The organism is Frankia sp. QA3 (assembly GCF_000262465.1).
GTDB lineage: Bacteria > Actinomycetota > Actinomycetes > Frankiales > Frankiaceae > Frankia.
This window is the reverse complement of the sequence record NZ_CM001489.1, coordinates 3985431-4097695: the sequence shown is the minus strand read 5'-3', so window position 1 is coordinate 4097695 and position 112265 is coordinate 3985431. Positions and strand designations below refer to the sequence as shown.

The following is a 112265-nucleotide window of genomic DNA, read 5'->3' as shown; positions in this document are numbered from 1 at the left end:
CGACTGCCGGATCCAGGCCGACGGCGCCGCCGCGGGGGCGATCCTGCGCGGTCTCGTCGACGTCGCGCTGGTCGGCGCCGACCGGATCGCCGCCAACGGCGACGTCGCGAACAAGGTCGGCACGGTCGGGATCGCGCTGGCCTGCGCCTACGCGGACATCCCGTTCGTCGTCGCCGCATCGCGCTCGACGATCGACCCGGGCACCCCGTCGGGGGCGGACATCCCGATCGAGGAGCGCGACGGCGCGGAGGTGCTCGCGCTGGCCGGCCGGGCGACCGCCCCGCCGGGCGTCCGCGGCTTCAATCCCGCGTTCGACGTCACCCCCGCCCACCTGGTCAGCCTCCTCGTCACCGAGGACGGCGCCAGGCCCGGCGGGTCGATCCCCGCCGTCGACTGACCGCCTGCCCGGCGGTGCGCACGGCCCACTCGCACAGCCACTCCACGGCCTCGGCCCGGTGCCGGGCGGCGAGCAGGTCGGCGCCCCAGACGTACATCCCGTGCCGGGCGACGAGGACCGCGGGCGTCGCCGGTTCCCACGCCGCGCTCACCCGCCCGGCGAGCACGGCCATGTCCTGACTGTTCGCGACGACCGGCAGCCGGACCGGATCCCCGTCGGCTGCGCGACCCAGCGCCTTGAGCATCTCGTGGTCGCGCAGGGTCAACCCGGCCGGAAACCGGTCGGCGGCCAGCACCGAGGCGACCGTGTGCAGGTGGACGACCGCCCCGGCCCCGGTCAGCCCGATCAGCCGGGCATGCAGGACGGCCTCCGCCGACGGCCGCCGCGTCGGCACCCGCCCCGTCGGCGCCCCGGCGCCGTCCAGCTCGACGACGTCGGCCGCGGTGAGGGTGCCCTTGTCCAGGCCGCTCGCGGTGACGAGGATCCGCACGGGATCCGTCCCGACGACCACCGAGAGGTTGCCGGAGGTCGCCCGCATCCAGCCGAGCCGCGCGTAGCGCGCCGCCTCCCCGGCGAGCGCCGCGCCCGGTTCGAGCCCGACGCCGACGCCGACGCCGACGCCGCCGCCGCCGTCGCCGTCGCCGTCGCCGCCGTTGTCGTCGCCGTCGTCCCTGCCGCTGTCGTCGCCGGGCGCAGCCGGTGCCGTGGCCATGGCGCGAGTATGGGCGCGCGTCGGGCCCGTCGCGGCACATCCGGCCCGTCCACCGATGGCTGGCACATGATCATCTGGCGGGGTTGGGGACCCTGTGAAACCATTCGTGTGCATGGGGTAACTAGATGGATGTGTTCACCGGCTGCGGAGGGGGTGCCGCGTGCGCAGGTACCTGGTCGAAGGTCTCGGAACGTTCGTGCTGGTCCTCGGCGGGGTGGGGACGGCCGTGCTGGCGGGCGACTCCGTGGGCATGCTCGGGGTCGCGCTGGCGTTCGGGCTGTCGCTGCTCGTGCTGGTGTACGTGATCGGGCCGGTCTCCGGCTGCCACGTGAATCCGGCCGTGACCCTCGGGCTGCTGCTGTGCCGGAAGATCGAGCCGAGGCACGCGCTCGGCTACGCCGCGGCGCAGTGCGTGGGCGCGATCGTCGCCGCAGGCACGGTCTGGCTGCTCGCCGACGCGGGGCCGTTCGGGTACTCGCCCGGCCTACAGGGGCTCGGCGCCAACGGCTACGGCGTGCACTCGCCGGGCGGCTACGGCCTCGGCGGCGTCTTCCTCGTCGAGATCCTGCTCACCGCGCTGCTGGTGTTCACGGTGCTCGGCGCCACCGACGTCAGGGCGCCGTTCGGCTTTGCGGGTCTCGCGATCGGGCTGGTCCTCGTCCTGTGCAACCTGATCAGCATGCCGCTGGACGGCACCTCGGTGAACCCGGCCCGCTCGCTGGGCCCGGCCGTCTTCGTCGGGGGCTGGGCGCTCGGACAGCTCTGGCTGTTCATCCTGGCGCCGGCGATCGGTGCCGCCCTCGCCGCGGCCGTCTACCTCGGCCTGCGCCCGGGACCGCGGGTCGGCGCCTCCACCGCCGAAGCCGAGCTGCCACAGGAGTCGCTGAGCCGGATCGCCCGGGAGACCGCCCGGCTCATCCGCGGCGGCGTGGAGTAGATCCGCGCAGGGCGTCGCGCCGAGGCGGCCCCGCCGACGGCGGCCGGCGCAGGTCCGCGGGCCGTGGCTCTTGGAGAAGCTGCGGATGTGCACGCAGGACGCCGGCAGGTGGCGGCCGAGGCTCACCGGCGCCGCGAGGGTCACGTCGCCGGCGTGGTCGTCCTCGATCACGGTCACTCCGGTGCCGGCGAGCAGCTCGGCGAGTTCGCGGGCGCGGCGCTCGGTCATGCTCACCTCGGTCGGGTTCTGCGCCCGCGGCTGCAGGTACAGCGCGACCGGGCGGGTGGCCAGCGCCTCGCGCAGCGCGTCGGGGCGCACCCCGTCGGCGTCCGAGGCCAGCGCGACGACCTCCGCGCCGACCAGTTCCAGCAGGTCGAGCAGCGGCGGGAAGCAGGGATTCTCCACCAGCACCCGGCTGCCGTAGCCGACCGGCGAGCCGGCGACCCGGTCGAGGGCATCCATGGCCCCGTCGACCACCGTGATCGCCTCGGGGGAGAACGGCCAGCGGGCCCGTAGCGCCTTCTCCAGGCCGAGCAGCACAGGGTCGTCGAGATAGCTGGTGGTCAGGTTGCCGCGAGCGATCCGGGCGAGGTCGGGCAGCAGCGCCGGGTCGGGCGTGCCGGTGGAGTAGTCCCGCCCGATCCGTCCGGGACTGCGGGTGCCCCGCCGGTAGCGCCGCGCCCCGCCGACGGTGGGCGCGGCGCTCTCCAGCACGAAGGTCCCGGCCCGCCCGCGCGGCACGATGACCCCCGCGCGTGCCAGGGTGCGCCAGGCCTGGCTCACCGTGGTCGGGCTCGTCCCGAGGATCGCGGCCAGCTCCCGCACGGTGGGCAGCCGGGCCCCCCGGGCGGACTGCCGGCGGAGACCAGCCGGCTCACCGCCCCGGCGATGCCCTGCGCGCAGCGGTCGTCCACCGCGGCGGCGATCAGTTCGAGTATGGCGTTCGTCCCCCGCCTGCAAAAAATGGTAACAACAGGACGATTGTTCGGGTTGAAGCGTGGCAGTAGTCCGCGGTCACGCAAAACTGATCCTCCGGCGTGCGCGGACCGGCGATGGGGTACGGCGAACAACGCCGGACCGACCCGCGACGGTGCGCGGAAGCGGCCCCCGGCAAATCTGGCACAGCAGATTTCCACGACAGATCGTCAGTGAACGCGTGGCGGGCCAGGTGGTCAGGAGACAGGGGTGGTGCAGGCATGTCCAGGGTGATTCGAGCCGCTCTCGTCCAGGCCTGCTGGACCGGCGACAAGGAAACGATGATCAAGGCGCACGAGGGGTACGCCCGATCCGCCGCCGCCGACGGGGCGAAGGTGATCTGTTTCCAGGAGCTCTTCTACGGCCCGTACTTCTGCCAGGTGCAGGACCCCGCCTACTACGCCTACGCCGAGTCGATCCCCGGGCCGACGACCGAGCGTTTCCAGGCATTGGCCGCCGAGCTCGGCCTGGTCATGGTGCTGCCGATGTACGAGCAGGAGCAGCCCGGCGTGCTGTACAACACCGCGGCCGTCCTCGACGCCGACGGCAGCTTTCTCGGCAAGTACCGCAAGACCCACCTCCCGCACGTAACCGGGTTCTGGGAGAAGTTCTACTTCCGGCCCGGAAACCTGGGATTCCCGGTCTTCGACACCGCGATCGGGCGGGTCGGCGTCTACATCTGCTACGACCGGCATTTCCCCGAGGGCTGGCGGGCGCTCGGCCTGAACGGCGCCGAGATCGTCTTTAATCCGTCGGCGACGTCCCGCGGCCTGTCCAACTATCTGTGGAAACTGGAGCAGCCGGCCGCGGCGGTCGCCAACGAGTACTTCATCGGCGCCATCAACCGGGTCGGGATCGAGGATCTCGGCGACGACGACTTCTACGGCACGTCCTACTTCGTCGACCCCGAGGGCACCTTCGTCGACGGCACCGGCGACGCGCACGAGCCCGAGCTGATGGTCCGCGACCTCGACCTGGACCTGCTGGCCGAGGTGCGCACCCGCTGGGCCTTCTACCGGGACCGCCGCCCGGACGCCTACGGCGACCTCACCGCCCCCTGACCCCGCCCGCCGCAAGGAGGAGCTGACCCATGAGGACGCTCATCACGGGTGGAACGCTGGTCGGACCGCTCGGCGCGGCCCCGACGGACGTGCTCGTCGACGGCGAGACGGTGGCCGCTCTGCTCGCCCCGCCGGCCGCGCTCGACCCGTCCGCCCGGGGTGCGGCCGGCGGCGGGGCGGTGACGGGCGGCGCGGGCCGCCCGGCGGTCGACGCCGACCGGGTCATCGACGCCACCGGCAAGTACCTCATCCCGGGCGGGGTCGACGTGCACACCCACATGGAGCTGCCCTTCGGTGGCACCGCGGCCAGCGACACCTTCGCCACCGGCTCGGCCGCCGCAGCCTGGGGCGGCACGACCACGATCGTCGACTTCGCCGTGCAGCGCACCGGCGAGGTCGTCGAGGAGGGCCTGGCCGCCTGGCACGCCAAGGCCGAGGGGCAGTGCGCGATCGACTACGGCTTCCACATGATCATGGGTGGGGTCGACGAGGCCGCGCTCAAGGCGATGGACTCCCTCGTCGCCCACGAGGGCGTCACCAGCTTCAAACTGTTCATGGCCTACCCCGGCGTGTTCTACAGCGACGACGGCCAGATCCTGCGGGCGATGCAGCGCGCCGCCGACTCCGGCGCCACGATCATGATGCACGCGGAGAACGGCCTGGCCATCGACGTCCTCGTCGCCCAGGCGCTGGCCCGCGGCGACACCGACCCGATCCACCACGGCCTGACCAGGCCGCCGGCGCTGGAGGGCGAGGCCACCCACCGGGCGTCCGTGCTCGCCCAGGTCGCCGGCAACCCGCCGCTGTACTTCGTGCACCTGTCCGCCTCCGAGGCCCTCGGGGTGGTCAGCGCCGCCCGCGCCGCCGGGCGCAACGTGTTCGCCGAGACCTGCCCGCAGTATCTGTACCTGAGCCTGGAGGAGCACCTGGGCGCCCCCGGCTTCGAGGGCGCCAAGTACGTCGCCTCCCCGCCGCTGCGCACGAACACCGCCCCGCACGCCGACGACCTCTGGCGAGGGCTGCGCACCGACGATCTCGCCGTCGTCTCCACCGACCACTGCCCGTTCTGCTTCGCCGAGCAGAAGGAGCTCGGCCGGGGCGACTTCTCGAAGATCCCGAACGGGATCGGGACCGTCGAGCACCGCCTCGACCTGATCTACCAGGGCGTCGTCACCGGGAAGATCTCGCTGCAGCGGTGGGTCGAGACCTGCGCGACCACCCCGGCGCGGATGTTCGGTCTCTACCCGCGCAAGGGCGTCATCGCCCCCGGCTCGGACGCGGACATCGTCGTCTACGACCCGAACGCGACGACGACGATCGGCGCCGCCACCCACCACATGAACCTCGACCACTCGGCCTGGGAGGGCTTCGAGATCGCCGGGAAGGTCGACACGGTGCTCTCCCGCGGGTCCGTCGTCGTCTCCGGCGGGCAGTTCACGGGCCGTGCCGGTCACGGCCGCTACGTGCGCCGCGGCCTGTCCCAGTACCTGCGTTGACACGGAAGAGGAGGTGCGGCGATGCGGACCATTGGGCATCTGATCGGCGGGGTGGAGGGGGCTGACCCCGCCGGCCGCTACGCGCCGGTGTGGAACCCGGCGACCGGGGAGCAGCAGGCCCGGGTCGCGCTCGCCTGTTCGGACGAGGTGCGCGCCGCGGTCGCCGCCGCCCGCGCCGCGGCCCCGGGCTGGCGGGCGACACCGCTCGGCCGCCGCGCCGAGGTGATGTTCCGCTTCCGCGACCTGCTCGACGCCGGCCGCAAGGAGGTCGCCCGGCTGCTGACCGCCGAGCACGGCAAGACCCTCGACGACGCGCTCGGCGAGATAGCCCGCGGCCTGGAGAACGTCGAGTTCGCCTGCGGCGCCCCGCACCTGCTGCGCGGCGGCTACTCGGAGCAGGTCTCCGCCGGCGTCGACGTCCACGAGGTGCGCCAGCCGCTCGGTGTCGTCGCCGGCATCACCCCGTTCAACTTCCCGGCGATGGTGCCGCTGTGGATGCTCGCGAACGCGCTGGTCTGCGGCAACGCGTTCGTGCTCAAGCCCAGCGAGCGCGACCCGTCGCCGGCGCTGTTCCTCGCCGAGCTGCTGGGGCGCGCCGGGCTGCCGGACGGCGTGCTGAACGTGGTGCAGGGCGACAAGGAGGCCGTCGACGCCCTGCTCGACCATCCCGACATCGCCGCGGTGAGCTTCGTCGGCTCCACCCCGATCGCCCGCTACGTCTACGAACGCGCCACCGCGGCCGGCAAGCGGGTGCAGGCCCTCGGCGGGGCGAAGAACCACCTGGTCGTCCTGCCCGACGCCGAGATCGCCGCGGCGGCGGACGCCGCGGTCTCCGCCGCCTACGGCTCGGCCGGCGAGCGCTGCATGGCGGTGTCGGTGGTCGTGGCGGTCGGGGAGGTCGCCGACCCGCTGGTCGAGGCGATCGGCGCGCGGATCCGCGGCATCCGGGTGGGACCCGGCTACGACGAGGCCAGCGAGATGGGACCGCTGATCACCGCGGTGCACCGGGACCGGGTCGCCGGCTACCTCGACACCGCCACCGCCCAGGGGGCGAGCATCGTCGTCGACGGCCGCACCGATCCCGCGACCAGCGGCCCCGGTTTCTTCCTCGGCGCGAGCCTCGTCGACCACGTGCGGCCGACCAGCGCCGTCTACACCGACGAGATCTTCGGCCCGGTGCTCGCCGTCGTGCGGGTCGCCACCTACGACGAGGCGCTGCGGCTGATCGAGGACAACCCGTACGGCAACGGTGCGGCGATCTTCACCCGCGACGGCGGGGCCGCCCGGCGGTTCACCGCCGAGGTCGAGGCGGGGATGGTCGGCGTCAACGTGCCGATCCCGGTGCCGGTGGCCTACTACAGCTTCGGCGGCTGGAAGGGTTCGCTGTTCGGCGACCTGCACATGTACGGCCCGGACGGGATCCGCTTCTACACCCGGACCAAGGTCGTCACCTCCCGCTGGCCCGACCCGGCGACGAGCTCGGTCGACCTCGGCTTCCCCCGGACGAGGTGACGCGGTGGACGTCGGAGTGGTGCTGCAGACGAACCCGCCCGCCTCCCGGGTGGTCGATCTCGCCCGGCAGGCGGAGAACCTGGGCTTCAGCCATGTCTGGACCTTCGACTCCCACCTGCTGTGGGAGGAGCCGTTCGTCATCTACAGCCAGATCCTCGCCGCGACCCGCAAGGTGCTGGTCGGGCCGATGGTGACCAACCCGGCGACCCGCGACTGGACGGTCACGGCGTCGCTGTTCGCCACCCTCAACGAGATGTTCGGCAACCGGACGATCTGCGGAATCGGCCGGGGCGACTCGGCCGTGCGGGTCCTCAACGGCAAACCCACGTCCCTGGCCACCCTGCGAGAGTGCATCGGGGTCGTGCGCGAGCTCGCGAACGGGCGCAGCGCGCAGGTCGCCGGCAGCACCGTGCGCTTCCCCTGGGGCGCGGCGAGCCGGCTCGACATCTGGATCGCCGCCTACGGGCCGAAGGCGCTGGCGCTGACCGGGGAGATCGGCGACGGGTTCATCCTCCAGCTCGCCGACCCGGACATCGCCGCCTGGACCATCCGGGCGGTGCGCCGCGCCGCCGAGCGGGCCGGCCGGGACCCGGCGGCGGTGAAGTTCTGCGTCGCCGCCCCCGCCTACGTCGGCGCCGCGGACCCGCTGTCGCTGGCCCACCAGCGCGACCAGTGCCGATGGTTCGGCGGGATGGTCGGCAACCACGTCGCCGACCTCGTCGCCCGCTACGGCGCGGACGGCTCCGTGCCGACCGCGCTGACCAGCTACATCGCCGGGCGCACGGGCTACGACTACAACGAGCACGGCAGGGCCGGCAACGCCCACACCACGTTCGTCCCCGACGAGATCGTCGACCGGTTCTGCCTGCTCGGCCCGCCCGAGGCCCACATCGAGCGGCTGACGCGGCTCGCCGAGCTCGGCGTCGACCAGTTCGCCGTCTACCTGCAGCATGACGCCAAACTCGCGACCCTCGAGGCGTACGGCGAGACGGTGATCCCCGCCGTCGCCGGGATGGCGCGCGCCACCAGCGCCGGCACCCAGCCCGCCGCCCCGGTCGCCCCGGCGACCTCGGCGCCGTCGGCGACGCCCCCCAGTCGATGAGCTACAACGAGTACGCCCAGGTACTGGAGCCGAAGAACCCGAAGACCGGCGAGCTGTACAAACCGTCGGACTGCAAAGCCGCTGACCGTCACCCTGAACCTCGGCGGCGGCTGACCCGTCCTACCCGCTGACCCGGCACACCGTCTCAGCCGTCACACCGTCTCAGCCGTCACACCGTCACACCGTCTCAGCCGTCACACCGACGGCGCCCTCGCGCCCGGCGCCGGTGAGATCCGATGGTCCGTGGCGCCGCCGCGCGCCCGCCGGCCTGACCGCGGGTCGGCGGGCGCGCGGCGCGTCCGCCCGGACCGGGCGGTCCCACCCGCGGGACGCCGACGACGAGGAGAGGACCCGACCCCCCATGACGACCACCTCCGACACCCCCGGCGTCGCCGGCCGCAGCGAGGCGTACCTCGACGATCGTCGGCACGTGTTCCACTCCTGGTCGGCCCAGGCGTCCCTCGATCCGGTGGTCGTGGCCGGCGCCGAGGGGAGCTGGTTCTGGGACGAGTCCGGCCGGCGCTACCTGGACTTCTCCTCGCAGCTCGTCAACGCCAACATCGGCCACCAGCACCCGGCGGTGGTCGAGGCGATCGCCGCCCAGGCCCGCTCGCTGACGACCATCGCGCCGTTCCACGCCCACGAGGTGCGCTCCCGCGCCGCGCGGCTCATCGCCGAGCGCGCGCCGGGCGACCTCGACCGCGTCCTGTTCACCAACGGCGGGGCCGAGGCCACCGAGAACGCGGTGCGCATCGCCCGGCTCGCCACCGGCCGCCACAAGATCCTCGCCGCCTACCGCTCGTACCACGGCGCGACCGGCGGCTCGATCATCCTGACGGGGGAGCCGCGGCGCTGGCCCAGCGAGCCGGGGATCCCCGGGGTGGTGCACTTCTTCGGGCCCTACCCGTACCGCTCGCCGTTCCACGCCGCCGACGCCGAGCAGGAGTCCAGCCGCGCGCTCGCCCACCTCGCGGAGGTGATCGCGCTGGAGGGTCCGGCGGCGATCGCGGCGATCATCGTCGAGCCGGTCGTCGGCACGAACGGGATCCTGGTACCGCCGCCGGGGTACCTCGCCGGAGTGCGTGAGCTGTGCGACACCCACGGCATCGTGTTCATCGCCGATGAGGTGATGTCCGGCTTCGGCCGGTGCGGCGAGTGGTTCGCGGTCGACCACTGGGGGGTCGTCCCGGATCTGATCTGCTTCGCCAAGGGCGTGAACTCCGGGTACGTCCCGCTCGGCGGGGTGATCCTCGCCCCGCACCTCGCCGACGCCTTCGCCGAGCGCCCTTACCCGGGTGGGCTGACCTACTCCGGGCACCTGCTGGGCTGTGCCGCCGCCGTCGCCTCGATCGAGGCGTTCGAGACGGAGGGAATCCTCGACCACGTGCGGATGCTCGGCACCGAGGTGATCGGGCCGGAGCTGGCGAAGCTGGCGGCCAACCACCCCTCGGTCGGCGAGGTCCGCGGGCTCGGCGTGTTCTGGGCCCTGGAGCTGGTCCGCGACGGCGCCACCCGCGAGCCGCTCGTGCCGTTCAACGCCGCCGGCCCGGCCGCGGCACCGATGGGTGCGGTCGCCGCGGCCTGCCGCGAGCGCGGCCTGTGGCCGTTCACCCACTTCAACCGGGTGCACGTGGTCCCCCCGTGCACCACCTCCGAGGCGGACGTGCGGACCGGTCTCGCGATCCTCGACGAGGCGCTGGCGATCGCCGACGGCTTCACCGCGGGCTGACCACCCCCGCACCCGACCTCGCTCCCGCACCCGACCTCACTCCCGCACCCGACCTCATCCCCGCACCCGACCGCCACTCCCGCGCCGGCCAGCCCCTGCACGCGCCGGGGCCCCGGCAGGCACGTGCCTGCCGGGGCCCCGGTTCAACCAGTTCGCGCGCCCGGACGCCCCCTGCTCGGGGGGACGGCCCTGGCGGTCGCTCAGTGGGTGGGTTCCCCCGCGCGGGGGCTGTCCTCCTCCCGGGCCGGCTGGCCGGGGACCTGGCGGACGTGGCCGCCGGTGCCGACCGGCTGGCCCGCCGAGGTCACCGCGTCCGGGGGCAGCGGGGTGTGCTGGAGCTCCTCGATGTCCTCGGCGGACTCGACGGAGATCCGCGGCAGGATCCGGTCGAGCCAGGCCGGCACCCACCAGTTCGCCTTGCCGAAGATGTGCATGAGCGCGGGCACGAGCACGGTCCGGATGATGAACGCGTCGATCACGATCGCGCTCGCGAGGCCGAGCCCCATCAGCTTGATCACACGTTCGTCACCGAGGATGAACGAGGCGAAGACCAGGGTCATGATGGCGCCGGCGGCGGAGATGACCCGGCCGGTCTCGGCCTGCCCGAGCGAGACGGCGAGCCGGTTGTCCCGCCGGGCGGTCCACTCCTCGTGCATCCGGCTGACCAGGAACACCTCGTAGTCCATGGACAGGCCGAACAGGATCGCGAACAGGATGACCGGGATGAAGGCCTCGACCGGGCCGCCGGTGATGCTGAACAGCGACGACCCCCAGCCCCACTGGAACACCGCGACGACGACGCCGAAGGCCGCGCCGACGGCGAGCAGGTTCATCACGGACGCGGTCAGTGGCACCAGCAGGCTGCGGAAGACCGCCACCAGCAGCAGGAAGGCGAGCACGACGACGACGCCGATGAACAGCGGCAGCTTGCTCGACAGCGTGCTGGAGAAGTCCTCGAAGATGGCCGTGATGCCGCCGACGTAGATCCCGGTGCCGGACTGGTTGGCCTGTGGGACGACGTCGTCACGCAGCTTGTTCAGCAGCTTCGAGGTGGCCTCGTCCTGTGGGCTGGTAGTCGGGTACAGGGAGGCGATCGCCGCCTGGCCGTTCGGGCTCGGCCGCGGCTCCGACACCGAGGCGACGCCCGGGGTGGCGCGGGCCGCCTTCACCACGGCGTTCAGGTTGGCGGTGTCCTGCGGCGAGTGGATCTCCGCGACGATCGTGAACGGGCCGTTGAAGCCGGGGCCGAAACCGTCGGCGAGCAGGTCGTACCCGCGCTTGGTGGTCTTGGCCGAGTCGCCGTTGCCCAGGTCGGAGGAGCCGAGCCGCAGCGAGAAGAACGGGATCGCGATGACGAGGATCACCACGCCGCTGATGACGGCGAACAGCCGGGGCCGGCGCTCGATGCCCTTGGCCCAGCGCCACCAGAAGCCCGCGGTGTTCTCGTGCTCCGGGCCGTTGTCGGCGAGCTTGCGCCGGTCGCGCTTGTTGAGCACCCGCATGCCGTAGAAGCCCAGCAGGGCGGGCAGCAGCGTGACGGCCGCGGCCATGGTCATCGCGACGGCCACCGCCGCCGAGATCGCCACGCCGTAGAGGAAGCTCACCCCGAGGGCGAACATGCCGAGCAGCGCGATGCAGACCGTGATGCCGGCGAACAGCACGGCGCGGCCCGAGGTGTTCACCGCGGTGACCGCGGCCTCCTCGGGCGACTTGCCGGCCCGCAGGCCGATGCGGTGCCGGTTGACGATGAACAGCGCGTAGTCGATCCCGACGCCGAGGCCGATCAGGGTCGCCAGGATCGGGCTGAACTCGGCGATGGTGATCACGTGGGAGAGCAGGATGATCAGCAGGCTGCCGACGCCGAGCGCGACGATGGCGGTGATCAACGGCAGGGTGACGGCCAGCAGCGAGCCGAAGGCGATGAACAGGATGATCGCCGCGGCGACGATGCCGATGAGCTCGCTGTAGCTCTGCTCCGCCTGCTCGGTGATGGACACGACCTGGCCGGTGGCCTCGACCTGCAGCGTGTTCGAGTCGTAGCCGCGGGCGGTGTCGACGAGCTGCTGGATGTCGTCCTTGGGCAGGTCGATGCCCTGCTGGTCGAAGTCGACCGTGGCGAAGGCGGTGCGCCCGTCGGAGCTGATCTGCGAGGCGCCGCGCGGGCCGTAGGGGCTGCCGACGCCCGAGACGTGCGGGACCTTGCTCAGCTTGTCGAGCATCTCCGTCGCCGGCGCGCGCAGGGCCGGGTCGGTGATGGCGGCGCCGTTCTTGCTGTGCAGCACGATGGTGGCGCTGTCTCCCGAAGCCGCCGGGAAGTCACGCTGCAGCAGGTCGATCGCTTTCTGCGAGTCCGTGCCGGGCAGGGAGAAGGCGTCCTTGTAGTCGCTTCCGGCCGCCTGACTGATCCCCCCGAGGCCAAATAGCGCGGCGATCCACAGGAGCAGTACGAGCCGGCGGTGCCTGAAGCACCATCGGGCGAGCGATGCCACGGTTTCCCCTCGAACGTTGATGATCGGTCGGTGTCGTCACCTGCGACGTCTTGATCGGCAGCGGTTGTTGCCTGCTACCTGGGCACTTACCGGTCGTTTAGTAGGTAGAGTTGAGAGTAACATTCGTCGCGGACTCGATCGGGAGGGGTGCAGGGCTGCCATGGTCGAGTCGACATCACCCGGGTCGGCGAGCGACACCAGGTCACGGATCCTCGCCGCCGCGATGAGCCTCTTTGGAGAGCAAGGGTATGCCGGCACGTCCGTGAGGGACATCTCCGAGCGACTCGGCGTGACGAAAGCGGCACTCTATTATCACTTCTCGTCGAAGGAGACGATCCTCGACGCGCTGTTGGAGCCGTTCGTCTCCGAGCTGGGCCGGCTGGTCGAGCTGGTCCGACAGTCCCCGCCGCCGAGCGCCCAGGTCCTGCTGGAGCGGCTGGTCGACGTCATGGCCGGCCCCGGCGGCGTCCTGCTCGCCTTCGTCAACGATCCCTCGGTGATCCACCGCAAGATCGGCAAGAGCGACATGCTCTCCCTGCAGCAGGCCCTGGTTCGGGCGCTCGCGGGCCCGGCGCCGTCGGACATCCGGCTGCTGCGGGCGCACTGCGCGATCGGCGCGCTGCGCTCGGGAATCCTCGGGATGGCGTTCGAGCGCGCCCAGACCCAGCTCCAGGACCAGGCCCAGACCCAAGCCCAGGAGCAGGCCCAGGACGGGGCGGTTCCCGGTGAGGTGCCGGTCGCGTTCGGTGGGTCCGGCCGGTCCGGTGCATCCGGCCGCGCGGAGCCGCTCTGCTCGGCGGCGCTGCGCACCGTCGCGGCCCGGCTCCCACAGGGGATGCGCCCGCTGGTCTCCGCCGCCGAGCGGCGCGAGATCGTGGCCGCCGCGCTCGCCGCCCTCGATGCCGAGGAAACGGCGCCGTGGTGGCCGGGATCGGCTCGACGCCCGACTGCGGGCGAGGGTGCCCGGCCCGCCGGGGCCACCGGATCGTGCGTGGAATCCGCAACATCCGCGGCGCTGTCCGCGCCGTCGGTTTCTTCCTCATCCGCGCTTCCCGGTGTGCGCGGAGTCGGGATCACCGGGATCGGTGGGCCGAATCCGGCCGGGTATCCACCCGGGGTAGTCCATCCGCTGGATGGATGTGCGGATTGAACCGGGATTCGTTCGGGTGATGGACCGGTTCTGTTGAGTGTCCGATTGGGGTAGTGAGCACCCCCGGCGACCACCGAACGTGCCTACGCCGTCGTACCGGCGACCACTGCTGGACCTCCCACGATGCATCATCGGGGCCTGTGTGTCGGATGTCACCGTGGCGGGTGATATCCACGCCCGGTGGTCCGTCCATTAGGTTCGGAGAAATGCCGCTTTCGATCACGTTTGTCGAAGGCGGTAGGGTGGTCGTCGTGTGGAGGATGGATCAGTGCTCGGACGATGCCCCACCAGCCTGTCCGGTGTACGTCGCGGACTGGCCCGACCTGGCGCGGGAACGATCCACAGCTGAACCTGGGCGCCGATCGGGCGGCTCCGGTGGCGATCGGGTCGGAGTGACGGCAGGGTACTGACGGCGGAGGTGACGGGCCTGCGCCCATCGGTTGTGATGTCGTGGTGACAGTCCTGCCGCGAGTCGTCGCCGGGTAATTTCGGCGTAGGCAATGCGGTGGGAAATCACCCCAATACCCGGCCGGCCGCGTGAAGCGGTTCGCACCGTCCCAGGAGAAGATCCCGAATCCATCGTACGACCGTCAAATCGGACCGCACCCGCGGTCACGATAGCGGGGCTCCCCCGATAGCGGGGGCGGTCGCGATAGAGGGAGTGTGATAGGGAGTCCGGAGCCGCGCATGAGATCCGCCCGCCCGATGTCGCCCATCTGACCATGGACGATCCGGCCGCGGGACGGTGAAATGGTGGGAGTCATGGACCCGGCGGCGCCGGCGCGCCTGGGTCCGGAGTCCGACGGTTGAGAAGCAGTAGCTGTCCGGATCGGCATGGCCATCGAGTGTGGTCGATGCGGCGGTCCGACGGGAGAGTTCGTGCCATCGGACCATGCCGATCATGCTCGGTCGGGCCACCTCGCAACGCGGGGCGAGACGAGTGGGGAAAGTAGTACGTGACGTGCAACCAGTGCCCGCGGGGGAGAACTGCGTGAAAGGAACGACCGGAAGTGGTGTGTCATGAGCACACGGTCCCGGCCTGCTTTCCGTGAGGGAGGGTTGACCGTCCTCACCAACCGGACCGCGCGATCGGGCGCGGCCCCCGCCACCTGGCCACCTCGAACGGCCGTCGTGACCGGCGCATCCAGCGGCATCGGGCGGGAGGCCGCCCTGCTGCTGGCCGCCGGCGGCTGCCGCTCGCTGTTGGTCGGCCGCAACGGCGCGGCGCTGGACGAGGTCGCGGCCGCCACGGAGGGCCACCGAATCTCTGTCGACCTGTCGACCTCCGGCTCGGAGGCGGCGGTCGCCTCCCGGGCCAGTGAGCTGCTCGGCGACGTCGACCTGCTGGTGTGCTCCGCGGGGCTCGGCGCCGCGGGCCCATACGACGTGATGTCGCAGGAGGCGATCGCCGAGCTGATCGCGGTCAACGTCCTGTCGCCGATGGCGCTGGTCCGGGCCATGCTGCCGGCCATGCTCGACCGTGGGCAGGGGCGCATCCTGATCGTCGGCAGCATCGCCGGTGCGCTCGGCGTGCGCGGCGAGGTGGCCTACTCCGCGACGAAGGCCGCCATGGTCGGCTTCGCCGACGCGCTGCGGTCCGAAGTCGCCGGACGCGGCGTCACGGTGACCTTGTGCTTACCTGGCGTCGTCGACACCCCGTTCTTCCACCGCCGCGGCGCACCGTACGTGCGGCGCTGGCCGCGGCCGATCCCGGCCGCGCTGGTCGCCGAGCGCATGCTGGCGGCGGCGGGACGGGGCAGCGCCGAGGTCCTGGTGCCCGGATGGCTACTCGGTGCGGTGCGGGTCCATGGCGCGGTGCCGTCGCTGTACCGCAGGCTGGCCGGTGTCTTCGGATGATCGGGCACCGGGAGCGTCGTGCCGGCCGGCCCGCGCCGGCCGCCATTGGGGGTGAGTGACACCGACCACAGCGCCGGTGGCCTTCGGGTCGCCGGCGGCAGACGCGCCGGGGCGGGGCCGGGGGCGCATGGCGCCGTCGGCCCCGCGCCGCCGGAGTCCGGGTGGCAGCACGGCGCGCCTGCCAGGACCGGTCGCACGAGCCGGTCCGCCCAGACCTGCCGAGCAGGTCCGCGTGAGGCGCGCCCATGACCATCCGGTGCGATCGGGCGTCCTGGTCCCGTCGGCGGACCGGGCCGCTGCCAGCGCAGAACCCGCCGAACCTAGGGCTGTCCGGGTTCCCGGCGCCGGCCGCGGCACCCGCGGGGACCCCCAGCCCGGCACACCGCGCCCGGAGTGCAGACCGTCATCGAAGGAGAGGCGTATGACCGCCATCGACGCCCCAACCGGCCCACCACGCACGCCTGCGCCGTCGGGCGCGACGGGCCTGTCCACTCCCGCCGAACACCTGCTGCGCGCCGCACCGGCGGAGAACTTCCCGGTCTCGCCGATCGTCCTGCCCGCGGCCGTTCGTGCTCACTTCAACGCGTTGTACGCCTTCAGCCGGTTCGTCGACAACATCGGCGACGAGGCCGCGGGCGACCGGCTCGCCCTGCTCGACCGCCTCTCCGACGATCTGTCGGTGATCTGGGCCGGCGGTGAGCCGGAGCTCGGCGTCCTGCGCCTGCTCGCGCGCACGGTGCGCGCCTGCGACCTGCCCGCCGAGCCCTTCGAGCGGCTCGTCGAGGCCAACCGTCAGGACCAGCGGGTCACCCGCTACGAGACGTTCGACGACCTGGTCCACTACTGCACCCTGTCGGCCGATCCGGTCGGGCGGATGGTGCTCGGGGTGTTCGGACTCGCCACCCCCGACCGGGTGGTGCTCTCCGACCGGGTGTGTACCGCGCTGCAGCTCGCCGAGCACTGGCAGGACGTCGCCGAGGACCTCGCCGCCGGGCGCATCTACCTGCCGCAGGAGGACCTCGACACCTTCGGGGTGACCGAGGACGACCTGCGGGCGAGGGTGGCGAGCCCCGCGGTGCGCCACCTGATGGCCTTCGAGGTCACCCGCGCCCGTACCGTCATCGACCAGGGCGCGCCGCTGGTCTCGATGGTGCCCGGCCGGCTGAAGCTGGCGCTGGCCGGCTTCGTCGGCGGTGGCCGCTCGGCGCTCGACGCGATCCGCCGGGCCGGCTACGACGTGCTCGGTGGCCCGCCGAAGGCACCCAAGCCGCGGATGGCCCGCTTCGCCCTGGTGGCGCTGGCCCAGTCGGCGGCTCCGGGAGCGCCGGCGGCGGCCCGCACCGCCGCGGCGGTGGCGACCGCGACCAGCGCGACCGGCGCCGGAGTCCGGCGAGGCTCGGGGGAGGGCCGATGAGCAGCCCGGCGCCGAACCCGGCGCGCCGGCCGACCGTCGCCGAGGCGTACGCCGCCTGCGAGGCCCTGACCAAGGAGGCGGCCCGCAACTTCTCCTACGGCATCAGGCTGCTGCCCCCGGAGAAACGGGGTGCGCTCAGCGCCGTCTACGCGCTGGCCCGCCACCTGGACGACATCGGCGACGGCGACCTGCCGGCCGAGGAGAAGATCGCCGGGCTGGCCCAGGTCCGGGCCGAGGTCAACAACCTGGGCGCGGGCAGCTCCGACCCGATGTACGTCGCCCTCGACGACGCCGCCCGCCGCTTCCCGATCCCGCTGGAGGCGTTCATCGAGCTCGCCGACGGCGTCGAGAGCGACGTGCACGGCACCACCTACGACACGTTCGACGACCTGGTCGGCTACTGCCGGCTCGTCGCCGGCACCATCGGCCGGCTCTCGCTGGGCATCTTCGGCACCGAGCAGGCGGCCTCCGACCGCTCCGCCCCGGCCATCGCCGATGCTCTCGGCGTGGCCCTGCAGCAGACGAACATCCTGCGCGACGTCCGCGAGGACCTGCTCGGCGGGCGGATCTACCTGCCGGCGCAGGAGCTCAAGGCCGCCGGGATCGAGCTCGCCGTGGACGCCAGCGGCCGCCTCGGCGGCCCGCCCACGGCCCTGCTGGGCTACCTGCGTTCCTCGGCGCAGCGCGCCGAGGAGTGGTACGAGCGGGGCATGGTGCTGCTCGACCTGCTCGACCGGCGCAGCGCGGCCTGCTGCGGCGCGATGGCCGGCATCTACCTGCGGCTCAACCGGCGGATCAAGAACGAACCGGCCGCCGTGCTGGACCGCCGGCTGGCGCTGCCGGGCTGGCAGAAGGCGGTCGTCGCCGCCCGCAGCCTCGCCGGGCGGCCGGAGACGAGCGCCGCATGACCTCCGGGGCGAGCGGGGTGGCCGGCGTGCCCGGACCGGCTGGCGCGACGGTGGCGGACCGGGACGACTCCCGGCCGCACCTGGTCGTCGTCGGTGGCGGCCTCGCCGGGATGGCCGCGGCGCTGCTCGCCGTGGACAGCGGCGTGCGGGTGACGCTGCTGGAGGCCCGGCCGCGCCTGGGCGGCCAGACGACGTCGTTCCGCCGGGGGGACCTGTGGATCGACACCGGTCAGCACGTGTTCATGCGCTGCTGCACCGCCTACCGCGGGCTGCTGGCCCGCCTCGGGGTGGAGCACCTCACCACCCTGCAGCCCCGCCTGGACGTCCCGGTGCTCCTCGGTGACTCGCTCACCCGGACCCGGCTGCGGCGCACCAGCGTCCGCCTGCCCGCGCCGCTGCACCTGGCCCCGGCGCTGCTGGGCTACCGGGCGCTGCCGTTCGCCGAGCGGCTGCGCGCCGGGCTCGCGGCCTTCCAGCTCGGCCGCCTCGACCAGCGCTCCGCGGCGGTGGACGAGCGGTCGTTCGGCGCGTGGCTGACCAGCCACGGCCAGGGCCCGGCGGCGACGAAGGCGCTGTGGGAGCTGCTGACCGTGGCGACGCTGAACGCGCCGGCCGCCGAGGCCTCGCTGGGCCTGGCGGCGAAGGTCGTGCGCACGGGCCTGCTCGACGGCGCCGACGCCGGCGACCTCGGCTGGGCGGAGGTCCCCCTGGCCCGGCTGCACGGCGACGCGGCGATGGCCGCCCTGGGCGCGGCCGGCGCCGACGTGCACCTCGGGGCCAAGGTCCGCACCATCACCGCCGCGGCCGGCGGCTGGGAGCTGGCCGTCACCGCGGGCGGCACCAGCCGCGGCGAGGCGGTGCCCGGCACCGACTCCGCGGGCGTGCTGCGCGCCGACGCCGTGGTGCTCGCGGTGCCGCCCCCGGCGGCGGCGGCCCTGCTGCCGGTCGGTGCCGGCCCGGATCCCGCGCGGCTGCGCGAGCTCGGCGACTCGCCGATCATCAACGTGCATATGATCTATCCGCGGCAGGTGATCGAGGGGCCGTTCCTGGCCGTCGTCGACTCACCGATCCAGTGGATCTTCGACCGCACCATCTCCTCCGGCCTCGCCGCCTCCGGGCCGCCCGGTGCCCAGTACCTGGCGCTGTCCCAGTCGGCGGCCGAGCCGTGGATCGACCGGTCGGCGAACGAGCTGCGCACGCTGTTCGTCGACGAGATGGCCCGGCTGTTCCCGGCCGCCCGCGCGGCCGCGCCGCTGGAGGTCTTCGTGACCCGGGAGCGCACGGCCACCTTCCGGCAGGCGCCCGGTTCGCTCGCGTTGCGCCCGGGTACGTCGACCGGACTGCCCGGCTTTGCCCTGGCCGGCACGTGGACCGACACCGGGTGGCCGGCGACCATGGAATCTGCTGTGCGTAGCGGACTCGCTGCAACCCGTGAGAGCCTGGCCGGTATGGGGGTCGTCGTCAACGGGTTGGCCGGGTCCGCCGGGGGAGACCGGGGGGCCGCCGGGCCAGCACCGGCACCAGCACGGGTCCTCCCGCGGCAGGGCGCCGACGAGGCGCCGTCCACGCACGCCACACACTCATCAGACCCATCGCTTTTGCTGGATCCAGCGGTTGCACCGAATGCATCGGGTTCGTCGGATTCTCCGGATCCACGGGGGGAGAACGCGGTGACCGCCGCGACCAAGGCGGTCACCCGGCCGGTGCCCACCGGCCAGCCAGGGCACTCATCCACAGGGGGATTCCCGGTATGACCATGACGGTTCCGGATGCGATCGAGCGGGGACGGACCCTCACCGTGCCGGCGCTGCGCGCCGTGGTGGACCGCCTGCACCCGCGCCTTCGCCACGTCGTCGCCTACCACCGCGGCTGGGTGGACGCCGCCGGCGAGCCGCTGCCCGGTGGCGGCGGCAAGCTCGTCCGCCCAGCGTTGGCGCTGCTGTCCGCCGAGGCGGCCGGTGCGCCGGCGGAGGTCGGCCTGCCGGCCGCGGTCGCCGTCGAGCTCGTGCACGACTTCTCGCTGCTGCACGACGACCTGATGGACGGCGACACCGAACGCCGCCACCGGCCCACGGCCTGGACGGTCTTCGGCGCCGACGGCGCGATCCTGGCGGGCGACGCCCTGCTGGGGCTCGCCACCCAGGTCCTGCTGGAGGTCGAGGGGGAGGCCGCCCGACGCGCGGCGCTGATCCTCGGCGCCGGCGTCCAGGACCTGGTCCGCGGCCAGGCCGAGGACCTGATGTTCGAAAGCCGCTCCGACGTCACCGTGGCCGACACGCTGCGGATGGAGGACGGCAAGACCGGCGCGCTGCTGGCCTGCTCGGCGTCGCTGGGCGCCGTGCTCGCGGGCGCCGGTGACGAGGTGGTCGACGCGCTCGCCGAGTACGGCTCCCGCCTCGGCACGGCCTTCCAGCTCATCGACGACCTGCTCGGCATCTGGGGGGACCCGTCGGTCACCGGCAAGCCGGTGCTGTCGGACCTGCGTTCCCGCAAGAAGTCCGTGCCGGTGGTGGTCGCGCTGGAGGCCGGCGGCAGCGCCGCCGAGGAGCTGCGCGCCTTCCTCATCGGCACCGGGGAGTCGAGCGAGGCGGAACTCGCGCACATCGCCGAACTGATCGAACAGGCGGGCGGGCGGGACTGGACCACCGCCGAGGCCGACCGGCAGCTCAAGGCGTGCGAGAACGTGCTGCGCTCGCTGTCGATGCCGGCCGCGGTCGAGGCGGAGCTGCTCGCCCTCGCCCGCTTCGTGACCGAGCGCGATCGCTGAGGAGGCCGCAGGTGAGCACAGGCGCCCATGCCGCCTGGTCCACCCGCCGCCCCGTACCAGGCCGGGGTGATGCCGGGAGGCCGGGCGGCGCCCCGCCACGGCTCGACCGGCGGGCGGCCCCACCGGGCCGCCGCAACGCCGGACAGACCGGCGATCAGCCTGGTGATCGCCCGCTTGACCATCGCACGTACGACGAGGGGAGTCGTCGATGAGCCTGACCTCGGACCCGTCCCCGGCTGCTCCGACTGCCGAGAAGAGCCTGCAGCGGCCCACCATCCCGGTGCCCGCCACGGCCGACGCCTACGGGATCTCCCGGTCCTCACCGCCGCTGCCCACCGGTGCCGGCAAGCCGCAGGCAGCCGGCCCGATCGGCGCGGGCGTCGCCGCGGCGCGCGCGCGGGACCATCTCCTCGCGCTGCAGTCGGATGAGGGCTGGTGGAAGGGCGACCTCGAGACGAACGTCACGATGGACGCCGAGGACCTGTTCATGAAGCAGTTCCTCGGCATCCGCGGCGACGACGAGACCGAGCAGACCGCCCGCTGGATCCGTTCCCAGCAGCTCGCGGACGGCGGCTGGCCCACTTTCTACGGCGGCCCGGCCGACCTGTCCACCACCATCGAGGCGTACATCGCGCTGCGCCTCGCCGGCGACGCGGTCGACGCCCCGCACATGGCGCGGGCCGCGGAGCTCGTGCGTGCCCAGGGCGGAGTCGCGGCCTCCCGGGTGTTCACCCGGATCTGGCTGGCGGCGCTCGGCCAGTGGTCGTGGGACGACGTGCCGGTCATCCCGCCGGAGCTGATCTTCCTGCCGTCCTGGGTGCCGCTGAACGTCTACGACTTCGCCTGCTGGGCGCGCCAGACGATCGTCGCGCTGACGATCGTCGGCTCGCTGCGGCCGTCGCGGGACCTCGGTTTCGACATCGACGAGCTCAAGGTGCCCGCGGCCGGGCGCAAGCCGGCCCCGCTGCGCAGCTGGGAGGGTGCCTTCGAGCGGCTCGACAAGCTGCTGCACCGCTACGAGCGCCGTCCGATCAAGCTCCTGCGCACCCTGGCGCTGCGGCGGGCCACCGAATGGGTCGTCGCCCGGCAGGAGGCCGACGGGTGCTGGGGCGGCATCCAGCCACCCTGGGTCTACTCCGTCATGGCGCTGCACCTGATGGGGTACCCGCTGAACCACCCGGTGATCGCCACCGCGTTCCGCGGGATGGAGCGGTACGTGATCCGCCGGGACACCCCCGAGGGCCCGATCCGCCAGATCGAGGCCTGCCAGTCGCCGGTCTGGGACACCGCGCTCGCGGTCGTCGCGCTGGCGGACGCCGGCGTCCCCGGCGACCATCCGGCGATGGTGAAGGCCGGCCGGTGGCTGGTCGACGAGGAGGTCCGGGTCGCCGGTGACTGGGCGGTGCGCCGCCCGGAGCTCGCCCCCGGCGGCTGGGCGTTCGAGTTCGACAACGACTTCTACCCGGACGTCGACGACACCGCCGAGGTGGTGCTGGCGCTGCGGCGGCTGCTCGGCGCGGGGCACGTCGCCCCGCCGTCGGCCCGCCAGGGCCACGCCGACGCCCCCGCGGTGAACACCGTCGAGGACGCGGACCCGCGGCTGGCCGCGGCGATGCGCGCGGCGGCGGCCCGCGGGGTCGACTGGAGCGTCGGGATGCGTTCGTCGAACGGCGCCTGGGGCGCCTTCGACGCCGACAACGTCCGGATGCTCACCACGAAGATCCCGTTCTGCGACTTCGGCGAGGTGGTCGACCCGCCGTCGGCGGACGTCACCGCGCACATCGTGGAGATGCTGGCCGATCTCGGCCGCTCCGACCACCCGATCACCCAGCGGGCGGTGCAGTGGCTGCTGGACAACCAGGAGCCGGGCGGCTCCTGGTTCGGCCGGTGGGGCGTCAACCACCTCTATGGCACCGGGGCGGTCGTGCCGGCGCTGATCGGCGCCGGGGTGCCCACCGACCACCCGGCGATCACCGCCGCGGTGCGGTGGCTGCTCGAGCACCAGTCGCCCGAGGGTGGCTGGGGCGAGGACCTGCGCTCCTACACCGACCCGGCCTGGATCGGCCGTGGCGAGCTCACCGCGTCGCAGACGGCGTGGGCGCTGCTCGCGCTGCTGGCCGTGGACCCGCACAGCCTGGCCGTGAAGCGGGGGGTGCGGTGGTTGTGCGAGACCCAGCGGCCGGACGGCACCTGGGACGAGCCCTACTTCACCGGCACCGGTTTCCCCGGCGACTTCTCCCTGAACTACCACCTGTACCGGCTGGTCTTCCCGCTGACCGCGCTCGGCCGGTACGTGAGCCTCTCCGGGGTGGCCACACCATGAGCACCTCCGCATCCCCGGGCGGCGACGGGAACAACCCCGACGCTGTCGTGACCCCCGCCGACCGCACGGCCCCGGCGGCCGCGGCGGGGGGACCCGCCGTGATCCCGGCTCAGGACGCGCTGTCGCCGTCGGTCCCCTCGTCCACCGCGGCGCGCCGGCCGGGCGCGCCGGCGGCCGTGGCCGCGGGCGCCGCTTCGCCGGCGCTGCCACTCGGCGGCTCGGCGGGCGTCGCGACCGTGACGGTGCCCGCAGCCGGCGGGCCGGCCGCGGTGGGTTCGCCCGCCGCGGCGGACTCCCCGCAGGTCACGGCGGCGGCCGGTGCGCCGCCGGCTGGCCGCGCCGCCGTGTTGGCCGCCGGGTCGCCGGCTGGCGGCGTGCAGGCCCCGCCGCGGCCCGCCGAGCCGGCCGCGCCCGTGGCTCGGCCGCAGCGCCGTGCCCGGCTCGTGGTCGCGACGGCGCTGCGCTTCGAGGCGATGGCGGCCGGCCGCTCCGGCCTGCCCTCGGACACCGTCATGGTGCGCACCGGGATGGGTCCGGACAAGGCGGGCCGAGCCGCCCGGGTGGTCCGTCAGGCGCGCCCGGACGCCGTCGCCATCGTGGGCCTGTCCGGCGGCCTCGCCCCCGGGATCAAGCCCGGGGACATCGTCGTCGCCAGCGAGGTCCGGGCGGCCGACGGTTCCGTCGCCGCCCGCTGTGCCTCCGCCCCGCTGCTGGCCGGTGACCTGCGCCGGCTCGGCCTGACCGTGCACGTCGGCCCGATCGTCACCGTGGCCAAGGTCGCCACCGGCGACGACCGCACGCGGCTCGCCGCCACCGGCGCCATCGCGGTGGACATGGAGAGTGCCCCGATCGCCGCGGGCGTCGGGGACGTCCCCTTCGCCGCGGTCCGGGTCGTCGTCGACACCGCCGACGAGCCGCTCGGCCGCCTCGACCTGGTCCGCCGCGGCGTGCTGGGCCTGCGCACGATGCGCCGGCTGGGCCTGCCGATCGGCGCCTGGGCGGCGGCGGTGGGCCGGCGCACGGTGCTGCTCGCCGAGCCGCGGGCTTTCTGCGCCGGGGTCGAGCGCGCCATCGAGGTCGTCGAGCGTGCCCTGGAGATCCACGGCGCGCCGGTCTACGTCCGCAAGCAGATCGTGCACAACTCCCACGTGGTGGCCGACCTCGCCGCCCGCGGGGCGATCTTCGTCGAGGAGCTCGACGAGGTGCCCGCCGGCGCGACCGTGGTGTTCTCCGCGCACGGGGTGGCCCCGGCGGTGTGGAACCAGGCCGACGGGCGCAAGCTGTCCGTCATCGACGCGACCTGCCCGCTGGTCGAGAAGGTCCACGCCGAGGCCCGCCGCTTCACCTCCCGCGGTGACACGGTGCTGCTCATCGGCCACTCCGGCCACGAGGAGGTCGACGGCACGCTGGGCGAGGCGCCCGGGCGCATCCGGCTGGTGCAGTCGCCCGACGAGGTCGACTCCCTCGACGTCCCCGACCCGGAGCGGGTCACGTACCTCATGCAGACCACGCTGGCGATGGACGAGGCCGCGGAGGTCGTCGACGCGCTCAAGGAGCGCTTCCCGGCGATCGTCGGCCCCGGGTCCGCCGACATCTGCTACGCCACCTCCAACCGGCAGAACGCCGTGCGCAAGGTCGCCCAGGAGGCCCAGCTCGTCCTCGTCGTCGGGTCGGCCAACAGCGCCAACTCGGTGCGGCTGGTGGAGGTCAGCCGCCGTGACGGGGTGGCCTCCCACCTCGTCGAGAACGTCGGCGACGTGGAGCTGTCCTGGCTGGACGGGGTGGAGACGATCGGCATCTCGGCCGGCGCCTCGGCCCCGCCGTCGCTGGTCGAGGAACTCACCGCGGCGCTGTCCGGCCTCGGCGCGACGGACGTGACGACACGTTCCGTCGGCACCGAGACGGTCGCCTTCCACCTGCCCAAGGAGCTGCGCCGGGCGGGCGCCACCGCGGCCGGCGCAGCCTCGCCGGTGGTGGCCTCCGCGTCCTCGGTGGTCTCCGGGTCCTCGGTGGTCTCGGCCCCGCGGGTGGACCCGCCGTCCGCCCCGGTCGGGCCGGACGCACGTTCCTAGTCCGTCCTAGTCCGTCCTAGCCCGGCTCGCGGTCGGCGACCGCCGGCTGCCCGACCGCTCGGCGGGGATCGCCGTGCGTGATCCCCGCCGAGCCGTCCATAGGCTACGGACCATGACCATGACCGAATCCGCACCCAGCGTTCCGGAGCCTGACCCCGCGCTCTGGGGCGAGCCCCGCAGCAAGTCCGTCACCTGGCACGACCCGATCCGGGTCGCGTCGGCCGCGGCCACCCTGAGCGGCCTGGAGTTCCTGACCGCGATGCGCGACGGCCGCATCCCGGCGCCGCCCATCTCCCGGCTGTTCGACTTCCGGCCGGTCGAGGTCTCGCGCGGCGACGTGGTGTTCACCTGCCAGCCGGACGAGTCGGCGTACAACCCGATCGGTCTCGTCCACGGCGGCCTGCTCTGCACGATCCTCGACACCGCGGCCGCCTGCGCGGTGCACAGCACGCTCGACGCCGGCGTCGCCTACACCTCCGTCGAGATCAAGGTGAACTACCTGCGGCCGGTGCGCGTCGTCGAGGGTCGGCCGAACCGGCTGACCGCGCATGGCTGGATCACCAGGCCGGGGCGCCGGATTGCCTTCGCGGAGGGGGACGTCCGCGACGACGACGGCAAGGTCGTCGCCACGGCCAGCAGCAGCTGCCTGATCCTCGCCTGAGACCGCTCCGGTCGCCGGCAACCCCGAGGTGTGTAACGCTGAGTGACGGTGGGTGTCGTCGCCGGCGCCCCGCCGTCCGCGTGGCGGCACCTTCGGGCGGGCTGGACTTCGTCCTGACACCTCCGACGCTCCGTCGAAGGTTGACGATGCGAGGCCGGCAGATGCCGCAATCAGCGTCATTCGGCCGTCGAATATTGCCCTGACCTGGCCGGATACGGTCCGCGACCGGTTGCTCAGACGATCGGGTCGTCCACCGGACACTGCTGTGCGACAGTTCATCGCTCGATCCACATGCAGGCTGTACGTACAGGCTGTATGGTCAGTGCAGAGATCATCGGTCATCCCACCGGCGACCTGAGGAGAGGGGAGCTACGCCGTGGCGGTCGAGTGGCGGTACCAGCTCCGTATCGGTACCTACCTGGCGAAGCAGAAACTGCGGCGCCGCAAGCACTTCCCGCTCGTGCTGGAGCTGGAGCCACTGTTTGCCTGCAACCTGTCCTGCACGGGCTGTGGGAAGATCCAGCATCCGGCGTCTGTCCTGAAGCAGCGGATGAGCCCCGAGGACGCGCTCGCCGCGGTCAAGGAGTGCGGCGCTCCGGTCGTTGCGATCGCGGGCGGTGAGCCGCTCATGCACCCGCAGATTCACGAGATCGTGAACGAGCTGGTCAAGCGCAAGAAGTTCGTGATCCTGTGCACGAACGGTCTGCTGCTGCAGAAGAAGCTCAAGAACTTCACGCCGTCGCCCTACTTCACCTTCGTCCTGCACATCGACGGGCTGCGCGAGCGGCACGACTCGGTGGTGGAGAAGGAGGGGACGTTCGACGAGTGCGTCCGGGCCTTCCACGCGGCGAAGGCTGCCGGCTTCCGGGTCGGCACCAACTCCACGTTCTTCAACAACGACAGCCCGCAGGACGTCATCGACATCCTGACCTTCCTCAACGACGATCTCAAGGTCGACCAGATCCAGCTCTCGCCTGGCTACGCCTACGAGAAGGCTCCGGACCAGGAGCACTTCCTCGCCGTCCAGGAGACCCGCGAGATGTTCGGGAAGGTCTTCGCGGAGGGCCGGCGCAAGAAGTTCCGGCTCAACCACTCGCCGATCTTCCTGGACTTCCTCGAGGGGAAGAAGGAGCTCGACTGCACCGCCTGGGGCATCCCGAGCTACTCGCTGTTCGGCTGGCAGAAGCCCTGCTACCTGATGAGCGACGGGTACGTCTCCTCCTACAAGGAGCTCGTCGAGACCACCGACTGGGACTCCTACGGTCGCGGTAAGGACCCGCGGTGCGCGAACTGCATGGCGCACTGCGGCTATGAGACCTCGGCCGTGCTGGCGACGATGGGCTCGCTGAAGGAGTCCATCCGCGCCGTCCGCCAGGTCTGAGCCGGCGGCTGCCCGCAGCCGCCGCCTCACCGGCAACGCCGACGCCGCCCCGACCGGTCCACGGTCGGGGCGGCGTTCGTCGTTGCCGATCTAGCGGGTGCGCTGCGGGCCCGTGCCGCTGTCGACGCTGACCGGGGGCTGCTCGGCGAGGTCGCCGCCCCGGCCCAGCCCGCGCAGCAGCCGGTCGAGCACGATGCCGATCTCGGCCCGGGCATTGTCCGGATCGGCCGCCCCCGCCGTGTAGATGCTCGCCTCCGACAGCAGGGCTGCGACCAGTCTGGTCAGCGGGCCCACCGGGAGCGGATCGATGCGCTCCTCGGCCATGGCCCGTTCCAGCCATTCGGACAGCAGCCGGTAACCGTGCCGTTCGACGAGGGCGTCCCACGCCTCGTTGCCGAGGACGGCGGGCCCGTCGACCAGCACGATGCGCTGGAAGTCGCTGTCCGCGGTGGAGATGTCGAGCAGGGACTGGAACCCCTGTCGCAGCTGCGTCCAGGCGTCGCTGGGCAGCTCCGCGTCGCGCGCGAGCTCACCCGCGACGAGCTGCTCGGCAACCTCGGTGGCGACCTGTTCCATCACGGTGCGAAACAGCTCGGCCTTATCGCGGAAGTGGTGGTACAGCGCGCCTCGGGTGACCTGGGCGTCGGCGACGATCTCCTCGGTTCCGGTGGCGGCGAAGCCCTGTTCGGCGAACCGGCGGCGGGCTGCCGAGATCAGGGCCTGACGGGTGTCAGCCGTCTGCTCGGTACGACGGCTTCTGGTCACCCCCTGATTATGGTGCAGTCGGTGCCTTGGAAGGTGACTCTGCCGGGCCGGGATCGGGTGGGGTGGCCGCGGCCCGTCCGGTGGGGGTACACACAGGACGACCTGATGGCACCGCGGGGTTAACCCCCGCCCGTCGCGGGCCGGTTCGGGGTGGGTGGCTCGGCTGCCCGGTGGGCGGGCCGATTCTGTCCGCGGTGCGCCGGGCGCCCGTTCCCGACAAGGCATCGTCCCTGCTCAGCGGCACTGTCCGGCGGTACGCCCGGTTGTCGTCGCCGGCACGAGGCCACCGCGGTCGTGGCGGGCCTACCGTGAGCGGAAAGTTCTTAACACACAATTACCGCGCTCGTCTGACGTCCGTACGACCCACGTGGCAGCATCACTCTCTGTGACTGTGCTGCAGTGGATAGCCCTCGCCTCGTTGCTCGCCTGGCTGTATCTGGCCGTCGGTCATGGTTTCTTCTGGCGGACCGATCAGCGGCTCCCCGCCCGGCAGGCGCCGCACTCGTGGCCCAGCGTAGCGATCATCATCCCGGCCCGGGACGAGGCCGACGTGCTGCCCGTGACGCTTCCGACCCTGCTCGCCCAGGACTATCCCGGTCCGGTACGCCTGATCCTCGTCGATGACGGTTCCACCGACGGGACCACGGAGGTCGCCCGAGCGCTGGCGGAGGAGGCCGCCCGCAACGGGCACACGGGCGTCACCGCCGCGGTCACCGCCTCCACGGAGCCTCCGCCAGGTTGGACCGGCAAGCTGTGGGCCCTGCGCCGTGGCATCGACTGCGCCGGCGACGCCGAGTTCCTGCTGCTGACCGACGCCGACATCGCGCATGACCCGGGCTCGCTGACCAGCCTCGTCGCCTCCGCGCGCACCCAGGGGCTGGACATGGTCTCGCAGATGGCCGTGCTGCGGGCCGAGACCGCGTGGGAGCGGGTCATCGTGCCCGCGTTCGTCTTCTTCTTCGCGATGCTGTATCCGTTCCGGTGGTCGAACCGCCCGGGTTCGCGGGTGGCGGCGGCGGCCGGGGGCTGCTCGCTGGTCCGCCGGGAGGCCCTCGTGGCGGCCGGTGGGCTTGCCGAGGTGCGCGGCGCGGTGATCGACGACGTCGCGATCGCCCGGATCATCAAGCGCTCCGGCGGGCGGACCTGGCTGGGGCTCGCCGAGCAGGTCCACAGCCGGCGCCCGTACCCGCGACTGGCGGACCTGTGGAAGATGGTGTCCCGCAGCGCCTATGCCCAGCTGCGGCACTCGCCGCTGCTGCTGCTCGGCACCGTGCTCGGGATGGCCCTGGTCTTCGTCGTCCCGGTGGTCGCGACCGTCGCGGGCCTCGCGGCCGGCGATCTCACGACCGCGATCCTCGGCGCGGTCACCTGGCTGGTCATGACCCTCTCCTACGTGCCGATGATCCGTTACTACCGGCAGCCGGTCCCCGCCGCCCTGCTGCTCCCCGGCGTCGCCGTGCTCTACCTCGCGATGACGGTGGACTCGGCGCGGCTCAAGCGGGCCGGCCGTGGCGCCGCCTGGAAGGGACGCACCTACGACGATCACGGGACGCCGTCCGCCGACCGGCAGCCCGCGGACGCGGCGACCCCGGCCGCCGCCAATCCGCTGGTCGCCGACACATCCCCCGCGGTGCGGACGGTCCCGGCCGGAGCCGGTTCCACCGCGTCGGCCCGGGGCCCGGCCGGCGGCGTTTCCTCGGCGACCGGCGGCGTTTCCCAGGCGACCGGCGGAGTCCCGCGGGCGACCGGCCCGGGCGGACCGGGCGAGGCCGGCGTCCCGGCCCCGCCGGCGGTGTTCGTCGAGCCGCCGCGCGACCCGTGGAACGACGGCTTCTCCCGGCCCAGCGCCATCCCCGGCCGGACCGGCGAGCCGTGGCGCGAGGACGCCGCGCGAGGGGTGCCCGCGCCCGGCGGAGCCCAGACCCATGCCCGGGCGGACGACCGTCAGCCCGGCGCCGGAGGCTGACGGCGCCTCATCCGGTGGAGCCCGGAGCGGCGGTCAGCCGGCGGCGCAAGGTGACGGCATCGTCGGCCAACGCCGAGACCAGGTAGCCCGGACCGGTCAGGGGCAGCAGGCCCACTCCCTCGGCGACGGCGGCTTCCGGACCGGGGCCGGCCCACTCGGGGCCCGCGACGAGCAGCGAGCCGACCGCGCGGGCCCCGCCCAGCTGGGCGGGACCCCGCAGCCCGGGCACCCGCGGCCCGAGCAGTAGCTCTTGGCGCAGCAGGGGGACCCATCCGGCCGGCCCACCCGCACCGGCGGCGTCGCCCGCCGTGCGGGCCCCGCCGGACGCGTGGGCGGCGTTGGAGGCGTCGGCGGCGTCGGCGGCGTGCGCCACGTCGATGCGCAGCGTGCTGAGGATGGACCCGGTGGGCTCGCCGAACCGGCCGAGCAGGATCTCCTCGCGCAGCCGCAGCCGGGCCGTCGCGGCCAACCGGACGTCGGTGATCACCCGGTGGTCGGCGCCGTCGGCGACCACCGTCGGTTCCGGACCGAAGTCGAGTTCGCCACCGTCGGCCACCTCCGCGGTGACGGTCAGGCGGGACGGTCCGGGGCCGTGGCCCGGCAGCGCGACGGTCGCGGCCACCGAGCGCAGGACCAGGCGCACCCCGCTTCCGACGGAGATGTCCAGCCGCAGGTCGTCACCCGCCAGCGGACCGGCGGCCCCGTTGACCAGATGGACCGTCATCGTCGGCAGGGGCGCCACGCCGGCGCCCGTCCCGGTCCGAACGGGCGAGACGTCGGTCAGGCGCAGGACGATCGGCACGTCGGAGCGCAGCTCGGCGAGCCGGGGAGCGCCGTGCGTGCCCCGCTCCACCCGGACTGCGGCGTGGGCCCGGACGGCCGTGCGGCCCGTGCGGGGGGTGGCCGGCGGCGATGCGGCGTCGGCGGTCGTGGGCATCGGATGTCGCCTCCTCGCGGGCCGGTGTCGGCCAGGCAGCGGGCGCTCCCGCCGGGGCGGTGGGGCGAGGGCCGCTGGGCAGTCCCCCGTCGGCGGGGGCGAGGGCCTCGCGGCGGACCAGCGGGAACAGCCGTTGCTCGTTGTCGCCCACGGGAAACGTAGCAGCCCACCTCGTCCAGGCCCCGACTACAACCGCAGCTTCCCGGCGTCGCTGAAGGCCGCCATCGACTGGCACTACACCGACTGGCACTACACCGAGTGGCAGGCCAAGGCGATCGGCTTCGTCGGCTACAGCGGCGGGAGCGGCGACCTGCTCGCGATCGAGCACCTGCGGCAGGTCTTCACCGAGCTGCCCGCCCACCCGCCGCGTGACCAGGTCTTCTTCCCGCGGTATTACGAGCTGTTCACCTCCGACGGGGCCCCGCGCGATCCCGCCGGCCCCACCGGTGCCGCCGCCATCCTGCTGGACCAGCTCGACTGGTGGGGCTCGGTGCTGCGCGACGCCCGTCGCGACCGGCCGTTCGCCGCCGACGGGGGACGGTCCCGCCTGCCGGTGCCCGAGCCGCGTCCCTGGACGAGTCAGCCCGAAGTCCGGCTGGCGGTGGCCGGGCAGGGAGAGGGCTCTGAGGGTCATGGCGTGACGCAGGGCTTGCGCACTCTCCTCAACGCACCGTGGGTGAAGATCGACGATCGGATCGGGGCGGAGGCGATCCGGTCTGGTGGTTCGCGGCGATTTTCTGTCGGTGGTGGTGGGGCGATGCCCGGGTCCGATGATCGACGACACCCCTGGCCTGGTGATCATGATGATGACGGTTCCGGCAGCCGATGAGACCTACTCGTCTAGGACGTGAACATCCGCAGCGCCGTGACCCGGTGCCGCTCGGCCAGCAGGTCCAGGCGGACGCCGGTGAGTGCCGGAAGCTCCCGCGGGGGCAGGGTGGCCGCCGCCTCGCCCGCGTGGGCGGTCGCCTCCACGTCGTCGGCGAGGCGGGCGAGTACGGCGGTGACGGCAAGGGGATCCAGCCCGATCAGGCGGGTCGCGGCCGTCGCCGGCCCGGTGACCGTGGCGTGCGCCGCGGCGAGGGCCGCGTCTCCAGGCGCCAGCCCCGCGCCGGCGGCAACCATGCCCAGCGCGACCGGGTGGTGCGGGGCGCGGGGACCGGCAGGCACCGGCCACGCGGCCCGGCCGGCCCGCAGCAGGGTGCGGCCCTGCGCTCGACTGGCGGCGCGCTGCGCCGGGGAGGGCGTCCGGGCGTCGAGTTCGGCGTCGAGCTCGATGACGCCGGTCCGACCGGTCTCGATCCCGTGGCAGGTGGCGGCGGCGAAGGCGGCGGCAACCAGGCCGGCGGTGTGCAGCCGGCCGAGCAGGAACGCCGCCAGGTCGGTCAGGCTCGCCAGGCTGCCGTCGGTCACCGCGGCCTCGACCCCGCCCGAATGGGCGTGCCCCCCGGTCGGCATGCGCCCGTCCGCGAGCACCAGCAACGTCGCCCGCCGCCCGGACCGCCCGACCGGACCAGTCCCGTTCCCACCGCTGCCGCTGTGGCCGCTGTGGCCGCGGTGCTCGCCGCTGCCGCGGTGGTCCTCCTCGTCGCCGCGCTTCACAGCGTGCCCTTCACAGTGTGCCCTTCACGAGGTCCCCCTCACGGTGGCCATCTCCAGCCGGGTGGCACCTCTGGTCGTTCGGGCGACAATCCGGTCACGCCGCCCGTCTTCTTGTGGAAGAGTTCGCCGCCGGTGGCCACCGTCCGGCCCGGCCGGGCGGCCCTCGGGCGCCCGAGCCGACCGGCCATGCGCAGCCCGGGCCCCGCTCACCGGGCCGGACGCGCTACCGGAGACGACGACCACGAAGAACCGGGACGAGGGATGGCATGTCACGACGGTCAACAAGGCGCGCCGGGCCGCGGGTCCGCCTGACCGGGGTGCTGGCGGCGGTGGCGCTGGCGCTGGCACCAGTGCTCACCTCCTGCAGCGACCACCGCCCGCCGAAACCCCGCTGCCAGACGGGCTACCACGCCGAATGGGACGACGACGACCACGAGTGGGATTGCGAGCGCAAGGGTTCGCACACGTCGCACAGCACCGGTCACCGTACCCGTAGCCGACACTAGACGAGTACGTCCGAAGCTCCGCCGACCGGCGGCTCGGAGCTCGGGGTTCTGGCACGGACGCGCTCGGGGCTGGCAGCGGGACGCCAGTCAGGGGCCGGGCTTGCCGCACCGCCGGCTGTCGCACCCTTGCGTGCTCGGTCGAGCCCAGGGAGGTGCTGGAGGTTGATGGCGGGCCAAGGCCCTCGAGGCCCGTCGTCCGTCGGATCGTTGCAGGTCAGGCAACGGCGCCGAAACCCGCTCGCCGTACCGTGATGAGCCGACTGGCCTGGTCGGGGTGTCCACCCGGGCCGGTGGCGACATCGAGGGTGGAGGTACGACCATGGGCAGCCCGACATCCGTCCCGGCTCCGGCGGGCGTGGCCCGCGACGGCGGTCCGTCCGACCCGACCCGAGCGTCCGGATCCGGGGGGCCGTCCGGATCTGCGGGGCCGTCCGGATCGAGCGTGTCGACACGGCGAGGGTCGCCGTCCATGCCGGCGATTGCCGAGGTCGGGGTGTTCGCCGTGGACCCGACCGCGCCGGACCCGCTGGCCGCGCCGGCGCTGGCCGGCCTCGACGAGTTCTACCGCCGGCACGGCTTCGTCGTGCTCCGCGGCCTCTACCCCGCCGAGTTCCTCGACCGGCTCGAGCGGGAGTGCGGCGAGGCGCAGCAGGCGGTCCTCGCCGGGACGGTGTCCGAACGTTACGGCTCCACGCAGTACCTGGACGCCCGTTACCTGGACCGGGCGGGCCAGCCCAGCGCGACGGCCCCGTCCGAACGGGCGTCGAACGGAACGACCCACGGCAGCGCGGACGTCGAGGCGTACGTGAACTACGTCGAACACGTGGAGGAGCTCTCTCCGGCCGTGCGGGAGGCGGCGACCCATCCGCTCATGGTCGAGTTGCTACGCCGCCTGCTCGGCGCGGACGTGTGGATGAGCCCCAGCGAGAACGCCGGGGTCGTCTACCAGGACGCTCGGCCCGGCCGCGAGTCCGGCTACAGCCGGATCGGCTGGCACTCGGACTGGCAGGCCATGCCGAGCCTCGACGTCTGGCCCGGCAGCGCGTTCACCCTCCACGTGGACGCGACCAGCCCGGCCAACGGCTTCCTGCGGGTGGTGCCGGGCTCCCACCGCTGGGCCACGCCGGCGCCCTACCGCAACATCAACAACGTGGCCGTGCCCGCGGACGCCCGTCCGAGCGGGGGATACACCGACGCCGAGCCGCCCTATGAGATGCCGCTGGGCTTCGAGAAGATCCCGGGGGAGATCGCCGTCTACGCCGAGCGCGGCGACCTGCTGCTGCACGATGCCTATCTGTGGCACTCGGCGGCCCGCGCGACGGAGAACGCCACCACCCGCCGCCATGTCCGAGCCGGCTACTACAGCGGCGATCCGGCCTCCTACCGCGACCAGTTCATCAAGAACGCCGCCCGCTGACGCGCTCGCCCCGGCCGCCTTCAGGAGCAGCCGCCTTCAGGAGCAGCCGCCGTCAGGAGCAGTCGCCGTCAGAACAGGAAGTACCGCTGGGCCATCGGCAGCTCGCGCACCGGGTCGGCCTCGACCGCGTCGCCGTCGATCGAGACCGTGAACGTGTCCGGGTCGACCCGGATGTCCGGCATTGCCGTGTTCTCCGGCAGGTCGGCCTTGCCGCGTCGGCGCACGTCCTCGACCGGCACCACGGGGGTGGCCAGGCCCAGCCGTTCGGGCAGGCCGTCGGAGATCGCGGCGGGCGCGACGAAGGTCAGCGACGAGGCGGCGGCCGGACCCCGCGCGGCCCCCCACATCGGGCGGGGCAGCACCGGCTGCGGGGTCGGGATGGAGGCGTTGGCGTCGCCCATGGCCGCCCAGGCGATGAACCCGCCCTTGAGGACCAGCGACGGCCGCACCCCGAAGAACGCGGGATCGTAGAGCACCAGGTCCGCGAGCTTGCCGGGCTCGACCGAGCCGATCTGCGCGTCCAGCCCGTGCGCCACCGCCGGGCAGATCGTGTACTTGGCGACGTAGCGACGCGCCCGGGCGTTGTCGGCGGGGCCGTCCCCCGGCAGGGCCCCGCGGCGGCGCTTCATCACGTGCGCCGTCTGCCAGGTGCGCAGCACGACCTCGCCGATCCGGCCCATCGCCTGCGAGTCCGAACCGATCATGGAGATGGCGCCGAGGTCGTGCAGGATGTCCTCGGCGGCGATCGTCGACGGCCGGATCCGGCTCTCGGCGAAGGCCAGGTCCTCCGGCACGCTGGGGTTGAGGTGGTGGCAGACCATCAGCATGTCGAGGTGCTCGTCGAGGGTGTTGACGGTGTGCGGGCGGGTCGGGTTCGTCGACGACGGCAGCACGTTGGCGGCGGCCGCGACGGTGATGATGTCCGGGGCGTGCCCGCCGCCGGCGCCCTCGGTGTGGTAGGCGTGGATGGCCCGCCCGGCGATGGCGGCGAGGGTGTCCTCGACGAAGCCGGCCTCGTTGAGCGTGTCCGAGTGCAGCGCCACCTGGACCCCCGCGGCGTCGGCGACCCGCAGGCAGGCGTCGATCGCGGCGGGCGTCGTGCCCCAGTCCTCGTGCAGCTTGAACCCGGCCGCGCCGGCCCGTAGCTGCTCCCACATCGACGCCTCGCTGACCGTGTTCCCCTTGCCGAGCAGGACGACGTTCACCGGCCAGTCGTCCATCGCGGCGAGCATCCGGCCGAGGTTCCACGAGCCCGGCGTCACGGTGGTCGCCTTCGTGCCCTCGGCCGGGCCGGTGCCGCCGCCGATGAGGGTCGTGATTCCGGCGCCGAGCGCCTCGGGGACCTGCTGCGGGCAGATCAGGTGCACGTGGCAGTCGACCGCGCCCGCGGTGAGGATCTTCCCGTTCCCGGCGATGATCTCGGTGCCCGGGCCGATGACCAGGTCCGGATGGACGCCGTCCATCGTGTCCGGGTTGCCGGCCTTGCCGAGCGCGACGATCCGTCCGTCGCGGATGCCGACGTCCGCCTTGATCACGCCCCAGTGGTCGAGCACGACGGCGCCGGTGATGACGAGATCGGGCGCGCCCTCGGCGCGGGTCGCCAGCGACTGCCCCATGGACTCGCGGATGACCTTGCCCCCGCCGAAGACCGCCTCGTCGCCGCTGCCGCCGAGCGCCGGGCCGCGGCTGCGGTCCTCGGTGACCTCGATGATCAGGTCGGTGTCGGCGAGGCGGATGCGGTCGCCGACCGTCGGTCCGTACAGCGAGGCGTAGCGGGAGCGGTCCAGCCGGGTCATGAGCCTTCTCCGTCGAGCGGGCCGGCCGACTCCGGGCGCAGGCCGGGCACGACGCGGGCGCCGGCCAGCGGGACGAGATCGACCTCGCGTTCCACCCCGGGCTCGAAGCGGACCGCGGTGCCGGCGGGCACGGCCAGCCGGTGCCCCCACGCGCCCGCGCGGTCGAAGTCGAGCGCGGGGTTGGCCGCGGCGAAGTGGTAATGCGATCCGACCTGCACCGGGCGGTCGCCGGTGTTGCGGACCAGCACCGTCCGGACGGGCCGCCCCGGGTTGATCTCGATGGGGTCCTCGCCCGGCAGGACCTCGCCGGGGATCAAGGGATCGGCTGGTGCACGGTAACCAGCTTGGTGCCGTCCGGGAACGTCGCCTCGACCTGGACCTCGGCGAGCATCTCCGGCACCCCCTCCATGACGTCGTCCCGGGTGAGCACGCCGCGCCCGGCGGTCATCAGGTCGGCGACGCTGCGGCCGTCGCGGGCCCCCTCCAGCAGGAACGAGGTGATGAGCGCGGTCGCCTCGGGATGGTTCAGCCGCAGCCCGCGGGCGCGTCGTTCCCGGGCGAGTCCGGCCGCCACATGGATGAGCAGCCGTTCCTGTTCATGGGGGCTCAGCAGCACGAACGCGAAGCCTAGCAGGCGGTGCCAATGATGCCGGCGTCGCCGCGGCCGGCCCGGACCTCCGTGCGCGGGTCCCGCGGCACTCATGCAGGTACGTCATTCGGACGTTGCCCGATGTCGGGCAGGTGAACGATAAACCTCTTTCGGGGCATCCAGGTTTCGGCGACGTTTCGGTCGGCGGGAATCCCGGGGGCGGTGGTGGAGCGTGACCGGCCCGGCGGCGAGAATGGAGTTACTGGCAATTCACACAGGTGCGATGAGACGGATACGCCTTCTTCCTAGCGTCCGGGGGACCGCTCGGGAAGGTCGGACCGACCGGCCGATGGGGGTGCGCCCGGGACGAGGGCAATGGGGGTTTGGTGACAACAGGTCTGGATCGGCGGGGTTTTCTCCGCCGGGGTGTGGGAGTGACCGCGGGAGCGACTCTGCTCACCGTCGGCGGGGGTGGCCTGCTCGCCGCGTGCGGCAGCGACGACGACTCGGGCTCGGGCGGCTCCGGCGCCGGTTCGTTCGGGACGCTCAGCATACGGCTGTCGTGGATCAAGAACGCGGAGTTCGCCGGCGAGTACCTGGCCGACCAGCGCGGGTACTACAAGGCGGCGGGTTTCTCCGGCGTCAACCTGATCGCGGGCGGCCCGTCGGCGACGCCGCAGGACACCGACGTCGCCACCGGAAAGGCCTTCATCGGAATCTCCTCGCCGGACATCACCGGGACCGCGATCGCCCAGGGCGCCCCACTGAAGATCATCGGCGCGCAGTACCAGAAGAACCCGTTCGCCATCCTGTCGATGGCCAAGAGCCCGATCAAGACGCCGCAGGACATGGTCGGCAAGAAGATCGGCGTACAGGCGACCAACGAGTCGGTCTGGTCGGCGTTCCTGAAGGCGAACAAGCTCGACCCGTCGTCCATCACGAAGGTGCCGGTCGAGTTCGACCCGCTGCCGCTGACCACCGGGACGGTCGACGGCTGGTTCGCGTTCGTGACGAACGAGCCGAACCTGCTGCGGGTCAAGGGCTTCGACGTCGCCACCTTCCTGCTCGCCGACCACAACTATCCACTCGTCTCGGAGACCTTCATGGTCACCGACGAGTCGATCGCGAAGAACCGCGACAAGGTGAAGGCGGCACTGACCGCCGAGATCCGCGGCTGGAAGGACGCCACCTCCGACGCCTCGCTCGGCGCCAAGCTCGCCGCCACCGTCTACGGCAAGGACCTCGGCCTGGACGAGAAGGAGCAGGGGCTGGAGAGCGCCGACCAGAACAAGCTCATCCTCACCGAGGAGACGAAGAAGAACGGGCTGTTCACGATCACCGACGAACTGGTCGAGGAGAACATCGCCACCCTCAAGCTCGCCGGCGTCGACATCACCGCCGAAAAGCTGTTCGATCTGTCCATCATCCGAGAGCTGTACAAGGAGAAGCCGGAACTCATATGAGTGCAGCCGCCACGCCGATGTCGGAGCCGGTCCCGGGACCGTCGGCTCCCTCCGCTGCTGCCCCTGGTTCCGGCGTGAGCGTGGTGGGCCTGCGCAAGGAGTTCCGCCTCGGCCGCAAGTCGATTCTCGCCCTCGACGACGTCAACCTCGCCACCGCGGAGGGCTCGTTCCTGACGCTCATCGGGCCGTCGGGCTGCGGGAAGTCGACGGTGCTGCGCATCCTCGCCGATCTCGACGCGCCCAGCGCCGGTGAGGTGCTGGTGCACGGGGAGCATCCGGCGACCGCCCGCCGTGGCCACCACCTCGGCATCGCCTTCCAGGACTCGGCGCTGCTGCCGTGGCGCTCGGTCGAGGCCAACATCCGCCTGCCGCTCGAGGTCGCCGGGGTGAAGGCGGACCGGGCGGTGATCGCGGACCTGATCCGGCTGGTGGGGCTCACCGGCTTCGAGAAGGCCCGCCCGGCGCAGCTGTCCGGCGGGATGCGTCAGCGGGTCGCGATCGCGCGCGCCCTCGTCGTCGAGCCCCGGATCCTGCTGCTCGACGAGCCGTTCGGCGCCCTCGACGACATGACCCGTCAGCGGCTGAACTTCGAGCTGCTGCGGATCTGGGGCGAACGGGCCACGACGACCCTGCTCGTCACCCATTCCATCCCCGAGGCGGTGATCCTCTCCGACACCGTCGCGGTGATGAGTGCCCGGCCGGGCCGCATCTGCTCGCTCGTCGACATCGACCTGCCCCGGCCGCGCACCCCGGAGATGCTGCGCTCGGCGCGGTTCCACGAGCTGCACGACGAGCTGTCGGCGCTGCTGTTCGCCGGCGGCGACCCGGCGGCGGCCACGGTGGGGACGCCGGCGGCCGATCCCGCTCGGAGCGCCGTATGACGACTCTGCAGGACGCCGCCTTCGGCGCCACCGGCGGTCCGGGTGACCCGGGGGGACCGGGGGGATCGCCCGGGTCGGGTGGACCGAGCGGGTCAGGCGGTCCCGGGGCGCGGCGCCGCCGTGGCGGCGCCGGTGCTGGTGGCGACCGGCCGGCCTGGATCGGTGGCGCGGTCGGGATCGTCGGGCTCATCGCGCTGTGGTGGGTGCTCGCGGTCACCGTGCTCGACAACGGCGGGGTGGTGCCCACCCCGTGGGAGGTCGTGCGGGCGCTGTGGGACGACCACCGGCTCATGTGGACGTCGGCGAAGTCGACGGTGGAGATCGCCGTGAAGGGCTGGTTGATCGGTAACGGCCTGGCCATCGGCCTCGCCGTGATGTTCTTCGGGGTACCGGTGGTGGAGCGGGTGCTGCTGCAGATCGGCGTGGCGTCCTACTGTCTGCCGATCATCGCGATCGGGCCGATCCTCACCACCGTCTTCGACGGCAGCACCCCGCAGATCGCCCTGGCCGGCATCTCCGTGTTCTTCACGACGATGGTCGGCACCCTGCTCGGGCTGCGCGCCGCCGACCCGGCGAGCCTCGACGTGGTGCGGGCCAGCGGCGGCGGCGCCTGGAAGCAGCTGCGGTACATCCGGTTGCGGGCCGCATTGCCGAGCACCTTCGCCGGGCTGCAGATCGCCGCGCCGGCCGCCGTCCTCGGCGCGATCATCGGTGAGTACCTCGGCGCGGACCGGGGGCTCGGCGTGGCCATGGTCCACTCCCAGCAGGCCCTGGAGGTCCCGCGGACGTGGGCGCTGGCCGTGGTCGCCTCCGCGGTCGCCGGACTGGGCTACGCGCTGACCGCGCTCGTCGCCAGGCTGCTCACCCCGTGGGCGCCGCGCGGGAACCCGGGAGGCGGGCAGTGACGGCCGGCGCACCGGCGGCGACCACCGTGGAACCGGCCGCGGCCGGTTCCGTGCCGGCGGCCCCGGGGCGCGGCGCGCACCTGATGCTCACGGCGATCCTGCTGCGGGTCGGCCGCACGGTGCTGTCCGTCGTGGCGTCGGCCGCCGTGATCGTCGGCCTCTGGTACGCGTTCATCGCCGTGTTCGATCTCGACCCACTGGTCGCCAAGGATCCGCAGGCGGTGTGGAAGTACCTGTTCACGGCCGACAAGGCCGCCGAGAGTCGCCGGGCGATCCTCGACGGGCTGTGGCACACCCTGGGCGACGCCGGGGTCGGGTATCTGGCGGGCACCGTGGCCGCGATCGTCGTCGCCGTCTCCTTCGTGCTGTTCCGCTCGGTGGAACGGGCGCTGATGCCGGTGGCGATGATGCTGCGGTCGGTGCCGCTGGTGGCGATGATCCCGCTGCTCACCCTGATCTTCGGACGGGGCCTGACCGCGGTCGGGGTCATCGCCGGCATCATCGTGTTCTTCCCGTCGCTGGTGAACCTGGTCTTCGGGCTGCGGTCCGGCCCGCCGGCCGCCGCCGACCTGGTCCTCGCCTACGGCGGCGGTCCCGCGACCGTGCTGCGCAAGGTCGCGCTGCCCAGCGCCCTGCCGGCGCTGTTCGTCTCCGCCCGCATCGCCGTCCCGGGCGCGGTCATCGGTGCGCTGCTCGCCGAGTGGCTGGCGACGGGTGAGGGGCTCGGCTACTACATGCAGCGCGCCCAGCAGACGTTCAACTACGGCGGAGTGTGGGCCTCGGTAGTGGTGATCACGGTGGCGAGCATCGTGCTGTACGCCATCGTCGGCTTCATCGAGGCGATCGTCCTGGCGCGTTACGGGCCGAACCCGGGCCGTGGCAGGTAGCGGGAATTGTGATGACAGCAATGGTGCCGTCGATCGCACCCGCCGCATCGTCCGGACGGGCCATCCTGGGGCGGTCGGTTCTCCATCGTGCACGTCGTCGCCCCCCGGCCTGCCCTCCCGCGGTGTATCTCGCGTTTCCTGTGCGATATAACAAAAATCGGCGTGAATTACGCGTAGTTTCCGTGCGGCCGCGTTCCCTGCCTGCCGTCATCGGATGTACATGTGCCGCCGGCGCCGGCCGGTGGATGAAGGGCTGCCTTTGAACGTCGACTGCACCAGCCTCGGACCCCGGCTGATGGCGGCGTGCGGCCGGGTGGTCCGGCCGACGCGGACGGCTCCCGCCGGTTCGGCCACATACCCGCGAGCACCGGCCCGCACGGAGTCGCCCGTGGTGATCCCCGGTGCGGACCGGCGCGACCCTCCGCCGGAACCGATCGGGCACCTTTCGGTGGCCGGCGCGGACCGGCTGCCTCCCTCGGCCGCCGAGCTGGAACGCCTGCGCCGGGTAGCCGACGGTGAGGAGGACGCCGACCTGGTCGTGCGCGGCGGGCTGGTCGTGGTCGTGCACGACGGCACGGTGGTCAACCGCGACATCCTCATCGTCGGGCGGTACATCGCCGCCGTGACCAGGCCCGGGGTGCTCAGCGGCCGGCGCTCCCTCGACGCCGCCGGTCGTTACGTCGTCCCCGCCTACGTCGACGCCGGGCTGCGGGTCGAGGAGACGCTGCTCAGCCCGGGCGAGCTGGCCCGCCTGCTCATCCCCCGCGGGACGGTGACGCTGCTGACCGACCCGGCGGCGCTGATCGCGCTCGGCGGGGCCCGGGGCTCGGAGCTCGCCACCGGCTCCGCGACGCCGCTGCGGGTGCTGCTCCGTTCGGGCGGTGCCCTCCCTCCTGCCGCCGACCTCCCACCCGCCGCACCGGTCCCGCCCGTCCCGCCGGCCACCGGCTCCGCGGCGGTCCCACCGGCCTCACCCACCACCACCTCGGTCGTCGAGGTGACCCCGGCGCCGCCCGGGACCGGGGTGAGCGGCCTGTCCGCGCTGGGCGCGGGGCCCGTGGCGGACGCCGCCGGACTGCGCTGGGCGTTGGAGAACCCCGGCCGGACCAGGAGCAGGACGGTCACCGAACTCGCCACCCACGGCCATCTCGACCATGACGTGCGGCTCGCCGTCGGCCAGGGCATGGGCCCGATCGACGCGATCCGGCACGCCACCCTGCTCCCGGCGCGGATGCACGGCCTGGAGTCGACGTTGGGCGCCATCGCCCCCGCCCGGCTGGCCGACCTGCAGGTGGTGTCCACCCTCGCCGGCACCGCCCCGCCCGACGTGGTGGTGGCGGGCGGCCGGATCGCCGCGGAGCGCGGCCGCCCCCTGTTCGACAACCTGGACGTGGCGCCGGCCTGGGCCGTCGGCCGGATCCGGCTGCCGGCCAACCTGCATGCCGGCTCCTTCACCTGCCCAGGTCTGCGCCGGGCGGGCAGGCAGGACGCCAGCGTCGCGGCGGTCAGCATCGACGTCCCGCGCGAGCCGCCGAACCCGCCGGTCGCCGGTGGCCCGGCGCGCAACCCGCTGGGCGTGGCGGGCCCGGAGCCGGCGACGGAGACGGCCCGCCGGCATGGCCTGCGCACCGTTCGGGTGCAGCCGACGGTGCACGGGGGCTACGCGGTCGCCGACCCCACCCGTGACCTGCACAAGGTTGCGGTCTTCGAGCAGGACGGCGGCGGCGGACCGGTCGACATCGGGCTGATCCGCGGCTGCGGGCTCAGCCGCGGCGCGCTCGGGGTGTCGACGGCGCACGCCCCCGGCCACGTGATCGTGGTCGGCGCCCGTGACGACGACATGCTGACCGCTGCCCGAGCGGTCGAGGGCATGGGCGGCGGGTTCGTCGTCGTGGACCGGGGCTGGGTCCGGGCGGCCTGCCCGCTGCCGCTGCTGGGCCTGATGAGCGACGCCCCGTGGGAGGCGGTGCTCGGCGAGCTGGCCGCCGTCGACACGGCCGCGGCCGACCTCGGTTGCCGGTTGCCGTTCCCGTTGCGCACCCTGGCCACCCTTGGCCGGCTGCTCTACACCCGCCCCTGAGCGGCACCTGCCCCTGAGTGGCACCTGCCCCTGAGCGGCACCTGCCCCGCCGACCCGATCGGACCGCCTCCGGCCGCCCGATCGGGTCGGCGGCCAGCCGCCGGCCTGGTCGTCGCCGTCAGCCTCCGCCGGCCACCCGCTGCGGGCGGGGCAGGACGGGCCCACCGTCCGGGATGGCCCATCCGGACGACGCGGGCGCCGTCTGGTGGCGGCTACTCGTCTGCGCCCGGACGTGCTCGGCGCATTCGCGCAGCTCGCGGCGCACCTGCTCGGTCAGGTGCCAGGTGCGCCCCGCGCTGTCGCCGCCCACCTGCACCAGGCCCGCCTGGAGCAGGCCGATGAGGTGGGCGCGCGCCTGCGACCGGTCCGTGGTGAGCAGGACGGCCGCCTGCGCGGTCCGCAGCCGGTGGCCGTGCCGCAGAGCGGTGACGATCTGGAGTTCGGCCCGTCCCAGCGGCTGACCGAGCCGCTCACGGGCCGCGGCGTACCGGGCGAAGGCCAGGTCCGCAGGGGTGGCGGGCAGGGCGGCGACGACCGTCCGCTCGGCCGGGCGATCGAACCGGGGGGCTGCGAGGCCGTGGCGGAGCTGGTCGGCGATGGCCCGGCTGATCCCGTGCCCGGTGCGCTGGGCGATCCCGGCGCGCCGGAAGGCGTCGACGAGCAGAGGGTTGCGCGGGCGGGGTGGCCCCGCGAGCACGGTCCCCGGCGGGGGTCCGGCGGCCGGTCCCACCGGGTTCGCGATCTCGATCCGATCGTCGGTCCACCGCACGTGGACGGCGCCGGGAACGTCATAGTCCCGATGGGTCAGCGCATTGGTGATCAGTTCCCGGAACGCCTGCTCCGAAAAGGCGGGAACGTGCACTCGTAGGAGTTCGAACCGGATGACCTGTTGGGTGTTGCGGGCGCGGAAGCGGGCGAGCAGCTCCTCGGCGAGCCGGAACAGCGGCCAGTGGAAGAAGTCGTTCACCACGGCCGTGTCGGCCCGCATGATCTGCATCGCGGCCTCGTGCCAGGGCAGGAACCAGCGGATCGCCTCCGGACGGCCGAACAGCAGCAGAGCCTCGGGCAGCAGGACCGGCCCCGACGAGCCCTGCCCCGCGGTCCCCGGCTCCGACGAGCCCTGCCCCGCGCTGCCCGGCCCCGACGCGTCCCGCCTCGACGCACCGCCCGATCGGGCCACACCTAGGGCGACGGCCAGCTCATGGTCCGGCAGCGCGGCGAGACCGGCCTCTGCACGCGACCCCGATGCGCTCACCAGCCGGCGGAACCGGTCGAACTCGCGAGGGTCGAGATCCGTCCACCTCGCCGTGGCGATAGGCCGCGCCCAACCACTCTCCGTCATGACGTTTCACGCCTCCCGGCCGGATCCGATCTCCATCGTAGGTCGCGTCATGGACCGTCGAGCTGCGATGTCGCGCTCGCTGAGTGTCGGATATCCGCAGCTCCCACCGCGCTCGGGCTGCGCTGCGGCGAGTCCGGATCATGAGCCGCGGCCAGCGCCGAGTACGTCCGGCTCTAGCGGATCGTCGTCCGGCGGTACTCGGTCCGCCGGGCGGCGGTGAGGACCCGGTCCTGGCCGCCGCCCGGTCGCCCGGCGCCGGTTGGCGGCAGCCGGGCCGCCCGGTCGACGAGGGACGCCAGCGCGCGGCGCAGTGCCACCCCCGCCGCGTCGGCTCGGATGCTCACCTCCTCGACGGGGTCGGCGTCGTCGCCGACCAGGGGCAGGCCGTCGAGGTCGAACCGCTCCTGCAGCGCGAGGTCCTCGTCGAGCACCGTCTGTTCGAAGCGGGCGGCCTTGGCCATCTGCACGGCGTCCCCACCCAGGTCGTCGCGCAGCAGCCGGGTGTAGATCCGGGTCGATCCCTCGTCCTCCGGCTGCAGGCAGAACTGGATCGTGTTGATCATGCCGGCGTCCGGGTACTCCAGGCGCAGCCGCAGCATGAACGGCGGCCGGTACACGTAGGTCGACCAGCGGCGCTGAACGAGCGGATGCTCGCCGGTGGCGACCTTGGGGTCCTCCGGGTTGGCGACCCGCTGTTCCATCTGGACGACGAAGCCGTCGCCGTCCTGCGTCACCCGGTAGGGCGCGACCACGGTGTCCTCGCCGGCGCCGATCGTGTCGGCATGCACGAACGGGAAGTGCGCCGTGTCCAGGAAGTTGTCGGCGAGCAGGCCGGCGCAGGCGGAGGACCGCGATGGCTCGAGCCAGACCGAGTCGAAACCCGCCTCGTCCGCCTCGGGAACCTCGATCAGGTCGGTGAACGGTTCCTCCGGGGCGATCCAGATCAGGCCATGCCGCTCGACCACGCCCCACGGCGGGGTGGCCCTGGCCCGTCTGGGGGCGGGCACCCCGGGGCCCAGAGCGGGGACCGCGGTGCACTCGCCGGAGGCGACGAAACGCCAGCCGTGATAGCCGCAGACGAGCTCGTGCGCGTTCACCCGGCCGGCCGACAGCGGGGCGAGCCGGTGTGGGCACCGGTCGGCGAACGCCGCCAGGCCATCGTCCAGTCGGGCGATGACCCACGGTTCGCCCAGCAGCCGCACCGGCACCGGTTCGTCGGCGACCTCGCCGGAGCGCGCCACCGGATGCCAGCCATGGCGCAACGCGGCAGTGGTGTTCCTCAGACGACGTGACATGCCCACCTCAGCTCGGTCGCGTGCCGCCGACGGCGATCCGGCCGCCGGCCGGTGTGATGGCGCGTTCGGACCCCACGATCTGGCCGGAACCATCCGCCGGGCGGCCCATCATCCAAGTGGACCATCATCCGGGCGGAACTGCTCGCGGCGGCGCACGCGGCGGCCGCGCATTCCGGTGCCGGCGCCATCCCGGCGGAAAGGGCCGACTCGTGTGGTGCGTGGTCCCGGCGGGCCATGGCCGTCGCGCTGCTCATCAGTCCCGCTATGACACGTGATGAAAGGCCAAGAAACGCGTGCTCTGGGCGCAGAGAGGACAAAGGTCCCTTATTGTCTCGAGCAAAACAACTCCGTGTTTCGACTCGGCGTCATGTATGTAACACTCGGTAACGGCCTGTTGGATGGCTGGTGATGGTCCAGGCCGGTGGGGTGCTGCGAGGCGGCGGGTGAGACGGGGCGCACCGGCTCTCTGGCCCGATCGGGCAGGCTCACGGAGCGTCCGACTGGCCGAACATCATTGTAACTTTCCGCCTCTAGGGTCGGTTGCCATGCACTGTTCGTCCGCCTGCCCCGCTGCCCCTCGGCTCGCCGGTCGGCCCCGCCCGTCGAGCCCCCCCGGATTCCCCGCCGCGGGTCCGGTCGGGGGGGTGCGGTCCATGGCCCGGCGGGGGCGTTCCTGGTGGGCGCGGTCCTTGCCGGTGTGCTTCTGGCAGCAGCGGTCCCCGTGGGAGTGGTCATTGTGATGGCGGGCGGGAAGTCGTCCGCGATGTTCCGGCCACGCACGGTCGGTGAGGCGGTGGAGATGCTCGCCGCCGCGCACGAGTCCGGCACCGCGGTGGCGTTGCTGGGCGGTGGCACCGATCTGGTCCCCGCGCTGCGGTCCGGGGAGCGCTCGGCGGAGACGGTCGTCGCCCTGCGCCGGGTGCTTGAACTACGGGTCCGCGGCGCCGGGGCGGACAGCCTGACCATCGGCGCGGGGGTGACCTACACGGACCTGGACGGCTGGTCGCTCTCTCCGGGCCTGGCGCGGGCCGCCCGGGTGGTCGGCTCCGTGCAGATCCGCAACACCGGCACGGTCGGCGGCGCGCTGGGCTCGGCGCGGCCCGGCGGTGACCTGCTCACCTTCCTGACCGCCGCCGACGCGGAGGTGCTCACCGTCTCGCCCCGAGGACCGGAGCGGATGCCGCTGCCGCGCTTCCTCGCCGACGGGCTGGCCCCGGATGCCCTCGTCACCGCGGTGCGACTGGCCCGTCCGGGCGGCCCGCAGGTCTACCTCAAGATCGGTGGGCGGCAGGCCGCGTATCCCGCAGTGGTCTCGTGTGCGGTCCTGGTGGACCGGGTGCGCCACCGGCTGACCTGTGCGATCGGGGGAGTCGGCCTGTTACCGGTCCGGATGGGGGAGGCCGAGCGGTACGCACGCGACGAGGTCGACTGGTCGACCGGGACGGTGTCCTCCTCGGCGGCCCGGCGCTTCGGTGACCTGGTCGTCGAGGCGGCCGCGCGGGTCAGTCCGGCGCTGCCCGCGGGGCCGCGGGGGTCGGCGGAGTACCGCTGGCACGCGGCGGGGGTGCTCGCCGGCCGGGCGTTCGCCCGCTGCCTGCACTTGACCGCGCCCCCGGTCGGCGAACCCGCGCGGGGCTCCGCCGCCGGCGGGCAGCCGTGACCGCCGTGTCCGCGGACGGCCTCGACGCGGCGGCGGGCGGCACGGACCGTGGAGACGCCGGCGTGGACGGCACGGGCCGGGAGAAGGCGGGAACGGACGGTACCGGCCGAGGGGAGGCCGAGACGGACGGCGCGGGCGGCGGCGAGAGCTACCGCCTGCACGTCGACGGCTTCCTGCGCACGGTCAGCGGTGCCTGGATCGGGGATTCGCTGCTCACCGTGTTGCGGGACGTGCTTGGAGTGACGGCGGTGAAGGATGCCTGCGAGCAGGGCCGGTGTGGGGCCTGCTCGGTGCTGCTCGACGGCCGGCTTGCGGCGTCCTGCACGGTCCTCGCCGCGGACGCCGACGGCTCCCGGGTGGTCACCGTCGCCGGGTTGGGTGGTTCGGGGCTGACCCGGGCGGTGCGGGCGATGTTCCTTGCCGAGGGGGCGGTGCAGTGTGGCTTCTGCACTCCCGGCTTCGTGGTCGCTGTGACGGATCTGCTCACCCGCCACCCGGACGCCGACGAGGAGGAGATCCGCGAGGCACTGGCCGGCAACATCTGCCGGTGCACCGGCTACGGCCGCATCGTCGCCGCCGTGCGGGCGGTCCAGGCGGAGCGAGGCATCCTCCCGCCGGGGGACACTCCGACACCTGGGGACGCTCCGAGTCGCCCGGATGGGGGGTGAGGTCGTGAGCGGTGGGATCGGGCGGTCGGTGCGTCGCCCGGACGGACCAGACAAGGTGAGCGGAGCGTTCCCGTACGCCGGTGACCTGCGGGTGCCGGGGATGCTGCAGGCGCGCACGCTGCGCTCGCCGCACCCGCGGGCCCGGATCGGGCGGATCGACACCGCCGCGGCCCGCCGCCTGCCCGGCGTGGCCGCCGTGGTCACGGCCGCCGACGTGCCGGGCGTGGCCACCTACGGGCTGATCGTCGCCGACCAGCCGGTCTTCGCCGCCACCGAGGTGCGCTACGCCGGTGAACCGGTCGCCGCCGTGGCCGCGGTCGACGCCGCGACCGCCCGCCGCGCGCTCGCCGCGATCGAGGTGGACTACGAGCCACTGCGTCCCTCGACCGACCCGGAGCGGGTGTTGGCCGCGGACGCGGAGCCGCTGCACCCCGCCGGCAACCTCTTCCGCGAGATCGACATCCGGCACGGCGAGCCCGGGGTCGACGGTCCCGTGGTCGTCGAGGACCACTATGTGGTCGGTATGCAGGACCAGGCGTTCCTGGCACCGGAGGCGGCCCTGGTGAGCCCGGCGGCCGACGGCGGCGTGGACCTGCGCGTCGCGACCCAGTGGCTGCACTCGGACCGCGAGCAGCTCGCCGCCTGTCTGGGCATCCCGGAGAACCTCGTCCGCCTCACCCTGGCGGGCGTGGGGGGTGCGTTCGGGGGGCGCGAGGACGTCACCGTCCAGATCCACGGCGCGCTGCTGGCCCGCGCGGCGGGTGCGCCGGTGCGGATCGCCTACGACCGGGTCGAGTCCTTCCTGGGCCATCCGCACCGCCATCCCGCCCGGATGTGGTTCCGGCACACCGCGACCGCCGACGGCGAGCTCGTCAGCGTCCAGGCCCGTCTGGTCATGGACGGCGGTGCCTACGCGTCGTCGTCCCCCGCGGTGCTCGCGAACGCGGTCACCCACGCCGCCGGCCCCTACCGGGTTCCCCACGCCCGGCTGCACGGGGTGGTTGTGCGGACCAACAACCCGCCCTGCGGGGCCATGCGGGGTTTCGGCGTGCCCCAGGTGACCATCGGCCACGAGGCCCAGATGGACCGGTTGGCGGACGCGCTCGGCCTGGATCCCGTCGAGCTGCGGGCCCGTAACGCCGTCCGACCGGGGGATGTCCTGCCCACCGGGCAGGTACTCGGCGCCCCGCTGCCGGCGCGGGAGCTCATTCAGCTCGTCGCCGCCCGCCCACTGCCCCCACCGCCGGCCGCGGACGTCACCGGCCTCGCCCGGCCCGGTGGCCTGCCCGCCGCGGCGGAACCGGGCCGGGTGCGCCGCGGCGTCGGCTACGCCCTGGCCTACAAGAACCTGCTCTTCTCGGAGGGCATGGACGACTCCTCGGCCGCCCGCGTCCGGCTGGACCTGACCGATGACGGCACGCCGCGGGTCCGGGTGCACAGCGCCTGCGCCGAGGTCGGCCAGGGATTCGTCACCATCGCCGGGCAGATCGCCCGCACCGAGCTCGGCGTCGAGCAGGTCGACCTGGCACCCGCGGACACCGCGGTCGGCAGCGCCGGCTCCACCAGCGCCTCCCGCCAGACCTGGATGAGCGGCGGCGCGGTGCGCGGCGCCTGCGTCGCGGTCGCCGACCGGCTGCTCGCCCGGGTCGCGCGGGCCGCAGGGCTCCCGGCCGAGGTCGTCGAGGCCCCCCGGCGCACCCTGCGGATCGCCGCAGGGGAGATCGTCGGCGTGGAGGCCGGGCTGCGCGTGCGCCTCGCCGACGCGTTGGCCGAGGGCCCGATCGAGGCCGACTACACCTTCCACCACCGGCGGACGACCGCGCTGGGCGCCGACGGTCAGGGCGATCCGCACGTGGCGTTCGCCGGCGCGGCCCACCGCGCGGTCGTCGACGTGGACATCGACCTCGGCCTGGTCCGGGTCGTGTCGATGGCGCTGGCCCAGGACTGCGGCACCGTGCTCAACCCCCTGTCCCTGCGTGGGCAGGTCGAGGGGGGCACCGCCCAGGGGTTGGGTCTTGCCCTGATGGAGGAGCTGGTCACCGTCGACGGGGTGGTGACCAACCCGAACTTCCACGACTACCTGCTGCCGACCATCGCCGACGTCCCCGACCTGGACTTCGTCGCCGTCACCGAGCCTCAGCCCGACGCGCCCTACGGGGTGAAGGGCGTCGGGGAGGCGCCGACCTGCACCGCCGCCCCCGCGATCGTCGCTGCCATCCGGGCGGCGGTCGGGCGGGACCTGCGGCGGGTCCCGGTGCGCCCGCAGGACCTCGTCGATCTCCCCACCCGCGCCGACGTCCACACGGCTGGAGATGCTTCGACGGCATGAGTGACTTTCCCCCGGGCGCGCCGGCGCGCCTGCCGGAGCGCCCGCAGGTGCTGCGGTCCCGCCGGGTGGCCCTGCCCGACGGCGAGCGGCCGGCGGCGGTGCACCTCGCCGACGGTCGGATCACCGCGATCACCGAGCCCACCGAGGTGCCGGCGGACGCCCTGGTCACCGACCTCGGCGACCTGGCGTTGCTACCCGGTGTGGTCGACAGCCACGTGCATGTCAACGAGCCGGGCCGGACCGAGTGGGAGGGCTTCGCGACCGCCACCCGCGCTGCGGCGGCGGGTGGCGTCACCACGATCATCGACATGCCGTTGAACTCGATCCCGCCGACGACCTCCCTCGCGGCGCTGACGGCCAAGCGGGCGGTTGCCGACGGGCAGATCGCTGTTGACGTCGGGTTCTGGGGCGGCATCATCGGCGCCGACACCCGCAACCTCGCCGATCTGGCTGCCCTGCACGACGCCGGTGTCTTCGGCTTCAAGGCGTTCCTGGCCCCGTCGGGGGTCGAGGAGTTCCCGCACGTCTCGATGGAGGTACTGGCCGCCGCCGCCCGGCACACCGCCCGGATGGGCGCCCTCACGGTCGTGCACGCAGAGTCGCCCGCGGTCCTCGAGGCGGCGCCGCCGGTGGCCGGGCGGGCGTTCGCGAGCTGGCTGGCCTCGCGGCCCGCGGCGGCGGAGACACAGGCGGTAGCGGGGCTGGCGGCGCTGTCCGCGGCGACGGGTGCCCGGCTGCACGTCCTGCACCTGTCCGCCGCCGACGCCCTCGACGAGATCGCCGCCGCCCGGGGGGAGGGGCTGTCGCTGACCGCCGAGACCTGCCCGCACTATTTGACGTTCACCGCGGAGGAGGTCCCCGAAGGGGCCACCGTGTTCAAGTGCGCGCCGCCCATTCGGGGCAGGACGAACCTGGACCGGTTGTGGGACGCGATGTCGGCGGGATTGCTCACCGGGATCGTCAGCGACCACTCGCCGTCGACCCCCGAGGTCAAGCACATCGACAGCGGCGACTTCGCGGCCGCCTGGGGCGGCATCGCGTCTGTGCAGATCGGGCTACCCGCGGTGTGGACCCAGGCCCGCGCCCGGGGGCATACCCTTGCCGACGTGGTCGGCTGGATGTGCGCGGGCCCCGCGGATCTCGCCGGGCTGCGCGGCAAGGGCCGGCTCGCCGTCGGTGCGGACGCCGACCTCATCGTCTTCGATCCGGATGCGTCCTTCCTGGTTGAGCCGTCCATGTTGCGGCACCGCCACCCGCTCACCCCCTACGCTGGACGCAGCCTCGACGGAGTCGTCCAGGCAACCTATCTGCGGGGGGTGCGTGTGGACGGTGACCGTCCGCCGCGGGGACGCCTGCTGGCAAGGTGAGGTGGCCGCATCGCCCGGTCGGGTCAGGACCTTCCGCGGCCGGGGGCCACGTCGGCGGCTGGTGCGGATGGGGGACCTCGGACCGGCCCCGGGATGCCGACCTGGACCAGCAGCAGGCGTCGACGGGACGTACCCTTTGCGTCCCGCAAACGCGCTGACCCAGCCTGTCCCGCAGGGCCCGCCGCCACCCTCGCCGCCACCCCCGGCGGCTGCCCGGCAGCCGGCCCGACCAGCCGCGGAGCAGCCGGTCGCCGCGGGCACACCGCTCGACCCGAGAGAAGGATCCTGATGAGTGACGAGCCCGACCTGACCAACCTCGTCGACCTGGCGGCAGCCCGTTCCGGCGGCACGGTCGTGGCCGTCAACGACGAGTTCTTCGCGTTCGCGGAGCGCATGCTGCTGCCCGAGCCGCCCATCGTGCGCCCCGGCGTGTTCACCGAACGGGGTCAGTGGACCGACGGCTGGGAGACCCGCCGCCGCCGCGACCTGCCAGGGGCCGACTGGGCCATCGTCCGCCTCGGCGCGCCCGGCATCGCCCACGCGATCACCGTCGACACCACCCACTTCACCGGCAACGCCCCGGAGGCCGTCGAGATCCACGGGGCGACGGTCGCCGGCTATCCCTCCGCCGCGGAGGTCGCTGACGACGCCGTCGACTGGGTGGAGCTGGTCCCGCGCACGCCGATCGCCGCCGACGCGGTCAACGTCCTGCCCGTGGCGGAGGCGGGCCGACTCCGCATCACCCACCTGCGGCTGACCATCCATCCTGACGGCGGAGTCGCCCGGCTGCGCGTGCATGGCACGGTCGTGCCAGACCCGCGCCTGCTCGACCGGGTCACCTCCGATCTCGCCGCCGCCTATCTGGGCGGGGTCGTGGTGGCCGCCAGCGACATGCACTACGGCGACCGGCACAACCTCAACGCCTCCGGCGATGCCCGGGCGATGGGCGAGGGCTGGGAGACCCGGCGCCGCCGCGGCACCGGGCACGACTGGGCGGCGGTCCGCCTGACGACGCAGGGCCTGATCGTGCGGGCCGAGGTCGACACCCGCCACTTCCGCGGCAACGCGCCTCGGGCCGTCGAGCTGTGGGCCGCGGACTACCCGGACCTGCTCGACCCCGATGACATCAGCGCCATCACCGAGTGGGTCCCGCTGCTGCCGCGCACGCGGGTGCAGCCCAACACCCGGCACCTGTTCGACCTGGAGGTTCCCGTCCAGGCCACCCACGTCCGTGTCGATGCGATCCCCGATGGCGGCCTGGCCCGGCTGCGGCTGACCGGCGTGCCGACGGCCACCGGGCGCGAGGCGCTGGCCATGCGCTGGTTCGACGCACTCTCCTTGGACGCCGCCCGCGAGGAGCTGCTGGCCTGCTGCGAGTCCGAGGACTGGGCCGAGGCGGTGGTGGCCCGCCGTCCGTTCGGCACCCTGGCTGCCCTGCTGCCCGCCGCCGAGCAGGAATGGTGGCGGCTGCCGGAGTCGGCCTGGTTCGAGGCGTTCACCGCGCATCCCCGGATCGGGGAGCGCCCGACCGGCATCCCCGCGCCGCCGACGACGGCGCGGGCGTCGGTGGTCTCCCTCGACGCCCCCCGTCGGGAGCAGGCGGCGATGGACGAGGCCCCCGACGAGATCAAGGCGGCCTTCGTGACGGGCAACGCCGCCTACGAGGAGCGCTTCGGCTACATCTTCCTGGTCCGGGCGGCGGGACGCAGTGCCGAGGAGATGCTCGCCCTGCTCCAGGAGCGGATGGCCCACGAGCCCGACGAGGAGCTGCGCATCGCCGCCGGCCAGCAGGCGGAGATCACTGCCCTGCGGATCCGGCACCTGATCACCGGGGCGTAGCCCGGCCGGTGACCGGGGACGGTCACCGGGACCCGGTCGGAACAGGCCAGGAACTGTACGGGAGGCGCAGATGGGGCTGTCCACACACGTCCTGGACACGGCGCAGGGGCGGCCCGCCGCGGGGGTGCCGGTCCGGCTCGAACGGGGGGAACCCGGCCCGGATGCCAGCGCCACCAGCGCCGAGCCCGGCAGCCAGACCGCTGCCGAGGCCGGCAGCCAGACCGGCACCGGCACCGGCACCGGCACCGGCTGGACCGTGGTCACCGAGGCGGTCACCGATGCCGACGGCCGGGTCGGCGGCCTGCCGCTGACCACGCCTGGCCTCTGGCGGCTCGTCTTCGACACCAGCGCCCGCTCGGCGTTCTTCCCCGAGGTGAGCATCGCGTTCCACGTCGCGGACCCGGCGGATCACCATCACGTCCCGCTCCTGCTGGCGCCGTTCGGCTATTCGACGTACCGCGGCAGCTGACGCGATGCGGCCCGCCCGCCCTCGGCGGCCACGGGCCGCCTGGGGGAGGGCGAGCCGGGCGAGGCTTCGGGTGTCTGGGGCAGGCGAGCCGGGTGGGTGAGAGTGCCTGGCGCGGGGGCGGCCGGGTCAGGTCTCGGTGGCGGGTTACGGGCGTGACGGCGTGGCCAGGGGCCATCCGCCGGCCGCGAGCCGGGCGCTGACCCGTGCGATATCGCCCTCCAGCGGGGCGTCGTGGGTGACGTTCGCGATCGCCGTGCGGATCGCCAGGGCCGAGGCGGGGTCGCCGCTCGCGGTCAGCACGTCGGCGACCGCGGCCACCTCGTCCCCGGTCAGCTTGCGCCGCAGCAGCGCGAACAGCGGCAGATAGTCCCGCTCCGGGACGCCGTCGGGATACCCGGCCCGCAGCCACTGGATGACCGATGTCAGCAACGGAGGCAACGCCACGCCACTCACCTTTCCCTCGCCTCCCGGGCAACTCCGGAGACCGGACAATCAGGCGCCCGCGACGACGGAGTAGATACCCCAGCCGATCCCGGCCAGCACCACGGCGAAGCACACCGCCCCGGCGGCGATGCCCAACGGGTTCGTCCCGATGATGCGGTCGCCGCCGGCCTCGGCGGCTGGCGGGCCGCCGTCGCGACCCGGCAGGCTCACCGCGCGTAGCCCGATCGCGAACAGCGCGGGCAGCCCCGCCCCGGCGAGCAGGCCGATGACGACGATCTTCCACAGGGCGTCCAGGTCGATCCAGGAATCCATGCCCGCCTCTCCTTTCGTCACGTCCACCGGTCGTCACCAGGACCGTCCGATGGCCGGCCGTCCCGGCCGGGGTGCCGTACGCGCGGGCCTCAGGCCGCGGTCGGCTCCTTGGCGTTCGCGGGGGCCGTCGCTGCGTCCCACTCGTCGTTGACGTTGTGGTGGCTGACCGGGGTCTTGCGGGCTCGCAGGTACAGGAGGGCGGACCCGATCACCAGCAGCGCGAAGACGACCACCACGCCGGGGGTGCCGCCGATGCCCTGGACGATCCCGTAACACCCGGCGCCGACGAGCCCGGCGGCCGGCAGGGTCAGCAGCCAGGCGGTCGCCATCCGGCCGGCGACGCTCCAGCGCACCTCGGCGCCCTTGCGGCCGAGGCCGGTGCCGAGGATGGAGCCCGTCGCCACGTGCGTCGTCGACAGCGAGGAACCGAAGTGGCTGGAGAGCAGGATCGTGGCGGCGGAGGACGACTCGGCGGCCATGCCCTGCGGGGAGTCGATCTCGACCAGCCCCTTGCCGAGGGTGCGGATCACCCGCCAGCCGCCGAGGTAGGTGCCCAGGCTGATCGCGATCGCGCAGGTCAGGATCACCCAGAACGGGGCCTGCGACCCGGCGTCCACCGTGCCGTTGGCGATGAGGGCCAGGGTGATGACGCCCATCGTCTTCTGCGCGTCGTTCGTGCCGTGCGCGAGCGAGACGAGCGACGCCGAACCGATCTGGCCGATCCGGAATCCGTGGCTGCGCGTCCGGTCCGGGATACCGTGGCTCAGCCGGTAGATCAGGTAGGTTCCCACGGCCGCGATGAGGACGGCGATCACCGGGGACAGGCCGGCCGGGATGATTACCTTCGAGACGACGCCGTGCCATTTGACGCCGTCCGTGCCGGCGGCGGCCATGGTCGCCCCGATGACACCCCCGATGAGCGCATGAGATGAGCTGGAGGGTATTCCGAAGAACCAGGTGAGCAAATTCCAGGTAATACCACCCACCAGGCCGGCGAACACCACCGTCAGCGTCACGACATGGGTGTTGACCAGGCCACTCGCGATCGTCGCGGCCACGCTGAGCGACAGGAAGGCGCCGATGAAATTCAGTACCCCGGAGAGCGCTACGGCGATCTTCGGCGGCAGCGCCCCCGTTGCGATCGAGGTCGCCATCGCGTTGCCGGTGTCGTGGAAACCGTTTGTGAAGTCGAAGGCCAGGGCGGTTACGACCACCAAAACCAGGATGCCGTCGTTCACGGTCTCCGTTGTAGACCCGGACAGGGCCGATGTCGACCCGCCGGGAACGTCCAGAACGGCCTATCGAGCGATGTCTGCCGCTGTTCATCCACTGTTAATGTGAAGAACTTCCGCCGTTTGGTTTGTCGGGCCGTGTGTGATCGTGGGTGGTGGCCGTGTTGTGTGTTTTCCGTCCGCCCAGGCGGGCGACCGTCGCCCGGTCGAGGCCCGCGGCGGCAAGGCGCGGGTCGTCCAGCAGGCCGGCGTCGAGCGCCCGCAGGACGTGCCCGGCCAGGGCCCGCCCGGTCGCCGGCTCGTCGGCGACGGCCCCCGACTGCCGGGCGGCGGCGTAGGCGGCCAGCCGGGCGAGCGCACCGTCGAGCCCTGCCAGCAGGCAGCCGGCCACCGCCGCGTGTCGGCTCACCAGCTGCCCGGGATGCAGGTCCCAGCCCTGGTAGAGGCCCCGGTGCCAGGCGCGGCGGACCAGCTCGGCGTGCCGGCGCCAGGCGCGGCGCACGTCGTCGCCGGACGCGCCCGGCCGCTCGTCGCCGTCGACGGGCAGCAGGTTCGACGAGCCGTCCGCGACGTGGATGCCGGTCCCGGCGGCGGCCAGCTGCATCATCGTCGTCGCGTACTCCACCGCCGGGTGGTCACTGGCCTGATGCCCGGCGGTGACTCCAAGCGCCGCCGAGTAGTCGTAGGTGCCGACGTGCAGCCCGACGAGACGGCCGGGGCCCAGGTCGAGACCGGTCCGCACCAGCGCGGGCAGGGCGAGCACCGCGGCCGGCGTCTCGATCTGCACCTCGATCGAGACCGGGTCGAGCCCGAGCCGCTGCTCGAGCTCGGCGAGGACGTCGGCGAACACCCGCAGCTGCCGCGGGTCGCCGACCTTGGGCAGGGTCAGCACCAGGCCGGGCGGCGGTCCGTCGTCGCCGGCGAGCGCGGTGAGGAACAGGTCGAGGCTGCGCAGCCCGCGGGCGCGGACCAGCGGGTCGAGCGACTTGGGCCGCAGCCCGTAGCGGGCGGGCAGCGCACCGGCCGCGGAGGCGGCGCGCACAGCCTCGGCCGCGCTCACGGCGTCGGCGTCCTCGGCGTGGTCCGGCCGCAGGCCGTAGCCGTCCTCCAGGTCGACCCGCAGATCCTGGATCGGCTCCACGGTGAGCGCGCGCCGGGTGTGGGCGTGGACGGCCGCGGCGACGTCCGGCCGCCGGTCGCCGCCGGTCGCGGCAGCGAGCGTCGCGGGGTCGGCGCCGTACGCCGCGAGCAGGGTGCGGGCCCGCTCACCCCACGCCAGCACGACGTCGGGGAACATCTGATCGGCCGGCAGATAGCAGGTGTGGACGGGCTGGCGGGCGCCGGTGTCACCCGGATGGCGGTCGGCGAGGGCCGCGTCGACCGGGTCGAGGGCGGCGGTCAGGCGGGCGACGACCTCGGGCGGCAGCGTCGGCATGCCCCCAGTCTCGCCTCGTCGCTGGTCACGGCGCCGACGAACGCTCACCCGGCGCCCGTTGGGCCGGCGCGTTCGATGAGCGCTGCCAGCCCGTCGAGGACCCGAGCCAGGCCGAAGTGGAAGGCGTGTCCGGGGTCGTGAGCGCTGCCGCGGGCCGCCCCGGCCGCGCTGCCGACCCGGACGGCCAGCGGATAGGCGTCCGGGTCGAGGACCCGGGCCAGCAGCGGCCCGGCCTGGTCCCACCAGTGCTGGTCGGTCAGGCCGTCAGCCGCCCGCGCCGCGCTCGCCTCGATCGCGGCCCGGGCGTTCGCCTGGACGAAGGACAGCAGGTGGGTCAGGCAGTCGTCCATCTCGACGTCGCGCAGCCCGAGGCCGTCCAGGGCGGCGAGCTCGTGCTCGTACTTGGCGATCGAGCCCGGCCCCAGCGACGGGCGCAGAGTGGAGACGGCGACGGCCCAGGGATGGGCCTCGAACAGGGCCTGGTTCTCCCGGGCGACCGCCGCCAGCCGCGTCCGCCAGGGCTCGCCCGTGCTGTCGGTGCGCTCCATCCGGGCGTACGCCGCGTCGAGCATGAGGTCGAGCAGCTCGGCCTTGCCGGGGACGTAGGTGTACAGCGTCATCGGGACGACCCCCAGCGCCTGCGCGACGCGGCGCATCGTCACCGCGTCCAGGCCCTCCCGGTCCGCCAGGGCGATGGCGGCGTCGACCACCGCGTCGACGGTGAGCCCCCGGGCGGGGCCGCGGCGCGGCGTCGCCGAGGGGTCGCGCCAGAGCAGGGCCAGGGTCCTGGCGGGGTCGCCGGCGCTCGTCCGGTCGCTGGGCATGGATCTCCATCCTTACTCCGTACGATGTACTGTGTACTCCGTACAAGGTTCTCGTATGATCAGGCCACCATCACGGACCCCGGGAGCGCAGTCATGAAGATCACCTCCTCCGCCGTCTCGCTCAACGTCGAGGACGTCGCCGCGTCCAGCGCCTTCCTCACCGACCACTTCGCCTTCTCCGAGCAGATGGCCGCAGACGGCTTCGCCTCGCTGGCCCGCGAGGACGCCGGCATGAACGTCGTCTTCCTGCGGCGCGGCCTCGCGACGCTGCCCGCCGACCAGCGCGACGAGCATGCCGCCGGCCTCATCCTCGCCTTCGTCGTCGAGGACCTGGAAGGGGAGCTGGCCCGGTTGCAGGCCGAGGGGGTCGCCATCACGATGCCGCTGACCGCGGAGGAGTGGGGCGAGCGGGCCTTCCAGGTCCGCGACCCCAACGGGGTGATCGTCCAGCTCGTCGACTGGAACGGCCCCGTGGCGGCGCAGCAGGTCGCACCGGCCGGGGGAGCCGACCGGTAGGGCCCGCCGGGCTCAGGCCAGCGGGGGCGTGGGGGCGTCGGGGGTGGTGTCGGCGAGGCCGAGGCGGGCCATCCGCCGGTTGTAGGCGGCCCGGCCGGCCTGCTCCAGCTCGAAGGTCCGCCGCACGCGGGCGGTGACCCGCGCCCGCTGGTCGCCGTCGTGGCAGTGCCGGTCGATCACCGTCTGCCCGAGCCGCATGTGGAACCGCTCGTCCGGCAGGATCGCGTCGAGCGTCGCCGTCACGTCCGCGGGCAGCCGCGGGCGCAGGGCGACGAAGGCGTTCGCCGCGCCGATCTCACCGGTGATGTTGTGGGCGGCGATGCGTTCGAGGGTGTCGGCGCCGGAGGGGTACCAGACGTCGATCCACTCCTCCCACTCCGGCTCGGGCCGCCAGCGGTCCAGCGAGGTGACGCCGCGGCGATCCAGGGCTCGCATCAGCAGCTGGTAGTGGCGCCCCTCGTCCTGGACCTGCCGGGCGAGCAGCACGAAGGCGTCGTCCTCCGGGGTGTCCGCGAGCCAGCGGCCGATGAACTCCGCCGCCCGTCGTTCGTAGTAGGCCTGGAAGCAGAGCCATTCGATCAGTTCCGGCTCGCTCATCGGCCGGTTGAAGAACGTCGCCTCCTCCGGCGGAAGGGCGGCGCGGGCCAGCTCCAGGCCGACGACCAGCCCGTCGTAGAACGCGCTCATCCGCGACCTGCCGATCGGTCCGCCGCCAGGTCTGCCGCTGGGGTCGCAGCCGGGTCGCCGACCGGGGGTCCGGTGGCCGTCACCGCGGCGGTGTCGACGCCCACTGGCCCGAGACGGGCCGCGCCGCCCGGGGCGTCGATCGGTTCCGCCCGGCCGGGCAGCGGGCGGTAGAAGAACGCGTGCGCATCGTCGAGGTGCGCGCGGCCGTCGTCGTCGAGGTCGCGGTCCCACGCGATCGCGTCGACGGGGCAGACCCGCGCGCAGGCGCCGCAGTCGATGCACTCCTCGGGATGGATGTACAGCTTGCGCCGGCCCTCGTAGACGCAGTCGACCGGGCACTCGTCCACGCAGGACCGGTCGGTGACGTCGATGCAGGCCGCGGTGATGACGTAGACCATCGGCGCGCTCAGCCCTGGCCCGCAGTCGACCCGGAGGAGGCGGTCGACACCGACGAGCCCGGGGACACCGACGAGCCCGGGGATGAAGCCGCCGCCGGCGCTGGGCGCACCGATCGGGGGGGTCGATGCGCGGCACCGGCGGCGGCGGTCTCGGTGGGGGACGTCCGGCTCCCCGTGACCGGATCATCATCGGCCAGGCTGGCGGAGTCGACGGGGTCAACACCGTAACCTGAGCCGAACTGCCCTGTCGTTTTGTACCAAATGCCTCCTCGGAGGCAGCCGACCGGGGTCAGCCGGCGCGGGTGCGAGATGGCCTCGAACCCGTCCGTGAACGAGAACTCGCCCGTCTCCACCCGCAGGACGCTGACCTCGGCGTCGCGGCCGACGTCGAGGGAACCGAGCTCCGCCGAGCGCCCGATTGCCGCCGCCGCGTTGGCCGTGGCCATCGCGATGACGTCGACGAGATCGACGCCGAGCGCCCAGATCTTCGACATCGTCTCGGGCAGCGACCAGACCGGGCCGGCGGCGTTGAACAGGTTCAGGTCGGTGCTGATCGTCGTGGGCAGGTAGCCGAGGTCGAACAGCGCCCGGGCGGCGGCGAAGCGGAAGTCGGAGCCGGAGTGCCCGACGTCGAGGCGCAGGCCCGCCTCGACCGCGGCGGCGAAGCGCCCGTCGACCGCGGTGTCGTCGTCGACGAGGATCCCGGAGTGGCCGCGGAAGGCGTGCGTGACGATGTCGCCGGGCCGCAGGGCCGCAACCGCGTCCAGGTTGGCCAGGCTCGGCGTGTAGGGATAGCGGCCGAGATGCACCATGATCGGCAGGTCGCCCGCGATGGACTTCGCGCCCTCCAGGAACGGGGAGGTCCGCGGGTCGTCGGTGACGGTGGCCCGCACCTTGAAGCCGACGATCATGTCGCGGTGCGCCTCGACGGTCGCGGCGGTGGCGCCCAGGTCGAGGTTGCGGGGATCGTTGGCGATCTCCAGCCGGTGCGCGATGAAGTCCTTCGTCGCCAGGTACAGCAGGCACGGGTCGAGGAAGGCGAGCACCCGGGTCCGCACGGTGGGGCCCTCGACGAAGGCCCGGGCCAGGCCGAAGGTCCGCACGCCGGAGGTGCCGCCGTCGACGACGACCGGGACGCCCACGTCGACGCCGGCCCGGTCCGGGTGGACGCAGAAGTCGCCGAGCCCCGGGTAGACGTGGGTGTGCAGGTCGATCAGGCCCGGCGTGACGATCAGGCCCCGGCAGTCGACGACCGTGGCCCCGTCCGCCGCCCCGGCACCGGCCGCGCCGTCCACACCGCTCGCGCCGGCCTGGTCCGCGCCGGCCTGGTCCGCGCCGGCCTGGTCCGCGCCGGCCTGGTCCGCGCCGGCCTGGTCCGCGCCGGCTTCCCCGGCGGGGACGACGGCGCCGATCCGTCCGTCGACGCAGACCACGTCCGCGATGCGGTCGACGCCGTTCGCCGGGTCGATCACCCGACCGCCGGCGAGCACGGTCACCCGCCGACCCGCGCCGGCTGCCGCTGCGTCCCGCGGCCTGCCCTCGTCCCGCGGCCTGCCCTCGGACATGCTCCTCCGCGTCCCGTGCGCCAGGACACCGCCCGGTGGGCGGCGTCTCGGCCGACACCATCGTCGGCGAGCTGAACCGGTCCGCCTGATCCTCCGTCACCCGCGCCGGACCCGTCCAAGACCCAAACGTCCGGCGGGCGATAGAGGTTCACCTATGGGCGTCTCGGTGCTCAGGGGTTCCGGAGATCGTCACGGGATACAACTACGGGCATGCGCGGATGGCTGAACCTTCGCCAGGCGGCCTACTTCATCGTGGTCGCCGAGGAGGGGTCGTTCACCCGGGCCGCCGCCCGCCTGCACATCGCCCAGCCCTCGCTGTCCCAGCAGATCCGCGCGCTCGAACGCCAGCTCGACGTGGACCTGCTGGAACGGACGTCGCGCGGGGTGCGCCCCACCGCGGCCGGGCGGGTGTTCCTCGACGGCGCGCGGTCGGCGGTCGCCGCCGCGGAGGGCGCGGTGGCCCGCGCCCGGGCCACCGCCGGCCACGGCGGCGGGGCGTTGCACGTCGCGACCGTGACGTCGCTGGCGACCTGGGTCCTGCCGCGGGCGGTCGCGCGCTGGCGGCCCGGCCATCCCGGCATCACCCTGCGTATCACCGAGTTCCCCGACCGTCGCACGCTGGAGGCGTTCATGGCGGGCGGCGAGGCCGACGTCGGCATCGGCCCGCGCCCGGCAAGCTGGGCGGGACCGGTCCGCTGGCTCGGCCACGAGCGCTTCGTCGTCGTGGTCCCCGCGGCCGATCCGCGCGCCGGGCGGGCCGGGGTCGGGCTCGCCGTGTTCGCCGACCAGGACTGGGTCCTCTACGCCCCGGACCACGGCCTGAGCGAGTTGGTGCGGGAGGCGTGCGCGGCCGCCGGCTTCACCCCGCGCGGCGTCGTGGAGACGCGCCAGGTCGACGCCGCGGCCCGGCTCGCCGCCGCCGGGCTCGGCGCCGCGCTGGTCCCCGAGCCTGCCGTCCCGAACGACCTCGCCGCGAACCGGGTCGACCTCGCCGAGCCGCCGCTGCGCGAGGTCGTCGCCTACGCCCGCGCCGCCTTCACCCCCGCCGCCCTCGGCTTCGTCGACCTGCTCGCCGCCCTCGACGTCGGCCTCGCCCGTCCCGACGGCGCCGCCCCGACCTGACCACCCACAAATGATCGTGGTGGGCAACGGTGTCGCGCCCCCCGGCCCGGAGGCGACGTGACGCGGGCATGCCTGTGGGGCGAGAAACGGGACGTCAGCAGTGTCGAGGCGGGACATGGCGGCGTCCCGAATGCCGAGTGTCGCCGACGCCATACGCGTGGCCCCACTCGCCGTCGGCCGTGGGGTCATCCATGGCGATGACACGCGCCGGCCGCACCGTTGAATAGTTCGGCCGCCGCCTATGCGGATCGTCCGCTGCGGGCGGATTTCTTCCTGCCGGTGAGTACACACCTCATCAAGGTCCCGGAGATCAGGTGCGTAGTGGCTGGCCGGTGGGCCCGGCGCTGCCGTCCCGGCCGGACACCGGGCGCCATCCACCCTCCTCATGGCATCGTCATTGTCGGAAAGTCAGCTTGCGGTCACGTAAAGTCGGCTTGTGGTCACGTAGTCGAGGGCGATCGCGACCATGTCGGCGAACGAGTAGCCGAACGCAGCCCGCCACGGCAGGGAACTCGTAGGCCAAGGCCTAGCTCGGTCGGGGCAGCGTCGTCGGTGTCAGGGGCGCGAGCAGGCCGGCGATGCGCGCCACGCCGTAGCGGGGAGCCGTCCGAGCCCGACGGTTCGGTTAGGGGCGACCGGAGCCGCGCCGCAGTGGGTCTCCCGTCCACTCCGTTTTATGCACCTAGACTGGTGACATATAGTCGTCGACCTGGATAGTTGAGGATCCGGGCGGGGAGATCCGGTGGCGCCGCGCCTGTCTGGTGCCGGTGGGACCCGCCGGGCCCGTGGGAGGGACGGACGCATGGCCGACACGCAGACCACTCCGGTCACCGAGCTGCTCAACGAGCTGCTCGGCAGCTACTGGGCGGGCTACGCCCAGCACCGCACCCACCTCGTCCTCGTCGAGTCGTGGGGGCTGCTCGGCCTGGCCGCGGGCATGGCCCAGCGGATCGCCGACGAGCCGGTCACCATCGCCGCGGTGCTCAACCGGCTGCTCGAGCTCGGCGGCCGGCCGGACTTCGTGGTGGCCAAGCCGGCCATCGGGACGTCCCTGCGGGAGGTGCTGGAGAACGACCTGGAGGCCCAGCGCGGCGCCCGCCCCGGCCTCAACCAGGCCGCGGAGCTCGCCGCCGCCGAGCACGACGCGACCACGCGCATCCTGATCGAGACCATCCTCGCCGACGAGGAGCGGCATCTGGCCTGGCTCGACACCGAGCTGTCGCTCTACCACCGGCTCGGTGAGCCGCTCTACACGGCGCAGCGCCTCGCCGTGGCCACCGTCGACCAGTCGCAGTCGCCGGCCTGAGCAGGCTTCCTTGTCTTTCCAGAGGGTTCGATGCCCGATCTATCCCTCTGGATGTTCTGGATATGCGGTAAGTGCGGTAAGAAGGCGGGGGCGCAGGGCGTCGGCGGTGGTGTGGATGCGGGTGCGCAGGGCGCGGGCGTCGTCGGCGGGGAGCCAGCTCGCGGTCACGCCGTCGAGGGCGATCGCGACCATGTCGTCGAACGAGTAGTCGAACGCGGCCGCCACGGAGGCGTACTCGTAGCCGAGGTCCAGGTCGGTCAGGGCCGGGTCGTCGGTGTTCAGGGTCGCGAGCAGGCCGGCGGCGCGCATCGCCGGGAAGGGATGGTCGGCGAGCGCCGGGAAGGCGTTGGCGATGCGGATGTTGGAGTTCGGGCAGACGGTCAGCCCGATCCGCTCGGCGGCGAACCGCGTCACCAGTTCGGGGTCGTCGACCAGGGACAGGCCGTGGTCGACCCGTTGCGCGCCGAGCGCGTCGACGAGGGTGGCGATGGCCGACGGCGGGCTGTTCTCGCCCTGGTGCCCGGTGAGCCGAAAGCCGTGCCGAGCGGCGAGCCGGTAGGCGTCGGTGAACGACGCCGGGTCCACCCCGAGCTCGGTGGAGTCCATTCCGACGCCGAGTACCCGCTCGACGCCGGGCGTCCCGGCCCGGCGCAGCCGGCCGAGCTCGTCGACCATCGCGACCCCGGCGGACGGCCCGAAGGCCCGGTCGATGTCGGCGATGAGCATGGCGACCGAGCCGGTCTCGGCCTCGGCCGCGGCCAGGCCCTCGGCGAGGCCGGCGACGATGTCCCCCAGCGCCGAGCCGGCGGCCAGGTGACGGGCCGGGGTGAAGAACAGCTCGGCGTAGACCCGGCCGTGCGCCGCCGCGTCGAGCACGCTCTCGTAGCCGAGCCGGGCCCAGTCGTCCCGCGTGGTCAGCGTCGACTGGACCAGCCAGAACACCGAGAGGAACTCGTCGAGGGAGCCGTAGGAGTACAGCTCGGTGACGTCCGTCGTGGGCAGCGGGATGCCGGCCCGGGTGGCGAGTTCGACCACGGTCGCCGGGCGCATCGTCCCCTCGACGTGGCAGTGCAGCTCGACCTTCGGCAGCGCGTCGAGCGCGGCGGCGAGCGTCAGCGGCGCCTCGCCGTCCTCCGGGCGGGGGAAGGCACCGGGCGGCACCCTGTCGCCGCTCATCGGCCCGCGGCGGCCGCGCCGGCCGTGCTCGCCCCGCTGGCGGCGGGATCGATGCCGGCGTCGTCGAAGGCGCGTTGGATGCCGGCGGCGAGCGTGCGGTGCCGGTCGAGCATCGCGGGCAGGTCGGGGTGCACGGGCCGGCCGTCCTCGACGACGAGCCGGCCGGCCACGACGGTGTGCCGGGCGGCGGTCGGCCCGCAGCGCAGCCAGGCATCGATCGGATCGGACAGCGCCCCGGCGAAGGCGACCCCGTCCAGCGGCCAGACGACCAGGTCGCCGACCGCCCCGACGGACAGCTCGCCGATCTCCCCGGTGCGGCCGAGGCAGCCCGCGCCGCCGCGGGTGGCGATCTCCAGCGCGTCGCGGGCCGACATCGACGACGCGCCGTGCCGCAGCCGGCCGAGCAGCATCGCCGTGCGTGCCTCCAGCCACAGCGACGCCGAGTCCGCCGACGACGAACCGTCGCAGCCGAGGCCCACCGGGACGCCGGCCGCCCGCAGCTCGGCGATGGGCGCGAGCCCACCGCCGAGGATCATGTTGCTGCTCGGGCAGTGCGCCACCCCGGTGCCCCAGGCGCCCAGCCGGGCGACCTCGTCGGGGTTCGGGCAGATGCAGTGCGCCACCCACGCCCGGTCCCCACCCCAGCCGACCTCGGCGAACTGGTCGATGGGCCGGCGGCCGAACACCGCCAGGCAGTACTCGTCCTCCTCGGGATCCTCGGCGAGATGGGTGTGCAGGCGCACGTCGAGCTTCTCGGCGAGCTCGGCGGTGGCGCGCATGAGCGCCGGGCTGACCGAGAACGGCGAGCAGGGCGCGAGCGCCACGCGCACCATCGCGCCCCACGACGGGTCGTGGTGGCGGGCGACCAGCCGGGCCGACTCGGCGAGGATCTCGTCGTCGTCCTGGACCACCGAGTCGGGCGGCAGGCCCCCGTCCTTCACCGACAGCGACATCGACCCGCGGGTCGGGTGGAACCGCAGGCCGAGCGCCGTCGCCGCGGCGATCTCCGCGGAGATCAGGTCTCCGCCGCCGCGCGGATGCACGTAGAGATGGTCGGTGGTCGTGGTGCACCCGCCGAGGGCCAGCTCGGTGAGCCCGACGTAGGCCGAGACGTGCACCGCCTCCTCGTCCAGCCGCGACCACAACGGGTACAGGGTCGACAGCCAGGTGAACAGGGTGCCGCCCAGGGCCGGGGCGAAGGCGCGGGTGAGGTTCTGGTAGATGTGATGATGCGTGTTCACCAGGCCGGGCGTGACGAGCGCGCCGTCGGCCCGCAGGGTGCGCACGGCCGGCGGCGGCGGATCGGCCGGGCCGCCGATCGCGCTGACCAGGCCGTCCGTCACCGCGACCCACCCGCCGCGGATCTCCCGGCGGTCGGCGTCCACGGTCGCGACCAGCTCGGCGCCGACGACGAGCAGGTCGGCGGGAACGGGAGCGTTCATGGGACGACAGACGGCGGGGCCCGGTGCGGGCGCCGGCGTGGGTGCGGTGTGCGGCTCGGTCATGGCCGCCGATTCTGCGACCCGCGCGTTACGTCGGAGTGACACCGGTCGTGTCCGGAGGTTCCGGCGTGCCCACTGACCTGCCCCGATCAGCCGCGGCGCGGGTCGTGGCGATCGAGGACCCGGCGGACCCGCGCGTCGACGACTATGTCGCGCTCACCGATGTCGCCCTGCGCCGCCGCCGGGAGCCGGCCGACGGGCTGTTCATCGCCGAGGGCGAGCGGGTCATCACCCGGGCGCTGCGGGCCGGCTACCGGCCCCGTTCGGTCCTGGTCTCCCCGGCCCGGTTGGGCGCCGTGCCGGCGGACCTGTCCGCGGGCGTCCCGATCTACGTCGCCGGGGCCGACGTCCTCGCCGCCATCACCGGCTTCGAGGTGCACCGCGGCGCGCTCGCGTCGATGTGTCGCCGCCCGCCGCTGGCCCCGGCGGGCGTGCTCGCAACCGCGCGACGGGTCCTCGTCTGCGAGGACATCGTGAGCCACACCAACCTGGGGGCGATCTTCCGCTCGGCCGCCGGGCTCGGGATGGACGCGGTGCTGCTCAGCCCGCGCTGCGCCGACCCGCTCTACCGCCGCTCGGTGCGCGTCTCGATGGGCGAGGTGTTCGCCGTGCCCTACGCCCGGCTCGACCCGTGGCCGGGCACGCTGGGCCTGCTCCGCGACGCCGGGTTCACCCTGCTGGCGCTGACCCCGGCCGCGGACGCCGCCGATCTCGGCGCGTTCGCCGCCGGGATCGACGCCGCCGGGCCGGACGAGGACCCCTCGGCGGGGTCGCCGCCGCGCGTCGCGCTCCTGCTCGGCACCGAGGGGCCCGGCCTGTCCGAGACGGCCCAGGCGGCGGCGACCGCACGGGTCCGGATCCCGATGGCGCACGGCGTCGACTCGCTCAACGTCGCCGCCACCGCCGCCATCGCCTGCTACCTGCTGGGCCGGCGCTGACCGCCCGCCCGGGGCCGTGGCGCCGCGCAGGGCCGGCCGGCCGCGACCGGCGTCGCCGATCAGGACGCCAGCCACGTGCAGCCGGGCAGCGGCAGATTACGTAGCACCCAGAAGGCGATGACCAGCACCGGGATGACCGGTAGCAGCCGGGCCGGGACGCGGGGCAGTGGACGCCGCCAGCCGGCGGCCCGGGCCACCGCCACCGCCCAGCCGAGGACGAGCATCGGCGCGGCGACGACGAAGAAGAGGTTGTAGTCGGCCGCCGCCCCCGGGTGCCCGTGCAAGAGCTGGTGCAGGCCGCGCAGCGTGCCGCAGCCGGGGCAGTCCAGCGACGTCGCCCAGCGGAACGGGCAGGTGGGGTAGTGGCCGGGCTGCGCCGGATCGACCAGGTAGACCCGCACGGCGGCGGCCGCCGCGATCGCCCCCACCGCGCCGAACCCGCCCAGGCGGGCCCGCGGCGACCAGTTCCGCGCGGTCCAGAGCCGGCTCGGTTCCGGCGCGGCCTGCCCGGCGTGGGAGGGGGCGACGCCCGGCTCCGTTCGCGGCGCCGCCGACGTCCCGGCCGGGACGGCCGGGACGGGCAGCGGGTGGTCCGGATGCGGGATCGCGGCCGTCACCATGGTCTCGGCGTGGATGCCCAGGTCTTCAGGCCGGGGAGGAAACGCCGCCCCACCTCGTTCACCGGTGGATGTCCTTTCCGCGGAATAGGCGCATGGCCCGTTTCCGGCTCTGTCCGACGGTCGATCGGGCGGTGATCAGGAGTTGGAATCCCCCGCCTTCACGTCAGGCGGGGGAGGACGTCAATCCAGGTGCAGGGCATTCTCCTCGGCCGAGGTGTTCCTGATCGTCTCGTCGTCTACCTCGAGGGCCGCGTCCTCGAGGCCCGCGGTGTCCTCACCGTAGACGTCGGCCCGCAGGATTCGGCCCGACTCCCGGCGCTCGGCCTCCAGGTAGGGGTCGGCGTCCGGCAGTTCGGCCGCGAGCTGCTCCGCGAAGGACGAGCCCGCGCGCTCCTCCCGCGGCGTGTGCGGGTACCGGACACCTGCGCTCGGCCGATCCGGAACCTCCCAACTGTCGTCGAGCGGATCCTGGCCGGCGTCCGTCGAGCCGAGCTCGTCGCTGTCGAACATCTCGGCGGGTTCCAGGGGCGAGTCCTCGAGGTTCCACGACTCGGAATCCGAGGCGGGCTGTGTCACGGCGGCCTCCCCGACCGGTTCCCGGCGGGTGGCGGCCATCCGGTGGCGTGCACCTGGACGGATCGCCGACGGGGCGGGTCCGGTCGCTGTAGACATCGGTGCGTCCCGGGCCGTTCCCGGCACGCCTTGACAATGCACCTTCCCTGGCCTGGCGGCGCTAAGCCCACTCCCCGCCCCGGCCTTGCCGTCCGAGCAGTCCTGCCGCCCGGCGTCGAGTAGCTATCTGTACTTCACAAGTCATCGATGGTGACGCGGCGCGCGTGGCGGGGCGAGTCCGAGCGCTTCGCTCCCACCCCCAACATCCCCCATCCGTTGGGACAACGCCGATCTCGCCGGTTTACCGGGTGCCGCGGCGTCGGCGGGCGTCGGTGGTCGGGCGCGGCCGGCCGGATCGCCGTGTCTGGCGCGGATCCGTCCAGGTGGAGATGTGCCGAGCGGAGCCGCGGGCGGGTGCGACCGGCGTTGCGGATGCCAACGGCAGCGGTATGGACACGATTACCGCGTGGGGCGACCCCGCTTGCCACCGGATGGCAGTTGGCGTATAGCGTCCCGCTTTGTGGCTACTGTTGCTGAGCGGATACTCGACCAGCTCGCCAAGGTTCCCGCGGGATTGGACGACGGCAGACTGGCAGCGGCAATCGGGGCGAACCGGGGCACGGTGAACCAGGTCTGCCGGCGGCTTGCGCAGTCGGGACAGCTGCATCGCGCGCAGGGCCCCGGCGGTCTCATCCTCAATCGGCTGCCGCAGCCGGCCGCCGCGACCACCGAGATCCCGCCCGCCCCCGTCGAGGCCGCCCCCGTCGAGGCCGCCCCCGTCGAGGCGGGTCCGGTTGCGGTCAGCACCCTCACCGCCGCGGCCCCGGCCACCCCGGCGGCGCCGGCTTCCGAACCGTCCGCGGCCGAAGCGCAGACCTCCGATGCCACGTCGGGGGCGGTGCGGACCAGCCCCCAGGATGCACCGGCGGCGGAGGTCGAGCCGATCTTGGTCGCGGAGCCGGTGTTGGTCGCGGAGCCGGTGTTGGTCGCGGAGCCGGTGTCGGCAGGGGAGCCCGCACCGGCCCTGGCCGTGGCTGGCGAGCCGGTCGTGGAGCCCGAGCCGGTTCCTCTCGCGGAGATCCAGCCGGTCGTGGAGGCTGAGCCGGTCGTGGAGCCGGTCGTGGAGCCGGTGTCGGCGGGGCAGTCGGCCCCGGTCGTGGAGGTGGTCGCCGAGCCGGTCGTGGAGTCCGCGCCCGCTCCCGTCGCGGGGATCCCGCCGGTCGGGGCCGAGGAAGTGGAGCCGGCCGGCGTGCAGGCAGAGCCGCCTGCGCCGGCGGTGCCGGCGGTGCCGCCTGTGCCGGCGGTGCCGGCCGAAACGGCTGCCCCGGCCGTGGCCGTTGCCTCGGCGGCCCCGGCCTCCGGCGAGGCGGAGGATCCGGTGGCAACGCTCGGGCAGGTCCTGGCCGCCCTCGACGAGGCGATGGCCCGCTTGGGGAGCACGATCCCGCCGGGGCCGGCGAAGGCCCCGGACGATGCCACGCCATCGGTGGAGTCGACGGGCGGTACGGTAACCGAGCCTTCCGGGACGGAAGCGGTCCTCGCGGCGACTCCGGCCGCCGGTGGGGGCGGCGGCCGGACGGGGACCGGCGTTCTCTCCTCCGCGGAACCGGCCATCGGCAACGTCGTCGTGGCAGCCGAGGGCGCGGGAACGGGTGACGGGGAGGGCGGTCAAGGCGCGGGCGGGGAGAGCTCCCCGGCCGCGGAGGAGGCACCGGTGGAGCGCGGGAGCGCGCCTGCGGTGCGTCGAAGCTGGTGGCGTCGCATGTTTGTACGCAACGCTGGTTGATGTAACGGTACGTAGTCGGCGGCGGCTGGTTGGCTGTCGTCAGCCTGACGTATCGAGGACGTCGATCTGGCCGTACCGTTCGAGCGTCACCGATCAACCAGGGGAGAGCATGTCCATGCGAGCGAAATCGCTCGTCGCCGCCGTCGTGCTGTCGTCATTGGCGCTCGTCGCCTGCGGCAGCCGTGCGGGCAACACCGGGCCGACCACGGCCGCCAGCACGCAGGCCGGCGCCTCGAACAACACCGCCTCCGACGTCGGGGTCACGCCCACCGAGATCAAGATCGGTACGATCGCCGGTCTGAGCAGCGGTTTCGGCCCAGACACGTTCTCCGCCTCGCTGTACGGGGCGCGGGCCTACTTCAAGGCGCTCAACGCGGCGGGCGGCGTGAACGGTCGGAGCGTGAACCTCGTCGAGTGCGACGACAAGGGCAGCCCCGACGGAAACGTCAGCTGCGCGCACAAGCTCGTCGACGACGAGAAGGTCTTCGCGCTCGCCGGTGTGACCGCCTTCAGCTACGCGGGTGCGCAGTACATCAACTCGAAGGGCGTGCCCGACATCGGCGGCCAGCCCGTCGGCACCGAGTACGACCAGTACCCGCACCTGTACTCGATCTACGGTAGCTACTACCCGCGCAACGGCGACCGCCCCGGCTACAACGGCACGCTGTACGCGGGGACCGAGACCTACCGCTGGTTCAAGCAGAACCTGCACACCAACGTCGCCGGGGTCGTGTACTACAACGTGGCCCAGTCGCAGCGCTACGCCAAGTCGGTGGCCGACGGCCTGCGCAAGGAGGGCTACACCGTCGTCGAGGAGCAGATCAACCTCGGGGCGCCGAGCTGGGACTCCGCGGTGCTCGACCTCAAGCGGCGCGGCGTGCAGATCGTCTTCGACGCGATGGACGACGGCGGCAACGCGCAGCTGTGCAACTCCATCGAGAGCCAGAAGATGCCGCTGCAGGCCAAGGTGACCCCGCCGCAGGGCTGGGCGAACAACATCGGCCAGGTCTACAGCGCGTCGCCGAACTGCCGGAACACGATCTACTCGACCAGCGGCTCGGCCAACTACCAGGACACCTCGATCCCCGCGGTGGCACAGTTCCAGAAGGACCTCCAGGCGGCGGCGCCCGAGCGGGTGGCCAAGGAGAACCTGTGGACGCTGGAGGGCTACGCCGCGGCCCAGTGGCTGACCGACGCGATCCGCTCCTGCGGCGCGAACGTGACCCGCACGTGCGTCGAGGCGTTCATGAACAGCGGCAAGGACTATGACGGCCACGGGCTGCTCATCTCGTCCGGCCGCAACTTCAAGAAGGCTCCGGAACCGCCGGCGCAGGATCAGAACTGCCTGAACGTCGCCCGCTGGAAGGACTCGGCGAACGGCGGCAAGGGTGGCTGGGAGACCCAGGTCAAGGACATGAACACGAACTGCTTCACCGTTCCGAACCTGCCCTACCCGGCGGGCTGACGGCCGGCGGCAGTGCCCTCTGCGGCCGCGACCGCCGAGCAGATTCGGGCCCCGGCCGGGATCCCCGCACCCGCGGGTGGTCCCGGCCGGGGCCCGGCTCGTTGCGGCGGAGTGGGCGGGCGGAGCGGCTCCAGTCGGGGCGGGCTCAGGCCAAGGCGGAGGCGCCGGTGGCCGCGCCGCCGGCGAACTCGGCGGGCGTGCCGACGAAGGACCGTTCCCCCCGGTGCAGGACGTAGACCAGGTCGGCCATGGCCAGCGCCTGCTCGGTGTACTGGTCGGCGAGCAGGACCGTGGTCCCGGAGGCGGCCACGGTCGCCAGCCAGCCGAACAGGTCCGCGGCGACCTTCGGCGACAGGCCGAGCGACAGCTCGTCGACCATGAGCACCGAGGGGCGGGCGAGCAGGGCCCTGGCCAGCGCCAGCATCCGGCGCTCGCCGCCGGACATCGAACCGGCCCGCTGGGTGAGCCGCTCGCGCAGCCGGGGGAACGACTCCAGCGCCGGGGTGATGTCGGGATGCCCGCTCGCCTCGGCGATGATCTGCAGGTTGTCCCGGACCGACAGGGTGGCGAACACGGCCCGCTCGTCCGGTACCAGCATCAGGCCGCGCCGCGCCCGGTCGACGGTGGACAGCCGGGTGATGTCCTCGCCGCGCCAGGTCAGGGTGCCCGCCCGCAGCGGGATCAGCCCGGACAGCACCCGCAGCGAGGTGGACTTGCCCGCGCCGTTCGCCCCCAGCAACGCGGTCACCTTCCCGGCCGGGATGGCGAGGTCGAGGCCGTGCAGGACCTCGACCGTGCCGTAGCCGGCGCGGGCCCCCGTCAGTTCGAGCTCGGCGGTCGCCGTCGTCACCGTGCCTCCCCGGTCTGCCCCGCCGCGGCGAGGGGTGCCTGCGCCAGGTACACCGACCGCACGGTCGGGTCGTTGCGGACCGTCTCCGGGTCGCCGGACGCGACGACCCGGCCGCCCACCATCGCGTACACCTGGTCGACGACCGAGAAGACGAGGTCGACGTCATGGTCGACGATGACGATGCCGACCCCGCTGGCGGCGGTTCGCCGCAGCAGCTGCGACAGCTTGGCGGTCTCCTCGCTGTCCAGGCCGCTGGCGGGCTCGTCGAGCAGCAGGACGTCCGGGCGCGCGCACAGTGCCCGGGCGAACTCCACCAGCCGCAGCGCCCCCGTGGGCAGCGTCCCGGCGATGGTGTCGCGCACGTCGGACAGGCCGAGGGAGTCCAGGACCTCCTCGACGATCTGGGTCACCGGTCCCTTCGGGGCCAGGCCCAGCCGTTCGAGCGCACGCTCGACGCTGTGGCTGACCCGGCCCCGGCCCTGCGCGGACAGGCCCAGCAGGCCGCCGGCGTAGTCCCGGCGCCGGTTCTCCGCGCCGACGAGCAGGTTGTCCGCGACGGTGAGGGTGGGGAACAGCGAGGGGACCTGGAAGGTCTGCACCAGCCCACGGCGGGAGCGGATGTCCGGCCGCATCCGGGTGATGTCGGTGCTGCCGAGCAGCACCTTGCCCTCGTCGGGCTGCTCGACGCCGGTGAGCAGGCTGAACAGCGTCGACTTGCCGGCGCCGTTCGGCCCGATGAGGCCGGTGATCATGCCTGGTGGGGCGACGAGGTCGACGTGGTCGACCGCGGTGAGGCCGCCGTAGCGGCGCACCAGGCCGACGGCCTGGAGCACGTGCCGGCTCATGCCCGGCCTCCCTCGGCTGGGTGGACGCCGGCGCCGGTGGGTGCCGGGCCGGGCGGCTGCGTCACCGCCGGGCGCGGGACGCCGTCCGTGCTCGCCGCGTGCCGCTGGCGGGCCCCCGCCGTCTGGGCGGCGGCGTACTGCTGGACCATCGCCACCAGGCTGGAGCCGAAGGGCGTGAGCCGCGGGGCGTCCGCGGGCAGCCCGTCCTGGTTACCGGACAGTGGCCAGCGGGCGTAGTGCCCGGCGCGGGCCGCCCCCAGGGTCGAGCCGATCCCGGGGATGCCGGTGCTGCCGGTGATACCGGTGGTCGCCGGCAGGTGGCCCACCGCGGAGATGCGCACGGGCACCGGTCGCGGGGCCCGCTGGTTGGGGTCGACGAAGCTGTCGGCGAGGTACTGGGCGAGCAGCCGGAGCAGGCCGCGTACGGCCGAGGCGAGCCCGCCGGGCATCCACCCGAGGGCGAGCGCCAGGATGCCGATCGCCAGCGTCGACGACCCGGCCGGGGCCAGCACGTCGATCGTGACTATGAAAGCGGCGGCCACGATCGCGCCGGCCGCGCTGTCGGCGCCGAACACGACGACCGCGGTGAACCACAGCAGGCTCTGCAACGGGGCGAAGTCGTCGGCGGAGAAGGAGTAGCTGCTGTGCACCAGCAGCGTCCCGCCGAGCCCGGCGACGACGGAGGAGACGGTGAAGGCCAGCAGCTTGAGGTTGCGCACGTCGACGCCGACCGCGGCCGCGCCCTCGGAGTGGTCGCGCAGGGCGAGCAGGGCCCGGCCGAGCCGGCCGTGGTGCAGGTTGCGCACCACGAGCAGGCCGATGCCCAGGCAGATCAGCTCGAAGACGTAGAACGCCTTCTCGGACAGCTCCCAGCCGAACAGCGTCAGCGGGTCGAGGTACAGCCCGGTGGCGAACGTGGGCTGCTCGAAGACGAACCGGCTCACGACCGCGCCGACGGCGAAGGTCGTCAGGGCCAGCGTCAGCCCGCGGCGCCTGATCGCCGGGTAGCCGGTGATCAGGCCGATGGGGGCGACGAACAGCGCGCCGACGAACATCGACGCGATTCCCGGTATCGCCGGCAGGCCGAACAGGTCACCGTTGGTGAGCTTGAGTGACAGCATCGCGCCGAGGCCCGCGAAGCCGGCGGCTCCGAGGGAGAGCTGCCCGCTGTAGCCGGTGACGATCACCATCGACAGGAAGATCAGGGCCAGCGCCGGCACCATGAACGCCGAGCGCAGGTCGGAGGGCGCGAAGGTGAGCGGCGCGAGCAGCAGCGCCCCGCCGCCCAGCTTGCCGAGGTAGTCCCGACGGAAGCGGACTCCGCTGACCCGTCCGGACGGCGGCGCGCCGCGGCTGGAGAAGCTCGCCGTCGCGCCGGAGTCGCCCGAGCCCAGCTCCCGCAGCTTCGGGACGGCGAGCAGCAGGACCAGCAGGGCGACGATGAACAGGTTCGACTGGAGCACGGTCAGGATCTGGCCGGCGTCGCCGTCGAGGGTGAACTGCTTGAGCTCGCTCTGCAGGATGGCGATGCCGAGCGCGGTGAGCACCGCGACCGGCATGCTCGACAGCCGGGCGGCCACGACCACCGCGAAGGTCTCCAGGACCAGCAGGGTCAGGCCGTAGGGGGTGAGCTGGAAGCGGGGGGCGAGCAGGATGCCGGTCAGGCCCGCCATCGTGGTGCCGGCGGCCCAGCCGGCGGCCGCCACCTTGTCGGCGGGCACGCCGGACAGCTCGGCGAGCTGCCGGTCGTCGACGACGGCCCGGATCTGACGGCCGAAGGCGGTGCGGGCGGCGATGATCCCGATGACGACGGCGAACACCACGACCATGATCAGTTCGGCCAGGGCGTCGACCCCGATCCGGGTGTCGCTGAACAGCCGGACCGACGAGTTCGGGAAGATGCTGGGCGCATCGCTGCGCGCCCCCAGCCCCCAGATGCCCGCGGTGATGCCCAGGCTCAGCACCAGCACGCCGAGACTGGCGACGAGGGACTCGGCGGCCGACGCCCGGCGGCGGGCCAGCGGCCGGAACACCAGCCGTTCGAGCAGCAGCCCGATGCCGGGGGACACCACGGCGAGGGCGATCACGGCGGCCAGCCAGATCGGCAGGTCCCACTCGACGACCATCTCGCGGAAGATGTAGGCCACCAGGGTGGCGATCCCGCCCTGGGCGAGGTTGAGCACGCCGTTGGTGCGATAGGTGACCAGCAGGCCGATGCCGGACAGGGCGGCGATCGCGCCGAGCGAGATGCCGGCCAGCGCCAGATCGATGCTGGTCATCGGCCACCCTCTCGGCGTCCGCCGTCGCCGGCCGGGTCAAGTGTGATCACGGGAACGCTCGCCTTTCGGGGCGCCGTCGCAACGCGGGGAGACGCCGGCGGGTCAGGCGCGCGGACCGGGCGCGCTGACCCCCGCCGGGAGGGCCGGCCCACCCGCCACGGCGTTGCCGGCCGAGTTGAAGTAGGAGTTCTGCGGCGGGGCGGCGGGCTGCTGCTGGTAGGGCGCCTGGGCCGGGGCGGTCGGTGCCTCGCCGCCGGCTTCCTCACCGGCGGTGGCGGCCGCGATGATCAGCGAGTGCAGGTCGTCGACCTGGCCGACGGTGCGGGCCTGCGCGGCCTGGGCCGCGTCGAAGCGGTCGGCCACCAGCAGCGCGCTGCCGATCAGGACGAGCGCCAGCCCGCCGAAACCGCCGGACACCACGTACGGTAGTTGCAGCGCGACGTCCGTCTCCTTGGACACGCCCAGGTAGCAGCCGAGAAGCAGGACGCCGCCGGCTGCCGCCACCACCCATCCACGCAGCGCACGCACCACGTCGACCACCAGGCGCGAAGTGGGCCGCGGGTTACCGGTCCCAGCGGTCTGCTCGTCCACTTTCGTCTCCCCCAAGGAGCGTCTCGTCATCGATCGTTCGGGCTGCGTCCCCGCATGGCGCCCGTCCCGGTAGATGATCCGGGTCACGACAGACGTCAGATTAGTGCTCGGAGCTGAACAGGTGCTCTGTCGGGTGGCCCACGGATGTTCCCGGCAAGCTCCGGTGGCACGGGAAGCTTCGTCGCATTCGGTATACGAGGATAGGCCAACGTCCACCGACGGCGGTCAGGTATGTCCGCTCACGGACAGTCTGGTGCTTATGTCGGTGCCCGTCGACCCCAGGACGATCGGCTCGTCCCGGCCGGCGGGCCCGAGCCCGCGGGCAGGCCCCGGCGGGCGACGTTCCCGGCGCAGGCCGACGCCCGGATCCGCCGCCGCGGCGTCCCGTCCGGGCGGCGCGCCGGGTGGGGCGCCGCCCGATGCGCCCAGGCCGGAGTGCCATGGCCCGAACCGGACCGACGGCCGTCCCCGCACCTGCCGGCGGTCCCGCGGGATTCGGGCCGATCGGCGCGGTCCACCGACAGGCCCGCGCATCCGCGGGCGATGACGATGTGTTGTGTTTCTCGTGTGGGGAGGTTGCCCCTTCGGGCCGTCGGCGGCGTTTCGGGGGCCGATGTTGCGACAGGGGTGGGATCCGTGGGGCGCTGCTCGCCCGGCCGGCCCGCAGGCGCGCGGGTCAGCCCGAACGGCGGGGCTGCGCGGGGATGACGGTGGGGGCGTCGAGGACGTCGCAGAGCACGGCGGCACCAAGGGCCACGGCGGCGGTCGCGCCATGCTCGGGGGCGGTCGCGCCGGGCCCGCCGACCCGCGGGGCGTGGGCCCCGGCCGGCGCCTCGGTCGCGGCGGGCTGCGCCGCGAGCAGGTCCGCGCAGCGGTCCACCCAGACGCGCCGGCGCTGCCCGAGCTGTCGGTCCTCGACCTCCAGCGGGCCGGGGACGCCACCCATCGCGGCCTGGAGGTGGGCCCACTCGTGCGCCGCCGACCAGCTCGTGAAGGAGCCCAGGTACTCGCCGTCGTAGTCGTAGACGTGACAGGGCCGTAGGCCCAGGTGTCGGTCCGCCACCATCACAGCCAGCCCTTCGGGGTCGGGAAAGCCTTTCATGATCATACCGTCCCGCGGGTCGGAACCCCCCACCGACGGAACGGACCGGATCGGTCCGACCGTCCGGGATCCCGATCGTCGGGGATGTGGCCCCGGGCTGGTCGCGCCGGACGCGCTGGTCCAGAGCCCAGAGGTCATACTTCGCTACAGGCTACGGGGTGTGCACGGTGGGCGGTAGTCCCGGGGGATGTCCGGCATGGGACGACGTCGGGCGGTGTCGGGACGTCGGGCGGTGCCGGGACGTCAGGTGACGCCGGGGACGTCAGGTGATGATCGGGACGTTGCGCTGCCGCGGCGGTACCCCGGTCCCGCCGGCCGCCCGGCCGAACCGCCAGGCGTCCGTGACGATCCGGTCGATGCTCGACCGGGGTGAGCCCCAGCCCAGCTCGGTGCGGATCCGCCGGCTGTCACCGATCAGTGCCTTGGGCTCGGGGACGGGCGGGCAGTGGACGCGCCGCACCGGGCGCCCGCTGACCCTGCCGACGGCCGCCAGCACCTCGACGATGCTCACCCCGACTCCGCTGCCCACGTTGAACACCGAGCAGCGTCCCGGCGTGGCCGCCGCCAGCGCCGCGTGGTAGGCGGCCGCCATGTCCCCGACGTGGACGTACTCCCGCAGCGCGTGCCCGTCGCCGTTGACGCGGAAGACGTCGCGACGCCCGCTCGCCACCGCGATCGCCGCCGGGATGATCCGGCTGTCGTCCCGGTCGTAGTGCCCCGCGACGGCGCCCGCGACGTTGAACGAGCGCAGGATGACCGCTCCGACCAGGCCGGTGCCGGCCTGATGGCTCAGCAGGCGCTCGGCGGCGAGCTTGGACGCGCCGTAGGGGTTGGACGGGTCCGGCGGGCGGCTCTCCGGGACGCCGGTGAGATCGACGTCGCCGTAGACGGCGCAGCTCGAGCCGAACACGAACGCGGGCGCGACCCCGGTCCGCTCCGTGCCGATCTCCAGCGCCGTGAGCAGGTTGACCGTGCCAGTGAGGTTGGCCTGGAAATAGCGCAGGGGAGCCATCCGCGACTCCCGGACCCGGGTCAGGGCCGCGAGATGGCACACCCCGTCGAAGCCTCGAGCCACCCCGGCGGCGGCGAGCTGCCGCGGGTCGAGCAGGTCCGCGGCCACCACCTCGACGCCGGGCGCGAAGGCCGGCGCCGAGGAGTGGTCGCGCACCATCGCGGTCACCGCGTGGCCCTCGGCGGCGAGGGCATCCGTGACCACTCCGCCGATGAACCCGGACGCACCGGTGACCAGAACGCGCATGTCCCGGATCAGGACGCCGTCCGCGCGCGCACGCCGGGCAGCAGCGTCTCGCGGTGACGCCAGGCGAGCTCGAGGCACGCCGCCGCCGACGGAGCGATGGGCTCGGTGTCGACGAGGCGGCGCAGCGCGGTGTGGGTGAACGGGATGCCCTCGGTCACCGCCCGGTTGGGCCCCGCCGTGACGACGGAGCCCTCGGCGTTGCTCTGGACCATTCCGCCGAACAGCTTGTCGAAGGCGTCCGCGTCGATGACCACGACGGTGAGTATCTCGCCGAACAAGGTCAACGCGTCGAGGCCGATGCCGAAGTACGACACCCGCACCGAGCCCGCCCGCCGCGCCTGCTCGAAGGAGCGGAACGGTTCGTCGGTGTCGTAGTCGATCGGGCTGGACGAGCTGCCGTCGTGCTCGGGGTTGCCCAGCAGCTCCTCGCTGAGCTCCCGCATGATGTTGCGCCACAGGTCGAAGTCGGCCTCGTGGTGGAACGCGGTGATCCCCGACGGCTGGAACACCCCGGCGGGGATCACGTGGTAGACCCCGCCGGCGGTCGCCACCGAGCCCGCGCTACGCCGGTGCAGGAAGAAACTCGCCTGACCGCCCCGATCGTGCCGGATCGTCAGGGTGTTGATCGACGGCAGGGCCACCCGGCGGCCGAAGTCGAACGGGTTGCCGATGCGCGCCCGGAACGGCAGCGCCGGCCAGGACAGCCCGGTGCCGGCCATCGCGGCGGCCGCCTCGTGCGCCACCGTCTCGCACACGTCGACGGCGTCGAAGTAGGTCGTGTGGCCGAAGTTCAGCGTCGGGCGGTTGTCCGCCGTCGCCGGCGCCGTGCCGTCGCCGCCGATGTCCAGCAGCCGGAAGCTCAGCCGGTTCTCGAACAGCGTCGGCCGGTCGAGATCGCGCATCGCCCGGGTGTAGCGCTGGTAGCGGGTCTGCGGGCTGCCGCCGCCGAGCAGCGGGCGGCTGCCGGCCGTCTCCGGTTCGTCCCCGCGGATCAGCGGCGGTTCGACGTTGTCCTGCCAGCGCAGGGCGACCTCGTCGATGTCCACCGGCCGGTCCCAGACCCAGCCCGGGCGGGCCAGCAGGCCGCTGCCGAGCCGGTCGGTCTCCGGGTAGAGCCGCACCGCGGCCCGGGCCAGGCTGATCCGGTGGTGGTTGAGGTGGTCCCGGGTCAGCCGCCAGGCGCGCTGGCTGGCAGCGACCTGTTCGGCCGCGGGACTGCGCGGGCCGCTGTCCCGTCGGCGGTCAGCCATCGCGCCGGGCGCCAGGCCCACGTCCTCGGGGGACAGCGCGAGGTTGCGGGCGATGTGGCGCAGCGTCGAGATGTCATGGATGGCCCGGCGGCCGCTTTCCACCTTTGACACGTACGACTGGTCGAAACCCAGCCGATCGGCCAGTTGCTGTTGCGTCAGGCCGTGTGCCTGTCGGTAAGCCCTCAGGAGCTGGCCGACGCCGACGCTGGCTGGAGTGGCCCGCGGCGGCGTCCAGAGCCAGGTGTGACCAGTCACCCGCTGTCCTCTCGTCCGACAATCGTGTTACGCGAAGTGAGCATAACGAGTCGGGCATCTGGGAGCGCAGTGACATAAATCGACCACCCCATACGGAGGTGGTCCGGTGGCGTCCTGCAACATCTTCGCTGCCTTGCGTTATGCGGCGCTGTTCCCGCCGTCCCGGTGTTCATTGGTTGGGCAACCCGTCGGACAGATCGAGGACGACTACGACAATGATCGCGACAAGTATCCAGCGGAAGAAGCCGATGCGGCTCCACACGTCGCGGGCGATGCTCCGGCCGGCTCGACCGCCGAGTACGAGCAGAGCAAGCAACGCGCCGCTGACCACGACGATGAAGATGCCGGCATTACTGTGGTCCACGCTGAAGACGATCGCATGACGGCGTCGGGTGACTACACAGGTCCTGTCCAATTGCCGCCGATCGGCCGGGAACCGCGCCATGTGCGGCGCGCACTCGGCTGGCGTGAGGTCGGGCGCGGGCGTGGTCACGTCGAGGCACTCCCGGGCGCTGGCGGCGTGGGCGGCAAGGTGTGAGGGACATCATGCAGGACTGCGCCCGCCCCACCGCCGGACCAACACACCCCCGGCACGGCGAACTCACCCTCTTCCGCCACCCGCGGGATCACGGGAGACGCGCATCTGGACGGGCTCGTCCCTACCCTGTTCCGGATGTCCACGGCACTTATGACCGATCACTATGAGTTGACCATGCTGCGGGCGGCGCTGCGCTCCGGGGCGGCGAACCGTCGTGTGGTCTTCGAGGTCTTCACCCGCTCTCTGCCGCCCGGCCGCCGCTTCGGCGTGTTCGCCGGCACCGGCCGGCTGCTCGATGCCCTGGCGGACTTCCGCTTCTCCCCGCCCGAGCTCGCCGCGCTGCGCGCCGCCGACGCCGTCGACGACGCCACCGCGGCCTGGCTGGCGGACTACCGCTTCCGCGGCGACATCCGCGCCTTCGCCGAGGGCGAGCCGTTCTTCCCCGACACGCCGGTCCTCGCCGTCGAGGGGACGTTCGCCGAGTCGGTGCTGCTGGAGACGCTCGTGCTGTCGATCCTCAACCACGACAGTGCGATCGCCGCGGCCGCCGCCCGGATGGTCGCCGCGGCCGGCGAGCGGCCCTGCCTGGAGATGGGCTCGCGGCGCACCCACGAGGCCGCGGCGGTGGCGGCCGCGCGGGCGGCCTACCTGGCGGGCTTCGCGGCCAGCTCCAACCTGGAGGCGGCCCGGACCTACGCCGTGCCCAGCGTGGGGACCAGCGCGCACGCGTTCACCCTCGTCCATCCCTCCGAGGCCGAGGCGTTCGCCGCCCAGGTGGCCGCCCTGGGCCGGGGCACGACACTGCTCGTCGACACCTACGACGTCCCCGAGGGCATCGCCGCCGCGGTCGCCGCCGCCGGGCCGGAGCTCGGCGCCATCCGGATCGACAGCGGCGACCTGGGCCGGCTCGCCACGGCCGCCCGGGCGCAGCTCGACGCGCTCGGCGCGACCGGCACCCGGATCATCGCCACCGGAGACCTGGACGAGCACGCCATCGCCCGGCTGGGCCAGGCGCCCGTGGACGGCTACGGGGTCGGGACCAGCCTGGTCACGGGGTCCGGGGCGCCGACCGCCGGGTTCGTCTACAAGCTTGTCGAGGTCGACGGCGTCGCCGTGGCCAAGAGATCGGTGGGCAAGACCAGCCGCGGGGGACGCAAGCGGGTCGTGCGCCGCCACGACCCCACCGGCCGCGCCGTCGCCGACGTCGTCCTCCCCTCCACCACGGCCCCCACCACCACGGCCCCCTCCACCACGGCCCCCACCACCATCGTCCCCACCGCTGCCCCGACGGCTGGTACCACCTCCGCCGCCACGACTTTCGCCACCGTCGCGGAGCGCGCCGTCCCGGAGCGCGCCGTCCCGGCCGCGACCGGCGCCGCGCAGCCGGTGCCGGCCGCCGGCGCGACGGCTCTCCCGGCGGGCTTCCCGTCGCTGTCGGCGCCGGTCCTGCCACCGACCGGGGCGCCCCTGCCGGCGGACGCCGGTTCCGGGTCCCGGCCCGGCGAGTCCCGGGACCGCGAGCTGCTCCGGTCCATCGTCGTGGGCGGCGAGCTCGTCGACGCCGGCCTGGTCGGTCCCGCCGGTACGCGTCGGGCCCGGGAGCATCACGGCCGGGCGTTCGCCGCGCTGCCCCCGACGGCGCGGGACGTGCGGTTCGGCCAACCGTGCCTGCCCGTGGTGCACACCACCGGCGCCTGACCCGTCGGGGTAGACGCCTGAACCTGGCGCACCCGTCCGTCCGCTGCTCCCTGCCCGCCCGCCGCGGCCCCGCGAACCCCGTTACCCCGAACCCGCTACGGGGAGGGGGCCGTGTGCGGTGGGGTGGGCATGGCCAGACTGGAGGGGTGCCGCCCGCATCGCCGCCGAATCAGGTCCGCGGTCCGCGTGACGGCGATGACGGGCGGCGTCACGGTCATCCCGTCACGCCGCCCGTCGTCGCCGTCAGCGTGGACCTGGTCCTGCTGACCCTGCGCGGCGGCCGGCTCTGCGTCCTGCTGATCCGCCGGGACGACCCGCCGTTCGACGCGGCCTGGGCGCTGCCCGGCGGCTTCGTCGGCGGCGACGAGGACCTCGACACCTCGGCATCGCGCCAGCTGTGGGCCGAGACCGGGGTCACCACGACCGGCCATCTCGAACAGCTGCGCACCTACGGCGGCCCGCACCGCGACCCGCGGGCGCCCGGGGTCAGCGTCGCCTACCTGGCCCTGCTGCCGAATCTGCCGCAGCCGCCGCCCGGCCGGGACGGCCCCCGCGCCCGGTGGTGGCCGGTGGCGGACCTGGACTCCCCGGATGGCCCCACGCTGGCCTTCGACCATCCGCGGATCGTGGCCGACGGGGTCGAGCGGGCCCGCGCGAAGCTGGAGTACACCCCGCTGGCCGCCGCCTTCTGCGAGGACCAGTTCACCCTGGCCGACCTGCGCCGCGTCTACGAGGCGGCCTGGGGCGTCGGGCTGGACCCGCCGAACTTCCGGCGTAAGGTGCTGTCCACGCCCGGGTTCGTCGTCCCGCTGGGCCAGCGCACCTCCCCACGCGGCGGCGGCCGGCCCGCCGAGCTGTACCGGCGCGGCTCGGCCACCGCGCTGCACCCGCCGCTGCTGCGCCGCTCCGTCTGACCGTCCGCGCCGCGCCGCGCCGTCGCAGGGCGTGACCGGACGTGCGTCGTCGCATCTCACCGCGCCCGGCGGCGGGTCAGGGCGCGGGAATGGCGTAACAATAGGCCTCGTGTCTGTCACCGCCGTGTCGCCACTCGATGTCGAGGAAGTCGACGAGGCCCTCGATGACGAGCGGCCGTGGGTCACGATCGTCTGGAACGATCCGATCAACCTCATGTCGTACGTGACCTACGTCTTCCAGAAGTTGTTCGGTTACAGCAAGTCGAAGGCCACCGAGCTGATGCTCGACGTCCACCACAAGGGCCGGGCCTCGGTCGCCACCGGTACCAGGGAGGAGATGGAGGCCGACGCGGAGCGCCTGCACGCCTACGGGCTGTGGGCGACGATCGCTCAGGACTGAGGATCGCCGGGACTGGCGACCGCCGGGACTGACCAGCGTCCGGGACTGACCAGCGCCCGGGCTGTGCGCGGTCACCGCGTCGGCACCGCCGTCGGCGTCGTGCGGGGAGCGCCGATCGGCCTCCTACGGGCCTACCCATGCCCACTGTCGGGCCACTATCTGACTAACAGGGCCGCAAGGGGCTACCCGGATCGGGACCGCGGCGGCCGATGCCGGCCGCCGGTGCCGGGCCGGCGTGGCGCGTGCCTGCCGGTCGGGCGGGCGGTCCACGCGTGATCCCCGGCGAGGACGACGGAATGCCGGGGGCCGGTCGTCCCGGCCGCGGGCGGCGGTCGGACAATGTGCTCGGTGCGCTGGGAAGGCGCGGGCGAGATTCGTCCCGGTCGGTCCCCCGAGCCTCCGTGGTGGCAGTTCCGAAAAGCCCGATGAATCTGTATTCGTCGCTTGTTTTCGGAATGAACGCCCTCTCCGGTTCGGATCTGCCGGAGCCCAGAGATGAATCCGGGCTGTGCGTATCGTCCGTCGGAGAAAATTCGGCTATCTCGTTCGGAATATTCCGGGTAATCGGGGCCCCGCCTTCGCCGGCGGGCGTCGAGTGGCCGCCGCATGACTCCGCTCGGTGTCGGGTTCGATAACGTCTGTATCGCAAAATTGTCCAGATTGCGGGTGGTTCGACCGAGCTACCTCTTCCCGGGGGTCACCCCCGAAAACGTGTCCGGAGGCCCGCGGGCCACCCGCCGCCGGTCGCGTCGGGGGCCGTCGGCGTCCGGTCCGCGCCGGGCGGGGACCGGACGGATCGCGCCATCCCCGGCCGGCAGGTGCGCCGACGTGACACGCAGGGCCACCCCGCCGGCTGGACTAGGCTGGCGGTGGTCACCTGCCGACCGTCCGCTCCGCCGTAACCCCGCTGCGCGCCCGCGTCCCTTTTCTGGGTGATGGCGCCGCGGTACCCGTCGCGGTACCGGTCGAGCCGCCGCGGCGGCGTCGGTGGTGACCGGCGGATGATCCGCAGGCGGGCGGGCGCTGCGGACGGGTGGTGATGGAGGGCGCGACGTCGTGGCTGCTGACGGTTTCCGTCGCACCCGGGCCGGGATCGAGCTGCGGCTGCCCCAGTGGGAGTCGCAGTTGCTGTCCCAGCTCGTCGGCCAGATCGAGACTCTGCTCGAACCGCCGCCCGTCGAGGACCCGCTGGAGGCGATGGTCGGACTGCGCGACACCGCCCCGCCCCCGCCGGAGGACCCGGCGATCGCCCGGCTGCTCCCCGACCCGTATCCGGACGACCCGATGGCCTCCGGGGACTTCCGCCGCCGCCGCACCGACGACCTGCTCGCCCGCAAACGTGACGCCGCCCGCCGTGTGCTGGCCGCCATGCCCGCTCCCGGGTCCGTGCTCGTCCTCGACGAGGACGCCGCCCAGGACTGGCTGACCACCCTGAACGACCTGCGGCTGTTCCTGGGCACCCGCCTCGCCCTGACCGACGACGACTCCACCGACGAGTTGGAGCTCATGGATCCCGAGGATCCGCGCTACCCGCTGGTGGCGACATACGTCTTTCTGACCGGGCTGCTCGACGAGCTGACCCGGACGCTGGACTAGGTCGGCCGCGGCGATCCGGGCCGCCGGCCGGGACGGTCTCGTCGTCAGGACCGCCCAGACCGCCCCTTCCGCGTCGTACGGTGGGCCAGTGCTGCGTATCGACCGTGCCTGTTACGAGGCGATCGTCGCCCATGCCCGCCGTGATCACCCCGACGAGGCGTGCGGAGTCGTCGCCGGCCCGGTGGGTTCGGATCGGCCGGAGCGGTTCATTCCCATGGAGAACGCCGAGCGCTCGCCGACCTTCTACCGCTTCGATCCAATGGAACAGCTGCGGGTCTGGCGGGAGATGGACGACCGCGATGAGGAACCCGTCGTCATCTACCACTCGCACACCGCGACCGAGGCGTTCCCGTCCCGCACGGACATCTCCCTGGCCGGTGAGCCCGGTGCACACTACGTACTGGCCTCCACCCGGGAGCCCGACCACACCGAGTTCCGATCCTTCCGGATCGTCGAAGGTGTGGTCACCGAGGAGCCGGTGGAAATCGTCTGAGGACCTGGGACGTTGCAGTGGCGGGGCCGGCATTCGACGGCGCGGGAAGGGGGGACGGCGTGGTCGGTTCCGGCGATGCGCGGGCGACGCGGTCCGCGGCGCCACTTCGACCCCGCGTCGCGCCCGGTCGGCTCGCCGCCGGCTCCCGCCGGTGCGGCCACCCGGAGCGGGCAACGCCTGGTCCCGCGCCTGCCCCGGCGGACGATGTCGGGACACCGTCCGCGCGAGCTGAATCGGGGACAGTCTCGCCGCCGTCGGGGCATCCTGGGCCTGCGAGTGGCGAAGCCCCCGCGCCGGCGCGTCCCAGCCGCCTGTCGTAACACCCCGCCCGCGTAACACCCCCGCCCGTCCGGGCGGCGCCTCGGTCGAGCCCGACCGCTGGCACCCGCGAAAGGAGCACCATGGCAGTCCAGGTCCGTGTGCCGACGATCCTGCGCACCTACACGGGAGGTTCGAAGCTGGTCGAGGGCACGGGCGACACGGTCGCCGCGCTCTTCCTCGACCTCGACTCCCGCTACTCCGGGCTGCGCGGCCGGTTGGTGACCGGTGAGGACGGCGCCGAGCTGCACCGGTTCGTCAACATCTACATCAACGACGAGGACGTGCGGTTCCTCGGTGGGCTCGACGCCAAGCTCAACGACGGCGACGAGGTCACCATCCTGCCCGCGGTCGCCGGCGGCTCCACCGCCAGCTCGCCCGGCGTGCCTGCCGGTCAGCACTGAGCCGAGCGGCAGGTCCGACTCATGCGTTTCGACTCCCTCGCCGACTCCGTCGGCCGGACCCCGCTGGTCGGGCTTCCGCGACTGTCCCCGTCGCCGGAGGTCCGGCTGTGGGCGAAGCTGGAGCAGGACAACCCGACCGGTTCGATCAAGGACCGGGCGGCGCTGTGGATGATCGCCGACGGCGAGAAGCGCGGCCTGCTCACCCCCGGCGCGACCGTCCTGGAACCGACGTCCGGCAACACCGGTATCTCGCTGGCGATGGTCTGCCGCCAGCGGGGTTACCGGCTCGTCTGCGTCATGCCGGAGAACACGTCGGTGGAGCGCCGCCAGCTGCTGCAGATGTGGGGCGCCGAGATCCGGTACTCGCCCGCCGCCGGCGGCTCCAACGAGGCGGTCGCCGTCGCGAAGCGGCTCGCCGCCGAAAACCCCGACTGGGTCATGCTCTACCAGTACGGCAACCCGGCGAACGCCCAGGCACACTACGAGACGACCGGCCCGGAGATCCTCGAGGACCTGCCCGCCATCACCCACTTCGTCGCCGGCCTCGGGACGACCGGCACGCTCATGGGTACGGGCCGCTACCTCAAGGAGCGGGTGCCCGGCATCACGATCGTCGCCGCCGAGCCCCGCTACGGGGAGCTCGTGTACGGCCTGCGCAACATCGACGAGGGCTTCGTGCCCGAGCTGTACGACCCGTCGGTGCTCACCTCGCGCTACTCCGTCGGTCCACGCGAAGCCCTGCGCCGCACCCGCGAGCTGGTCCAGGAGGAAGGCATCTTCGCCGGGATCTCCACCGGCGCCATCCTGCACGCGGCGTTGGCTCAGGCCGAGCGGGCAGTCCGGGAGGGCAGGCGGGCCGACATCGCCCTCATCGTCTGCGACGGCGGCTGGAAGTACCTGTCCACCGGCGCCTACGCCGGCACCCTCGAGGAGGCAGAGGCCGCGCTGGAAGGTCAGCTGTGGGCCTAGCCCCACAGATCGCCTTCGGCGATCTGTGGGGACCCCTGGCCTAGGGGGCCGTTCGGGGTTTCCGTCGGATCGCCTTCGGCGATCTTTCTGGGGGAGCTGGTGGGGTCTTCGGCGATCTGTGGGGACCCCTGGCCTAGGGGGCCGTTCGGGGTTTCCGTCGGATCGCCTTCGGCGATCTTTCTGGGTTGAGTGGCGGGGGCTCTAGTACGGAAGGCTCTCCGCTGGCGCCTGCTGCTGCGGCGGCGTGCGCGCCGGCCGGTGATCGCGGCGGAGTCACAGCCACAGGGCCGAGCGGCGCCATGATCTCGTTGGACGCGTGCTGCCACAACCTCGAGGCCAGCATCGTGCCGAGGTTTAGTTACGGTTTACGGTCTCGGAGGGGCCGAAAACGTGACTAAACCTCGGCAGCGCCGAGTGACGAGCACGCCACGAGGCGGCTGGTCACGCGAGGTCTGCGGGCTGTGGCGCATAGTGCCGCGCAGCGACGCGCGCGGTGTGGGCCGGGCGGGCGTGGTGTCAGGAGGCGAGGACTTCGCGCAGGAGGATGGCGAGGTCTCGGAAGGCCAGGCCGCGGTGGCTGATCGCGTCCTTCTCGGCGGCGGTGAGCTCGGCGTTGGTCCGGGTCTGGCCGTCGGCGAGGAACAGCGGGTCGTAGCCGAAGCCGCCCTGTCCGCGGGGCTCGGTCAGCAGGACCCCGCGCAGCTCCCCGTGCGTCACTCGCTCGACGCCACCGGGGGTGACCAGCGCCGCCGCGCAGACGAAGGCCGCGCCGCGCCGCGCCTGCGGCACGTCGTCGAGCTGGGCGAGCAGCAGGGCGTTGTTCGCCTCGTCGCGTTCGGCGCGGGTGCCGTCCCGGCGTCCGGACCAGCGGGCCGAGCGTACGCCGGGCATGCCGGACAGCTCGTCGACCGCGAGCCCGGAGTCGTCGGCGACGGCGGGCAGCCCGGTCTGCTCGGCCGCCGCCCGCGCCTTGATCAGGGCATTCTCGGCGAAGGTGGTCCCGGTCTCGGCCACCTCCTCGCCATCGGGAAGAGCCACCAGTTCCACCGCCAGGCCGCTGGCCGCCAGGATGCGGCGCAGCTCGGTCAGCTTCGCCTCGTTGCGGCTGGCGAGCACCACCCGCACCTTGGGCGAGCCGGCCGGAGCTCCCGCCGCGGCGGCGTCCGTGCCGGCGGTCGGCTTCGCGCTCATCGTGCCCCCTCCGGTCGGGCGGGACCCGCCGGCGCCGGGCCGCGCAGCGCCTCGGCCTGGATCTCCGTGAGCTGGGCGCAGCCGAACACGGCGAGGTCGAGCAGGCTGTCGAGCATCGCCCGGTCGAACGGGGTGCCCTCGGCGGTGCCCTGCACCTCGACGAACCCGTCCGCCCCGGTGCACACCACGTTCATGTCGGTGTCCGCGGTGGAGTCCTCGGTGTAGGCGAGGTCGAGCATCGGCTCGCCCCGCACGACACCGACGCTCACCGCGGCGACGCTCGTGGTGATCGCCGCGGGTCGGCCGAGCCAGCGGGCGGCGTCGACCAGCGCGACGTAGGCGCCGGTGATCGCGGCGGTGCGGGTGCCGCCGTCGGCCAGCAGCACGTCGCAGTCGATGGCGATGGTGTTCTCGCCGAGGGCGGCCAGGTCGATGCAGGCCCGCAGGCTGCGCCCGATCAGCCGGGAGATCTCGTGGGTGCGCCCCCCGATCCGGCCACGCACCGACTCACGGTCGTTGCGGGTGTTGGTGGCCCGCGGCAGCATCGAGTACTCGGCGGTCACCCAGCCCAGGCCGCTGCCCTTTCGCCAGCGCGGGACGCCGGCGGTCACCGAGGCGGCGCACAGCACCCTGGTCTTCCCGGCGCTGATCAGCGCCGATCCCTCGGCGTGCTCCTGCCAGCCCCGCAGGATCGTCACCTGCCGGAGCTCGTCCGGTTTCCTGCCATCGACTCGTGTCACGCCCGCGACACTATCGGCCCGCCCCGGACCGGCCGTCCGGCCCCGCCCGACTGGACCCAGCCCGACTGGACCCAGCCTGGCCTGGCCTGATCGGGCGGCCGGGTCAGATCTCGTAGGTGACCCCGGGCGCGGCTATGGTCAGGTCGCCGTCGAACGCCCCGGCCGCCTCCTCCTCCGAACGGGCGGCGTTGCCCCAGGGGACCAGGTGGGTCAGCACCAGCCGGCCCACGCCGGCCCTCCGCGCGTGCTCACCGGCCTCCCGGCCGGTCAGGTGCAGGTCGGGCGGATTGTCCTCGTCGTCGAGGAACGACGCCTCGCACAGGAACAGGTCGCTGTCGCGGGCGAGCCGGACGAGCCGGTCGCACGCCCCGGTGTCGCCCGAGTAGGTCAGCACCCGATCCTCCGCGGTGACCCGCACGCCGTACGCCTCGACCGGGTGCGCCACCCGGGTGAGGTCGATGCGGAACGGCCCGACGTGCAGGCAGCCGGCGCCGATGGTGCGGAAGTCGTAGATGTCGGCGAGGCTGTCGTCCGGCCACTTCTCGAACGCCCCGCACAGCCGTTCCTGGGTGTTGATCGGACCGTAGACGGGGAGCTTGGGCGGCATGCCCTCGGGGTGGTAGCGCCGCGCGTAGGAGTTCGCCACCAGGTCCAGGCAGTGGTCGCCGTGCAGGTGGCTGAGCAGGACCGCGTCGATGTCGCGCAGGTCGCAGTGCCGCTGCAGTTCACCCATCGACCCGTTGCCCGCGTCGAGGACGAGCCGGAACCCGTCCGACTCCACCAGGTAGGACGAGCAGGCGGAGGTCGGGCCCGGATACGTGCCGGAACAGCCGAGAATGGTCAGTTTCACCGTGGCACCACCGGGCTCTGCTGGGAGGAATCCTGATCCGCCGCGGTTCGGGCGGTCCAGACGGCTGTGGTCGTGCTCCTGGCGGCGGGCAGTGCGGACGGCGCCGAGGACGGCCCCCCGGACGCCACCGCCGAGACCTGGACGAGTTCGGGCCCGAGGAACCTGCGCCCCACCCGGGTGAACAGCGCGGGGTCACCCGTGGTCAGGAAGCGGTGGCTGGGTGGTGGTAGGTCGGGGTCCCGGAACAGACCGTCCCGTGCGAGCACCCGGTAGGTGTCCTTCGCCGTCTCCTCGGCACTGCTCACCAGCGTCACGCCCTCTCCCATCACGAGGCCGATCACCCCGGTCAGCAGTGGGTAATGCGTGCATCCGAGTATTACCGTGTCGACGTCGGCTTCCTGCAACGGTGCGAGGTATGCCTCGGTCAGTCCGAGTAGCTGCCGCCCAGAGGTGATACCCCGCTCGACGAAGTCCACGAACGCGGGGCAGGCAATGCCGGTCAGGTCGACGCCCGCGGCGGCGGTGAAGGCGTCGTCGTAGGCGCGGCTGCCGATCGTGGCCACCGTGCCGATGACGCCCACCCGGCCGCTGCGGGTGGCCGCCACCGCGCGTCTGGTTGCCGGCATGATCACTTCAACGACCGGGACGTCGTAGCGTTCCCGGGCGTCGCGCAGGCACGCTGCGCTGGCCGTGTTGCAGGCGATCACGAGCAGCTTCACCCCCTCGTCGACCAGACGATCAAGACACTCGAGGGCGTAGCGGCGTACCTCGGCGATCGGGCGTGGTCCGTAGGGTGCCCGTCCGGTGTCCCCGAGATAGACCAACGGCTCATGCGGAAGCTGGTCCAGAATGGCGCGCGCCACCGTGAGACCGCCTACTCCGCTGTCGAACACCCCGACTGGCGCGCCGCTCATGAGCGATCAGACTAAGCCGGAAACCCGATGCTCACCCTGTGGCTGTCATCACGAAACCTTTGTCCAATACGGGACAGCATGCGCAAGTCGCACATCGTGGCGATCTGTCCGGCGCATCGGGTTGCTTCGCCGCGTGTCATACGTCGTTGCTACCCATGCGCCGGTCCCGGTGTGCAGGGGCCGGACGATGTGTGGCGGGGTCGACATCGCCCGGAGGTCCCGCGACCCCAGGGGAATTCGCAATTTTCGGCTGATCGGGTCGGGAACGATCCGGTGCGGCCCGATCCTCATCCCGCGACGAAAGGTGCCCGACTGGCAGCGGCATACGGGTACAGGGACCTCAAACGGGGTGTACGCTAGAACTGCCTGTAATCGATCAGTGACTACTAGCTATCGAGCAGGTAGGTTGAGGACGCGGCTGAGGTGTCCGGGTCGTTCCCATCCGTCCCCGAACCGCGATGCCCCAGTCGCATCCTCGAGCTCGGCGGCGTCCGGTCGGGGCATCCACGGTGATGCTCCGACCGGCACCGTCGGGCCAGTGGCTCGTGCCGTCCGGGCGGCGGCGTCGCAGCGCTCCGTTCGGCCGTCTGGCTGGCGGCGGGCTGGTCCGTGATGCTGTGCCGGCTGGGCGCGATCCGTCCGCGTTTTCGATCGTGAGCCGTTCCCTGATGTCCCGCCGTGCCCCTACGATGACGGGATGCTGTGATTGCCGCCGCTGTGGACCGGCTAAGTCATCGAACGCCAGCAGAGGATGCCGGGGCGTCACCGCGCGTCGGCGGCCCGGGTCGGGTGCCCTCCGCCCACCGCTGCGGCGCGGCCGCCCACCCGAAGACGGACGGAGCAAGCGGGATGACCACCATCAAACCGCCCTCCCGGCTTGTCGGGTTGGCGTCGATCGAGGTCGTCGCCCCGTCGAGGGCGATAGGAACATGCCTATGGCACGGTTCCTCGCTGCGGTCGCCGCGGGCGTCGCCCTCCTGGTGGGAGGGCTGGTCACCTTGGCGCTCATGCTCCCACCCGCGTACAGCTACCTGGTCCCGCTTGTCATCATCCTCGTCGTCGTGGGGGTCAACATCACTGCCTGGCTCGTGATCCCGCGTGTTGTCGGTTCGGCGTTCGCCTCGGCGTCCGGGGCGGCCGAGCATTCGGTGTCCACGCACTCCGCCGGTGGCTCGTTCGGTTTCGCCCGAGCCGGGTTCGACTGGCCCAGCGGCGACCTCACCGCCGAACCCAACGCGGACGAATGGTCGTCGTGCTGGGACTATGCCGGTCGCGACGGCGCCGATGACGACCGCTGGTCCGTGCCCGGCGGCGCCGACAACGTGTCCTGGAGCATGTCGGGCGGGTCCGAGGGCGGGTCGGGCTGGTCGGGCTGGTCGGGCTGGTCGGACGGCTCCGGCGGCACGTCGTCGGGCGGGTCGGATGGCTCCGGCGGCACGTCGTCGGGCTGCTAGGAACGACCCCGAGCCGGCGGGAACCCCGGGTCAAAGCAGGACCGCGACCAGCGCCGCCAGCCACAGCGACGCTGTGTGCAGGGACTGGTCGGCCAGGTACATGCCGTTCATCCCGTGCTCGGTGAGCTCGGCGAAGTCCCTGCCGCCCGTCCTGGTCAGCAGCCAGCGCACCGCGGTCCGGCGGTCCCACAACGCGTGGGTGACCACCGAGATCAGCAGCCCGGCGACGGCCCCGAACGCGGACAGCCGCAGGTCGAGCCCGACCGCCGCCACCGCCACCATCACCACGACGACCGCGTGATACGCGGCCAGGTGTCGTCCCAGTGCCGCCCAGCCGGTCAGGCCCGGCGTCGTCTTCAACCGGGCCTGGGCGTCGGTCTGACCCAGCACATGATCGGCGAGCTGGTGCGCCGCGAACAGGGTCACCAGCAGGACCGCGAAGGTGAGGGCCCTGGTCATGAGGTCGGGGCGGGACGTCGGGACGGTGATGCGCTCATCGTGAATCCTGCTCTGCGCCCAGCGCCCGGGCGGGCCGGGCGGGCCGCGGACGGCTCGGGGCCGCCCGCCGGTGGTTCCGTCGGCGGGCGGCACGCGGCAGGCGGCGCGCCCGCAGGCGGGCACCGGCGGAGTCGGCGGGGACGGCGGGTGCGAGTGCTCACCCGGCCTTCCTCGGGCCGACCGGGCGGACTCGCCGCCGTTCAGCCTGCGATCCCACGAGCTGCCGCACCGCATCCTGGGACGGCTTTCCCCGGGCCTCGCCCGACCACCCGCCGCGCGAGCCGCCTCAGACGAGCCCGGCGCGGCGGCGGGCGGTCTCGGCCACCGCAGCCCAGTCCTGCTCGCCCTGGCCGTGCGCGAGCGCGTCGATGAACGCGTCCCGCAGCACGCCGCCGAAGGGCAGGGGAACGTTGCGCTCCTGGCCCGCGGTCAGCGCGAGGCCGACGTCCTTGAACCCGAGCGGCAACCGGAAGTTGACCGGCTCGTAGCTCCTCTTCCCGATCATGCCGCCGTAGCCCGCGAAGACCGGGCCGGGGAACAGGTTGTCGGTCAGCACCTCGATGAACAGGGCCGGGTCCAGCCCGCCCGCTTCGATGACGGTCGTCGCCTCGGCCATCGCCTCGATGGAGCAGGCGATCAGGTAGTTGCCGAAGATCTTGACGAGGTTGGCATGCGCCGGCACCTCGCCGACGGTCCAGGTGCGCCGGCCGAGGACGTCGAACAGCGGCTGCACCTCGGTGACCGCCGCCGGCTCGCCGGCGGTCACGATGGTGAGGTTGCCAGCAGCAGCGGCCTCGATCCGGCCGAACACCGGCGCGGCGAGGTAGCGCAGGCCCCGCTCGGCGTACTCGCGCGCGGCCCGTTCCGCCAGGGCGGTGCTGACCGTCGCCAGGTTCACGTGCAGTGCACCGGCGGGCGCAGCGGCGAGCACCGCGGGGTCGAGCAGGCGTTCCGTCACGGCCCGGTCGTCGGCCAGCATGCTCAGCACGGTCCCGGTCGCGAACGCCTCGTCGATGCCGGCGGGGACGGCGCCGGCCGCGGCGAGCTCGGTGACGGGCCCGGGGGAGCGGTTCCAGACCAGCACCGTGTGGCCCGCGGCGATCAGGTTGCGGGCCATCGCCGTGCCCATCCCGCCCAGGCCGATGAATCCGATCCTCATGCGTCATGCTCCTGACTGCGGCACTTCGTCGCTCTTGTCGGTGACTCACCGCCTCGACGGGCCCGCCGTCCGCAACACCGCGGCCGGCGGGTCGCCTCAGCGCCGGAGACTCACGCAGTCTGCCCCCACGCCGCCGGTGCCCCTCCCGCCGGCCCGGCGACGCCGCGAGGTCACGCGATCCAGGGCGGTGTTCCCCGGCCGACGTCCTCACCCGTGCGGGCCGTACCCGAACCTGCGGCGGCGCCCGCCACCGGCACGGTGCCCGCAATGTTGGTCGTGGTCGCCGCCGTGCCGTCCGATCCTGTCCTCCCCATCGCTGTTCCCGTCCTCACCTATATCGACAACCTGGTTGTCCAACAAGTACACCAGGTTGTCGATATGAGGAAGGGAGCGGCAGGATGGAGGCCGTGGCCGAGGACCGCTGGGGTTTCGAGCTGCCGGTGCTGCTGCTCGGCGCGTTCCGGGCGATCACCGACGAGCTGCACGCCGAACTCGCCCGGCGTGGTCATCCGGACGCGCGGCCGACGCACGCTCTGGCGTTGCAGGCGGTTGGGGTGGACGGGGTGAGTGTCAGCGAGCTCGGCCGACGGCTCGGCGTGACCAAGCAGGCGGCGGCCAAGACCGCGGCCTGCCTGGTGGAACGGGGATACGCCGCGCGCCGGCCGGACGCCACGGACCGCCGGGCTGCCCTCGTGCACCGGACCGAGCGCGGCACGGCCTTGCTGGCCCTGAGCGCGGAGATCTTCCAGCGGCTGCGGACGCGCTGGGTCGCAGACCTCGGCGCCGATCGGCTGGTGGACCTGGAGGCGTCGCTCGCGACGCTGGCGGGCATCTCCGGCCGCGCGCACCCCGCGGCGGCTGTCGGACCTGCCCGCCTGGCTGGGCGGAGCTCTCCTGGTGGGTCCGGGGCGTAGTCGCCGGGCCGGCCGAGTTACCGGGCCGGCCGAGTTGCCGGGCCGGCCGAGTTGCCGGGCCGGAGGTTAGGCCTCGGTTGCTACGGGAACTCCGGTGCCGGCTGTGAAGGTGACGAACTCGATGCGCGGCGGACCGGTGAGCAGCGCCTGCCGGCCGGCGACGAAGCGGTGCATGTGCGGCTGGTTTTCGTGCTCCTCGAAGGCGTCGCGATCCCGGTAGAGCTCGTAGAACAGCCGGGCGTTCGGGTCGCCGGCGACGCGGTGCGTCGTGTAGATCAGCGTGCCCGGCTCCCGCTCCGCGATCAGGGGGACCGTCTGCGCCACGAGGGCGTCGAACTCGTCCGCCGTGTCCGGGCGAACCTCGAAGCGCACCGTCAGACCGAACATGGCTCCACCTCCGCGAATGCAGTCACCGAGCGAATCCTCACCATCGCCGTTCAACGAGTGACGGTGTGTGACCTCTCTGGAGATCACTGTAGTCCGTCTGTCGAGACTCGCGTCACATCGCCGCGGCCCGAGCTCGGCCGACTTGAGCGGTCACCCGATGGGTCGACTGGACCTTGACGCCGACCCTCGCGGTGGTGCTGTGCGGAACGGTCGAAATCACTTACCTGATGCAGTGAAATGACTACACTTCGCCAGGTAGTCGTTTTCGGAGAGTTCTTCTGGTGGGGTGGCGGTGTTTCGGTGCTCGCTCCTCGTCCGCCCGGGTCGGAGGCGGCTTTCCAGCCGGTCCCCGACGGATCGGTCCTGCCCTACCTGACCGACAAGGGCCTCGCCCTGCTGGACGAGGCCCTTGAGGTCGTCGGCGGCGCGGTTGTCGCCAGCCGACCCGACCGCTCCGTGATCGGCGTCCGATACCGGAACAGACCTGTGCTCGTCGATCCCGCGACGTACCGCACGGCCGAGCAGCTCGCCGCGGAGGAAGAAGAGGCTGGCGCGCCGTCCGGCCTCGAACCGGTTGGCGGCGTCGCAGATGGTCTGCCGGGCATTGGTGCGCGGCCGGACGCGTCCGACAGGCCGGTTCGGCTGCTTGGCAGCCCGGTTATCGCCGTGGCGGACCGGGACGCCCTGGTCCTGGCGCTGGCTGCGACAGTCGCAGTCTGCTGCGCTTCGCCGGCATCCGGCCGAGGTCGGCCGCCGGGCTCTGGCCGGGCCACCGAGTGGACGGTGGGACCCCGCTGGCGGCGCTGCACAATCTGCACGCCACCGAGGAGACCTCGATCCCGGTGATCGAGTCCTCGCCGGGGACCGGGCTGCCTGCTGGAAGCGGATGTGCGTCCATGCGGCCGACGTCCTGACGACGGTGCGCGAACGGCGTGGTGACCGGGTCCCGGCGGTGGGGTCCTGGCTGAGGCAGCGGTGCGACCTGCCGGCGTGAACCTGAACCTAGAGGCGAAGGACGTCCGGTCAGGGGGCGGGGAGGGTCGCGAGGGCGGCAGTCACGAGGTGGCGCATGAGCGCCGGGTCCCCGCCGCGGTAGCGCCGCAGGAACTCCTCGGGTTCGATCAGCGTTCGCCCGGCGGACTCGTGGGTGGGTTCCCACGGGCCGAGCTCGGTGACCCGGGCAGTGCGGATCACCATGTAGGTCCGGTCGTCGGCGCCGAAGTGGTCGGACTCGATCACCTCGACCGGGTACAGGACGCCGAGCCGGGCCCGGACCTCCTCCCACGCCTCCCGCCGCACGGTCTCGTCGATCGACGACTCGCCGCGCTGCACGTGCCCGCCAGGTATGTCCAGCCCGCGGGCCAGCTCGGCGACGACGAGGCGGCCGTCGTCGGCGACCGCCACCACCGCCGCGCTCGTCACCTTCTCGAACGGCGGGTCCGGCGACGGCCCGAGGCAGGTCAGCGTCGTCTTGCCGCCCCGGCCCCGCCGCACCGGTCGCCGGTCCTCGCCCGCGGTGGTCATGGCAGGACTCCTCCCGTAGATCCGGTGTCCTGTCTACCGCTCTATCGCGTGGTGCGCGGCTCTATCGCGTGGTGCGCGGCGCTGTTGATGGTTCGGCTCGTCGTTTCGTGGCCACCCGCTCCAGGAGTTCGCGGACGCATGGTCTTCACCACGGCCGAGTCGCGTTCTGCGCCATCCCACGCCGGCGGCCGGCCCGGCGCGCGCCCGTTACCCGCAGTTGCCGAGGTCTGGTCACGGTTTCAGCGCCCGGAACCGTGACCAGACCTCGGCACGATGGCGATCTCGGGCTTGTGGCAGCGCACGTTCCCCGCGATCACGTGGTTGCTCGGTGCTTTGGCTGGGACGCCGAGGTGGAGGCCCGTCTGGGAACAGACAACGGTGACGGAGAGCTTCGACGGTCGGATGTCGGGTCGGGTCGGATGTCGGGTCGGATGCGGGCGGTGCCGAACGGTGGGGAGTCGTCGGGCGCCGGCCCGGTCAAGGATGGCTTCCGCTGCGGCCTTCGCTGCCATCGGGAGGAGTGGTGGCTGGGGTGCGCCGGGAGCGGCCGGCGTCGCCGACGTGGCGGACCTCCTTGTGCGGGAACCGGCGCCGCGCATGGTCACCGGCGGGGGAGCCGGGAAGGACATAGAGCGTCTCGACCTTGTCCTGTAGCGGCCGCAGCACCCGGTCCATGAACTCCCTGCGGTCGGCCAGGTACGGTTCGAGCACGTCCTCGCCGGCCGGGCACACCGCCATGCAGTAGGCGGCCTTGTAGTTCGCCCGGAACGACAGGCTCTGCCACATCGAGGCGTTCTCACCGTCACTGACCCTGGCCCGGAAGTCCGCGCCGTCCGTGCTGTCCGCGACGGTCTCGGCCCAGTCGGTGAAGCCGCCCATGAACTCACGGTAGTTGTGGGTGAAGCAGGAGAAGAAGTCGAAGTCGCCGTCCTTGCTGATGGCACCCACCGGGCAGGCGGCGACGCAGAGCTTGCATTCCAGACAGGGGTTGTAGTCGATGGGTTCGCCGTATTCGCTGACGTCGGCGTCGACCAGCAGGGTGGCGAGCAGGATGAAGTTGCCGAACCGGGGATGGATGACGTTGCGGTGGATGCCGATGGCGCCGAGCCCGGCGGCGACCGCGACGGTCTTGTGGGCGACGACCCAGATCCGGCCGGGGTAGCGGTCCATCTCCATGGGGAAGGTGGCGGACGGGTTGACCGCCCGATGGCCGGCATCCTGCAGCTCCCGGACGATCCGGCGGGCGGCGGCGTTGATGATCTCGCCGCTGTGGTGGAACTCCTGGTTCGCGACGCTGCGTTCCGACGAACGGACGTTGTCCCGGTTCATCCGGACGACCAGGCAGACGAGGCTGCGGGTCCCCGGCAGGGCGCGCTCGACGAAGGGGCGCTCGTCGGTGAGCTCCGGGCGGTCCAGCGGGACGGCGGCCACGTCGTCGGCACCGGCGCGCAGTGCGATCTCCCGCAGCCAGTCGGCGTCGATCACCCTGGGTGGCGCCTCGCGGGTGGCCCGGCGGGCGAGGACGGCGCGGACCGACGGGTGTGCCGCGAGCCGCGGTGGCACGGCGACCGGCTCCGGACGTTCCGGGCGATCGACTGACTGATCCATGGGCTTCTCCCGCGAGTCGTACGGCCGGGCCGCAGCGATGGGTTGGATTATCCAACTGACTATCGGTCGCGTCCGGCGTCGCGGTCAACTGGCGGTAGATGGGGGTGGGTGTGCGGGGTGGGTGGTAGGTTGGATTCCCGGACCGACCGGCACATCCGAGCGTGGGGCGTCCGGGCGTCGGCGGTCGGGTGGGATCGGCGGAACGTGCGGGTCGAGGGGATGATCACCATGGCCGGTGTCGGGCGGGACTGTTCGATCGCCAATGCGCTCGGGGTCATCGGTGAGCGATGGAGCCTGCTCGCGCTACGCGAGGTGCTGCTCGGTGAGCGTCGCTTCGACCAGATCGCTCGAAACACCGGGGCGAGCCGGGACATCCTCGCGGCGCGGCTGCGCACCCTCGTCGAGCGAGGCGTGCTGGCCAAGGTGCTGTACCAGGAACGCCCGCCGCGCTACGAGTACGTCCCCACCGAGGCCGGCCGCGCACTGCGGCCGATCCTGCTCGGGCTGATGGAGTGGGGTGACCGCTACGTCACCGACGGCCCGGGGCCGACCAGGTGGGAGCACGACTGCGGCGCCGAGCTGCATCCCGAGATGGCGTGCGGGCACTGCCACGCGCCGGTGCTGGCGGGTTCGACCCGCCTGGTCCGGCTCGGCCAGGTGCGCTGACTCTTCCCAGCCGGCGAACCCTGCTCACGCTGCCCGCCCCGACGGTCGCGGGAACGGCACGATGAGCACGCTCGACCGGTCGCGGTCGAACGCGAGGCTGGCGCACGGCAGGTCCCGTTCCCACGGCTGGCCGAAGCCGCTGTCGTCGATCGACCAGGAACGCAGCCCGTAGGCGTCCAGCTTCTGGCGCAGGACCGAGATGATCTGCGGACGGGGCCGGCAGCGGTCGGCCGCAACGATGTCGATCGCCTCGCGCTGGAACGCCGCGAACCGCTGCGCGGCGTCGGACACCCCCGCGAACGGGCGCAGTCCCAACGATGTGCAGGCATCCCTCGCGGGAAAGACGGCGATGCTCCCGTCGTCACGTAGGCAGGCCGCCGCCGGCGTGTTCTGGCCGAGCCTCGGGTCGGCACCCGCCCCTGCGCCCGTTCCCGGCCCCGGCCGCTGCCAGATGTCCCGGCACGCCGCGACCGGATCCGCCGCCGCCTGACCACCGATGACGGCCGTATCGCTGGTCAGGCTGACTGCCGAATAGCAGCCGACATCGGTGGCCCGGGTCGCCAGCCCACTGGGTCGCAGCCCCCAGCCGGCGGCGGCGAGGCAGGAGACGGCCAGTGCCACGGCCGGCACCAGCACCCTCCTGCGTCGCCACCATGGCCGCGAACGCCGCGGAGAAGGTCCCCAGGAGGCGTCGACGTGCCGTTCGAGCAGCACGGATCGTTGCTCCAGCCGCCGCGCGGGAATGGACCGCGGTGGTGGCAGCCGCGTGTATCCCGGATCAGACATCTCGCACCGCCTTCTGGCCTGGCTGATCTTCGAGGGCCTCCTGAGCCCGCAGTTCCGACCCGGAATCGGTCGCGAAGGCGACGTCGTCGGGCGTTTTCGCTGTCACCCGGACGCCGCGCCGTAGCCGCCTGCGGGCCCTTGCCACCCGCGAACGCACCGTCCCCACCGGGACGTCGAGGGCCACCGCCGCCTCCGGGTAGGTCAGGCCCTCCATCGCGACCAGGACGATCGCCTCCCGCGCACCGTGGTCCAGCGTCGCGAGCTCGCGCAGGATCTCCCGCATCCGCTGCTCGTCGTCGAGCCTGGCCGCGACCTCGTCGGCGTGATCCGGCTCCGCGGGCGACGGCGGCAGCCGGTACAGCGCCGCGTCGTACCGCCGGGCGGCCCGCCGCTGGTTACGCATCACATTCGTAGCCACCCCGAGCAGCCACGGACGCAACGACCCCGACACCGCCACCACGTCGGCGCGCCGCCGCCACGCTTCCAGGAAGACCACCGACGTCGCGTCCTCCGCGGCGCTCCACGACCCGAGCCGGTGGAAGCAGTAGGAGTAGACGGCGTCCGCGTGCGCGCGGAACAGCCGCCCGAACGCGGCTTTGTCCCCCCGCGCGGCCTGGTCCAGGAGGGCCTCGTCTCCATCGGCCTGCACCCCATCGGCCTGCACCCCATCGGCCTCGTCCGGATCGGCCTCGTCCGGATCGGCCTCGCCCGGATCGGCCTCGTCCGTCATCGTCGCCCCATGCCGGGTAATGTCCGCACCCCTCGCCCCGGTTCTCGGACGAGGTACTCCCGACCACGCCTCGGTGACCGGATCGCGCCGGTTGGTCGTAATGCGGAGGATCGCCGGTCGGCTGCGGCTCATCGGCCGTCCACCGATGACCCCTAACGTCCCTTGTCGGCCGTGTCGACGGCCGTTGCCTGGGGAAACGACGGGAGATTCCGATGCGGGAATCAGGGGAGAGCGTCGTGGCGTCGAGACGACTTCGCGGATGGGCGGTTCTGGGCCTGGCACTGACGGTGCCGCTCGGCATCGTCGCGGGGCAGGGGGTGGCGGCGCCGTCGAGCGCCGGTTCGACCGTGGTGGCGACGGGAACGCTGCCGGACACTGGCCTGTCGGCCGGACGGCTTGGCTGTCCGGTAAGCGAAGCAACGGAGCCCGCGGCTCCTCGACGTGCCCACCATCGCCAAGACGCCGAAACATGCCCCACCGTCAGCCCGCCTGTTCGAGTGAGGAATGCGATACGGGGTGGCGACGCGCTGGCGAGCATGGCGAGCCAGCGCCCCGCGAAGCCGTTGCGCGGCCCGCACCGTGACTTGATCCTGAAGCGAGGGTTTCGGTCGTCTCCGGCACTCGCCAATGGCTCGGCGGTGCTCACCGTATGGTGATCCGGTGGAGGTGGCGGTTGCTGAGCGGTTGGCGAGCGAGCTTCTGACCCCGCTGGGGGATCGGTGGCGGCATGTGCAGGCTGTTGCCGCCGCTGCTCGCGAGGTCTCGGCAGTCGTGGACCCGGAAGAACGGGAGCTGCTGGTGGCGGCGGCGTGGTTGCATGACATCGGCTACGCCCCGTCCATCGGGCACCTGCGGTTCCACCCGGTCGACGGTGCGAGGTTCCTGGAGACCCAGAATGCGCCGGAACGGCTGTGCGCACTGGTCGCGCACCACTCGGGTGCGCGCCACGAGGCCGAGGAACGGGGCCTGACGGCGGAGTTGTCCGCCTGGGCATTCGAAGATTCACCGGTAATGGACGCGCTGTGCATGGCGGACCTGACGACGGGTCCGCAGGGCCAGCGGTTCACCTTCCCGGAGCGCCTCGCGGAGATCCTGTCCCGCTACGGGGAAGGGTCGGTCGTGCATCGGTCGATCAACCGGGGCCTTTCGGAGGCGCACGGCCACGTCGACCGGACCATCGCCCGGCTGGCACTGGTTCAGTCCCGATAAGTCGGCCGCGTCGGCCGGGCCGGCTTCGGGGGAAGCGGTCCGTCTACCAGGATAGATCGGCATCGGCCGGCTCCGGCTCGTTCCCCGGATGCCTCGGTCCCTGCGGGCAGGGGACAGCTGATCATGGAGTGCGGGAGGGGGGACTTGAACCCCCACGCCCTAGGGCGGCAGGACCTAAACCTGCTGCGTCTGCCATTCCGCCACTCCCGCGTGGCTTCCAGGGTAGCGAGGACCGCCACCACGGTGGCATGGCGGTTCTCCGAAGCGTCGATCGGCAGTCACCGTGCGCTGTGAGGTTGGTCCGGATGCGTCCCATCGGGTTTCGCGAGGTTTGGGGGGATGGGAACCGGACACATACCCGGCCGTCAACAGGGTTCGCGTCGTCGGCCACCTTCGTTCGTCCGACGGTCGCCTTGCCGACAGGCGCGGCGGCTCCGCTGTCGCCAGCCCGACCCGCACGGGCGGCCGCCCGGCGGCAGGCTGGTGCGTGCGCCGGTCCGCGCGAGGACGACTGGGAGACGACACAGATGACCACGACGGAGGCCCCGGGCACCGCCGCGTCCACCGACACCGCCGACACCGGCACCCCTGCCACCGGCACCGCCGCCGCAGACAGCGGGGCGATTGGCCCTAGGACCACGTCCGTCGCTGATGTCGTCGTCAATGTCGCCGGTGACCGGCCTGGCTCGGACGACGTGCTGGCGGGCGCCGTCGACGCTGGCATCAACCAGGGCAACGGAGCGCGAGCCTCCCGCCGGCATCTCACGGCGGCGGGTGCGCCCGGAGGGCATCCGACGGCGGCGGGTGCGGCGGCGGTCGACGGGGCCACGCGGAGCGTGTCCCGCCTGGGGAGATCCGGCCCCAGGCACGCCGCCCAGCGTGCCCTGCTCGAACGCAATCGGGCGCTGACGCTCATCCATTCCGGGCAGGCGACGACCGCGACCGTCGACACCCTGTGTGACACGGGTGTGCGGGTGAACGGCCGGGCCGTCGCCGAGGTGCACCTGCTCGTCGATCGGCCGGGGGGCGCGCCGTATCCGGTGGTGCGCAGCGCGGTGCTGCCCGACGTGGACATGGATTTCAGCCGTGCGGCGATTGCCTCGTCCGGCCGGCCGCGGCGCATCCCGGTGTTGGTCGATCCGCGGCGGCCGGAGAACGTGCTGCTGCGCTGGGACCTGCGGCCGGCGAGCTAGACCCCGTAGGCCGACCCAGGCGTGCCGAGTGCGCTTCCCTGCTTATCCAGAGGGTTCCATGTCCGTTTCGTCCCTCTGGATAAGCAGGCTGCAGGCGGCGGCGGGCGGCGGCTGAAGGCAGGCGAGGGCTCGGCGCGGGTCGGTCGTCAGGCGGTGGCGAGGTTGAGGTCGCGCAGGAGCTTGGCGACGTGGCCGGTCGCGCGGACGTTGTACTGCGCCACCTCGATCCGACCGTCGGCGCCGATGACGAACGTCGAGCGGATCACGCCGACGGTCTTCCTGCCGTACATCGTCTTCTCGCCGAACGCGCCGTAGGCGGCCAGGACGCTGCGCTCCGGGTCGGACAGCAGCGGGAACGTCAGCGACTCGTGGTCGCGGAACTTCACCAGCTTCGCCGGCTTGTCGGGGGAGATCCCGAGGACGTCGATGCCGGCGTCGTTGAGCTGGGCGAGGCTGTCCCGGAAGTCGCACGCCTGCTTCGTGCAGCCCGGCGTCGACGCGGCCGGGTAGAAGTAGACGACGACGCGGCGGCCCCGCAACGACGACAGCGACACCTCGTTGCCGTCGGCGTCGGGCAGGGTGAACTCGGGGGCGGTGTCGCCGGGGGCGAGACGGGCGGCGCTGGCGGTCTCAGTCATGGCCCGAAAAGTAGTCGTGGCCTGCGCGGAACGGCAAACCGCCCCTCGGGCGGACCACGGTGGCGGACGGGTGGGACCGGCCGCGCCGGCTGGCGCGGGCCGCGGCCGATCTCACCTCGTGCTCCGGACCGCCGGGCGGGACGAACCGGGTGGGTACGTCCGGTCAGCTCGCGGCGTTGACGGCGGCGCGGAAGCCGTCGGGGGTGAGCTGGGTGCCGGAAAGCTGCTTGCCGTCGACGAGGACGGTCGGTGTCCCGGTGACGCCGGCCTTCGACGCGTCGCTGTCGACCTTGGCGACGTAGCCGTCGTAGGTGCCGTTGTTGACGGCGTCCTTGTACGCCTGCGACGTCAGCCCGGCCTTGGCGCCGAGCGCGATCAGGGTGTCCTTGGTGAACCCACCGGTGTGCTCCTTCGGCTGGTTGGCATACAGGATGTCATGGAGCTGGCGGAACTTCCCCTCGTTCGCGGCTGCGGCCGCCGCGTTCGCCGCCCGCTTCGACTCGGGGCCGAGGAACGACATGATGTGATAGTCGATCTTGATCTTGCCCTGGTCGAGCAGGGTGCGGATCGTCGGGCCGGTCTGCGTCTCCAGCGCCTCGCAGGCGGGGCACTGGAAGTCCTCGTACATGTCCACCGTCACGGGGGCGGACGCCTGGCCGACGATGATGCCGTGATCGGCTCCAGTGGCCGCGGCCGGCAGCACGACCGGCTTGGACTCCTCCCGCGAGTTCTGCACGGCGAAGCCGATCACCCCGGCGATGATGAGCACCACGACGACCACCCCGGCGACGATCAGGTTGCGGCGCCGCCGCTCCTGGGCAGCCGCGGCGGCGCGGGCGGCGGCAGCCTTCGCCCGCCGGTCCTCGGCGCCCGCCTTGCCCCGCCGAGCCGGTCCCGACCCGCCGCCGGCCCTCGCCGCGGAATTGGCCCCCGTTGAGGAATTGGCCCCCGTTGAGGAATTCGCCCCGGTGCCGCCACGGGCGCCCCCACCGGAGCTGGCACCGCCGCCCGCCGAGCCGGCACCGCCGCCGGGCCTGGTCGCGGACGGGGCGTTCCGGCCGTTCCCGCTCTTGCCGCGGGTCTTAGAGTTCGAGGCCATCTGTGTCACTCCCGGAACGGTCGTTGACCGGTTTGTCGAGGATGCGGTCCACGGCGAGGTAGCCGCCGGGCCGCCAGGCGAGCAGCGCGGCCGCGGCGAGCAGGAGGCTGTCGCGGACCAGCTCGGAGGTGTAGTGCGTGGGGGCGTCGGCGGTCAGGTCGCCGCCGGAGGAGAAGCAGCCGCAGTCGATGCGCAGCCCGCGGGCCGCCGCAGAGGCGATGGCCGCGATGTAGACGGCGAACATCAGCGCCGACACCAGCGCGGTCACCCGCACCGCGAGCCCCACGATGAGCAGCACGCCGAGGGCGATCTCCAGGAACGGCACGCCGTAGGCCACCGGCTGCACCAGCGCTTCGGGCAGGATGCGGAACGCCCGCACCGAGCGCAGCATGCCGTCCGGATCGTTGACCTTCAGCAGGCCGGCGACGAGCCAGACGGCGCCGAGGGCCAGGCGAAGGACGGTGGAGATGCTGCGGCTCGCCGGCTGCGTCGGCGTGGTGAGGTGGTAGGCGATCGTGTTCATCCTCGTGCTTCTGGTCCGGACCGCTCGGCGGTCAGCTTGGGCAGGTCGTCGATGTACGCCTGGACGCCCGTGCCCGCCAGGTACAGCGCGCGGATCCGGTCGTCCCGGGAGAAGGCGATCACCTGGGAGCCGTGGGTGACCAGAACGGAACCGTCGGCCTGGACCTCGGGCTTCTCCAGGGGGACGCCGAGGGCTTCGGCCTCGGTGCGAATCCGGTCGAACGGGCCGCGGACACCGATGAAGGTCGCGTCGAACTGCCTAAGCCAACGACTGAGAACCGGTCCGGTATCCCGATCAGGATCGGACGTCACGAAAACGACCGTGATCTGCTGCCGTACGTCCGGTTTGACCTCGGTGAGCGCCGAGGAGATGTCCGCCATCGTCGTCGGGCAGACATCCGGACAGTTCGTATAGCCGAAGAACAGCAAAGTGATTTTGCCTTTTGTTCGTTCCCGCAGGTCGAAGGGGCGTCCGTCAGTGTCGGTCAGGTTCAGGGCGGGTTTGGCCAGCCGCTGAGCCGGGACCGTGCCGTGCAGCCCGTCGTTGTCGCCGTCGCCCGCATCGACGACGGTCACCCCGTTGTTCGTCCCGGAGCCGGCGCAGGCGGTGAGCAGCAACATCGACGAGACGGCCAGCGCCGACCCGAGGGCGCCGAGCAGCCGCGTCGGCCGGCGTCGTCCCGCGGCCCCTCCCGGCGTGCGGCGCGGCGACCGCCCCGGCCCGGACGGTGCCGCCACCGGGAAGGTCGGTGCCGGTGGCGGCGCTATCACGGACGGCTGGGCCGGCTTAACGGACGGCTGGGCCGGCTTAACGGATGGCTGGGCCGGCTTAGCGGGCGGGATCGGGCGGTGGGAGGGGGACCAGCGGGGGCGGGAGGGTGCCTCGTGACGAGGACGGATCAGGGACATGACACTCCAGGAGCGGGCGCCACAGGCGCGCGCGGGATCGCCATCGGCCGGCGGCGACCGCGATCGAGTGTGATCGCCGCGGACGCGGTGGGCGACGGGCTGACGGGGAGGAGCGGGAGGCGCGGGAAGGCGCGGGCGACGGCGGCGCGCCCCGCCCGGCCGATGGTGCGGCGCAGCGGGGCTAGACCGCGGCGACCTGCCACGGCGCATCCCGGAACGATCTGCTGGCGGCAGGCGCCGGCGGGCCGCGCCGGGCGACGGCGTGACGCAGCAACAGCAGGCGCGGCCGTCCCGTCGAGTGGGCTCGCCGGGGCCGCAGGAGCCGTGGGGCCGACGCCGGTACCGGCGAGGCCGCCGGGAGGGCGGGCAGCCGGCGCGCCAGCAGCCGGCCGGCGGCGGCCAGCACCTTCGCGCCGCGGCGGGCCCACCAGAACATCAACGCCGCGGCCAGGGCGTGGGCGAGCAGCATCGCCAGCGCGACGGCGGCGGCCGAGGCGGACCCGGAGCCGAGGACGGCCAGGCCGCCGAGGTGCCGGTGACCCCCGGCGGGCGCGTCGCCTGACCCGGTCCCGGCGCCGGCGGCGACCCGCCGGGCGGCTGCCAGCAGTGCCGGATCGACGTGCGCCAGCCCGGAGCGGGCCAGCTCGGAGCCGGCCAGCTCGGAGCCGGCGAGGTGTGCAGGGGCCGCCAGTCCGGGGTGAAGCACCGGGCCGACCACCGCCCCTGCAGCGTGCGCCCCCGCAGGGGCGGTGGCCTGGCCGCTGTGGCAGAGGAGCACGCCGAGCAGGGGATCGCTGCGTTGAGCCCGCAGCCCGGCCCCGCAGCCGGCGACGGCGAGCGCCGCGTGCAGGAGACCCTGAACGGCGAGCAGACCGCCGAACGACCGCGGCCCGCCGATCCGGCGGCGCTGCGCGGGAGCCTCCCGTGCTGCCGCCACCGATCGGACGACCTCGACCGAGGCGGCGAGCAGGACGGCGACCAGCGCGACGAGGAGCAGCCGGCCGGGTGGGGGCGCCTTGCCCGCCAGCGGGAGATGGGCGAGCAGCGCCCAGGCCACCGCGGGCACCGCGAACGCGGCTCCGGCGAGCACCCCGCGGGGGATTGCGCCGGAGAGCCCCCCGCCGCGCAGCGGGTCAGGAGTGGCCGACCCGGGGCGACGCCCTCCAGAGCCAGACCGCTGCCGACCGCCAAGCACAGCCATCAGCGTAATGTCCGGCGGCTCGAGATCCTCGGTCAGTCCGGTCCGGGGCGGGCGCCGAAGTGGGGTCAAGCCGGCGCGCGGGGGCAAACGTGAGAGACCTCCTGGCGACCACTCGACGTTTCGCCTCGCCGGAGGGTGGTCGGTCTGGCACGATCGGAACAGGCTGGCCGCACCCGACGGGGCCACACCCGGCAGGGGCGCATCCGGCAGGGTCGCACCTGGCGGGGACGCACCTGACGGGGATGTCCGCGGTGCGGCGTCGACGTGATCGGCGCGCACCGTGACCGCCGCCATCCGCACCGGACGAGAGGGCAACATTCGTGCCGCAGGACCCGGCCGTCATCCAGCAGCAGATCGAGGAGACCCGCGCCGAGCTGGCCGAGACGATCGACTCGATCGCCGAGATCGTCAGCCCGCGCCGGATCGCCGAACGCACCCAGGAGCAGCTCCGGGTCAGGACCGCCGAGCTCCGGCAGCGCTACGGCCCCGCGCTCGGGATCGGGCCGGGACCGGGGCCCGGGCCGGGCGTGCCGCAGCTACCGGCGGGGTCCGGCGCCGCTGCCGGCGCAGTGCTGGTCCCCGGGGGCGGCCGGGCCGGCAGGCCCGGGGCGCACCGGCTGTCCCCGGGCGACGTCACCTTCGTGCGGGTCGTGCGGTGGGATCGGGTGGCGCTGGTCGGCGGGGGGCTGCTGCTGTTCGTCGGCGGGGTCCGGCGCCGCCGGCGGCGGGCGTCCCGCCGCGGATGATCGCGCAGGTCCCACCGGGCCGGGTGGTGCTGCTGCGTCACGGTGAGACCGAGTGGAGCCGGCTCGGCCGGCACACCGGCCGCACCGACGTCGAACTCACCGCCGAGGGGGAACGCCAGGCCGCCGGGCAGGCCACCCGGCTGTCGGCCTGGTCCTTCGGGCTAGTCGCGACCAGCCCCCGGGTGCGGGCCCGGCGCACCGCCGACCTCGCCGGCCTGGTCACCACGCCCGAGACCGAGCGGGAAGTCTGGGCCGACCTGGCCGAATGGGACTACGGCGGTTACGAGGGGATCACCACGGCGACGATCCGCGAGACGGCGCCCGGCTGGACGGTGTGGACCGCGCCGGTGCCCGGCGGCGAGACCGCGGAGCAGGTCGGGGCGCGCGCCGACGCGGTGCTGCGCCGGTTGCACCCCTGGCTGGAGCGCGGCGATGTCGCGCTCGTCGGGCACGGGCACATGCTGCGGGTGCTCGTCGCCCGCTGGCTCGGCCTGCAGCCCCGGGCCGGGGCGTACTTCGTGCTGGCCGCGGGCGGGCTGTCGGTGCTCGGCCACGAGCACGAGGCGCCGGTGGTCGAGGCCCTCAACCTGCCCGCCTGACCTGCGGAGCCCGGGGCGCGGACCGGCGCGCTAAAGGTTGCCGCTGCGCCGCAGGCCGGCCAGGGCGACGATTCCGGGCACGATCGGCAGCCAGAAGCTGATCACCCGGTAGACGAGGACGACGGCGAGCATGGCCGCGGCGTCGCCGCCGGCCGCCGCCAGCCCGAAGGCCAGCGCGGGTTCCAGGGCGCCGACCCCACCGGCCGTCGGCGCCGCGCCGGCCACCATGGAGCCGACGAGGTAGACGGTGGCCACCGACATCACCGACATGCTGGCCCCGAACGCCCAGACCGTGCAGGCCAGCGCCAGGATCTGGAACAGGCGGGTGCCGGCCTGGGACAGCAGCAGCACCGTCGTGCGTCCGGGGGAGTGCGCGAGCACCGACACGTGGGCGCGGAAGGCCCGGACGGCGGGCCGCGCCATCGCCCGCACCCGAGGGTGGGCGACGGTACCGGTCACGAGCGCGCACACGACCACGCAGCCGACCAGGACCGGCCCCGTGCCGATGCCATCGAGGGTGGACCGGACCGGGCTGACCACCGCCTCGCCGATCCCGGAGCCGCTGAGCGTCCCGGCGACGATGACGATGCCGGCCAGGTGGGTGATCGCGCCGGCAGCCTTGATCGACGCGATGGCGGCGAGCGCCGCGGGGCGGGTCATCCCGCGCTTCTCCAGGAAACGCAGATGGATCGCGATCGCGCCGAGGCCGGCGGGGATGATCCGGTTCGTCGCCGCGGCCGCGACCTGAACGCCCGTCACCGTGCGCAGCTCCACCCGCAGACCGCTGGCCGCCCGCATGGACAGGCCGTTGGCGACGTAGAAAAGCGCCGTGCAGCAGGCGCACGCGGCGAGCCAGTGCCAGCGCGGGGCGGGCACCCCGGACAGCCGGGAGACGGCGTCCCCGCGGAAGCGCACCGCCAGCACGACCAGCAGCGCCGCGACGACGATCGCGCACACGACGGGCCTGCGCCGGGAGCGCGCCGGGCCGGTCGGGCCGACGGCGAGGGGCTCGACGAAGACGTGATGGTCGGGATCGGCGGTACCGGCGGGATCGCCGGCCGGATGCGCCGAGGGCTCGGCCGCGCCGACCCCGTCGCGATCGGGTCTGGCCGGGCGGCGGCGCGGGCGGGGCAGCGGCGCGGGCTGGTGCGGTGGTGGGCCGGGCGACGGCTCGAGAGGCGGTGCGGTGGCGCTGTCCGCGCCGAGCAGGACCGGGATCTCTATGACAACCCCCGTAGGGCCGGAGCCGTGGTCACGGTGACGGTGGAGACGTAGGTCACGGTACGCGAGTTGCCTGAACAGCACCTGAAGCATCCGCATTGTCGGCCTGACTAACACCGGTCATCGGCGGATGGAGCGGACAAATCATCCGATGGTGCCGTGGACGCCCCCGCGACCGGTGTGCCGCCCGGCCACCCCCCGGCGCGATGTGGTGCCATGCGCTGGTCAGGGGCGTGGGGAGCCATCCCGGCGGCGTGCGCCGGGCAGCGCGTCGGGGTGGGCGACCGGCCCGTCGATGATTCCGAGTCGAGTGACGTGCGTGGCATTCCGCGACCTCCTGCACGTATCGGTGCGAGACATGCCAGAGATATATGCCGAAAAATTCTTTTTCAGACTATTTTCGCCTGATTGGGCGGTCGGGCGGTCGGGGTCCGGTCAGGAGCCGCAGGCCGCCTCCAGCGAATCCTCCTGGCGTGGCGGATCCGGCTGGCGGGGGAGATCGAACCAGACCTGCTTGCCCGGCCCCTGGTCGTCCAGGATGTCGACGACACCCCACTGCAGCGCCAGCGCGGCGACCAGGTGCATGCCCCGCCCGGACTCGTCATCCTCGCCGGCGGGTTTCAGCGCCGGATGCTGCGAAGTCCCGTCGTCGACGGCGATGCGGATCCGGTCGGCCTGCAGCGAGACGCTCAGGCACAGTGCCCCCCGGTCGCCGACAAACCGCACGGCGTTCGTCACGACCTCGCTGACGAGTAGCTGCGCGACCTCGATGGTCTCCGGGCGGTTCCAGGCGGCGAGCAGCTCGGTGACCAGGCGGCGGGCCCGGCCGGCGGTGCGGGGATCGGCAGGCAGGTCGAAGCGTGCGGTCAGTGCTCCGGCCACGCCTCACCTTCCGTGAAATCGGGCGGGACGGCCCCGTCGTCCGTTGCCGTCCTCGTGCTGGGCGAGCTGCCCGGCGTCGCGTACCTGCCACACCGCTCGCCACCTCAAACCTGCACCGTCCGTGGCCCTCGGTCGCCTTGACGACCACGTGCCGCATCTGGATACCGCGCGCCGGGGTCATCCGGGGCGACGACGCGCCGCGGGACTGGCACGGCGTGCGGCGCGCCCGGGGTCTGCCGGGGCTCAGATGACGTCGATGCCGTCCAGCACAGATTCGCGGCGTGCCAGCCACGCCTGGGTGACCTCGTCGACCTGCGCCTGGTCGATGCGCGCCGCCGCTGCCGACAGCTCGGCGTCCCGGGGCGATGCGGGCCCGGCCCGGTCGGGCTCGCCGCCCGGCCGGCGGCGCGCATCGTCGCGGCCCGGCCGGGCCGGACGGAGCTCCAGCCCCCGGTTCGGCAGGTTCGGCGTACCGGAACCGCCCGCCCCGATCGGGCGGCCGCGGCCGGGACCACCCGGGCGGCCCTCGCCCGCCGCCCCGCCGGTGGGCGCCGCGTAGGGCGATCGGCCGTTCGGTGGGGGCGCGCCCGTGGGGGGTCCGGCCCGGTCCGGCTGGGGCGCCTGCGGCCGGCCTCGCCGCTCCCGCGGGTCCGGGCCCGGCCCTGACCAACCCGCGCCACCCTGCTCGGGACGACCAGGTAGATCGCCGTCGCCACGCCAGCCGGTGGGCCGCCGCTCGGGCGGCGCGTCGCCGCGCTGCGGCGGGCCACCGCCGAGCGTGGCGGACCGTTCGTGGTCGGCGCCGCCGGCTCCCGGCATCGGTCGGCGCGGGCCGCCAGCTCCATCGCCGCCGGCGCGGCCCGGCGCAAGCCGCGGTCCGTCGTGACCCGGACCGGCACCCGGCATGGCGCGCATACGCGACCCGTCGGGTTGGCCGGACCCGCCCGGTCCGTTCGGAAGTCCCGGGCCACCCGGGGCTTCGGGCCGCCCAGTTCCCGCCGGGCTGGCGGCGTCGTGCCCCCGGGGCGGGCCGGACCAGTCGCCCGTAGGGCCGTCCACCGGCCCTCGGGTTGCCAGGCCGGCGGCGTGGGTCTGCGGTGCGTGCTGGTGCGGCGGCCATGACCCGGTCGCCCGCGCGGACGCCATCTCGACCGGGCCGGAGATCGGTGGTGCGGGCCGGGATGCCGGCACGGACACCCGGTCGGGATATCCGGGCAGC

The 112265-nt window shown here is 73.3% G+C and carries 100 protein-coding genes, 1 tRNA gene and 2 pseudogenes (1 of these 103 only partly in view); 52 read left to right on the top strand and 51 right to left on the bottom strand.

What is annotated here, in order from left to right; all coding sequences use genetic code 11:
• Window positions 1-397 carry the end of an S-methyl-5-thioribose-1-phosphate isomerase gene (gene mtnA, locus FRAQA3DRAFT_RS16755; RefSeq protein ID WP_009740230.1) on the top strand. The gene continues 632 nt to the left of window position 1, outside the view, so only the last 397 of its 1029 coding nucleotides appear in the window; its start codon lies off the left edge, out of view; its stop codon occupies window positions 395-397.
• Here the strand turns inward: mtnA and mtnB are convergent.
• On the bottom strand, window positions 348-1109 hold the full coding sequence (gene mtnB, locus FRAQA3DRAFT_RS16750; protein WP_009740229.1) for a methylthioribulose 1-phosphate dehydratase: 762 nt from the start codon (window positions 1107-1109) through the stop codon (window positions 348-350). The two genes, mtnA and mtnB, sit on opposite strands and share 50 nt — an antisense overlap.
• 160 nt (window positions 1110-1269) lie before the next feature.
• On the opposite strand from mtnB, the gene FRAQA3DRAFT_RS16745 reads away from it, so the two are divergent.
• On the top strand, window positions 1270-2046 hold the full coding sequence (locus FRAQA3DRAFT_RS16745; RefSeq protein ID WP_009740228.1) for an aquaporin: 777 nt from the start codon (window positions 1270-1272) through the stop codon (window positions 2044-2046).
• 120 nt (window positions 2047-2166) lie between these two features.
• Here FRAQA3DRAFT_RS16745 and FRAQA3DRAFT_RS38790 read toward each other — a convergent pair.
• Window positions 2167-2871, bottom strand: a pseudogene (locus tag FRAQA3DRAFT_RS38790) (aminotransferase class I/II-fold pyridoxal phosphate-dependent enzyme); the annotation flags it as partial.
• A gap of 371 nt (window positions 2872-3242) precedes the next feature.
• Between FRAQA3DRAFT_RS38790 and FRAQA3DRAFT_RS16735 the strand changes: the two are divergent.
• The 5 genes from FRAQA3DRAFT_RS16735 to FRAQA3DRAFT_RS16715 all read left to right on the top strand — a co-directional run bounded on the left by FRAQA3DRAFT_RS16735 (window position 3243) and on the right by FRAQA3DRAFT_RS16715 (window position 9921).
• Window positions 3243-4082, top strand: a complete 840-nt coding sequence (locus FRAQA3DRAFT_RS16735; protein ID WP_009740227.1) for a nitrilase-related carbon-nitrogen hydrolase — start codon at window positions 3243-3245, stop codon at window positions 4080-4082.
• A gap of 29 nt (window positions 4083-4111) precedes the next feature.
• Window positions 4112-5578, top strand: coding sequence for a dihydropyrimidinase (gene hydA / locus FRAQA3DRAFT_RS16730; protein WP_009740226.1), 1467 nt, complete (start codon window positions 4112-4114; stop codon window positions 5576-5578).
• Window positions 5579-5599: 21 nt separating this feature from the next.
• Window positions 5600-7090: a CoA-acylating methylmalonate-semialdehyde dehydrogenase gene (locus FRAQA3DRAFT_RS16725; RefSeq protein WP_009740225.1), complete on the top strand. Its 1491-nt coding sequence runs from the start codon at window positions 5600-5602 to the stop codon at window positions 7088-7090.
• Between the two features lie 4 nt (window positions 7091-7094).
• Window positions 7095-8192: a TIGR03842 family LLM class F420-dependent oxidoreductase gene (locus tag FRAQA3DRAFT_RS16720; RefSeq protein ID WP_009740224.1), complete on the top strand. Its 1098-nt coding sequence runs from the start codon at window positions 7095-7097 to the stop codon at window positions 8190-8192.
• A gap of 361 nt (window positions 8193-8553) precedes the next feature.
• Window positions 8554-9921, top strand: coding sequence for an aspartate aminotransferase family protein (locus FRAQA3DRAFT_RS16715; RefSeq protein WP_009740223.1), 1368 nt, complete (start codon window positions 8554-8556; stop codon window positions 9919-9921).
• A gap of 200 nt (window positions 9922-10121) precedes the next feature.
• Here FRAQA3DRAFT_RS16715 and FRAQA3DRAFT_RS16710 read toward each other — a convergent pair whose 3' ends face one another.
• A complete protein-coding gene (locus FRAQA3DRAFT_RS16710) occupies window positions 10122-12410 on the bottom strand; it encodes an MMPL family transporter (protein ID WP_009740222.1) in 2289 nt (762 codons plus the stop codon).
• Window positions 12411-12570: 160 nt separating this feature from the next.
• Here FRAQA3DRAFT_RS16710 and FRAQA3DRAFT_RS16705 point away from each other — a divergent pair, with 160 nt between their 5' ends.
• The 10 genes from FRAQA3DRAFT_RS16705 (at window position 12571) to hpnH (ending at window position 26943) form a co-directional block, all read left to right on the top strand.
• Window positions 12571-13560 carry a TetR/AcrR family transcriptional regulator gene (locus FRAQA3DRAFT_RS16705; protein ID WP_009740221.1) on the top strand — a complete coding sequence of 330 codons (990 nt, stop codon included), beginning with the start codon at window positions 12571-12573 and terminating at the stop codon, window positions 13558-13560.
• A gap of 1020 nt (window positions 13561-14580) precedes the next feature.
• The gene (locus FRAQA3DRAFT_RS16700; RefSeq protein ID WP_035921066.1) at window positions 14581-15417 is read left to right on the top strand and encodes an SDR family oxidoreductase; all 837 of its coding nucleotides are present in this window, start codon (window positions 14581-14583) and stop codon (window positions 15415-15417) included.
• Window positions 15418-15838: 421 nt separating this feature from the next.
• The gene (hpnC, locus tag FRAQA3DRAFT_RS16695; protein WP_009740219.1) at window positions 15839-16831 is read left to right on the top strand and encodes a squalene synthase HpnC; all 993 of its coding nucleotides are present in this window, start codon (window positions 15839-15841) and stop codon (window positions 16829-16831) included.
• Window positions 16828-17739, top strand: a complete 912-nt coding sequence (hpnD, locus tag FRAQA3DRAFT_RS16690; protein WP_009740218.1) for a presqualene diphosphate synthase HpnD — start codon at window positions 16828-16830, stop codon at window positions 17737-17739. Before hpnC ends, hpnD begins: the two co-directional genes overlap by 4 nt.
• The gene (gene hpnE / locus FRAQA3DRAFT_RS16685; RefSeq protein ID WP_009740217.1) at window positions 17736-19493 is read left to right on the top strand and encodes a hydroxysqualene dehydroxylase HpnE; all 1758 of its coding nucleotides are present in this window, start codon (window positions 17736-17738) and stop codon (window positions 19491-19493) included. The genes hpnD and hpnE overlap by 4 nt, the downstream gene beginning before the upstream one ends.
• Window positions 19490-20506 carry a polyprenyl synthetase family protein gene (locus FRAQA3DRAFT_RS16680; protein WP_009740216.1) on the top strand — a complete coding sequence of 339 codons (1017 nt, stop codon included), beginning with the start codon at window positions 19490-19492 and terminating at the stop codon, window positions 20504-20506. Before hpnE ends, FRAQA3DRAFT_RS16680 begins: the two co-directional genes overlap by 4 nt.
• Before the next feature lie 208 nt (window positions 20507-20714).
• Window positions 20715-22829 carry a prenyltransferase/squalene oxidase repeat-containing protein gene (locus tag FRAQA3DRAFT_RS16675; protein WP_009740215.1) on the top strand — a complete coding sequence of 705 codons (2115 nt, stop codon included), beginning with the start codon at window positions 20715-20717 and terminating at the stop codon, window positions 22827-22829.
• On the top strand, window positions 22826-24901 hold the full coding sequence (gene ispH / locus FRAQA3DRAFT_RS16670) for a 4-hydroxy-3-methylbut-2-enyl diphosphate reductase (RefSeq protein WP_009740214.1): 2076 nt from the start codon (window positions 22826-22828) through the stop codon (window positions 24899-24901). The genes FRAQA3DRAFT_RS16675 and ispH overlap by 4 nt, the downstream gene beginning before the upstream one ends.
• Window positions 24902-25013: 112 nt before the next feature.
• Window positions 25014-25562 (top strand): PaaI family thioesterase, encoded by a 549-nt coding sequence (locus tag FRAQA3DRAFT_RS16665; protein WP_009740213.1) that lies wholly within the window; start codon window positions 25014-25016, stop codon window positions 25560-25562.
• A gap of 376 nt (window positions 25563-25938) precedes the next feature.
• The gene (hpnH, locus tag FRAQA3DRAFT_RS16660) at window positions 25939-26943 is read left to right on the top strand and encodes an adenosyl-hopene transferase HpnH (protein ID WP_009740212.1); all 1005 of its coding nucleotides are present in this window, start codon (window positions 25939-25941) and stop codon (window positions 26941-26943) included.
• A 90-nt stretch (window positions 26944-27033) separates the two neighbouring features.
• Here the strand turns inward: hpnH and FRAQA3DRAFT_RS16655 are convergent, their stop codons facing one another.
• A complete protein-coding gene (locus FRAQA3DRAFT_RS16655; protein WP_035921065.1) occupies window positions 27034-27708 on the bottom strand; it encodes a TetR/AcrR family transcriptional regulator in 675 nt (224 codons plus the stop codon).
• Window positions 27709-28093: 385 nt separating this feature from the next.
• Here FRAQA3DRAFT_RS16655 and FRAQA3DRAFT_RS16650 point away from each other — a divergent pair, with 385 nt between their 5' ends.
• Window positions 28094-29674: a glycosyltransferase gene (locus FRAQA3DRAFT_RS16650; protein ID WP_009740210.1), complete on the top strand. Its 1581-nt coding sequence runs from the start codon at window positions 28094-28096 to the stop codon at window positions 29672-29674.
• A gap of 7 nt (window positions 29675-29681) precedes the next feature.
• On the opposite strand, the gene FRAQA3DRAFT_RS16645 is transcribed toward FRAQA3DRAFT_RS16650, so the two are convergent.
• Entirely contained in the window at window positions 29682-30611 is a 930-nt protein-coding gene (locus tag FRAQA3DRAFT_RS16645; RefSeq protein WP_009740209.1) for an urease accessory protein UreD, read from the bottom strand.
• 181 nt (window positions 30612-30792) lie between these two features.
• Here FRAQA3DRAFT_RS16645 and FRAQA3DRAFT_RS38785 point away from each other — a divergent pair.
• Window positions 30793-31131: pseudogene (locus tag FRAQA3DRAFT_RS38785) on the top strand (NADPH-dependent FMN reductase); the annotation flags it as partial.
• A gap of 320 nt (window positions 31132-31451) precedes the next feature.
• On the opposite strand, the gene FRAQA3DRAFT_RS16635 reads toward FRAQA3DRAFT_RS38785, so the two are convergent.
• Window positions 31452-32069 (bottom strand): urease accessory protein UreF, encoded by a 618-nt coding sequence (locus tag FRAQA3DRAFT_RS16635; protein ID WP_051054594.1) that lies wholly within the window; start codon window positions 32067-32069, stop codon window positions 31452-31454.
• Between the two features lie 1119 nt (window positions 32070-33188).
• On the opposite strand from FRAQA3DRAFT_RS16635, the gene FRAQA3DRAFT_RS16630 reads away from it, so the two are divergent.
• Window positions 33189-34136, top strand: a complete 948-nt coding sequence (locus FRAQA3DRAFT_RS16630; protein WP_009740205.1) for a phytanoyl-CoA dioxygenase family protein — start codon at window positions 33189-33191, stop codon at window positions 34134-34136.
• 68 nt (window positions 34137-34204) lie between these two features.
• On the opposite strand, the gene FRAQA3DRAFT_RS16625 is transcribed toward FRAQA3DRAFT_RS16630, so the two are convergent.
• Genes FRAQA3DRAFT_RS16625 through FRAQA3DRAFT_RS16615 form a run of 3 tightly spaced genes read right to left on the bottom strand, consistent with a single transcriptional unit; the run spans window position 34205 to window position 36548 of the window.
• On the bottom strand, window positions 34205-35932 hold the full coding sequence (locus FRAQA3DRAFT_RS16625; protein WP_009740204.1) for an urease subunit alpha: 1728 nt from the start codon (window positions 35930-35932) through the stop codon (window positions 34205-34207).
• Complete coding sequence (locus FRAQA3DRAFT_RS16620) at window positions 35929-36249, bottom strand: urease subunit beta (RefSeq protein WP_009740203.1); 321 nt, start codon at window positions 36247-36249, stop codon at window positions 35929-35931. Before FRAQA3DRAFT_RS16620 ends, FRAQA3DRAFT_RS16625 begins: the two co-directional genes overlap by 4 nt.
• Window positions 36246-36548 (bottom strand): urease subunit gamma, encoded by a 303-nt coding sequence (locus FRAQA3DRAFT_RS16615; RefSeq protein ID WP_009740202.1) that lies wholly within the window; start codon window positions 36546-36548, stop codon window positions 36246-36248. Before FRAQA3DRAFT_RS16615 ends, FRAQA3DRAFT_RS16620 begins: the two co-directional genes overlap by 4 nt.
• Window positions 36549-36955: 407 nt before the next feature.
• On the opposite strand from FRAQA3DRAFT_RS16615, the gene FRAQA3DRAFT_RS16610 reads away from it, so the two are divergent.
• The 5 genes from FRAQA3DRAFT_RS16610 to FRAQA3DRAFT_RS16590 all read left to right on the top strand — a co-directional run bounded on the left by FRAQA3DRAFT_RS16610 (window position 36956) and on the right by FRAQA3DRAFT_RS16590 (window position 42737).
• The gene (locus tag FRAQA3DRAFT_RS16610; RefSeq protein ID WP_157467425.1) at window positions 36956-37984 is read left to right on the top strand and encodes an ABC transporter substrate-binding protein; all 1029 of its coding nucleotides are present in this window, start codon (window positions 36956-36958) and stop codon (window positions 37982-37984) included.
• Window positions 37981-38865 carry an ABC transporter ATP-binding protein gene (locus FRAQA3DRAFT_RS16605; RefSeq protein ID WP_009740200.1) on the top strand — a complete coding sequence of 295 codons (885 nt, stop codon included), beginning with the start codon at window positions 37981-37983 and terminating at the stop codon, window positions 38863-38865. The genes FRAQA3DRAFT_RS16610 and FRAQA3DRAFT_RS16605 overlap by 4 nt, the downstream gene beginning before the upstream one ends.
• The gene (locus tag FRAQA3DRAFT_RS16600; protein WP_009740199.1) at window positions 38862-39770 is read left to right on the top strand and encodes an ABC transporter permease; all 909 of its coding nucleotides are present in this window, start codon (window positions 38862-38864) and stop codon (window positions 39768-39770) included. Before FRAQA3DRAFT_RS16605 ends, FRAQA3DRAFT_RS16600 begins: the two co-directional genes overlap by 4 nt.
• Entirely contained in the window at window positions 39767-40657 is an 891-nt protein-coding gene (locus FRAQA3DRAFT_RS16595; protein ID WP_009740198.1) for an ABC transporter permease, read from the top strand. The genes FRAQA3DRAFT_RS16600 and FRAQA3DRAFT_RS16595 overlap by 4 nt, the downstream gene beginning before the upstream one ends.
• 388 nt (window positions 40658-41045) lie before the next feature.
• Window positions 41046-42737 carry an adenine deaminase C-terminal domain-containing protein gene (locus FRAQA3DRAFT_RS16590; RefSeq protein WP_009740197.1) on the top strand — a complete coding sequence of 564 codons (1692 nt, stop codon included), beginning with the start codon at window positions 41046-41048 and terminating at the stop codon, window positions 42735-42737.
• A 118-nt stretch (window positions 42738-42855) separates the two neighbouring features.
• Here FRAQA3DRAFT_RS16590 and FRAQA3DRAFT_RS16585 read toward each other — a convergent pair whose 3' ends face one another.
• Both FRAQA3DRAFT_RS16585 and FRAQA3DRAFT_RS16580 read right to left on the bottom strand, forming a co-directional pair.
• On the bottom strand, window positions 42856-44079 hold the full coding sequence (locus tag FRAQA3DRAFT_RS16585) for an ATP-binding protein (protein ID WP_009740196.1): 1224 nt from the start codon (window positions 44077-44079) through the stop codon (window positions 42856-42858).
• A 173-nt stretch (window positions 44080-44252) separates the two neighbouring features.
• Entirely contained in the window at window positions 44253-45374 is a 1122-nt protein-coding gene (locus tag FRAQA3DRAFT_RS16580) for an aromatic ring-hydroxylating dioxygenase subunit alpha (protein WP_009740195.1), read from the bottom strand.
• Between the two features lie 739 nt (window positions 45375-46113).
• Here FRAQA3DRAFT_RS16580 and FRAQA3DRAFT_RS16575 point away from each other — a divergent pair.
• From FRAQA3DRAFT_RS16575 to FRAQA3DRAFT_RS16550, 6 genes are all read left to right on the top strand, one after another.
• Window positions 46114-47034 carry a xanthine dehydrogenase family protein subunit M gene (locus FRAQA3DRAFT_RS16575; RefSeq protein WP_035921064.1) on the top strand — a complete coding sequence of 307 codons (921 nt, stop codon included), beginning with the start codon at window positions 46114-46116 and terminating at the stop codon, window positions 47032-47034.
• Window positions 47031-47702 (top strand): (2Fe-2S)-binding protein, encoded by a 672-nt coding sequence (locus tag FRAQA3DRAFT_RS35170; RefSeq protein ID WP_009740193.1) that lies wholly within the window; start codon window positions 47031-47033, stop codon window positions 47700-47702. The genes FRAQA3DRAFT_RS16575 and FRAQA3DRAFT_RS35170 overlap by 4 nt, the downstream gene beginning before the upstream one ends.
• Window positions 47692-50031, top strand: coding sequence for a xanthine dehydrogenase subunit D (pucD, locus tag FRAQA3DRAFT_RS16565; RefSeq protein ID WP_009740192.1), 2340 nt, complete (start codon window positions 47692-47694; stop codon window positions 50029-50031). The genes FRAQA3DRAFT_RS35170 and pucD overlap by 11 nt, the downstream gene beginning before the upstream one ends.
• Window positions 50028-51398 carry an allantoinase AllB gene (allB, locus tag FRAQA3DRAFT_RS16560; protein WP_009740191.1) on the top strand — a complete coding sequence of 457 codons (1371 nt, stop codon included), beginning with the start codon at window positions 50028-50030 and terminating at the stop codon, window positions 51396-51398. The genes pucD and allB overlap by 4 nt, the downstream gene beginning before the upstream one ends.
• Before the next feature lie 288 nt (window positions 51399-51686).
• Window positions 51687-53237 (top strand): allantoicase, encoded by a 1551-nt coding sequence (locus FRAQA3DRAFT_RS16555; protein ID WP_009740190.1) that lies wholly within the window; start codon window positions 51687-51689, stop codon window positions 53235-53237.
• A gap of 70 nt (window positions 53238-53307) precedes the next feature.
• Window positions 53308-53706: a hydroxyisourate hydrolase gene (locus tag FRAQA3DRAFT_RS16550; protein WP_009740189.1), complete on the top strand. Its 399-nt coding sequence runs from the start codon at window positions 53308-53310 to the stop codon at window positions 53704-53706.
• 144 nt (window positions 53707-53850) lie between these two features.
• Here FRAQA3DRAFT_RS16550 and FRAQA3DRAFT_RS16545 read toward each other — a convergent pair whose 3' ends face one another.
• The 5 genes from FRAQA3DRAFT_RS16545 to FRAQA3DRAFT_RS16525 all read right to left on the bottom strand — a co-directional run bounded on the left by FRAQA3DRAFT_RS16545 (window position 53851) and on the right by FRAQA3DRAFT_RS16525 (window position 57953).
• Complete coding sequence (locus FRAQA3DRAFT_RS16545; RefSeq protein WP_035921063.1) at window positions 53851-54150, bottom strand: DUF3349 domain-containing protein; 300 nt, start codon at window positions 54148-54150, stop codon at window positions 53851-53853.
• A gap of 48 nt (window positions 54151-54198) precedes the next feature.
• On the bottom strand, window positions 54199-54462 hold the full coding sequence (locus FRAQA3DRAFT_RS16540) for a hypothetical protein (RefSeq protein WP_009740187.1): 264 nt from the start codon (window positions 54460-54462) through the stop codon (window positions 54199-54201).
• A gap of 89 nt (window positions 54463-54551) precedes the next feature.
• Window positions 54552-55700 (bottom strand): inorganic phosphate transporter, encoded by a 1149-nt coding sequence (locus FRAQA3DRAFT_RS16535; protein ID WP_009740186.1) that lies wholly within the window; start codon window positions 55698-55700, stop codon window positions 54552-54554.
• A gap of 94 nt (window positions 55701-55794) precedes the next feature.
• Window positions 55795-57129 carry an aldolase/citrate lyase family protein gene (locus tag FRAQA3DRAFT_RS16530; protein ID WP_009740185.1) on the bottom strand — a complete coding sequence of 445 codons (1335 nt, stop codon included), beginning with the start codon at window positions 57127-57129 and terminating at the stop codon, window positions 55795-55797.
• A 44-nt stretch (window positions 57130-57173) separates the two neighbouring features.
• Window positions 57174-57953, bottom strand: a complete 780-nt coding sequence (locus tag FRAQA3DRAFT_RS16525) for a TetR/AcrR family transcriptional regulator (protein WP_009740184.1) — start codon at window positions 57951-57953, stop codon at window positions 57174-57176.
• A gap of 93 nt (window positions 57954-58046) precedes the next feature.
• On the opposite strand from FRAQA3DRAFT_RS16525, the gene FRAQA3DRAFT_RS16520 reads away from it, so the two are divergent.
• Window positions 58047-58469 (top strand): VOC family protein, encoded by a 423-nt coding sequence (locus FRAQA3DRAFT_RS16520; protein WP_009740183.1) that lies wholly within the window; start codon window positions 58047-58049, stop codon window positions 58467-58469.
• 12 nt (window positions 58470-58481) lie between these two features.
• Here the strand turns inward: FRAQA3DRAFT_RS16520 and FRAQA3DRAFT_RS16515 are convergent, their stop codons facing one another.
• From FRAQA3DRAFT_RS16515 to FRAQA3DRAFT_RS16505, 3 genes are read right to left on the bottom strand one after another with little or no spacing between them, the layout of a single operon-like run.
• Complete coding sequence (locus tag FRAQA3DRAFT_RS16515) at window positions 58482-59156, bottom strand: hypothetical protein (RefSeq protein WP_009740182.1); 675 nt, start codon at window positions 59154-59156, stop codon at window positions 58482-58484.
• Window positions 59153-59554, bottom strand: coding sequence for a ferredoxin (gene fdxA, locus FRAQA3DRAFT_RS16510; protein WP_009740181.1), 402 nt, complete (start codon window positions 59552-59554; stop codon window positions 59153-59155). The genes FRAQA3DRAFT_RS16515 and fdxA overlap by 4 nt, the downstream gene beginning before the upstream one ends.
• An 8-nt stretch (window positions 59555-59562) precedes the next feature.
• A complete protein-coding gene (locus tag FRAQA3DRAFT_RS16505; RefSeq protein WP_009740180.1) occupies window positions 59563-61119 on the bottom strand; it encodes an amidohydrolase/deacetylase family metallohydrolase in 1557 nt (518 codons plus the stop codon).
• A 210-nt stretch (window positions 61120-61329) separates the two neighbouring features.
• On the opposite strand from FRAQA3DRAFT_RS16505, the gene FRAQA3DRAFT_RS16500 reads away from it, so the two are divergent.
• Together FRAQA3DRAFT_RS16500 and FRAQA3DRAFT_RS16495 are read left to right on the top strand one after the other, a co-directional pair.
• A complete protein-coding gene (locus FRAQA3DRAFT_RS16500; RefSeq protein ID WP_009740179.1) occupies window positions 61330-62241 on the top strand; it encodes a LysR family transcriptional regulator in 912 nt (303 codons plus the stop codon).
• Between the two features lie 802 nt (window positions 62242-63043).
• Window positions 63044-63547, top strand: coding sequence for a bacterioferritin (locus tag FRAQA3DRAFT_RS16495; protein ID WP_009740178.1), 504 nt, complete (start codon window positions 63044-63046; stop codon window positions 63545-63547).
• Window positions 63548-63586: 39 nt separating this feature from the next.
• Here FRAQA3DRAFT_RS16495 and add read toward each other — a convergent pair whose 3' ends face one another.
• The gene (gene add / locus FRAQA3DRAFT_RS16490; RefSeq protein ID WP_009740177.1) at window positions 63587-64723 is read right to left on the bottom strand and encodes an adenosine deaminase; all 1137 of its coding nucleotides are present in this window, start codon (window positions 64721-64723) and stop codon (window positions 63587-63589) included.
• Complete coding sequence (locus FRAQA3DRAFT_RS16485) at window positions 64720-66165, bottom strand: 8-oxoguanine deaminase (protein WP_009740176.1); 1446 nt, start codon at window positions 66163-66165, stop codon at window positions 64720-64722. The genes add and FRAQA3DRAFT_RS16485 overlap by 4 nt, the downstream gene beginning before the upstream one ends.
• Window positions 66166-66293: 128 nt before the next feature.
• Between FRAQA3DRAFT_RS16485 and FRAQA3DRAFT_RS16480 the strand changes: the two genes are divergently transcribed.
• A complete protein-coding gene (locus FRAQA3DRAFT_RS16480) occupies window positions 66294-67163 on the top strand; it encodes an RNA methyltransferase (RefSeq protein ID WP_009740175.1) in 870 nt (289 codons plus the stop codon).
• Between the two features lie 59 nt (window positions 67164-67222).
• Here the strand turns inward: FRAQA3DRAFT_RS16480 and FRAQA3DRAFT_RS16475 are convergent, their stop codons facing one another.
• The gene (locus tag FRAQA3DRAFT_RS16475; protein ID WP_232291636.1) at window positions 67223-67783 is read right to left on the bottom strand and encodes a DUF2752 domain-containing protein; all 561 of its coding nucleotides are present in this window, start codon (window positions 67781-67783) and stop codon (window positions 67223-67225) included.
• A 180-nt stretch (window positions 67784-67963) separates the two neighbouring features.
• Window positions 67964-68359, bottom strand: a complete 396-nt coding sequence (locus FRAQA3DRAFT_RS16470) for a hypothetical protein (protein WP_035923011.1) — start codon at window positions 68357-68359, stop codon at window positions 67964-67966.
• Window positions 68360-68861: 502 nt separating this feature from the next.
• Here FRAQA3DRAFT_RS16470 and FRAQA3DRAFT_RS16465 point away from each other — a divergent pair.
• Entirely contained in the window at window positions 68862-70181 is a 1320-nt protein-coding gene (locus FRAQA3DRAFT_RS16465; RefSeq protein WP_232291635.1) for a MarR family transcriptional regulator, read from the top strand.
• A gap of 115 nt (window positions 70182-70296) precedes the next feature.
• A complete protein-coding gene (locus tag FRAQA3DRAFT_RS16460) occupies window positions 70297-71646 on the top strand; it encodes an ABC transporter substrate-binding protein (protein ID WP_009740171.1) in 1350 nt (449 codons plus the stop codon).
• 145 nt (window positions 71647-71791) lie between these two features.
• Here the strand turns inward: FRAQA3DRAFT_RS16460 and FRAQA3DRAFT_RS16455 are convergent, their stop codons facing one another.
• From FRAQA3DRAFT_RS16455 to FRAQA3DRAFT_RS16425, 7 genes are all read right to left on the bottom strand, one after another.
• Entirely contained in the window at window positions 71792-72496 is a 705-nt protein-coding gene (locus tag FRAQA3DRAFT_RS16455) for an ABC transporter ATP-binding protein (protein WP_009740170.1), read from the bottom strand.
• On the bottom strand, window positions 72493-73341 hold the full coding sequence (locus FRAQA3DRAFT_RS16450) for an ABC transporter ATP-binding protein (protein WP_009740169.1): 849 nt from the start codon (window positions 73339-73341) through the stop codon (window positions 72493-72495). The genes FRAQA3DRAFT_RS16455 and FRAQA3DRAFT_RS16450 overlap by 4 nt, the downstream gene beginning before the upstream one ends.
• Entirely contained in the window at window positions 73338-75620 is a 2283-nt protein-coding gene (locus FRAQA3DRAFT_RS16445; RefSeq protein WP_009740168.1) for an ABC transporter permease, read from the bottom strand. Before FRAQA3DRAFT_RS16445 ends, FRAQA3DRAFT_RS16450 begins: the two co-directional genes overlap by 4 nt.
• Window positions 75621-75722: 102 nt before the next feature.
• Entirely contained in the window at window positions 75723-76211 is a 489-nt protein-coding gene (locus FRAQA3DRAFT_RS16440) for a hypothetical protein (RefSeq protein ID WP_009740167.1), read from the bottom strand.
• 676 nt (window positions 76212-76887) lie between these two features.
• Window positions 76888-77313 (bottom strand): hypothetical protein, encoded by a 426-nt coding sequence (locus tag FRAQA3DRAFT_RS16435; protein WP_009740166.1) that lies wholly within the window; start codon window positions 77311-77313, stop codon window positions 76888-76890.
• A gap of 262 nt (window positions 77314-77575) precedes the next feature.
• Entirely contained in the window at window positions 77576-78571 is a 996-nt protein-coding gene (locus FRAQA3DRAFT_RS16430) for an NAD-dependent epimerase/dehydratase family protein (protein WP_009740165.1), read from the bottom strand.
• Between the two features lie 8 nt (window positions 78572-78579).
• On the bottom strand, window positions 78580-80076 hold the full coding sequence (locus FRAQA3DRAFT_RS16425) for a helix-turn-helix domain-containing protein (RefSeq protein ID WP_009740164.1): 1497 nt from the start codon (window positions 80074-80076) through the stop codon (window positions 78580-78582).
• Between the two features lie 106 nt (window positions 80077-80182).
• Between FRAQA3DRAFT_RS16425 and FRAQA3DRAFT_RS35165 the strand changes: the two genes are divergently transcribed.
• The 8 genes from FRAQA3DRAFT_RS35165 (at window position 80183) to FRAQA3DRAFT_RS16385 (ending at window position 87406) form a co-directional block, all read left to right on the top strand.
• Window positions 80183-80614, top strand: a complete 432-nt coding sequence (locus tag FRAQA3DRAFT_RS35165) for a hypothetical protein (RefSeq protein WP_157467421.1) — start codon at window positions 80183-80185, stop codon at window positions 80612-80614.
• A gap of 135 nt (window positions 80615-80749) precedes the next feature.
• Window positions 80750-82312, top strand: a complete 1563-nt coding sequence (locus tag FRAQA3DRAFT_RS16415; RefSeq protein ID WP_051054375.1) for a nicotinate phosphoribosyltransferase — start codon at window positions 80750-80752, stop codon at window positions 82310-82312.
• A 146-nt stretch (window positions 82313-82458) separates the two neighbouring features.
• Window positions 82459-83226: an NUDIX domain-containing protein gene (locus tag FRAQA3DRAFT_RS16410; RefSeq protein WP_369809366.1), complete on the top strand. Its 768-nt coding sequence runs from the start codon at window positions 82459-82461 to the stop codon at window positions 83224-83226.
• A gap of 109 nt (window positions 83227-83335) precedes the next feature.
• Complete coding sequence (clpS, locus tag FRAQA3DRAFT_RS16405; RefSeq protein WP_009740160.1) at window positions 83336-83626, top strand: ATP-dependent Clp protease adapter ClpS; 291 nt, start codon at window positions 83336-83338, stop codon at window positions 83624-83626.
• A 1056-nt stretch (window positions 83627-84682) separates the two neighbouring features.
• The gene (locus FRAQA3DRAFT_RS16400) at window positions 84683-85222 is read left to right on the top strand and encodes a DUF2017 domain-containing protein (RefSeq protein WP_009740159.1); all 540 of its coding nucleotides are present in this window, start codon (window positions 84683-84685) and stop codon (window positions 85220-85222) included.
• An 88-nt stretch (window positions 85223-85310) separates the two neighbouring features.
• Complete coding sequence (locus tag FRAQA3DRAFT_RS16395) at window positions 85311-85715, top strand: Mov34/MPN/PAD-1 family protein (protein ID WP_009740158.1); 405 nt, start codon at window positions 85311-85313, stop codon at window positions 85713-85715.
• A gap of 401 nt (window positions 85716-86116) precedes the next feature.
• Window positions 86117-86437, top strand: a complete 321-nt coding sequence (locus FRAQA3DRAFT_RS16390; RefSeq protein ID WP_009740157.1) for a MoaD/ThiS family protein — start codon at window positions 86117-86119, stop codon at window positions 86435-86437.
• 21 nt (window positions 86438-86458) lie between these two features.
• On the top strand, window positions 86459-87406 hold the full coding sequence (locus tag FRAQA3DRAFT_RS16385) for a PLP-dependent cysteine synthase family protein (RefSeq protein WP_009740156.1): 948 nt from the start codon (window positions 86459-86461) through the stop codon (window positions 87404-87406).
• Between the two features lie 516 nt (window positions 87407-87922).
• On the opposite strand, the gene rdgB is transcribed toward FRAQA3DRAFT_RS16385, so the two are convergent.
• The 4 genes from rdgB to murI form a co-directional block, all read right to left on the bottom strand.
• Window positions 87923-88597 (bottom strand): RdgB/HAM1 family non-canonical purine NTP pyrophosphatase, encoded by a 675-nt coding sequence (gene rdgB, locus FRAQA3DRAFT_RS16380; protein WP_009740155.1) that lies wholly within the window; start codon window positions 88595-88597, stop codon window positions 87923-87925.
• On the bottom strand, window positions 88594-89337 hold the full coding sequence (gene rph / locus FRAQA3DRAFT_RS16375) for a ribonuclease PH (protein ID WP_009740154.1): 744 nt from the start codon (window positions 89335-89337) through the stop codon (window positions 88594-88596). The genes rdgB and rph overlap by 4 nt, the downstream gene beginning before the upstream one ends.
• 103 nt (window positions 89338-89440) lie before the next feature.
• Window positions 89441-90187 (bottom strand): MBL fold metallo-hydrolase, encoded by a 747-nt coding sequence (locus FRAQA3DRAFT_RS16370; RefSeq protein ID WP_009740153.1) that lies wholly within the window; start codon window positions 90185-90187, stop codon window positions 89441-89443.
• The gene (gene murI, locus FRAQA3DRAFT_RS16365; RefSeq protein WP_009740152.1) at window positions 90184-91101 is read right to left on the bottom strand and encodes a glutamate racemase; all 918 of its coding nucleotides are present in this window, start codon (window positions 91099-91101) and stop codon (window positions 90184-90186) included. Before murI ends, FRAQA3DRAFT_RS16370 begins: the two co-directional genes overlap by 4 nt.
• 929 nt (window positions 91102-92030) lie before the next feature.
• Here murI and FRAQA3DRAFT_RS16360 point away from each other — a divergent pair.
• Window positions 92031-92555, top strand: a complete 525-nt coding sequence (locus FRAQA3DRAFT_RS16360) for a hypothetical protein (RefSeq protein WP_198286918.1) — start codon at window positions 92031-92033, stop codon at window positions 92553-92555.
• 30 nt (window positions 92556-92585) lie between these two features.
• Here the strand turns inward: FRAQA3DRAFT_RS16360 and FRAQA3DRAFT_RS16355 are convergent, their stop codons facing one another.
• From FRAQA3DRAFT_RS16355 to FRAQA3DRAFT_RS35160, 3 genes are all read right to left on the bottom strand, one after another.
• Entirely contained in the window at window positions 92586-93176 is a 591-nt protein-coding gene (locus tag FRAQA3DRAFT_RS16355; RefSeq protein WP_009740150.1) for a DUF3307 domain-containing protein, read from the bottom strand.
• Between the two features lie 163 nt (window positions 93177-93339).
• Window positions 93340-94212, bottom strand: a complete 873-nt coding sequence (locus FRAQA3DRAFT_RS16350; RefSeq protein ID WP_009740149.1) for an NAD(P)-dependent oxidoreductase — start codon at window positions 94210-94212, stop codon at window positions 93340-93342.
• 170 nt (window positions 94213-94382) lie between these two features.
• Complete coding sequence (locus tag FRAQA3DRAFT_RS35160; protein WP_157467419.1) at window positions 94383-94526, bottom strand: hypothetical protein; 144 nt, start codon at window positions 94524-94526, stop codon at window positions 94383-94385.
• A gap of 84 nt (window positions 94527-94610) precedes the next feature.
• On the opposite strand from FRAQA3DRAFT_RS35160, the gene FRAQA3DRAFT_RS16345 reads away from it, so the two are divergent.
• Window positions 94611-95126, top strand: coding sequence for a MarR family winged helix-turn-helix transcriptional regulator (locus FRAQA3DRAFT_RS16345; RefSeq protein WP_009740148.1), 516 nt, complete (start codon window positions 94611-94613; stop codon window positions 95124-95126).
• Window positions 95127-95192: 66 nt separating this feature from the next.
• Here FRAQA3DRAFT_RS16345 and FRAQA3DRAFT_RS16340 read toward each other — a convergent pair whose 3' ends face one another.
• The 3 genes from FRAQA3DRAFT_RS16340 to FRAQA3DRAFT_RS16330 all read right to left on the bottom strand — a co-directional run bounded on the left by FRAQA3DRAFT_RS16340 (window position 95193) and on the right by FRAQA3DRAFT_RS16330 (window position 98645).
• Window positions 95193-95513 carry a putative quinol monooxygenase gene (locus FRAQA3DRAFT_RS16340; protein ID WP_009740147.1) on the bottom strand — a complete coding sequence of 107 codons (321 nt, stop codon included), beginning with the start codon at window positions 95511-95513 and terminating at the stop codon, window positions 95193-95195.
• Between the two features lie 1023 nt (window positions 95514-96536).
• Window positions 96537-97037, bottom strand: a complete 501-nt coding sequence (locus FRAQA3DRAFT_RS16335; protein ID WP_009740145.1) for an NUDIX hydrolase — start codon at window positions 97035-97037, stop codon at window positions 96537-96539.
• 477 nt (window positions 97038-97514) lie between these two features.
• On the bottom strand, window positions 97515-98645 hold the full coding sequence (locus tag FRAQA3DRAFT_RS16330; RefSeq protein WP_009740144.1) for an epoxyqueuosine reductase: 1131 nt from the start codon (window positions 98643-98645) through the stop codon (window positions 97515-97517).
• A 228-nt stretch (window positions 98646-98873) separates the two neighbouring features.
• On the opposite strand from FRAQA3DRAFT_RS16330, the gene FRAQA3DRAFT_RS16325 reads away from it, so the two are divergent.
• A complete protein-coding gene (locus FRAQA3DRAFT_RS16325) occupies window positions 98874-99311 on the top strand; it encodes a helix-turn-helix domain-containing protein (protein ID WP_035923003.1) in 438 nt (145 codons plus the stop codon).
• Between the two features lie 24 nt (window positions 99312-99335).
• Here the strand turns inward: FRAQA3DRAFT_RS16325 and FRAQA3DRAFT_RS16320 are convergent, their stop codons facing one another.
• Both FRAQA3DRAFT_RS16320 and FRAQA3DRAFT_RS16315 read right to left on the bottom strand, forming a co-directional pair.
• Window positions 99336-99941, bottom strand: a complete 606-nt coding sequence (locus FRAQA3DRAFT_RS16320) for a hypothetical protein (RefSeq protein ID WP_009740142.1) — start codon at window positions 99939-99941, stop codon at window positions 99336-99338.
• 148 nt (window positions 99942-100089) lie between these two features.
• Window positions 100090-100827: an RNA polymerase sigma factor gene (locus FRAQA3DRAFT_RS16315; protein WP_063820802.1), complete on the bottom strand. Its 738-nt coding sequence runs from the start codon at window positions 100825-100827 to the stop codon at window positions 100090-100092.
• Window positions 100828-101487: 660 nt separating this feature from the next.
• Between FRAQA3DRAFT_RS16315 and FRAQA3DRAFT_RS16310 the strand changes: the two genes are divergently transcribed.
• Complete coding sequence (locus FRAQA3DRAFT_RS16310) at window positions 101488-102036, top strand: HD domain-containing protein (protein ID WP_035921059.1); 549 nt, start codon at window positions 101488-101490, stop codon at window positions 102034-102036.
• 129 nt (window positions 102037-102165) lie between these two features.
• Here FRAQA3DRAFT_RS16310 and FRAQA3DRAFT_RS16305 read toward each other — a convergent pair.
• Window positions 102166-102246 (bottom strand) — tRNA-Leu (locus FRAQA3DRAFT_RS16305).
• 317 nt (window positions 102247-102563) lie between these two features.
• Between FRAQA3DRAFT_RS16305 and FRAQA3DRAFT_RS37345 the strand changes: the two genes are divergently transcribed.
• Window positions 102564-103229 (top strand): hypothetical protein, encoded by a 666-nt coding sequence (locus FRAQA3DRAFT_RS37345; protein WP_009740139.1) that lies wholly within the window; start codon window positions 102564-102566, stop codon window positions 103227-103229.
• A gap of 146 nt (window positions 103230-103375) precedes the next feature.
• On the opposite strand, the gene bcp is transcribed toward FRAQA3DRAFT_RS37345, so the two are convergent.
• The 5 genes from bcp to FRAQA3DRAFT_RS16270 all read right to left on the bottom strand — a co-directional run bounded on the left by bcp (window position 103376) and on the right by FRAQA3DRAFT_RS16270 (window position 107598).
• Entirely contained in the window at window positions 103376-103867 is a 492-nt protein-coding gene (gene bcp / locus FRAQA3DRAFT_RS16295; protein ID WP_009740138.1) for a thioredoxin-dependent thiol peroxidase, read from the bottom strand.
• A 163-nt stretch (window positions 103868-104030) separates the two neighbouring features.
• Window positions 104031-104966, bottom strand: a complete 936-nt coding sequence (locus tag FRAQA3DRAFT_RS16290) for a thioredoxin domain-containing protein (protein ID WP_009740137.1) — start codon at window positions 104964-104966, stop codon at window positions 104031-104033.
• Window positions 104950-105489, bottom strand: coding sequence for a DoxX family protein (locus FRAQA3DRAFT_RS16285; protein WP_009740136.1), 540 nt, complete (start codon window positions 105487-105489; stop codon window positions 104950-104952). The genes FRAQA3DRAFT_RS16290 and FRAQA3DRAFT_RS16285 overlap by 17 nt, the downstream gene beginning before the upstream one ends.
• Complete coding sequence (locus FRAQA3DRAFT_RS16280; protein WP_232291634.1) at window positions 105486-106226, bottom strand: SCO family protein; 741 nt, start codon at window positions 106224-106226, stop codon at window positions 105486-105488. The genes FRAQA3DRAFT_RS16285 and FRAQA3DRAFT_RS16280 overlap by 4 nt, the downstream gene beginning before the upstream one ends.
• A 352-nt stretch (window positions 106227-106578) precedes the next feature.
• Window positions 106579-107598, bottom strand: coding sequence for a hypothetical protein (locus FRAQA3DRAFT_RS16270; RefSeq protein WP_232291633.1), 1020 nt, complete (start codon window positions 107596-107598; stop codon window positions 106579-106581).
• 320 nt (window positions 107599-107918) lie between these two features.
• On the opposite strand from FRAQA3DRAFT_RS16270, the gene FRAQA3DRAFT_RS16265 reads away from it, so the two are divergent.
• Together FRAQA3DRAFT_RS16265 and FRAQA3DRAFT_RS16260 are read left to right on the top strand one after the other, a co-directional pair.
• Window positions 107919-108344, top strand: a complete 426-nt coding sequence (locus FRAQA3DRAFT_RS16265) for a DUF3618 domain-containing protein (protein ID WP_009740133.1) — start codon at window positions 107919-107921, stop codon at window positions 108342-108344.
• Window positions 108341-108943: a histidine phosphatase family protein gene (locus tag FRAQA3DRAFT_RS16260; RefSeq protein WP_009740132.1), complete on the top strand. Its 603-nt coding sequence runs from the start codon at window positions 108341-108343 to the stop codon at window positions 108941-108943. Before FRAQA3DRAFT_RS16265 ends, FRAQA3DRAFT_RS16260 begins: the two co-directional genes overlap by 4 nt.
• 30 nt (window positions 108944-108973) lie before the next feature.
• Here FRAQA3DRAFT_RS16260 and FRAQA3DRAFT_RS16255 read toward each other — a convergent pair whose 3' ends face one another.
• The 3 genes from FRAQA3DRAFT_RS16255 to FRAQA3DRAFT_RS16245 all read right to left on the bottom strand — a co-directional run bounded on the left by FRAQA3DRAFT_RS16255 (window position 108974) and on the right by FRAQA3DRAFT_RS16245 (window position 111865).
• Window positions 108974-110263 (bottom strand): lysylphosphatidylglycerol synthase transmembrane domain-containing protein, encoded by a 1290-nt coding sequence (locus tag FRAQA3DRAFT_RS16255; RefSeq protein WP_009740131.1) that lies wholly within the window; start codon window positions 110261-110263, stop codon window positions 108974-108976.
• A gap of 336 nt (window positions 110264-110599) precedes the next feature.
• A complete protein-coding gene (locus tag FRAQA3DRAFT_RS16250; protein WP_009740130.1) occupies window positions 110600-111046 on the bottom strand; it encodes an ATP-binding protein in 447 nt (148 codons plus the stop codon).
• Between the two features lie 243 nt (window positions 111047-111289).
• Window positions 111290-111865, bottom strand: a complete 576-nt coding sequence (locus tag FRAQA3DRAFT_RS16245; protein ID WP_035921056.1) for a hypothetical protein — start codon at window positions 111863-111865, stop codon at window positions 111290-111292.
• Between the last annotated feature and the right edge of the window lie 400 nt (window positions 111866-112265).

Coding starts and splice junctions, on each gene's coding strand:
- mtnB (WP_009740229.1), bottom strand. CDS start 1,109: ATGGCCACGGCACCGGCTGCGCCCGGCGACGACAGCGGCAGGGACGAC.
- FRAQA3DRAFT_RS16735 (WP_009740227.1), top strand. CDS start 3,243: ATGTCCAGGGTGATTCGAGCCGCTCTCGTCCAGGCCTGCTGGACCGGC.
- hydA (WP_009740226.1), top strand. CDS start 4,112: ATGAGGACGCTCATCACGGGTGGAACGCTGGTCGGACCGCTCGGCGCG.
- FRAQA3DRAFT_RS16725 (WP_009740225.1), top strand. CDS start 5,600: ATGCGGACCATTGGGCATCTGATCGGCGGGGTGGAGGGGGCTGACCCC.
- FRAQA3DRAFT_RS16715 (WP_009740223.1), top strand. CDS start 8,554: ATGACGACCACCTCCGACACCCCCGGCGTCGCCGGCCGCAGCGAGGCG.
- FRAQA3DRAFT_RS16705 (WP_009740221.1), top strand. CDS start 12,571: ATGGTCGAGTCGACATCACCCGGGTCGGCGAGCGACACCAGGTCACGG.
- FRAQA3DRAFT_RS16700 (WP_035921066.1), top strand. CDS start 14,581: ATGAGCACACGGTCCCGGCCTGCTTTCCGTGAGGGAGGGTTGACCGTC.
- hpnC (WP_009740219.1), top strand. CDS start 15,839: ATGACCGCCATCGACGCCCCAACCGGCCCACCACGCACGCCTGCGCCG.
- hpnD (WP_009740218.1), top strand. CDS start 16,828: ATGAGCAGCCCGGCGCCGAACCCGGCGCGCCGGCCGACCGTCGCCGAG.
- hpnE (WP_009740217.1), top strand. CDS start 17,736: ATGACCTCCGGGGCGAGCGGGGTGGCCGGCGTGCCCGGACCGGCTGGC.
- FRAQA3DRAFT_RS16680 (WP_009740216.1), top strand. CDS start 19,490: ATGACCATGACGGTTCCGGATGCGATCGAGCGGGGACGGACCCTCACC.
- FRAQA3DRAFT_RS16675 (WP_009740215.1), top strand. CDS start 20,715: ATGAGCCTGACCTCGGACCCGTCCCCGGCTGCTCCGACTGCCGAGAAG.
- ispH (WP_009740214.1), top strand. CDS start 22,826: ATGAGCACCTCCGCATCCCCGGGCGGCGACGGGAACAACCCCGACGCT.
- FRAQA3DRAFT_RS16665 (WP_009740213.1), top strand. CDS start 25,014: ATGACCATGACCGAATCCGCACCCAGCGTTCCGGAGCCTGACCCCGCG.
- FRAQA3DRAFT_RS16645 (WP_009740209.1), bottom strand. CDS start 30,611: ATGCCCACGACCGCCGACGCCGCATCGCCGCCGGCCACCCCCCGCACG.
- FRAQA3DRAFT_RS16635 (WP_051054594.1), bottom strand. CDS start 32,069: ATGCCGACCGGGGGGCACGCCCATTCGGGCGGGGTCGAGGCCGCGGTG.
- FRAQA3DRAFT_RS16630 (WP_009740205.1), top strand. CDS start 33,189: ATGCCGGCGATTGCCGAGGTCGGGGTGTTCGCCGTGGACCCGACCGCG.
- FRAQA3DRAFT_RS16625 (WP_009740204.1), bottom strand. CDS start 35,932: ATGACCCGGCTGGACCGCTCCCGCTACGCCTCGCTGTACGGACCGACG.
- FRAQA3DRAFT_RS16605 (WP_009740200.1), top strand. CDS start 37,981: ATGAGTGCAGCCGCCACGCCGATGTCGGAGCCGGTCCCGGGACCGTCG.
- FRAQA3DRAFT_RS16600 (WP_009740199.1), top strand. CDS start 38,862: ATGACGACTCTGCAGGACGCCGCCTTCGGCGCCACCGGCGGTCCGGGT.
- FRAQA3DRAFT_RS16585 (WP_009740196.1), bottom strand. CDS start 44,079: ATGACGGAGAGTGGTTGGGCGCGGCCTATCGCCACGGCGAGGTGGACG.
- FRAQA3DRAFT_RS16580 (WP_009740195.1), bottom strand. CDS start 45,374: ATGTCACGTCGTCTGAGGAACACCACTGCCGCGTTGCGCCATGGCTGG.
- FRAQA3DRAFT_RS16575 (WP_035921064.1), top strand. CDS start 46,114: ATGGCGGGCGGGAAGTCGTCCGCGATGTTCCGGCCACGCACGGTCGGT.
- pucD (WP_009740192.1), top strand. CDS start 47,692: ATGGGGGGTGAGGTCGTGAGCGGTGGGATCGGGCGGTCGGTGCGTCGC.
- allB (WP_009740191.1), top strand. CDS start 50,028: ATGAGTGACTTTCCCCCGGGCGCGCCGGCGCGCCTGCCGGAGCGCCCG.
- FRAQA3DRAFT_RS16555 (WP_009740190.1), top strand. CDS start 51,687: ATGAGTGACGAGCCCGACCTGACCAACCTCGTCGACCTGGCGGCAGCC.
- FRAQA3DRAFT_RS16550 (WP_009740189.1), top strand. CDS start 53,308: ATGGGGCTGTCCACACACGTCCTGGACACGGCGCAGGGGCGGCCCGCC.
- FRAQA3DRAFT_RS16540 (WP_009740187.1), bottom strand. CDS start 54,462: ATGGATTCCTGGATCGACCTGGACGCCCTGTGGAAGATCGTCGTCATC.
- FRAQA3DRAFT_RS16530 (WP_009740185.1), bottom strand. CDS start 57,129: ATGCCGACGCTGCCGCCCGAGGTCGTCGCCCGCCTGACCGCCGCCCTC.
- FRAQA3DRAFT_RS16525 (WP_009740184.1), bottom strand. CDS start 57,953: ATGCCCAGCGACCGGACGAGCGCCGGCGACCCCGCCAGGACCCTGGCC.
- FRAQA3DRAFT_RS16520 (WP_009740183.1), top strand. CDS start 58,047: ATGAAGATCACCTCCTCCGCCGTCTCGCTCAACGTCGAGGACGTCGCC.
- FRAQA3DRAFT_RS16515 (WP_009740182.1), bottom strand. CDS start 59,156: ATGAGCGCGTTCTACGACGGGCTGGTCGTCGGCCTGGAGCTGGCCCGC.
- fdxA (WP_009740181.1), bottom strand. CDS start 59,554: ATGGTCTACGTCATCACCGCGGCCTGCATCGACGTCACCGACCGGTCC.
- FRAQA3DRAFT_RS16505 (WP_009740180.1), bottom strand. CDS start 61,119: ATGTCCGAGGGCAGGCCGCGGGACGAGGGCAGGCCGCGGGACGCAGCG.
- FRAQA3DRAFT_RS16500 (WP_009740179.1), top strand. CDS start 61,330: ATGCGCGGATGGCTGAACCTTCGCCAGGCGGCCTACTTCATCGTGGTC.
- FRAQA3DRAFT_RS16495 (WP_009740178.1), top strand. CDS start 63,044: ATGGCCGACACGCAGACCACTCCGGTCACCGAGCTGCTCAACGAGCTG.
- add (WP_009740177.1), bottom strand. CDS start 64,723: ATGAGCGGCGACAGGGTGCCGCCCGGTGCCTTCCCCCGCCCGGAGGAC.
- FRAQA3DRAFT_RS16485 (WP_009740176.1), bottom strand. CDS start 66,165: ATGAACGCTCCCGTTCCCGCCGACCTGCTCGTCGTCGGCGCCGAGCTG.
- FRAQA3DRAFT_RS16475 (WP_232291636.1), bottom strand. CDS start 67,783: ATGGTGACGGCCGCGATCCCGCATCCGGACCACCCGCTGCCCGTCCCG.
- FRAQA3DRAFT_RS16460 (WP_009740171.1), top strand. CDS start 70,297: ATGCGAGCGAAATCGCTCGTCGCCGCCGTCGTGCTGTCGTCATTGGCG.
- FRAQA3DRAFT_RS16450 (WP_009740169.1), bottom strand. CDS start 73,341: ATGAGCCGGCACGTGCTCCAGGCCGTCGGCCTGGTGCGCCGCTACGGC.
- FRAQA3DRAFT_RS16445 (WP_009740168.1), bottom strand. CDS start 75,620: ATGACCAGCATCGATCTGGCGCTGGCCGGCATCTCGCTCGGCGCGATC.
- FRAQA3DRAFT_RS16435 (WP_009740166.1), bottom strand. CDS start 77,313: ATGAAAGGCTTTCCCGACCCCGAAGGGCTGGCTGTGATGGTGGCGGAC.
- FRAQA3DRAFT_RS16430 (WP_009740165.1), bottom strand. CDS start 78,571: ATGCGCGTTCTGGTCACCGGTGCGTCCGGGTTCATCGGCGGAGTGGTC.
- FRAQA3DRAFT_RS16415 (WP_051054375.1), top strand. CDS start 80,750: ATGTCCACGGCACTTATGACCGATCACTATGAGTTGACCATGCTGCGG.
- FRAQA3DRAFT_RS16390 (WP_009740157.1), top strand. CDS start 86,117: ATGGCAGTCCAGGTCCGTGTGCCGACGATCCTGCGCACCTACACGGGA.
- FRAQA3DRAFT_RS16385 (WP_009740156.1), top strand. CDS start 86,459: ATGCGTTTCGACTCCCTCGCCGACTCCGTCGGCCGGACCCCGCTGGTC.
- rdgB (WP_009740155.1), bottom strand. CDS start 88,597: ATGAGCGCGAAGCCGACCGCCGGCACGGACGCCGCCGCGGCGGGAGCT.
- murI (WP_009740152.1), bottom strand. CDS start 91,101: ATGAGCGGCGCGCCAGTCGGGGTGTTCGACAGCGGAGTAGGCGGTCTC.
- FRAQA3DRAFT_RS16360 (WP_198286918.1), top strand. CDS start 92,031: ATGCCTATGGCACGGTTCCTCGCTGCGGTCGCCGCGGGCGTCGCCCTC.
- FRAQA3DRAFT_RS16350 (WP_009740149.1), bottom strand. CDS start 94,212: ATGAGGATCGGATTCATCGGCCTGGGCGGGATGGGCACGGCGATGGCC.
- FRAQA3DRAFT_RS35160 (WP_157467419.1), bottom strand. CDS start 94,526: ATGGGGAGGACAGGATCGGACGGCACGGCGGCGACCACGACCAACATT.
- FRAQA3DRAFT_RS16345 (WP_009740148.1), top strand. CDS start 94,611: ATGGAGGCCGTGGCCGAGGACCGCTGGGGTTTCGAGCTGCCGGTGCTG.
- FRAQA3DRAFT_RS16340 (WP_009740147.1), bottom strand. CDS start 95,513: ATGTTCGGTCTGACGGTGCGCTTCGAGGTTCGCCCGGACACGGCGGAC.
- FRAQA3DRAFT_RS16335 (WP_009740145.1), bottom strand. CDS start 97,037: ATGACCACCGCGGGCGAGGACCGGCGACCGGTGCGGCGGGGCCGGGGC.
- FRAQA3DRAFT_RS16330 (WP_009740144.1), bottom strand. CDS start 98,645: ATGGATCAGTCAGTCGATCGCCCGGAACGTCCGGAGCCGGTCGCCGTG.
- FRAQA3DRAFT_RS16325 (WP_035923003.1), top strand. CDS start 98,874: ATGGCCGGTGTCGGGCGGGACTGTTCGATCGCCAATGCGCTCGGGGTC.
- FRAQA3DRAFT_RS16315 (WP_063820802.1), bottom strand. CDS start 100,827: ATGACGGACGAGGCCGATCCGGGCGAGGCCGATCCGGACGAGGCCGAT.
- FRAQA3DRAFT_RS37345 (WP_009740139.1), top strand. CDS start 102,564: ATGACCACGACGGAGGCCCCGGGCACCGCCGCGTCCACCGACACCGCC.
- bcp (WP_009740138.1), bottom strand. CDS start 103,867: ATGACTGAGACCGCCAGCGCCGCCCGTCTCGCCCCCGGCGACACCGCC.
- FRAQA3DRAFT_RS16290 (WP_009740137.1), bottom strand. CDS start 104,966: ATGGCCTCGAACTCTAAGACCCGCGGCAAGAGCGGGAACGGCCGGAAC.
- FRAQA3DRAFT_RS16285 (WP_009740136.1), bottom strand. CDS start 105,489: ATGAACACGATCGCCTACCACCTCACCACGCCGACGCAGCCGGCGAGC.
- FRAQA3DRAFT_RS16270 (WP_232291633.1), bottom strand. CDS start 107,598: ATGGCTGTGCTTGGCGGTCGGCAGCGGTCTGGCTCTGGAGGGCGTCGC.
- FRAQA3DRAFT_RS16260 (WP_009740132.1), top strand. CDS start 108,341: ATGATCGCGCAGGTCCCACCGGGCCGGGTGGTGCTGCTGCGTCACGGT.
- FRAQA3DRAFT_RS16255 (WP_009740131.1), bottom strand. CDS start 110,263: ATGCGGATGCTTCAGGTGCTGTTCAGGCAACTCGCGTACCGTGACCTA.
- FRAQA3DRAFT_RS16245 (WP_035921056.1), bottom strand. CDS start 111,865: ATGCCGGGAGCCGGCGGCGCCGACCACGAACGGTCCGCCACGCTCGGC.